91 protein-coding genes, 4 tRNA genes, 1 pseudogene and 1 riboswitch (1 of these 97 running past the window's edge) are annotated in these 113,528 nt (G+C 72.6%); of the genes and pseudogenes, 35 read left to right on the top strand and 61 right to left on the bottom strand.

The window, feature by feature from the left end:
* Positions 1–101, bottom strand: the start of a protein-coding gene (gene groL, locus ACSJJR_RS08345; RefSeq protein ID WP_435943035.1) for a chaperonin GroEL. Its footprint begins 1,519 nt before the window's first position; 101 of the gene's 1,620 nt are visible here — the first part of the coding sequence; the start codon lies at positions 99–101; the stop codon falls past the left edge of the window.
* A 325-nt stretch (positions 102–426) separates the two neighbouring features.
* Positions 427–1,035: a LytR C-terminal domain-containing protein gene (locus ACSJJR_RS08340; protein WP_435943034.1), complete on the bottom strand. Its 609-nt coding sequence runs from the start codon at positions 1,033–1,035 to the stop codon at positions 427–429.
* A gap of 71 nt (positions 1,036–1,106) precedes the next feature.
* Here ACSJJR_RS08340 and ACSJJR_RS08335 point away from each other — a divergent pair, with 71 nt between their 5' ends.
* Positions 1,107–1,784 carry a uracil-DNA glycosylase gene (locus ACSJJR_RS08335; protein WP_435943033.1) on the top strand — a complete coding sequence of 226 codons (678 nt, stop codon included), beginning with the start codon at positions 1,107–1,109 and terminating at the stop codon, positions 1,782–1,784.
* A gap of 150 nt (positions 1,785–1,934) precedes the next feature.
* Here ACSJJR_RS08335 and ACSJJR_RS08330 read toward each other — a convergent pair.
* The 3 genes from ACSJJR_RS08330 to ACSJJR_RS08320 form a co-directional block, all read right to left on the bottom strand.
* Positions 1,935–2,007 (bottom strand) — tRNA-Thr (locus ACSJJR_RS08330).
* A gap of 56 nt (positions 2,008–2,063) precedes the next feature.
* Positions 2,064–2,900, bottom strand: a complete 837-nt coding sequence (locus ACSJJR_RS08325; RefSeq protein WP_435943032.1) for a DsbA family protein — start codon at positions 2,898–2,900, stop codon at positions 2,064–2,066.
* A gap of 119 nt (positions 2,901–3,019) precedes the next feature.
* Entirely contained in the window at positions 3,020–4,699 is a 1,680-nt protein-coding gene (locus tag ACSJJR_RS08320; protein WP_435943031.1) for a serine/threonine-protein kinase, read from the bottom strand.
* A gap of 226 nt (positions 4,700–4,925) precedes the next feature.
* On the opposite strand from ACSJJR_RS08320, the gene ACSJJR_RS08315 reads away from it, so the two are divergent.
* Together ACSJJR_RS08315 and ACSJJR_RS08310 are read left to right on the top strand one after the other, a co-directional pair.
* The gene (locus tag ACSJJR_RS08315; protein ID WP_435943030.1) at positions 4,926–6,053 is read left to right on the top strand and encodes an ABC transporter ATP-binding protein; all 1,128 of its coding nucleotides are present in this window, start codon (positions 4,926–4,928) and stop codon (positions 6,051–6,053) included.
* Positions 6,054–6,168: 115 nt separating this feature from the next.
* Positions 6,169–7,545 carry a DUF4032 domain-containing protein gene (locus ACSJJR_RS08310; protein WP_435943029.1) on the top strand — a complete coding sequence of 459 codons (1,377 nt, stop codon included), beginning with the start codon at positions 6,169–6,171 and terminating at the stop codon, positions 7,543–7,545.
* Positions 7,546–7,614: 69 nt separating this feature from the next.
* Here the strand turns inward: ACSJJR_RS08310 and ACSJJR_RS08305 are convergent, their stop codons facing one another.
* From ACSJJR_RS08305 to cysS, 3 genes are all read right to left on the bottom strand, one after another.
* Positions 7,615–8,856: a hypothetical protein gene (locus ACSJJR_RS08305; RefSeq protein WP_435943028.1), complete on the bottom strand. Its 1,242-nt coding sequence runs from the start codon at positions 8,854–8,856 to the stop codon at positions 7,615–7,617.
* Between the two features lie 107 nt (positions 8,857–8,963).
* Positions 8,964–9,959 carry a 23S rRNA (guanosine(2251)-2'-O)-methyltransferase RlmB gene (gene rlmB, locus ACSJJR_RS08300; protein WP_435943027.1) on the bottom strand — a complete coding sequence of 332 codons (996 nt, stop codon included), beginning with the start codon at positions 9,957–9,959 and terminating at the stop codon, positions 8,964–8,966.
* Positions 9,960–10,045: 86 nt separating this feature from the next.
* Positions 10,046–11,548 carry a cysteine--tRNA ligase gene (gene cysS / locus ACSJJR_RS08295; RefSeq protein ID WP_435943026.1) on the bottom strand — a complete coding sequence of 501 codons (1,503 nt, stop codon included), beginning with the start codon at positions 11,546–11,548 and terminating at the stop codon, positions 10,046–10,048.
* 416 nt (positions 11,549–11,964) lie between these two features.
* Here cysS and ACSJJR_RS08290 point away from each other — a divergent pair, with 416 nt between their 5' ends.
* Entirely contained in the window at positions 11,965–13,143 is a 1,179-nt protein-coding gene (locus ACSJJR_RS08290; protein ID WP_435943040.1) for a methyltransferase domain-containing protein, read from the top strand.
* A 12-nt stretch (positions 13,144–13,155) separates the two neighbouring features.
* Here ACSJJR_RS08290 and ACSJJR_RS08285 read toward each other — a convergent pair whose 3' ends face one another.
* Positions 13,156–14,694: a chemotaxis protein gene (locus tag ACSJJR_RS08285; RefSeq protein WP_435943025.1), complete on the bottom strand. Its 1,539-nt coding sequence runs from the start codon at positions 14,692–14,694 to the stop codon at positions 13,156–13,158.
* Positions 14,695–14,851: 157 nt separating this feature from the next.
* Here ACSJJR_RS08285 and ACSJJR_RS08280 point away from each other — a divergent pair, with 157 nt between their 5' ends.
* Positions 14,852–16,234, top strand: coding sequence for a serpin family protein (locus ACSJJR_RS08280; RefSeq protein ID WP_435943024.1), 1,383 nt, complete (start codon positions 14,852–14,854; stop codon positions 16,232–16,234).
* A gap of 138 nt (positions 16,235–16,372) precedes the next feature.
* Positions 16,373–16,822 carry a GNAT family N-acetyltransferase gene (locus ACSJJR_RS08275; protein ID WP_435943023.1) on the top strand — a complete coding sequence of 150 codons (450 nt, stop codon included), beginning with the start codon at positions 16,373–16,375 and terminating at the stop codon, positions 16,820–16,822.
* Positions 16,823–16,877: 55 nt separating this feature from the next.
* On the opposite strand, the gene ACSJJR_RS08270 is transcribed toward ACSJJR_RS08275, so the two are convergent.
* A complete protein-coding gene (locus ACSJJR_RS08270; RefSeq protein ID WP_435943022.1) occupies positions 16,878–17,825 on the bottom strand; it encodes an HAD-IIB family hydrolase in 948 nt (315 codons plus the stop codon).
* Between the two features lies 1 nt (position 17,826).
* Positions 17,827–20,010 carry an NAD(+) synthase gene (locus ACSJJR_RS08265; RefSeq protein WP_435943021.1) on the bottom strand — a complete coding sequence of 728 codons (2,184 nt, stop codon included), beginning with the start codon at positions 20,008–20,010 and terminating at the stop codon, positions 17,827–17,829.
* 77 nt (positions 20,011–20,087) lie between these two features.
* On the opposite strand from ACSJJR_RS08265, the gene ACSJJR_RS08260 reads away from it, so the two are divergent.
* The gene (locus ACSJJR_RS08260) at positions 20,088–20,936 is read left to right on the top strand and encodes a glycerophosphodiester phosphodiesterase family protein (protein ID WP_435943020.1); all 849 of its coding nucleotides are present in this window, start codon (positions 20,088–20,090) and stop codon (positions 20,934–20,936) included.
* Here the strand turns inward: ACSJJR_RS08260 and ACSJJR_RS08255 are convergent.
* Together ACSJJR_RS08255 and ACSJJR_RS08250 are read right to left on the bottom strand one after the other, a co-directional pair.
* Positions 20,924–21,622 (bottom strand): TetR/AcrR family transcriptional regulator, encoded by a 699-nt coding sequence (locus tag ACSJJR_RS08255; RefSeq protein WP_435943019.1) that lies wholly within the window; start codon positions 21,620–21,622, stop codon positions 20,924–20,926. The two genes, ACSJJR_RS08260 and ACSJJR_RS08255, sit on opposite strands and share 13 nt — an antisense overlap.
* A gap of 194 nt (positions 21,623–21,816) precedes the next feature.
* Complete coding sequence (locus ACSJJR_RS08250; RefSeq protein WP_435943018.1) at positions 21,817–24,510, bottom strand: ATP-dependent Clp protease ATP-binding subunit; 2,694 nt, start codon at positions 24,508–24,510, stop codon at positions 21,817–21,819.
* Positions 24,511–24,752: 242 nt separating this feature from the next.
* On the opposite strand from ACSJJR_RS08250, the gene ACSJJR_RS08245 reads away from it, so the two are divergent.
* A complete protein-coding gene (locus ACSJJR_RS08245; protein ID WP_435943017.1) occupies positions 24,753–24,935 on the top strand; it encodes an Rv0909 family putative TA system antitoxin in 183 nt (60 codons plus the stop codon).
* 101 nt (positions 24,936–25,036) lie between these two features.
* Here the strand turns inward: ACSJJR_RS08245 and ACSJJR_RS08240 are convergent, their stop codons facing one another.
* From ACSJJR_RS08240 to ACSJJR_RS08225, 4 genes are all read right to left on the bottom strand, one after another.
* Positions 25,037–26,314 (bottom strand): ABC transporter permease, encoded by a 1,278-nt coding sequence (locus ACSJJR_RS08240; RefSeq protein ID WP_435943016.1) that lies wholly within the window; start codon positions 26,312–26,314, stop codon positions 25,037–25,039.
* Positions 26,295–27,002, bottom strand: a complete 708-nt coding sequence (locus tag ACSJJR_RS08235; protein WP_435943015.1) for an ABC transporter ATP-binding protein — start codon at positions 27,000–27,002, stop codon at positions 26,295–26,297. The genes ACSJJR_RS08240 and ACSJJR_RS08235 overlap by 20 nt, the downstream gene beginning before the upstream one ends.
* Positions 26,999–28,162, bottom strand: coding sequence for a peptidoglycan-binding protein (locus ACSJJR_RS08230; protein ID WP_435943014.1), 1,164 nt, complete (start codon positions 28,160–28,162; stop codon positions 26,999–27,001). Before ACSJJR_RS08230 ends, ACSJJR_RS08235 begins: the two co-directional genes overlap by 4 nt.
* A gap of 73 nt (positions 28,163–28,235) precedes the next feature.
* Positions 28,236–28,706, bottom strand: coding sequence for a hypothetical protein (locus ACSJJR_RS08225; protein WP_435943013.1), 471 nt, complete (start codon positions 28,704–28,706; stop codon positions 28,236–28,238).
* Between the two features lie 257 nt (positions 28,707–28,963).
* Here ACSJJR_RS08225 and ACSJJR_RS08220 point away from each other — a divergent pair, with 257 nt between their 5' ends.
* Both ACSJJR_RS08220 and ACSJJR_RS08215 read left to right on the top strand, forming a co-directional pair.
* Complete coding sequence (locus ACSJJR_RS08220; protein WP_435943012.1) at positions 28,964–29,623, top strand: response regulator transcription factor; 660 nt, start codon at positions 28,964–28,966, stop codon at positions 29,621–29,623.
* Positions 29,620–30,873 (top strand): sensor histidine kinase, encoded by a 1,254-nt coding sequence (locus ACSJJR_RS08215; protein WP_435943011.1) that lies wholly within the window; start codon positions 29,620–29,622, stop codon positions 30,871–30,873. Before ACSJJR_RS08220 ends, ACSJJR_RS08215 begins: the two co-directional genes overlap by 4 nt.
* On the opposite strand, the gene ACSJJR_RS08210 is transcribed toward ACSJJR_RS08215, so the two are convergent.
* From ACSJJR_RS08210 to dnaK, 4 genes are all read right to left on the bottom strand, one after another.
* Entirely contained in the window at positions 30,837–31,268 is a 432-nt protein-coding gene (locus ACSJJR_RS08210; RefSeq protein WP_435943010.1) for a heat shock protein transcriptional repressor HspR, read from the bottom strand. The genes ACSJJR_RS08215 and ACSJJR_RS08210 overlap by 37 nt on opposite strands.
* Positions 31,265–32,260, bottom strand: coding sequence for a DnaJ C-terminal domain-containing protein (locus tag ACSJJR_RS08205; protein ID WP_435943009.1), 996 nt, complete (start codon positions 32,258–32,260; stop codon positions 31,265–31,267). Before ACSJJR_RS08205 ends, ACSJJR_RS08210 begins: the two co-directional genes overlap by 4 nt.
* A gap of 134 nt (positions 32,261–32,394) precedes the next feature.
* Positions 32,395–32,997: a nucleotide exchange factor GrpE gene (locus tag ACSJJR_RS08200; RefSeq protein ID WP_435943008.1), complete on the bottom strand. Its 603-nt coding sequence runs from the start codon at positions 32,995–32,997 to the stop codon at positions 32,395–32,397.
* Positions 32,994–34,841: a molecular chaperone DnaK gene (gene dnaK, locus ACSJJR_RS08195; RefSeq protein ID WP_435943007.1), complete on the bottom strand. Its 1,848-nt coding sequence runs from the start codon at positions 34,839–34,841 to the stop codon at positions 32,994–32,996. Before dnaK ends, ACSJJR_RS08200 begins: the two co-directional genes overlap by 4 nt.
* A 445-nt stretch (positions 34,842–35,286) precedes the next feature.
* Between dnaK and ACSJJR_RS08190 the strand changes: the two genes are divergently transcribed.
* The 3 genes from ACSJJR_RS08190 (at position 35,287) to ACSJJR_RS08180 (ending at position 36,993) form a co-directional block, all read left to right on the top strand.
* A complete protein-coding gene (locus ACSJJR_RS08190) occupies positions 35,287–35,931 on the top strand; it encodes a DUF3800 domain-containing protein (protein WP_435943006.1) in 645 nt (214 codons plus the stop codon).
* A 193-nt stretch (positions 35,932–36,124) separates the two neighbouring features.
* Entirely contained in the window at positions 36,125–36,613 is a 489-nt protein-coding gene (locus ACSJJR_RS08185) for an ATP-binding cassette domain-containing protein (protein WP_435943005.1), read from the top strand.
* The gene (locus ACSJJR_RS08180) at positions 36,571–36,993 is read left to right on the top strand and encodes a hypothetical protein (RefSeq protein ID WP_435943041.1); all 423 of its coding nucleotides are present in this window, start codon (positions 36,571–36,573) and stop codon (positions 36,991–36,993) included. The genes ACSJJR_RS08185 and ACSJJR_RS08180 overlap by 43 nt, the downstream gene beginning before the upstream one ends.
* Before the next feature lie 36 nt (positions 36,994–37,029).
* Here ACSJJR_RS08180 and ACSJJR_RS08175 read toward each other — a convergent pair whose 3' ends face one another.
* Together ACSJJR_RS08175 and ACSJJR_RS08170 are read right to left on the bottom strand one after the other, a co-directional pair.
* Complete coding sequence (locus ACSJJR_RS08175; protein WP_435943004.1) at positions 37,030–37,752, bottom strand: response regulator; 723 nt, start codon at positions 37,750–37,752, stop codon at positions 37,030–37,032.
* Entirely contained in the window at positions 37,749–39,080 is a 1,332-nt protein-coding gene (locus ACSJJR_RS08170; RefSeq protein ID WP_435943003.1) for a sensor histidine kinase, read from the bottom strand. The genes ACSJJR_RS08175 and ACSJJR_RS08170 overlap by 4 nt, the downstream gene beginning before the upstream one ends.
* 130 nt (positions 39,081–39,210) lie before the next feature.
* On the opposite strand from ACSJJR_RS08170, the gene ACSJJR_RS08165 reads away from it, so the two are divergent.
* Genes ACSJJR_RS08165 through ACSJJR_RS08155 form a run of 3 tightly spaced genes read left to right on the top strand, consistent with a single transcriptional unit; the run spans position 39,211 to position 41,873 of the window.
* Positions 39,211–40,236 (top strand): ABC transporter ATP-binding protein, encoded by a 1,026-nt coding sequence (locus tag ACSJJR_RS08165; protein ID WP_435943002.1) that lies wholly within the window; start codon positions 39,211–39,213, stop codon positions 40,234–40,236.
* Positions 40,236–41,081 (top strand): ABC transporter permease, encoded by an 846-nt coding sequence (locus ACSJJR_RS08160; RefSeq protein WP_435943001.1) that lies wholly within the window; start codon positions 40,236–40,238, stop codon positions 41,079–41,081. The genes ACSJJR_RS08165 and ACSJJR_RS08160 overlap by 1 nt, the downstream gene beginning before the upstream one ends.
* A 3-nt stretch (positions 41,082–41,084) precedes the next feature.
* Positions 41,085–41,873 carry an ABC transporter permease gene (locus ACSJJR_RS08155; RefSeq protein WP_435943000.1) on the top strand — a complete coding sequence of 263 codons (789 nt, stop codon included), beginning with the start codon at positions 41,085–41,087 and terminating at the stop codon, positions 41,871–41,873.
* A gap of 11 nt (positions 41,874–41,884) precedes the next feature.
* On the opposite strand, the gene ACSJJR_RS08150 is transcribed toward ACSJJR_RS08155, so the two are convergent.
* Positions 41,885–43,087 (bottom strand): multidrug effflux MFS transporter, encoded by a 1,203-nt coding sequence (locus tag ACSJJR_RS08150; protein WP_435942999.1) that lies wholly within the window; start codon positions 43,085–43,087, stop codon positions 41,885–41,887.
* Positions 43,088–43,384: 297 nt separating this feature from the next.
* Between ACSJJR_RS08150 and ACSJJR_RS08145 the strand changes: the two genes are divergently transcribed.
* Complete coding sequence (locus tag ACSJJR_RS08145; protein ID WP_435942998.1) at positions 43,385–44,365, top strand: phosphodiester glycosidase family protein; 981 nt, start codon at positions 43,385–43,387, stop codon at positions 44,363–44,365.
* 1 nt (position 44,366) lies between these two features.
* Positions 44,367–45,512 carry a glycosyltransferase gene (locus ACSJJR_RS08140; protein WP_435942997.1) on the top strand — a complete coding sequence of 382 codons (1,146 nt, stop codon included), beginning with the start codon at positions 44,367–44,369 and terminating at the stop codon, positions 45,510–45,512.
* Positions 45,513–45,779: 267 nt separating this feature from the next.
* Here the strand turns inward: ACSJJR_RS08140 and ACSJJR_RS08135 are convergent, their stop codons facing one another.
* From ACSJJR_RS08135 to ACSJJR_RS08125, 3 genes are all read right to left on the bottom strand, one after another.
* The gene (locus ACSJJR_RS08135) at positions 45,780–46,172 is read right to left on the bottom strand and encodes an excalibur calcium-binding domain-containing protein (protein ID WP_435942996.1); all 393 of its coding nucleotides are present in this window, start codon (positions 46,170–46,172) and stop codon (positions 45,780–45,782) included.
* A gap of 256 nt (positions 46,173–46,428) precedes the next feature.
* Positions 46,429–47,064: a response regulator gene (locus ACSJJR_RS08130; protein ID WP_435942995.1), complete on the bottom strand. Its 636-nt coding sequence runs from the start codon at positions 47,062–47,064 to the stop codon at positions 46,429–46,431.
* The gene (locus ACSJJR_RS08125) at positions 47,061–48,050 is read right to left on the bottom strand and encodes a sensor histidine kinase (RefSeq protein ID WP_435942994.1); all 990 of its coding nucleotides are present in this window, start codon (positions 48,048–48,050) and stop codon (positions 47,061–47,063) included. Before ACSJJR_RS08125 ends, ACSJJR_RS08130 begins: the two co-directional genes overlap by 4 nt.
* Before the next feature lie 131 nt (positions 48,051–48,181).
* Between ACSJJR_RS08125 and ACSJJR_RS08120 the strand changes: the two genes are divergently transcribed.
* From ACSJJR_RS08120 to ACSJJR_RS08110, 3 genes are read left to right on the top strand one after another with little or no spacing between them, the layout of a single operon-like run.
* Positions 48,182–49,084 carry an ABC transporter gene (locus ACSJJR_RS08120; RefSeq protein WP_435942993.1) on the top strand — a complete coding sequence of 301 codons (903 nt, stop codon included), beginning with the start codon at positions 48,182–48,184 and terminating at the stop codon, positions 49,082–49,084.
* A 2-nt stretch (positions 49,085–49,086) separates the two neighbouring features.
* Positions 49,087–49,794, top strand: coding sequence for an ABC transporter ATP-binding protein (locus ACSJJR_RS08115; RefSeq protein ID WP_435942992.1), 708 nt, complete (start codon positions 49,087–49,089; stop codon positions 49,792–49,794).
* Positions 49,791–50,471 carry a cupin gene (locus tag ACSJJR_RS08110; RefSeq protein ID WP_435942991.1) on the top strand — a complete coding sequence of 227 codons (681 nt, stop codon included), beginning with the start codon at positions 49,791–49,793 and terminating at the stop codon, positions 50,469–50,471. The genes ACSJJR_RS08115 and ACSJJR_RS08110 overlap by 4 nt, the downstream gene beginning before the upstream one ends.
* 42 nt (positions 50,472–50,513) lie before the next feature.
* Here the strand turns inward: ACSJJR_RS08110 and ACSJJR_RS08105 are convergent, their stop codons facing one another.
* From ACSJJR_RS08105 to ACSJJR_RS08085, 5 genes are all read right to left on the bottom strand, one after another.
* Entirely contained in the window at positions 50,514–53,417 is a 2,904-nt protein-coding gene (locus ACSJJR_RS08105) for an ABC transporter permease (RefSeq protein ID WP_435942990.1), read from the bottom strand.
* Positions 53,414–54,160: an ABC transporter ATP-binding protein gene (locus tag ACSJJR_RS08100; protein WP_435942989.1), complete on the bottom strand. Its 747-nt coding sequence runs from the start codon at positions 54,158–54,160 to the stop codon at positions 53,414–53,416. The genes ACSJJR_RS08105 and ACSJJR_RS08100 overlap by 4 nt, the downstream gene beginning before the upstream one ends.
* Positions 54,157–54,828, bottom strand: a complete 672-nt coding sequence (locus tag ACSJJR_RS08095; protein ID WP_435942988.1) for a PadR family transcriptional regulator — start codon at positions 54,826–54,828, stop codon at positions 54,157–54,159. Before ACSJJR_RS08095 ends, ACSJJR_RS08100 begins: the two co-directional genes overlap by 4 nt.
* 142 nt (positions 54,829–54,970) lie before the next feature.
* A complete protein-coding gene (locus ACSJJR_RS08090) occupies positions 54,971–55,723 on the bottom strand; it encodes an anaerobic ribonucleoside-triphosphate reductase activating protein (protein ID WP_435942987.1) in 753 nt (250 codons plus the stop codon).
* Positions 55,724–55,919: 196 nt separating this feature from the next.
* Positions 55,920–57,860 carry a ribonucleoside triphosphate reductase gene (locus ACSJJR_RS08085; RefSeq protein ID WP_435942986.1) on the bottom strand — a complete coding sequence of 647 codons (1,941 nt, stop codon included), beginning with the start codon at positions 57,858–57,860 and terminating at the stop codon, positions 55,920–55,922.
* Between the two features lie 542 nt (positions 57,861–58,402).
* On the opposite strand from ACSJJR_RS08085, the gene ACSJJR_RS08080 reads away from it, so the two are divergent.
* Positions 58,403–60,952, top strand: coding sequence for a DEAD/DEAH box helicase (locus tag ACSJJR_RS08080; protein WP_435943039.1), 2,550 nt, complete (start codon positions 58,403–58,405; stop codon positions 60,950–60,952).
* Positions 60,953–60,957: 5 nt separating this feature from the next.
* On the opposite strand, the gene ACSJJR_RS08075 is transcribed toward ACSJJR_RS08080, so the two are convergent.
* The 5 genes from ACSJJR_RS08075 to ACSJJR_RS08055 form a co-directional block, all read right to left on the bottom strand.
* Positions 60,958–61,353 (bottom strand): Rv3654c family TadE-like protein, encoded by a 396-nt coding sequence (locus ACSJJR_RS08075; protein WP_435943038.1) that lies wholly within the window; start codon positions 61,351–61,353, stop codon positions 60,958–60,960.
* Between the two features lie 83 nt (positions 61,354–61,436).
* Positions 61,437–61,733 carry a TadE family type IV pilus minor pilin gene (locus ACSJJR_RS08070; protein WP_435942985.1) on the bottom strand — a complete coding sequence of 99 codons (297 nt, stop codon included), beginning with the start codon at positions 61,731–61,733 and terminating at the stop codon, positions 61,437–61,439.
* A gap of 111 nt (positions 61,734–61,844) precedes the next feature.
* Complete coding sequence (locus ACSJJR_RS08065; protein WP_435942984.1) at positions 61,845–62,150, bottom strand: DUF4244 domain-containing protein; 306 nt, start codon at positions 62,148–62,150, stop codon at positions 61,845–61,847.
* Positions 62,151–62,392: 242 nt separating this feature from the next.
* Positions 62,393–62,926, bottom strand: coding sequence for a GNAT family N-acetyltransferase (locus tag ACSJJR_RS08060; protein WP_435942983.1), 534 nt, complete (start codon positions 62,924–62,926; stop codon positions 62,393–62,395).
* 22 nt (positions 62,927–62,948) lie between these two features.
* Positions 62,949–66,401 (bottom strand): SNF2-related protein, encoded by a 3,453-nt coding sequence (locus ACSJJR_RS08055; RefSeq protein ID WP_435942982.1) that lies wholly within the window; start codon positions 66,399–66,401, stop codon positions 62,949–62,951.
* Between the two features lie 158 nt (positions 66,402–66,559).
* On the opposite strand from ACSJJR_RS08055, the gene ACSJJR_RS08050 reads away from it, so the two are divergent.
* Positions 66,560–67,906 carry a DUF4921 family protein gene (locus ACSJJR_RS08050; RefSeq protein WP_435942981.1) on the top strand — a complete coding sequence of 449 codons (1,347 nt, stop codon included), beginning with the start codon at positions 66,560–66,562 and terminating at the stop codon, positions 67,904–67,906.
* A 7-nt stretch (positions 67,907–67,913) separates the two neighbouring features.
* Here ACSJJR_RS08050 and ACSJJR_RS08045 read toward each other — a convergent pair whose 3' ends face one another.
* From ACSJJR_RS08045 to ACSJJR_RS08030, 4 genes are all read right to left on the bottom strand, one after another.
* Positions 67,914–68,777, bottom strand: a complete 864-nt coding sequence (locus ACSJJR_RS08045; RefSeq protein WP_435942980.1) for a glutathione S-transferase C-terminal domain-containing protein — start codon at positions 68,775–68,777, stop codon at positions 67,914–67,916.
* Between the two features lie 195 nt (positions 68,778–68,972).
* Positions 68,973–69,710 carry an ABC transporter ATP-binding protein gene (locus tag ACSJJR_RS08040; protein ID WP_435942979.1) on the bottom strand — a complete coding sequence of 246 codons (738 nt, stop codon included), beginning with the start codon at positions 69,708–69,710 and terminating at the stop codon, positions 68,973–68,975.
* Entirely contained in the window at positions 69,707–71,593 is a 1,887-nt protein-coding gene (locus tag ACSJJR_RS08035) for an ABC transporter permease (protein ID WP_435942978.1), read from the bottom strand. Before ACSJJR_RS08035 ends, ACSJJR_RS08040 begins: the two co-directional genes overlap by 4 nt.
* The gene (locus ACSJJR_RS08030) at positions 71,590–72,681 is read right to left on the bottom strand and encodes a thiamine ABC transporter substrate-binding protein (RefSeq protein ID WP_435942977.1); all 1,092 of its coding nucleotides are present in this window, start codon (positions 72,679–72,681) and stop codon (positions 71,590–71,592) included. The genes ACSJJR_RS08035 and ACSJJR_RS08030 overlap by 4 nt, the downstream gene beginning before the upstream one ends.
* A 49-nt stretch (positions 72,682–72,730) precedes the next feature.
* A riboswitch (TPP riboswitch) is annotated at positions 72,731–72,836 on the bottom strand.
* A 102-nt stretch (positions 72,837–72,938) separates the two neighbouring features.
* Between ACSJJR_RS08030 and ACSJJR_RS08025 the strand changes: the two are divergent.
* From ACSJJR_RS08025 to ACSJJR_RS08015, 3 genes and pseudogenes are all read left to right on the top strand, one after another.
* Positions 72,939–74,337, top strand: a pseudogene (locus ACSJJR_RS08025) (DUF418 domain-containing protein).
* A 69-nt stretch (positions 74,338–74,406) separates the two neighbouring features.
* Positions 74,407–74,715: a DUF4235 domain-containing protein gene (locus ACSJJR_RS08020; RefSeq protein ID WP_435942976.1), complete on the top strand. Its 309-nt coding sequence runs from the start codon at positions 74,407–74,409 to the stop codon at positions 74,713–74,715.
* 135 nt (positions 74,716–74,850) lie between these two features.
* Entirely contained in the window at positions 74,851–77,328 is a 2,478-nt protein-coding gene (locus ACSJJR_RS08015) for a (Fe-S)-binding protein (protein WP_435942975.1), read from the top strand.
* Positions 77,329–78,591: 1,263 nt separating this feature from the next.
* Here the strand turns inward: ACSJJR_RS08015 and ACSJJR_RS08010 are convergent.
* Both ACSJJR_RS08010 and ACSJJR_RS08005 read right to left on the bottom strand, forming a co-directional pair.
* The gene (locus ACSJJR_RS08010) at positions 78,592–78,918 is read right to left on the bottom strand and encodes an antitoxin (protein WP_435942974.1); all 327 of its coding nucleotides are present in this window, start codon (positions 78,916–78,918) and stop codon (positions 78,592–78,594) included.
* Positions 78,919–78,995: 77 nt separating this feature from the next.
* A complete protein-coding gene (locus ACSJJR_RS08005; protein WP_435942973.1) occupies positions 78,996–79,466 on the bottom strand; it encodes a helix-turn-helix domain-containing protein in 471 nt (156 codons plus the stop codon).
* Positions 79,467–79,630: 164 nt separating this feature from the next.
* Here ACSJJR_RS08005 and ACSJJR_RS08000 point away from each other — a divergent pair, with 164 nt between their 5' ends.
* Both ACSJJR_RS08000 and ACSJJR_RS07995 read left to right on the top strand, forming a co-directional pair.
* Complete coding sequence (locus tag ACSJJR_RS08000) at positions 79,631–82,315, top strand: excinuclease ABC subunit UvrA (RefSeq protein WP_435942972.1); 2,685 nt, start codon at positions 79,631–79,633, stop codon at positions 82,313–82,315.
* Between the two features lie 9 nt (positions 82,316–82,324).
* Positions 82,325–83,716, top strand: a complete 1,392-nt coding sequence (locus ACSJJR_RS07995; protein ID WP_435942971.1) for a replication-associated recombination protein A — start codon at positions 82,325–82,327, stop codon at positions 83,714–83,716.
* Between the two features lie 100 nt (positions 83,717–83,816).
* Here the strand turns inward: ACSJJR_RS07995 and pulA are convergent, their stop codons facing one another.
* From pulA to serS, 9 genes are all read right to left on the bottom strand, one after another.
* Positions 83,817–86,582 (bottom strand): pullulanase-type alpha-1,6-glucosidase, encoded by a 2,766-nt coding sequence (pulA, locus tag ACSJJR_RS07990; RefSeq protein WP_435942970.1) that lies wholly within the window; start codon positions 86,580–86,582, stop codon positions 83,817–83,819.
* 129 nt (positions 86,583–86,711) lie between these two features.
* Complete coding sequence (locus ACSJJR_RS07985; RefSeq protein WP_435942969.1) at positions 86,712–88,157, bottom strand: GuaB1 family IMP dehydrogenase-related protein; 1,446 nt, start codon at positions 88,155–88,157, stop codon at positions 86,712–86,714.
* Between the two features lie 157 nt (positions 88,158–88,314).
* Positions 88,315–88,390 (bottom strand) — tRNA-Arg (locus tag ACSJJR_RS07980).
* Between the two features lie 206 nt (positions 88,391–88,596).
* Positions 88,597–88,686: transfer RNA gene (locus tag ACSJJR_RS07975), tRNA-Ser, on the bottom strand.
* Between the two features lie 170 nt (positions 88,687–88,856).
* Positions 88,857–88,942, bottom strand: a tRNA-Ser gene (locus ACSJJR_RS07970).
* A 67-nt stretch (positions 88,943–89,009) separates the two neighbouring features.
* Positions 89,010–90,356: an AGE family epimerase/isomerase gene (locus tag ACSJJR_RS07965; RefSeq protein WP_435942968.1), complete on the bottom strand. Its 1,347-nt coding sequence runs from the start codon at positions 90,354–90,356 to the stop codon at positions 89,010–89,012.
* Positions 90,357–90,477: 121 nt separating this feature from the next.
* On the bottom strand, positions 90,478–92,016 hold the full coding sequence (locus tag ACSJJR_RS07960) for an ABC transporter substrate-binding protein (RefSeq protein WP_435942967.1): 1,539 nt from the start codon (positions 92,014–92,016) through the stop codon (positions 90,478–90,480).
* Positions 92,013–93,065: an HAD family hydrolase gene (locus ACSJJR_RS07955; protein WP_435942966.1), complete on the bottom strand. Its 1,053-nt coding sequence runs from the start codon at positions 93,063–93,065 to the stop codon at positions 92,013–92,015. Before ACSJJR_RS07955 ends, ACSJJR_RS07960 begins: the two co-directional genes overlap by 4 nt.
* A gap of 12 nt (positions 93,066–93,077) precedes the next feature.
* Complete coding sequence (serS, locus tag ACSJJR_RS07950; RefSeq protein ID WP_435942965.1) at positions 93,078–94,349, bottom strand: serine--tRNA ligase; 1,272 nt, start codon at positions 94,347–94,349, stop codon at positions 93,078–93,080.
* A 234-nt stretch (positions 94,350–94,583) separates the two neighbouring features.
* Here serS and ACSJJR_RS07945 point away from each other — a divergent pair, with 234 nt between their 5' ends.
* Positions 94,584–95,516 (top strand): LysR substrate-binding domain-containing protein, encoded by a 933-nt coding sequence (locus ACSJJR_RS07945; protein WP_435942964.1) that lies wholly within the window; start codon positions 94,584–94,586, stop codon positions 95,514–95,516.
* Between the two features lie 80 nt (positions 95,517–95,596).
* Complete coding sequence (locus ACSJJR_RS07940; protein ID WP_435942963.1) at positions 95,597–96,661, top strand: diacylglycerol/lipid kinase family protein; 1,065 nt, start codon at positions 95,597–95,599, stop codon at positions 96,659–96,661.
* Positions 96,662–96,745: 84 nt separating this feature from the next.
* Here ACSJJR_RS07940 and pheA read toward each other — a convergent pair whose 3' ends face one another.
* From pheA to ACSJJR_RS07900, 8 genes are all read right to left on the bottom strand, one after another.
* Positions 96,746–97,702, bottom strand: a complete 957-nt coding sequence (pheA, locus tag ACSJJR_RS07935; protein ID WP_435942962.1) for a prephenate dehydratase — start codon at positions 97,700–97,702, stop codon at positions 96,746–96,748.
* Between the two features lie 2,470 nt (positions 97,703–100,172).
* Positions 100,173–100,967 (bottom strand): glycosyltransferase, encoded by a 795-nt coding sequence (locus ACSJJR_RS07930; protein WP_435942961.1) that lies wholly within the window; start codon positions 100,965–100,967, stop codon positions 100,173–100,175.
* Positions 100,964–102,415 (bottom strand): MATE family efflux transporter, encoded by a 1,452-nt coding sequence (locus ACSJJR_RS07925; protein ID WP_435942960.1) that lies wholly within the window; start codon positions 102,413–102,415, stop codon positions 100,964–100,966. The genes ACSJJR_RS07930 and ACSJJR_RS07925 overlap by 4 nt, the downstream gene beginning before the upstream one ends.
* Before the next feature lie 102 nt (positions 102,416–102,517).
* Positions 102,518–103,186, bottom strand: coding sequence for an ABC transporter ATP-binding protein (locus ACSJJR_RS07920; RefSeq protein ID WP_435943037.1), 669 nt, complete (start codon positions 103,184–103,186; stop codon positions 102,518–102,520).
* A 16-nt stretch (positions 103,187–103,202) separates the two neighbouring features.
* Complete coding sequence (locus tag ACSJJR_RS07915) at positions 103,203–104,426, bottom strand: ABC transporter permease (RefSeq protein ID WP_435943036.1); 1,224 nt, start codon at positions 104,424–104,426, stop codon at positions 103,203–103,205.
* Positions 104,427–104,454: 28 nt separating this feature from the next.
* Complete coding sequence (locus tag ACSJJR_RS07910; RefSeq protein WP_435942959.1) at positions 104,455–105,651, bottom strand: FtsX-like permease family protein; 1,197 nt, start codon at positions 105,649–105,651, stop codon at positions 104,455–104,457.
* Positions 105,648–106,412 carry a DUF6273 domain-containing protein gene (locus tag ACSJJR_RS07905; protein ID WP_435942958.1) on the bottom strand — a complete coding sequence of 255 codons (765 nt, stop codon included), beginning with the start codon at positions 106,410–106,412 and terminating at the stop codon, positions 105,648–105,650. Before ACSJJR_RS07905 ends, ACSJJR_RS07910 begins: the two co-directional genes overlap by 4 nt.
* A gap of 18 nt (positions 106,413–106,430) precedes the next feature.
* A complete protein-coding gene (locus ACSJJR_RS07900) occupies positions 106,431–106,865 on the bottom strand; it encodes a DUF4418 family protein (protein ID WP_435942957.1) in 435 nt (144 codons plus the stop codon).
* Positions 106,866–107,335: 470 nt separating this feature from the next.
* On the opposite strand from ACSJJR_RS07900, the gene ACSJJR_RS07895 reads away from it, so the two are divergent.
* On the top strand, positions 107,336–107,716 hold the full coding sequence (locus ACSJJR_RS07895; RefSeq protein WP_435942956.1) for a PH domain-containing protein: 381 nt from the start codon (positions 107,336–107,338) through the stop codon (positions 107,714–107,716).
* A 428-nt stretch (positions 107,717–108,144) separates the two neighbouring features.
* Positions 108,145–109,125 carry an HNH endonuclease gene (locus tag ACSJJR_RS07890; protein WP_435942955.1) on the top strand — a complete coding sequence of 327 codons (981 nt, stop codon included), beginning with the start codon at positions 108,145–108,147 and terminating at the stop codon, positions 109,123–109,125.
* 48 nt (positions 109,126–109,173) lie between these two features.
* On the opposite strand, the gene ACSJJR_RS07885 is transcribed toward ACSJJR_RS07890, so the two are convergent.
* On the bottom strand, positions 109,174–110,034 hold the full coding sequence (locus tag ACSJJR_RS07885; protein ID WP_435942954.1) for an SMP-30/gluconolactonase/LRE family protein: 861 nt from the start codon (positions 110,032–110,034) through the stop codon (positions 109,174–109,176).
* A gap of 76 nt (positions 110,035–110,110) precedes the next feature.
* Here ACSJJR_RS07885 and ACSJJR_RS07880 point away from each other — a divergent pair, with 76 nt between their 5' ends.
* From ACSJJR_RS07880 to ACSJJR_RS07870, 3 genes are all read left to right on the top strand, one after another.
* The gene (locus ACSJJR_RS07880) at positions 110,111–111,751 is read left to right on the top strand and encodes a DUF262 domain-containing protein (protein ID WP_435942953.1); all 1,641 of its coding nucleotides are present in this window, start codon (positions 110,111–110,113) and stop codon (positions 111,749–111,751) included.
* Positions 111,748–112,992, top strand: coding sequence for a type II toxin-antitoxin system HipA family toxin (locus tag ACSJJR_RS07875; RefSeq protein ID WP_435942952.1), 1,245 nt, complete (start codon positions 111,748–111,750; stop codon positions 112,990–112,992). The genes ACSJJR_RS07880 and ACSJJR_RS07875 overlap by 4 nt, the downstream gene beginning before the upstream one ends.
* A 249-nt stretch (positions 112,993–113,241) precedes the next feature.
* The gene (locus ACSJJR_RS07870; protein WP_435942951.1) at positions 113,242–113,442 is read left to right on the top strand and encodes a CsbD family protein; all 201 of its coding nucleotides are present in this window, start codon (positions 113,242–113,244) and stop codon (positions 113,440–113,442) included.
* The last annotated feature ends 86 nt before the right edge of the window (positions 113,443–113,528 follow it).

Raw genomic sequence — 113,528 nt, 5'->3', positions numbered from 1 at the left:
CCCTTGGGGCCGAGGGTGACCTTGACGGTGTCGGCGAGGACGTTGAGGCCTCGCTCCATTCCGCGGCGGGCCTCCTCGTCGAAGGCGATGATCTTGGCCATGTGGTGATTCCTCCACTGGTGTTGGGTGACCGGCCGGCGCCCGCGACGGACGGGTCAGCACTCCGCGTTCCTGTCCCGCGGGGCGCTGGCCCTCACCTGCTGGTCTGGTTGCCTCACCGGGACGGTGTCGTGGCCGGAGCGGGTCCGGCTGTCACTCAACAGCCCCGAGTGCTAACCGCAACTCTGGCACTCTCGCCCCTTGAGTGCAAGGCGCTCAGGTCTGGGTCGGCTGGCGGCGAACTGAGTACGCCGCCGCCCCGGCCGGGTGCCCGCGTGCGCCACAACGGCACGCCGAGGGGCCTGACAGCGACTCCCGGGCCGAGCCTCACTCCAGGAAGTCGTCGCGCAGGACGATGACCAGCGGGTTGGACACCGCCATCGCCGGGTCCTCCACCACCGACGCGATGCCCAGGGCCTCGGCGGCGGCCTGTGCGGTGGCGGCGTGCTCTGGGGCGGAGTAGTAGATGGTCGTGACCGCAGGCTCCGACTCCTGGTACGCGCCCGGGGAGACCGTGACCGAGGTGTAGCCGGCGTTGGAGAGCCGGTCCGCGGTCCGGGCGGCCAGCCCGTTGGTGGCCGTGCCGTTGTGGACCGTGATGCGAGTCGTGAGGTCGGCCGCGGCGGGCTGCTCGGTGGGCGCGCCCGTCTCAGGCTCGGCCGGGGCCTGGGTCTGGGCAGTGGCCGACGGCTCCGGCGTGGCAGTGTCCTGGGTCGCCTCGGCGGGGGCCGTCCCCGTCACGCTGCTGGGCAGCGCGGACCTGGAGCCCAGCACCGCGACCGCTCCCCAGGCGAGCAGCGGGACGATGATGATGATCAGCAGCAGGGGCAGCCAGCTGCGCCACGCCGGTACTGGGGCACGGTGGACTCCGACGGGCACGGTCCCGTCGTCGCCTTTGGCGTCGAACTCGTCCTCGGGGTACGCGTACTGGCTCACCCGGTGAGAATAGCCGTATCAGGGCGGATCCGGCCGTGCGGCGCGGCAGGCGCCCCGGCTACGCTCAGCGCGTGAGCGACGCCAAGCCCCTGTCCGAGCTGGTCGATGCGTCCTGGGCCGCGGCCCTGGCCCCCGTCGAGCCCACGGTCCACGAGATCGGCGCGCGCCTGCGCCAGGAGATCGCTGCCGGGCGCGGTTACCTGCCCGCGGGCACCGACGTCCTGCGGGCCTTCACCTACCCTCTGGAGGAGGTCAAGGTCCTCATCGTCGGGCAGGACCCGTACCCGACGCCGGGCCACCCGATGGGCCTGAGCTTCTCCGTGCAGCCAGGGGTTCAGCCCCCGCGCAGCCTGGTCAATATCTACACCGAGCTGGTCTCGGACCTGGGTGTCGAGCGTCCGACGACGGGTGACCTCACACCGTGGTCGCGCCAGGGGGTCATGCTCCTCAACCGGGTGCTCACAGTGCGCCCCGGGGCCCCGGCCTCCCACCGTGGGTGGGGCTGGGAGACGGTGACGCAGCGCGCCATCGAGGCACTGGTGGAGCGGGGAGGGCCGCTGGTGGCGATCCTGTGGGGGCGTCCGGCGCAGTCGCTGACCCCGCTGCTGGGGATGACGCCCATCATCGCCTCACCCCACCCCTCGCCGCTGAGCGCGTCACGGGGGTTCTTCGGCTCACGCCCGTTCAGCCGGGCCAACGAGATGCTCGTGGCGCAGGGGGCCGCACCCGTGGACTGGCGCCTGCCCTGATCGAGGGCTGACGACGGCGTCGGGCCGCACGCAGGGGGCAGCTGGCCTGCCCGAGACTCGCGTCCTAGTGGGCTGGCTGCTGCCCCCGTCGCCCAGCGTAGACGCCCGCCGTCGCAACCTGTCGGTGCGAGGGTGGGCGTCCTCTGCCAGAGCCGCGTATCGGACTCGAACCGATGACCTGCTGTTTACAAGACAGCTGCTCTACCAACTGAGCTAACGCGGCGACGCGGCACAGCCTACAGGTAGCCGCACGGGGTGCAGGACCCGGGCGCAGCGGGTTCAGCCCGCGGCCCCGCCCGAGCGAATGAGGTCGGTCAGGCCCGTCGCGGTGGAGATCTGAGCCAGGTCCACCTGCTTGCCGGCGACGAGGACGGTGGGGGTGGCCTTGACACCCAGTGTCGTCAGGGTCTGGTCCCCCAGGGCGGTCCAGGCGGCGTAGCGGTTCTCACGGATGGCGGCCTCGATGTGGGCGGACACCTCGGTGGGGACACCGGCCTCGTCGGCGGCGGCGACGATGTTGGCAACCGTCATCATCGACGTGTCCTGCGCGTCGTAGATCCGGGCGAAGAGGGACATGACAGCGGCGTGGAAGGCGAAGGAGGCCTCGGGCTGCTCGTCGAGCACCACACCCATCGCGTTCATCGCCATGTCCGTCCAGCCGCTCTTGAGCAGCTTGCTGGGCCGCAGCACGAGCGTCGCGTCACCGCTCTTGACGAGGGTCTTGACCTCATCGTGGTGGAGGTTCTCGAAGTAGGCGCAGAAGTGGCAGGAGTAGTCGAAGAAGACCTCGATGACGGTGGCGCCCGCCGCGGTGGACCCCGGCGTGAGGGACCCTCCGTAGGTCCAGGAGCCGTCGGACAGGACAGGGCCGGGGACCCCGGCGGTGTCCGCCTTGCGCGCGGCGATGGTGCCACCGCTCAGGTGGGGGCGGTGGCGGGACTGGACGTACATGGTGGTGCCGACCCCGGCGACACCGACGACCGCGGCACCGATGAGAGCGCGTCGGGTCAGGCGCGCACGCCTCTCCTTGCGCTCCTGCTCCTCGCGCATGGCACGGGCCTTGGCGCGGGCGGCCTCACGGCGCTGGGCCTTGGTGCTTGTGTCGTTCGACGCCATGGGTCTCCTTGCTCTCGGCCGTTGGCACTGACCCTAGACATTGTGCCTGTCAGGCTCCTGGGAGCCGTAGGCGCGGACGGTGAGTCATCGCTCACGGGCCGGGCGCCTGAGCCCAGGGCTCAGGGAGCCAGAGGCGCCAGGGTCGTCGGGGGCATGGCACCCAGGGCGAAGAGCCACAGCACACCCAGTGCCGCCGCCAGGAGCGCCATGACGAGGACGAGCCGCACCGCGCCGGAGCGTGTAAGCGCCTCAATGAGGCGGCGCCCGCCCCTGCGCGTGGGCCCGCCCCAGGGAACGAACCAGGCCACAGCGAGGAACACGGCCACGACCGCGGCGCTGAGGACGCCGGCACGGTGGTCGTCGCCCAGCACCTGCGCCAGCGCGCCCGGCTCGGTCACACGCAGCCCGGCGGCTCCCGTGTAGGCGAGGAGGCCTGCCGCGGTCCCCGCCCCGAGGACGGCGGCCGCGCAGGCCGCGACCGAGCGCAGGAGGTACACCGGCAGCAGGGCGACCATGCGGGCCGTGTCCCCGCGGCTCGCGCGGCCTGCCGCCAGGCGCCTGACGCGCCGGGCGTCGTCGGCCCTGCCGACGGTGCCCGCCACGACGGTGAGCGCCACCGCGACGAGGACGCACCAGGCGGGCACCCACACGGCCAGGACGGCCAGCAGGACGGCGACGGCGCTCACCACGAGTCGGTGCGGACGCGGCTCGCGGGCCCACTCAGGCAGGATGAGGTCCCCCTCGGGCCACCGCTCCTGCCCGCTGCGCACGACGGGCAGGCGGACCGGTAGCGGGCCCGCAGGCCCCACCGGCCCCACAGCGTCCGCAGGCCCCGCACCGGCCACCAGCGGGCCCGGCGTGTGGCCATAGGACGTGACCGCCACCCGGCCTGCGAGGGCCGAGGCCAGGGCCGTCTCACCGCTGCCGCCCTCGGCGACCTCGTCGAGCACCGCGAGCAGGTCCTCCACCCCCAGGCGCTCATGCGCCTCGGGGGCCAGGGCGGCGGTGAAGGCGTGGGCGAGGGCGGGGCTGTCGGCCTCCAGGCTCCCGAGCTCGGGGGTCCCGGCGTAGACGCGGCGGAAGACGGTCTGCCACGGGCCCGAGCCGAAGGGGGCGTGGCCGGTGACGGCGAACAGGAGCACTCCGGCACAGGCGTACCAGTCCACGCCGGGGCCGGGGGCACCGCCGTCGAGCACCTCCGGCGGGATGAAGCCGGGGGTCCCGGTCACCTGGCCGGTCCGGGTCAGACGGACGTCGTCGGCGACCTGGGCGATGCCGAAGTCGATGAGGACGGGGCCCTGGGCTCCCAGCATGACGTTGGAGGGCTTGAGGTCGCGGTGGACGACCCCGGCGGCGTGGACAGCCTTGAGGGCCTCGACGAGCCCGTGGGCGAGGTCGGCCAGCTCGCGGGCGTCGTCGGCGAGGTCGTACGGACCCCCGTCGTCCACCTCGCGCTGGAGGGTGGGGCCACCGACGAGCTCGGTCACGACGAAGACGGCACCCGCGCCACCAGGGCCGTCACCGGTCTCGATGTCGAGGACGCGGGCCACTCGCGGGTCGCGCACACGTGCGAGGACAGAGGCCTCACGGCCCAGGCGGGTGCGGGCCGTGGGGTCCGCAGCGACCTGGGGGTGGAGGATCTTCATGGCGACGTGGTTCCCGTCGCCGTCGGAGGCCTCCCACACGACCCCCATGCCCCCGGCCCCGAGCCGGCGGACGAGCCGGTAACCGCCCACCTCGTCCCCGGCACGCAGGCGGTAGGTGGAGGTGGACGCCCGCACGTCCGGGTCCTGCGTCATGGGCGCCACCCTACCGGGCCGCCATACGACGCCAATCCTTGTGATCGGAGTCACCCATGAGTGCAAGAAATCAGACGACCAGGCAGTGGCCCGGCGGGCACCGCGCATGACAGGATGTGACTGCGGCCAGCACCTGGCTGGACGCATGTGTCAGTGCGGACACGCATTCGGCACCTTTCACAACGGATCGTCCGGCACGTACCTGCCGGTGAAGGGACTGCTTCCTATGGCAACGGTGACTTTTGACCACGCCACCCGTGTGTACCCGGGTAACGACCGCCCGTCGGTGGACCAGTTGAACCTGGAGATCGCCGACGGCGAGTTCCTCGTCCTCGTGGGCCCCTCCGGCTGCGGCAAGTCCACCTCCCTGCGCATGCTCGCCGGCCTGGAGGACGTCAACTCCGGCCGCATCCTCATCGGCGACAAGGACGTCACGGACGTCCAGCCGAAGGACCGCGACATCGCCATGGTCTTCCAGAACTACGCCCTCTACCCCCACATGTCCGTCGCGGACAACATGGGCTTCGCGCTCAAGATCGCCGGCACCCCCAAGGCCGAGATCGAGCAGCGGGTGAAGGAGGCCGCCAAGATCCTGGGCCTCACCGAGTACCTCGACCGCAAGCCGAAGGCCCTCTCCGGCGGCCAGCGCCAGCGTGTCGCCATGGGCCGCGCCATCGTGCGCAAGCCGAAGGTCTTCCTCATGGACGAGCCTCTGTCCAACCTGGACGCCAAGCTCCGTGTCCAGACCCGCACCCAGATCGCCTCCCTCCAGCGCTCGCTGGGCGTCACCACGGTCTACGTCACCCACGACCAGACCGAGGCCCTGACGATGGGTGACCGTATCGCGGTCCTCAAGGACGGCCTCCTGCAGCAGGTCGGCACACCCCGCGAGATGTACGACAAGCCCGCCAACGAGTTCGTCGCCGGCTTCATCGGCTCGCCCGCCATGAACCTCGGTCGTTTCACCATCAATGGCGAGGACGCGGTCCTGGGCTCCGCCCGCGTCCGCCTGTCGCGCGCCACCCTCGACGCCATCAAGCCCGAGGACAACGGCAAGATCGTCATCGGCTTCCGCCCCGAGTCGCTCGACGTCGTCACCGCCCAGGACAAGCACTCCATCCCGGTGCGCCTGTCCTTCGTCGAGGAGCTCGGCTCAGACGCCTACATCTACGGCGAGCTCGTCGGCGCGGAGACCGCTGACGAGAAGCTCGGCTCCGGTGAGGACTCCTCGCAGATCATCGTCCGCGTGCCCCCGCGTACCGCCCCGAACCCGGGCGAGACCGTGCACGTGCGCATCCGTCCCGGCCAGGAGCACCTGTTCTCCGCCTCCACCGGCGAGCGCCTGCCCGCCTGAGGCTGAGGCCGGTCCGCCAGCACCTGGGTGAGCCCCGTCCCTCCTCGAGGGACGGGGCTCACCCCGTCCGGGGGCCGGCTCGCCTGCACAGCCCGTCACCTGAGAGAATGCGGCCATGCCCCAGTCCATGCAGATCACCGCAGCGACCATCGACCCCTCGTTGCTCGACCTGCCCTGGGAGACCCCGCTCGAGCAGTGGCCCACTGAGGTCCTGGCAGCGCTGCCCCGGGGCCTGTCGCGGCACATCGTCCGCTTCGTCAACCTCTCCGAGCGCGTCATCGCCGTCAAGGAGATCGGAGAGTCCGTCGCCCACCGCGAGTACGAGCTCCTGCGCGACCTCGTCAGGCTCGGCGCCCCCTGCGTGGTGCCCACCGCCGTCATCACCGGACGCACTGACCTGAGCGGCGAGGCACTCAACTCCGTCCTCGTCACGGAGCACCTGTCCTACTCCCTGCCCTACCGCGCCCTGTTCAGCCAGTACATGCGCCCGGAGACCGCCTCGCGCCTCATCGACGCCCTCGCGGTGCTCCTCGTGCGCCTGCACCTGCTCGGCTTCTTCTGGGGCGACGTGTCGCTGTCCAACACGCTCTTCCGCCGGGACGCCGGCGCCTTCGCCGCCTACCTCGTCGACGCCGAGACCGGCGAGCTCTACCCGGACGGACTGACCGAGGGCAAACGCCTGTACGACATCGACATCGCCCGCACCAACATCATCGGCGAGCTCATGGACCTCCAGGCGGGGGCGCTACTGGAGCCCACGGTGGACACCATCGAGGTGGGCGACCGGATCGTCAGCCGCTACGCCGAGCTGTGGAGCGTGCTCACCGGCGAGGAGACCTTCCCCATGGACGAGCGCTGGCGCATGCGCCGTCGCATTGAGCACCTCAACGAGCTCGGTTTCGACGTCGGCGAGCTGTCCATGAAGACGACGGCCGACGGCGGGTCCGCCACGATCTCCATCCAGCCCAAGGTCGTTGACGCCGGCCACTACCACCGTCAGGTCATGCGCCTGACCGGCCTCGACGTCGAGGAGCGCCAGGGCCAGCGCATGCTCAACGACCTCGAGGCCTACCGCGTCTACCGGGGGCTGCAGGACCAACCCATCGAGCTGGTCGCCCACACGTGGCTGACCGAGGTCTTCGAGCCCACCATCCACGCCGTTCCCGTCGAGCTGCGACGCAAGCTTGAGCCCGCCGAGATCTTCCACGAGATCCTCGAGCACCGCTGGTACATGTCGGAACAGGCACAGCGGGCGGTGACCACCGAGGAGGCCATCGAGGACTACGTCACCAACGTGCTGCCGCAGCACCGGGACGAGCAGGCCTACCTGTCCCTGGGTGACACTCAGGAGATGTCGGCGATCTTCGACGACGAGGCGGCGACCGAGCCCGAGGACGACGCTGAGTTCGCCGCCCGTGACGAGCAGACGGCCGCTGCCTACAGCCTCAACCCCTTCGGCTTCACCGCCGGGATGAGGTTCAAGGACGAGTAGGGGCAGGGCCCCTGGGGCCTGCCCCTGGTCAGGGCCGTCTCAGGGCGCCCCGGCGCCCTCTCAGCGGGCTCAGGCCCCGAGCTCCTCGGCGACCAGGGCCATCTCCTCGTCCGCCCGGTGCCGCAGCTCCTTGTGCCGCACCCAGGAGGCCAGGGACAGCTGCACCACCGCGTTGGACATGAGCATGACGCCAACCGTCACCAGGCCCGCGCAGACGTGCCCCGTGCGCTGACGCCGCCTGAGGCCCTTGCCGACGAGCGTGCCACCCAGGGCCGCCTCGAGCGCCACGAGGCCGCGCACCACCCACGGCCGCTCCGTGACCGTGTAGACGTAAGACTGCCGGAAGGCCGCACCCGGGGTCTGCGGGTCGCTGAGCATGAGCCCCACCGAGCGGCCCACCGCGTTCGACAGGCCCCGCGGCTCGTGAACCACCGCTCCCGGCACCTCGGCCGGGGCCAGACGGCCTGTGAGCACCGAGTCCACCCACTCAGGCAGCCCCAGGGCGCTGGTCATCGCGGACATGCCCGCCGCGCCCCGCATCGACAGCGAGGCCGTGGCCGCCTCCAGGTCCGCACCCGGGACCGCCTCGGCGATGGCCGTCGCGTCCGTGGAGTCCGTCAGCAGCTCCTCCACCAGGTGGCGCAGCGCCGGACCCGGCTCGTCGACCGAGCCCCACACGTAGCGCGAGGTCATGGCCCACGAGTAGACGGCGTCGTCCTCGATGTCGTCGGTGGTGACCGCCCGGACCGTCAGGTCGCCGTCGCCCGCGGTCAGGACGAGGGCCGGCAGCGACTCCTCGTCCCAGCCGAAGGCGCCCAGGCCGGGCCCCTCGCCCGTGTACATGACGATGCGGCGGTCAATGCCGGGCACGGAGGCCACCACCAGCGGCCGCTCGAGCAGCGTCGCCTGAAGCGGCACCGTGTAGGCGCTCAGCGGGGAGACCACCACCGTGCGGGTGGACTCCGACACCCCTGAGGGGACGTCGGGCAGGGTGACGTCGTCGGGCAGGGCGTTGAAGGAGGCTGGGCCGATGGTGACGGCGGCCCCCATCTGGCGCGCCACCTGCTCCGCCAGCTCGGACACGCCCATGCCCGGCACCACTCCGCCACGCGATGGCGGCGTCACGGCCACGCGTCCCTCGGAGTCGGTCAGCAGCGCCAGACCCACGAGGTGGCTGGTCGAGGGGTACCACTCGGTACGGGCGACGACGCCGTGCTCGCTGAGGCAGGCGGCGACCTCGTCCGGGGTGGTCCCGGGGGCGATGAGCACGCCCTCCGTGCGGTTCCAGCGCTGGGAAGCGTCCTGTGCCATCTCTGGCCTCCTGTCAGTCAGGTGCGGCGTTCTGGGGCCATTCTGTCAGCAACTGGCCCGTGGCGGCAGGACCACGGCCCGGTCACTGCCTGCGAGCGGAGCCCGGGTCAGGCCTGAGCCGTGTGCCGACGGCGCATCCGGTCCACCTCGTACAGGGCGATCCCCGTGGCCACAGCGGCGTTGAGCGACTCCACGGTGCGCGAGATCGGGATCGAGGCGATGACGTCGCAGGTCTCGCGCACCAGGCGCGACAGCCCCGACCCCTCCGCACCGGTGACGACGACGAGAGGGCCGTCGGCGAAGGTGAGGTCCTCGACCAGGCTCTCGCTGCCACCGTCGAGCCCGACGACGAAGCAGCCCTCCTTCTTCAGCCTCTCGAGCGCACGCACGAGGTTGGTCTCGCGTGCCACCGGCACACGGGCGGCCGCCCCGGCGGAGACCTTCCAGACGGTGGCGTTGACGCCGACGGAGCGGCGCTCGGGGATGATGACCCCGTCGGCACCGAAGGCACCGGCGGAGCGCAGGACCGCCCCGAGGTTGTGGGGGTCGGTCACCTGGTCGAGCGCGATGAGCAGGGGCGTGTGGCCGACCTGGCGAGAGCGCTCGAGCAGGTCGAGGGCGGTGACGTACTCGTGGGCGGGCACCTCGATGGCCACGCCCTGGTGCACGGCGCCCTCTGTGAGGGCCTCGAGGTCGAGCTTGGTCGTCTCCAGGACGGGGGCGCCCACCAGGGTCGCCCGGCGGATGACGGCCCCCAGGCGGTCGTCGGACTCGGCGGACACCGCCATGAAGACCCGGCTGATCGGGGCTCCGGAGCGGGCGGCCTCGGCGACGGCGTTGCGCCCGCACACGATCTCGTAGCCAGCGGGCACCTCGAAGCGGCGGCGGATCCTCTCCAGCTGCTTGGCCCGTGTGGGCTGGGCGGCACGGGCCTCTGCGCGGGCCTTCGCCCTGGCCTTGGGGTGGCCGACGCGGTTCTCCGCCTTCGGGGTGGGTCCCTTGCCCTCGAGCCCCTGGCGCCGGTTGCCGCCCGAGCCCTTGGTCGGCCCCTTCTTGCTTCCGGGGCGGCGCCTGGCGCCGGGGTACTGCTCGTTTCCAGCCATTGTCTTCGGTCCTTTCTGGGCCGGTGCTCGTGTCGTGGGCCAAGGGCCCGCGTGGTGCTGTGTGTGCAGGCGTCTGCGGCCGCCGGTCAGGCCAGGTGCCAGCGCGCCCCGGAGGGAGAGTCCTCAACGACGACGCCGGCCTGCGTGAGCCGGTCACGCAGGGCGTCGGCCCGGGCCCAGTCCTTGGCGGCCCTGGCCTGGGCGCGCTCCTCCAGGACCGCGGTGACAAGGTGGTCCAGCGCCTCCATCGCGCAGTCCTGCCCGCCCCGGGCCCCCGTCCCCAGGACGCGCTCACGCCACGGGGCGGACAGCGGGTCCAGTCCCAGGACGTCGAGCTGGGCCCTGAGGTCCAGGGCGGCGGCGGCCACGAGCCCGGGCTGCGCGTCGCGCAGGGCCGCGTTGAGGGACTTGAGGGTGGCGTGGACCACCGCCATGGCGCCGGCAAGGTTGAGGTCCTCGTCCATGGCGGCGCTGAAGTCCTCGGCCAGGGGCCGGGCGCGCAGCTGCTCGGCGGGGACATCGACGGGGTTGGCACTCGCACCGTCGCAGAGCTCGTAGGCCCGCAGCACCGCTCCACTCAGGCGCTCCCACAGGGCTGCGGCCTCGGCCAGGCCCTCCTCGGAGAACTCGACGGTGGAGCGGTGGTGGACGGTTCCCAGGGCCAGGCGCAGGACGGCAGGGTCGTAGTGCGTGAGCAGCTCGGGCACCACGAGGGAGTTGCCCAGCGACTTGCTCATCTTCTCGCCCTTGACCGTCACCCAGGCGTTGTGGACCCAGTGGCGGGCGAAGCCCCACCCGGCGCCGTGGGACTGGGCCTGCTCGTTCTCGTGGTGCGGGAAGCGCAGGTCGATGCCGCCGCCGTGGACGTCGAACTCCTCGCCCAGGAAGCGCCGGCTCATGGCGGAGCACTCCAGGTGCCAGCCGGGCCGGCCCCGCCCCCAGGGGGCGTCCCAGGCGGCGTCGGCAGGCTCGGAGGGCTTGGCGCTCTTCCACAGGGCGAAGTCGCGCGGGTCGCGCTTGTCCGCCTCGACCTGCGCGTCGATCTGGGACTCGTCCTCGGTGGTGGCCAGGTCCTCCAGACGCTGGTTGGTCAGCGACCCGTAGTCGGGCAGGGATCGGACGTCGAAGTAGACGTTGCCACCCTCACCGACATAGGCGTGGCCGACGTCGAGCAGGCGCTGGACGAGCGCGACCTGCTCGGGGATGGTCCCCGTGGCGCGCGGCTCGTAGGTGGGGGCGGCGACGCCGAGGGCACGGTAGGCGGCGTCGAACTCGCGCTCGAAGCGCTGGGCCCAGGCCCACCACTCGACCGGGGGGTCGGCGGCGGCGGACTTGGCGAGGATCTTGTCGTCGATGTCGGTGACGTTGCGGACCATGAGGACGCGCTGGCCCTGGCGCTCGAGCCAGCGGCGCATGACGTCGAAGGCGATGCCGGAGCGCATATGCCCGATGTGGGGGGAGCCCTGGACGGTGGCGCCGCACAGGTAGATCGCGACCTGTCCGGGGGTGACGGTGGGTGCCAGGGGGACGACGGCGCGGGCAGCCGAGTCGTACAGGCGCAGGGTGGGCGCAGGGGCGGTGTCAGTCACCGGCCCAGCCTAGTCGCTGGACGTGCCCTGACTTCCCATGATTTTCCCAGGTTGCCTCGGGGGCAATGCCCAGGTCCGTCCGGTTACCTGTGTCTCACCGCAGGACGGGAGGAGCCGTGAGGGTTGGGGAACCCGATGACCGGTTCTCACCGAGGTCCAGCAGGGTCCTAGGGAGCCCGGCTGAGCCGTTCCTGTGACGGAGGGATGCTCCCCCGGGCTGGGAACCCGGCCGGTGAGCCCCTCGACGACGAAGGCCCTCGGGCCCGGGACACCGGGTCCGAGGGCTTCGTCGTGCCGCAGCGCCTGACGTGGCCCACGGTTGGCTGGGCCCCTGGTCCCACCCGCGGCCCCGGCCGCCTGCCCAGGCCCGCATCGCCCACAATGGGCCCGTGACCGCCGCCTTCTGTCCACAGCACATGAGCGGGGCCTGCCGCTCCTGCCCCCACCAGGACCTGCCGGTGGCCGAGCAGCTGGCCGCCAAGCAGGCGCGCGTCGCCTCACTCGTTGACGCCGTGCCCTCACACGCCTGGCTGCCCCCGCTGCCCAGCGCCCCCACGCGCTTTCGTAACAAGGCGAAGATGGTGGTCTCCGGCACGAGCGCGCACCCGGTCCTCGGCATCCTCGGCGCCGACGGCGTGGGCACCGACCTGCGCGGCTGCCCGCTGCATGTGGAGGAGATCGAGCGGGCCCTGCCGGTCCTTGCCCAGACGGTGACGCGCCTCGGGCTGGAGCCCTACGACGTCGTCGGGCGTCGCGGCGAGCTCAAGCACCTGCTCGTCACCGCCTCCCCCGACGGCGACCTCATGGTGCGCTGGGTGCTGCGCTCGCACCGTCACCTGCCCCGGCTGCGCGCGGACCTGCCCCGGCTGCGGCGCGAGCTGGAGACGCTGGCCGTCATGAGCGCCAACATCCAGCCGGTGCACCAGGCCGTCATCGAGGGCGAGGAGGAGGTCCTGCTCACCCAGGAGCCGGGCGCGGACCGCGTGCTCATGCGCCTGCGCCTGCCGCGTGAGGGCGGCCCCGGCCGGGAGCTGACGCTGCTGCTGCCCACCCGCTCCTTCTTCCAGACGAACACGACGGTGGCCGAGCACCTGTACGCCACCGCCTCGGCCTGGGCCGAGGACGTCGTCCCCGCCCGGACCGGGCAGCCGGTGCGCGTGTGGGACCTGTTCTGCGGGGTCGGTGGCTTCGCCCTCGCCCTGGCCGGCCCCGGCCGACGGGTCCACGGCGTCGAGGTCTCCGCCCCGGCCATCGAGGGGGCCAGGGCCGCGGCCGCGCTCATGGGGCTGAGCGCGCATGAGGTGTCCTTCGAGGCGGGCGACGCGCGGGTCCTCGACCCGGCCGGGGCCCAGGCCCTGGGTGGCGTGCCGGACCTGCTCGTGGTCAACCCTCCCCGGCGGGGCATCGGCGCGGACCTGGCGGGACGAGTCGCGGCCTCCGGGGTGCGGCGGGTGCTCTACTCCTCCTGCCACCCCGCGAGCCTGGCCAGGGACCTGGGGCTCATGAGGCCGCTACGGGTGCGCCGGGCGCAGGTCTTCGACATGTTCCCTCACACCGACCACGCCGAGGTGCTGGTCGACCTCGTGCGCGACTGAGGCCGGCCCTGCTCAGCGGCGCAGGGAGGCGAGGGCCCCGCGCACCCCGACGAGGGTCTTGGCGATGGCCTCGGACTCGTCGGGGACCTCGAGGTCGCGCACGGCGGCGGCCGCCTCCGCCAGGGCGCGGGCCTCGGGGAAACCGCCCTCGGCGAGCGCACGGGCACGTGCCGACGGCGTCATCCCGGCCACGGCGGTCAGCGCCGCGGCGGGCGCCACGGGACCGCCCGCGAAGCCGACCGCACCGGCCTCCGCGGCAGCCACGAGCCTGAGGTCCTCAGGGGCGTCCTCGCCCTGGGCGGTGTCCCCCTGGTGGGCACCGTCGCCGAGGGCAGTGGTCCCGGCGGCGGCCGCCAGGGCGAGCGGGGCCTCGTCGGGGCCCAGGGCCTCCACCAGCGCGGACAGCGGCGCCTCGGTGGCTGTCAGGGCCTCGGCGACGAGCTCGAGGTCGCCGGCGACGAGCTGCGCGCGCGCCCGGAACAGGGCCAGGCGCTGCGACAGGGACACCGCCCCACCGCTGAGGGCTGAGACGAGCTCGCGCAGGGAACCGACGGCGTCGTTGTCCTCCAGGGCGTCGTCGCCCCCGAGGACCTGGTTCGCGAAGAAGCCCGCCGAGAGGTTGTGCAGGCGCAGCAGGGCGATGGCGAAGCGCACGGAGTCCGTGTCCGCCCGCAGCTCCTCGACCTGGCCCGCCAGCGGGTGCAGCTCCTCAGCCGCCTCGAGGATGAGGCTGTCCACCTCCTCGTAGCGAGTCCTCAGGGCGTTGCCGGTGGCCTCGCGCAGGGCCTCGCGCAGACCGCTCAGGCGCGCGGACAGGGTGGCGATGTCAGCCGCGCGGCGCCCCAGCAGGTCCACCAGGCGGGCGCACTCGTCCAGCAGGGCGACGAGCCCTGCGCTCGAGACCTCGATGCTGTTCATACCGGCCAGGATCGCGGCGACCGGCCCCTCGGCCTCGGGGTGCTCGGGGATGTCAACGCCGGAGGCGACGAGGGCGGAGACCTCCGCGGCCAGGGTCTGGCGGGTGAAGTCCACGGTGTCGCGGTAGCCCATGGCCCGCAGCTCGGCCGTCAGCGCGGCGTGCCCGGCGGCGGCGACCTCGCGAGCTGTTGACCCGGCCTCGGCGGAGGCGGCCTCGACGGCGCGCACGCGCGCGTAGACCTCCTCGACCTGGTCGCGCAGCCCTGTGAGCATCGGCAGGGTGCGCACGGACAGGTAGCCGTCGCCGGAGGGGACGATGGTGCCGAAGACCCGGTAGCAGCTGCCGTCAGAGGCCTTGTTCGTGATGTAGGCGGAGGCGGCCACACCCTGCTCGAGGCTGTCCCAGATCGAGCGGAAGACGCCCGCAGGCATGACCTCGTGGCGCACGACGTTGTGCGGCCGGCCGACGAGGGCGCCGCGGGGGTAGCCGGACAGCCGCATGAAGGTGGAGTTGGCGCGGCGGATGCGGCCCTTGGCGTCCGTGGTGGAGAAGAAGATCTCGTCGGCGAGGTAGGTGCGCTCGCTCAGGGGAGCGGGGGTCTCGGGGGTGCGGCCTGTGGCGGCGTCGGCCATGAGGACCTTCCTTGGCGGAGTGGGACGTTGGACCTGGCCTGAGATTACCCGCCCCCGCCTCCCGCCGCAGGGCGCTGCCGGGGGCCGAAGGCCGCCAGCCCGGCGCCCGCCGGCACCACCCCTTGACCGGCCGCTGACAGCGGCCCAGGCTCGTGCCATGAGTGCCCGTCCCACCTGCCGCCTCGTGCGCCGACGTGTCCTGCTGGCCGTGCCGCCGGTGCTGGCCGCGCTGGCCGCCTGCGGCCCAGCGCCCTGCGAGCAGGACGCTGGACCCGCCGGAGACGACCCGGCCACCGTCCTGCCCTCCGAGGCCCGCCCCCGTGTCCTGTCCCTGGCGGAGGCCCCCTACGTGGGGGCCTCCGTCACCGCCTGCGACCGGCTCGGAGCCACCATGCTGTCCCATGTCCTGGCTGAGGACCCGGGCTCCAACGCCGTCGTCTGCCCCGCCGGAGCCGGGCTCACACTCGCCATGCTGTACGCCGGGGCCACCGACCTGCCCGAGGCCGTCAACCGTCTGCTTGGCTTCGAGACTCACGCCGTCTACCCCAGCGGGCTGCCCGCGGAGCGCGACACCGCGTGGTCCGCCCTCCAGCAGAGCATGCAGCGTCTCGACGATGCCCGTGCGCTGGAGGACTTCGACCCCGAGGACCCGCCGGCCCAGCCCCTGGTCCACGTCGCCAACCGCGCCCTGCTCGTCAGGCCTGAGGACCCCGAGGCGCCCGGCAGGGTGCGCCAGGAGTACCTTGACGCCGCACGCTCCTGGTACGGAGCCGAGGTCATGCAGACCGACCTCGCCCATGCCCAGGCCTCGCTCGACGCCTGGGCCTGCTGGCACACCGCGGGCCTCGTGCCCACCAGCGCCATGAGCGTCAACGAGGACACGCGCCTCGTCCTGCAGAACGCTGTGCTCCTGGCCGCCCGCTGGCAGCGTCCCTTCGATGCGGGCTCCACCGAGGACAGGGGCGTGTTCCACCGCGCCGACGCCCGCACGTCCCAGGTCCCCCTCATGCGGCAGACGGGGCGGTACACGCTCGTGTCCGGCGAGGGCTGGCGCGCCCTGCGCATGGCCTGCCTGAGCACCGATGACGGCCTGGTCGTGGACCTCGTCCTGCCCGACGAGGTCGTGGACCTGGCGCAGCTGCCCGAGGAGACCTGGGCCGAGGCCAGCGCCCGGCTCGAGTCCAGCGCGGGCAGCGCGAGCGAGGTGTGGCTGACGCTGCCGCGCCTGGACCTGTCCTCGGGTGCCCTCGACGTGCTGGAGGCGCTCAGGCGCAGCGGCGTCGTGATCGGCAGCGTGCCGCACGTCGGAGACATGCTCGAGGTGAGCCAGGTCGCCCAGCAGGTGCGGCTGAAGGTGGATGAGGCCGGAACCGTCGGGGCGGCGCTGACAGAAGTCCTGGTGGAGGTCGGCTCGGCGCCGGGGATGCAGGAGGAGCCGGTCAGCTTCGCCTGCGACCGCCCCTTCGTCCTGCGGGTGGTGGACCGGGCCAGCGGCGTGTGCGTCATCGAGGCGGCTGTCACGGACCCCGCGGCCGGCTGAGGCGGCCGGCTGGCCGGCCCGAACCCGGGTCGGTCCCGCGCCGGCCGGCTGTGGTCAACGGCACCGTCTGCACGCGATGGCGGGGCTGCGCGCGTAGTCTCGGTGGTGCCGCACAGTCCCGTCGCTCCAGGAGACGCCATGACCGTTGAGATCGTCCGTCAGTCCAGCCCCGAGATCGTCGAGGCGATGGGCCGGCTCATCCCCCAGCTCTCCCGCAGGGCCCCTGTCCTCACGGCCGAGCAGTGCGAGGCCCTCGTGTCCCAGCCGGGCGTCTTCCTCTTCGTCTACCGCTCCTCCCGCCGGGCCGAGGACGGGACCTACCCGGTGCTCGGCATGCTCACCCTGGCGACCTTCACCATCCCCACCGGGCTGCGCGCCTGGGTGGAGGACGTCGTTGTCGACTCCTCCGCCCGCGGTCAGGGGGCCGGGCGCGCCCTGGTTGAGGCGGCGGTCGCCTACGCCGGGCAGATGGGGGCCAGGACCGTGGACCTCACCTCGCGCCCCTCGCGCGAGGCCGCCAACCGCCTGTACCAGCGGGCGGGATTCGAGCTGCGCGAGACGAACGTCTACCGCTTCACCGGCAGGTGAGCCCGCGTGCCCTGGCCGCCCGGGCCGGGGCACGCGGAGCCGGGGCGGCTCCCGCTCAGACCGCGCCCAGCGGCCAGGTGTTGCGCCCGTCGGCCGTGCGGTAGGGTAGCTCGCCGGTGGCCTCGTACGCCAGGTGCCAGTCCACGAGCGCGGCGACAGACGGCGTGGTGACGTCACAGCCGGCGACGACGTCGTCGGGGGCGCCAGCCATGGCGACGGCGACGTCCGCGACAGCGTGCATGGACATGTCGTTCCAGGAGTCCCCGACGGCGATCGTGCGCAGGCTCTCACCCTCGTGCGCCCCTCCCGGGCCCGTGAGCATGCCAACGAGCTCGGTCAGGCCGGTGCCCTTGGACACGCCCGCCGGGACGAGGTCCACGAAGTCCTGGTTGCGGACGCCCTCGAGGTCGGCGCCCCAGCGCTCGGCGACCGTCGCCTGGATGCGCTCAGCGGCCGCGGGGTCCGCCAGGTGCAGTGGGATGCCGATGACAGCGCGGCCCGCGAGCTCGGCGGTCGTGGCGTCGGTGAAGGCGGGCAGCAGCGCGGTGGCGTGCTCCTGCGTGTGGCGCAGGCGCAGGTCTCCCGCGGTGGTGGTGCAGAAGATCGTGATCGGGTCCTCCTCGCTGAGCACCTCCAGGACCTCGTCCACGAGCCCGTCGGGCAGGCTGCGGGCGGCCAGGACCCGGCCGGAGGCGTCGAGCAGGACGGCGCCGGTGTACAGCACGGCGTAGTCGTAGACGATGCCCGTGCCATCCACGCCGCAGGCGAGCGCCGTGTTGGACCGGCCCGTGTTCATGACGACGAGGTGGCCGGCCTGACGCCAGCGGGCCAGGGCGCGCACGTCAACGTCGCACACGCGGCCGTCGAACAGGAGGGTGCCGTCCATGTCCGTGGACAGCACGAGCCTCGGGTGGGACGGGGTGCCGATGGGGTGCTCCGACGGCGCACGGCCGCCGGGCACGTGGCTGGGGCCGTTGCGGGCTGGGTTCATGCTCTGGGGCATGTCAGCACTCCGGGACGTTGCGCTCGAGCTCGGCCAGCCAGGCGGAGGCGCAGGCGTCCGAGGGCATGCGCCAGTCCCCGCGCGGGGACAGCGAGCCGCCGGCGACCACCTTGGGGCCGTTGGGCAGGGTCGAGCGCTTGAACTGCTGGGAGAAGAAGCGCGTGAGGAACAGCCGCTCCCACCTCTTGATAGTGGCGAGGTCGTAGGAGACCCTCTCCTCCTCGGGCACCCCCACGGGCCACGTGCCCGCCGAGGCGTCCGCCCAGGCCTTCTCCGCCAGGAAGGCAATGCGCGAGGGACGCGCGCCCTGGCGCAGGACGTGCCACAGAGTGAAGTCCTGCAGGGCGTAGGGGCCGATCGCGGCCTGCGTGGACTGCAGGGGCTCGCCCTCGCCCGCCGGCACGAGCTCCGGGCTGATCTCGGTGGCGAGGACGGCCAGCAGGGTCTGGCTCACCTCCTCGGGGAACAGCCCCTCAGAGGCGACCCAGCGGATGAGGTGCTGGATAAGCGTCTTGGGGACGCCTGCGTTGACGCCGTAGTGGGCCATGTGGTCCCCGACGCCGAAGGTGCACCAGCCCAGGGCGAGCTCGGACAGGTCCCCGGTGCCCAGCACGATGCCGCCGCGCTGGTTGGCGATGCGGAAGAGGAAGTCCGTGCGCAGGCCCGCCTGGACGTTCTCGAAGGTGACGTCGTAGACCTCACGGCCGCGCTGGCCGAGCCCGTAGGGGTGGCGCATCTCGGCGAGCATCTGGGTGGCGGTGGGCCGGATGTCCAGGGTCTCGACGTGGCAGCCGAGCGCCGTCGCCAGGCGCAGGGCGTTGGCCTTGGTCTCCTCGCTCGTGGCGAAGCCCGGCATCGTCAGGGCGTGGATGTGCTTGCGCGGCAGCCCGAGCCGGTCCACGGCGCGGGCGGCCACGATGAGGGCCTGGGTGGAGTCGAGCCCGCCGGAGACGCCGATGACGATCCTGGGGCAGCCGGTGGCGCGCAGGCGCTGGACGAGGCCGGCGACCTGGATGCTGTAGGCCTCGTAGCAGTCCTGGGCGAGGCGGTCCGGCTCGTCGGGGACGAAGGGGAAGCGGTCCACGGCGCGCAGCAGCCCGATGTCGGTGCGCGGCACGCTCAGGCGCTCGTGGGAGACGGGCACGGTGCGGAACGAGCCGGTGCTGGCGAAGGTCGCTGCGGGGCGCAGGCCGGGCTCGGGGCGGGCGAGGGTCTGGCGGTTGTCATCGAAGGTGCTCCGGCGCAGCCGTTCAGCGGCCAGGCCCTCGACGTCGATGTCCACGACGGTGGCGCGTGGCCCCTGGGGGAAGCGCTCGGTGGAGCCCAGGAGCCTGCCGTTCTCGTAGACGAAGGTCTGGCCGTCCCAGGCGAGGTCGGTGGAGGACTCGCCCTCACCGGCGGCGGCGTAGAGGTAGGCGGCGATGTTGCGGGCGCTGGAGGCGCGCGCCAGCAGCTCGCGGTCCTGGGCGCGCCCCACCGTCACCGGGGAGCCGGAGATGTTGACCAGGACGGTGGCGCCCGCGAGCGCGGCGAAGGTGGAGGGCGGGGCGGGCACCCACATGTCCTCGCAGACCTCGACGTGGAAGGTCAGGCCCGGCACGCTGCGGACCTCGAAGAGGAGGTCGGTGCCGAAGGGCACGAGTGCCTCGGCGTCGTCACGGCCTGGCTCGGGGTCGAGGTCCGCCGACGGGGCCTTCACCCCGTGCAGGGTGATCGACGTGCTCGTCCCCACGCTGTCCCCGGCGGCGAAGTAGCGCCGCTCGTAGAACTCGCCGTAGGTGGGCGGGTAAGCCTTGGGGACGACGCCGAGGACCTGGCCCCCGGCGATGGCGACGGCGCAGTTGAACAGCCGGTGGCCCACGCGCAGGGGGGCGCCGACGATGACGGCGGGCAGGAACCCGACGCTGGCGGCCCGGATGGTCTCGATGGCGGCCAGGGTCTGCTCCAGCAGGACGTCGCTGAGAAGGAGGTCGTCCACGGAGTACCCGGTGAGACCGAGCTCGGGGAAGGCCGCCAGCGCCACGCCCTGCTCACCCAGGGCACGGGCCTGGGCGATGACGGCGCAGGCGTTGGCCGCCGGGTCCGCCAGGCGCACCGGCAGGGTGACGGCGGCGACGCGCGCGAATCCCTGGTCATAGGCGGAGCGGAAGACGATCGACGGCCGGTCGGCGGCGGCGGGGCTCATGGGGTGAGTCTGGCACGGGGCCGCGACACGGTCACGGGCCGTGAGCGGGGCCACCGCCGAGGGGGAAGGATGGGCGTATGAGTGCTCCCACCCCCGCCGCCTACCCGCCCGCACCCTGCCCGCAGCCGCTCGCGCCCGGCACCCGTACCGTCCTGGCCCACCGGGGTGCCAGCGCCCTGGCGCCGGAGAACACGCTGGCGGCCTTCCGGCGGGCCTCCGCGGAGGGGGCCGCCTGGGTGGAGCTCGACGTGGACGTCATCGGTGACGGCACCGTCATCGTCATCCACGACTCGGCCCTGGACCGCACGACGGACCACCGCGGCTCCTACTACGACCTCACGGCCGCGGACCTGACCGCCATCGACGCCGGCTCCTGGTTCACCGCGGCGGACGGCACCCGCCCCTACGCGGGCGAGAGCCTGCCGACCCTTCAGGCCGCGCTCGAGGTGGTCGGGGCCGCGGGCATGGGGGTCAATGTCGAGCTCAAGTCCTGCGAGGCGGGCGCCGCGGCCTGCCGCCGCCTGGTGGACGGCGTGGCCGCGCTGCTGGAGGCGCACGCCGAGCGCTGGCCCTCCTCGCAGGTGCTGCTGTCCTCCTTCAACCCGCTGCTGCTCGAGCGCGCGGCCCGGCGCCGTCCCGGCACGCCGCGCGCCCTGCTCACGGACAACGGCCTGCTGCTGGACGACTGGCGCTCCTTGGTCGAGGAGCTCGGCGCCGTGGCCGTCAACCCCGGGGACCGGACCCTGGAGCGCGGTCGCGTGGAGGAGATCCGCTCGCTGGGCTACGGGGTCAACGTGTGGACGGTCAACACCCTCGAGCGGGCGCAGGAGCTGTTCTCCTGGGGGGCGACGGGGGTCTTCACGGACCGGGTCCACGAGCTCCGCCACCTGGGCACCGGTGCGCCACCCGCCGGTCAGGGGCGGTAGACCTGCTTGAGTCCCTCGACGTAGACGCGCATCTCCTCGACCATCCCGGTGCGCAGGGCCTCGGGGGACTCAGAGCCCGGCGTCGTCGAGCACAGCCACTGCAGCTGGAGCCCGTCACTGAGGGCGGTGAGTGTGCGGGCCACGGCCGCCGAGGGGGCGTCCTCGCGCACGAGGCCGTTGGCCTTACCACGCTCCAGGGCGTGCGTGAAGCGCTCGATGGTCTGGGTCAGGTGGCTTGTGACCCAGCTGTGGGCGGGGTGCCCGGCGTCGAGCACGGCGATGGCGGTGGCCGTGTAGATGGCGACGAGGTCGCGGTGTTGGGTGTTGTGCTCGACAACACGCACGAAGGCGTCGAGCAGCTTCCAGGGGTCCTCGTCGAGGCTCGGATCCTGCAGCAGGGTGGCGACCATGTCGCGGTCACGACGCTCGAGCACCTTGGCGAAGAGCTGCTCCTTGGAGGAGAAGTGGTGCAGCAGGCCCGCCTTGGAGATCTCAGCGGCCTGGGCGATGTCCGCGAGGGAGGTGGCGGCGAAGCCGTGGGCGCCGAAGAGGGCGACGGCCTCGTTGAGGATGCGCTCGTGCTTGTCCTCACTGCCGGCGCGCGGGCGGCCGGGGCCGCGTCGCCGTGAGGTCCCGGCGGAGGCGGCGCCGGCTGTGGTGGAGTCATCGACGGTCATGGTGGACATTTTGACATCCGGTCGGATGCCTGAGGCGCGCATCGTGGTGGCGACGGGGTGACGACGAGCACGTGCCCGGTGGGGGGGGGGGGGTGGGGGGGGGGAGTAGCACGGTCGGGGTCGGTGGGAGGAAGGGGGGGGGGCGACGGGCGTTTTGTTCTGTGGTTGGCCCTTTGTGTCCCAACCCCCCGCCACCGGGTGCCTCAGGCCGCGCTGGGGGCGCTGGGCGCCGAGCGGACGGGGCCAGGACGGGACGTGAGGCTCAGGCCCTCAAGGTGGTCCCCGGCCACGTCCGCGACCACCTCCTGGCCGTCGGCGACCTCACCGGAGAGGATGAGACGAGCCAGGCGGTCACCGATCTCACGCTGGACAAGCCGGCGCAGCGGGCGGGCGCCGTAGACCGGGTCGTAACCCTCGTCCGTGAGCCACTCGCGGGCCGCCGGCGTCACCGTGAGGGTGAGGCGGCGGTCCACCAGGCGGCGGGCCATCGCGGCCAGCTGCAGGTCCACGATCTGGCCGAGCTCGCTCTTGCTCAGCGGGTCGAAGACCAGTGTCTCGTCGAGCCGGTTGAGGAACTCGGGGCGGAAGGCGGTGCGCACCGCCCCCATGACAGCCTCGTGCCTCTCCTGTGGCGACAGCAGCGGGTCCCCGAGGAACTGGCTGCCAAGGTTGGAGGTGAGCACCAGGATGACCTGACGGAAGTCAACGGTGCGGCCCTGGCCGTCGGTGAGGCGGCCGTCGTCGAGCACCTGCAGGAGGATGTCGAAGACCTCCGGGTGGGCCTTCTCCACCTCGTCGAGCAGGATGACGCTGTAGGGGCGCCGTCTCACGGCCTCGGTGAGCTGGCCGCCCTCCTCGTAGCCGACGTAGCCCGGAGGGGCTCCGACCAGGCGGGCCACGGAGTGCTTCTCCGAGTACTCGCTCATGTCCAGGCGCACGATGGCGCGCTCGTCGTCGAAGAGGAAGTCCGCCAGGGCCTTGGCCAGCTCGGTCTTGCCGACGCCGGTGGGGCCGAGGAAGAGGAAGGAGCCGGTGGGGCGGTCCGGGTCGGACACGCCGGCGCGCGAGCGGCGCACGGCGTCGGCCACGGCGGCGACCGCCACCTTCTGGCCGACCAGGCGCTCGCCGATGACCTGCTCCATGCGCAGCAGCTTCTCGGTCTCGCCCTGGAGCAGGCGGCCCACCGGGATGCCGGTCCAGGCGGCGACGACCTCCGCGACCTCCCCGGGGCCGACCTTCTCCGCGATCATGGGCTCGACGGCGGCGGCACCCGTGGCGGCGTCGGCCGCCTCGGCCTCGGCGATCTGCCGCTCGAGGGCGGGCATCTCGCCGTAGCGCAGGCGCCCGGCCTCCTCAAAGCGGGACTCGCGCTCGGCGAGGTCCGCCTTCGTGCGCAGCTCGTCCAGGGCGGCGCGCAGCTCGCCGACCTTGTTGTGGCCGGCTTTCTCCGCCTCCCAGCGGGCGTTGAGGACGGTGAGGGCCTCGGTGGCGTCGGCGAGCTCGGCGCGCAGGCGCTCCAGGCGCTCGCCGGCGGCCGCCTTCTCGACGGCGTCGCCGGAGCCGGAGACCTCGGCGTCCGCCCCCTCGGACTCCAGGAGGTAGGCCTCCTCCATGCGCATGCGGTCCACGCGGCGGCGCAGCTCGTCGATCTCGACGGGGCTGGAGTCGAGCTCCATGCGCAGGCGCGAGGCCGCCTCGTCGATGAGGTCGATGGCCTTGTCGGGCAGGTTGCGGTCGGTGATGTACCGGTCGGACAGCCGGGCGGCGGCCACGAGGGCGCCGTCGGAGATCGTCACGTGGTGGTGCGCCTCGTACTTGGGGGCGATGCCGCGCAGGATGGCGACGGTGTCGGCGACGCTCGGCTCGCCAACGAGAACCTGCTGGAAGCGGCGCTCGAGGGCAGGGTCCTTCTCGACGTTCTCGCGGTACTCGTCGAGGGTCGTGGCACCGACCAGCCTCAGCTCGCCGCGCGCGAGCATGGGCTTGAGCATGTTGCCTGCGTCCATGGCGCCCTCGGAGCCGCCACCGGCCCCCACGACGGTGTGCAGCTCGTCGATGAAGGTGATGACCTCGCCGTCGGAGTCCTTGATCTCCTTGAGGACCGCCTTGAGGCGCTCCTCGAACTCGCCGCGGTACTTGGCGCCCGCCACCATGCCGGACAGGTCGAGGGCGATGAGGCGCTTGCCGCGCAGGGAGTCGGGCACGTCGCCGGCGACGATGCGCTGGGCCAGGCCCTCGACGACGGCGGTCTTGCCGACGCCGGGCTCCCCGATGAGGACGGGGTTGTTCTTGGTGCGGCGCGACAGCACCTGGATGACACGGCGGATCTCGGCGTCGCGGCCGATGACGGGGTCGAGCCGGCCCTCGCGGGCGGCCTCGGTCAGGTCGGTGCCGTACTTCTCGAGGGTCTTGTAGGTGCCCTCGGGGTTGGCGGAGGTGACGTGGCCGGAGCCGCGGACCTGGGGCAGGGCCGCGCGCAGGGCCTGTGCGGTGGCGCCGGCCTGCGTGAGGGCCTTGGCCGCGGGGTCGCTGGCCTCGCCCTCGGCCAGGGCGAGGAGCAGGTGCTCGGTGGAGACGTACTCGTCGTCAAGGTCCTTGGCCTCGCTGCCGGCCTTGTCGAGGGCGGCGAGCAGGGCGCGCGACGGCTGGGGCCGGCCGGTGGTGGGCCCGGCGGAGCTGGGCAGGGCGCTGAGCGTGCGCCGGGCGGCGGCGCCGACGGCGGTCAGGCCCTCGTCGCCGACGGTGGCGGCCAGCAGCGCCGGGGCGACGCCGTCGGCCTGGGAGAGGAGCTCGGCCAGCAGGTGGGAGGTCTCGATCTGGGGGTTGCCGGCCGCGGCGGCGGCCTGCATGGCCCCACTGATCGCCTCCTGCGACCGGGTGGTGTAGCTGGTGTCCATACGGACCTCCTTCGGGCGAGGTGGCTTCTGTACGACCGACTCAACCATCACAGAGTTGAGTCTATTCCGCTCAACCTTTGTGGCCGTCGGTGCCGGGTCTCTCTCTCGCGGGCACCGACGGCGACGGGCCCACCTCGCGGCGGCCGCCTCGCCTCGTGGATGACGCAGACGTCCGGAACTGGCTCGATTCTGCCGAGGCTGCCGTCGTCCGACGCCGTGCCACCCGACGGAAGGAGACTGACATGGGACTTGACGACCTGGCGAAGAAGGCCACCGACGCCCTCGGTTCCGACAAGGCCGAGGAGCTCAGTGACAAGGTGCTCGACGCCGCGGCCGACGCCGCCAAGAAGGCGACCGGCGGCAAGTGCGACGACAAGATCGACGCCGCCCGCGACACCGTCGACGGCAAGGTCGGCACCAACTGAGCCGCCTGCTCAAGGCACCGTGACCTTCTGGTCGCAGGAGCGAGGGCCCCGCACCGTGTGGTGCGGGGCCCTCGTGCGGTCCCGGGCTGCGCCGGCCGCGGCTACTGCGCGTTGAGCGCTGCGGTCGGGGGCGTGCGCGAGGCCCGCACGGCCGGGTACATGCCTGCCAGGGCGCCGATGACGATGGTGGCCCCCAGGCCGCCGGCGACGGCGATCAGCGGCAGGGTGAAGGGCCAGCCGTTCGCGGCCGCCATACCGGCGGTCACCCCGACGCCGATGACGCAGCCCAGGGTTCCTCCCAGGGTGGACAGCAGCAGCGCCTCGGCCATGAACTGCACGAGGATGTGGCCGCGCATCGCCCCCAGGGACCGTCTCAGCCCGATCTCCCGACGGCGCTCCAGCACCGAGATGATCATGGTGTTGGCGACCCCGATGCCGCCGACGAGCAGGGCGATGGAGCCCACGCCCAGCAGCAGGCTGGTGAAGGCCTGGTCGGCCGCGTTCTTGGCCTCCAGCGCGTCCGAGGGGCGCGAGACCTTGACCTCGTTGGGGGCCTGGGGTGAGATCGACGGCGCCAGCAGGTCGCGCACCTGGGTGACGGCGGAGTCCTGGCTACGGGTGTAGACCGTCGTCGGCTTGGCGTCGTGCCCCATCAGGTTGGTGGCGACGTCCTGGCCGACGAGCGCCGCGGAGTCGAGCTCGGGGGCCAGGACCACCGGTTTGAGGATGCCCACCACCGTGAACCAGTGGCCGCCGAGCCACACCTTGGTGCCCGGGGTGACGACGCCCAGGCGCCGGGCGGCCGTGTGCCCCAGGACCGTGGCCGGGTACTGGCTGGTGGCCTCGTTGAGCCAGGTGCCGCGGTCGATCTGCCCGGCGACGACGTCGAGCAGCGAGAGGTCCGCCGCCATGGTAGTGATGCCGCCGGAGGCGTTGCGGTCGATGAGCGGGCTGCGGTATACCAGCGCGTTCTTGACCACGCCGGTGCTGGAGGCGCTCTCCACCTGGTCGATGAGCCGGACCCTGCCGACGGTGTCCTGCGGCAGGGAGGAGGAGTTGCCGAAGAGGTCCTGACCGGCGGAGGCCGTCAGCAGGTTGGTTCCCAGCGAGTCGAGCTGGGCGGTCAGCTGTGCCCGGCTGGAGGCGGAGATGCCGACCACCGCGATCATGGCGGCGATGCCGATGGCGATGCCCAGTGCGGACAGGAAGGCTCGGGTGGGGCGGGCCTTGATCCCGGTCCCCCCCAGGCGCAGCACGTCCGACAGGCGCAGCCGCGAGCGCCGCAGCGTCCGGGACGAGGCGTGGTGCCCGGCCTTGGTGGGCTTGTCGGCCGTGCCGAGCGCGACCTCAGCGGAGTGGTCAGGACCGGGCGATGCCATGGGCGACCTCCTTCTGGCTTGAGTCCCCCACGATGCGGCCGTCGCGGATGGCGATCTGCCGGGGCAGCTGGGCGGCCAGCTCGTTGTCGTGGGTGATGACGATGATGGTGGTTCCCTGCTCGTGGAGCTCGTGGAGGAGCTCGACGATCGAGGCCCCGGAGGCGGAGTCGAGGTTGCCCGTGGGCTCGTCGGCGAGCAGCAGCGGGGGCTCGCCGACCACGGCCCGGGCGATGGCCACGCGCTGGCGCTCACCGCCGCTCATCTGGTGGGGCCGGTGGTCGAGCCGGTGGGACAGGCCGACGCGCTCCAGGGCGATGCGGGCGCGCCGGCGCCGCTCGGAGCGGGGGATGCCGCTGTACAGGAGCCCGTCAGCCACGTTGTCGACCGCGTTGACGCCGTCGGCCAGGTGGAACTGCTGGAAGACGAAGCCGATGCGGCTGGCACGCAGGGCCGAGAGCTTGGCGTCGGACAGGGAGCCGACGTCGACGCCGTCGATCTCGACGGTGCCCGAGCTGGGCCTGTCCAGGGTGCCGATGAGGTTGAGGAGCGTGGACTTGCCTGAGCCCGAGGGGCCGACGACGGCGACGAACTCGCCGTAGTCGACCTCCAGGCTCACGCCCGCGCAGGCGGCGACGGGAGGCTCCCCGTAGGTGCGTCGCACGTCGCGCAGGGACAGGATGGGGCTCATGTCTGCGGCACCACCACTCGGGTCCCCTCGGCGATGTCGTCGCCGGAGACCTCGACACGTCCGCCGGCGAACAGGCCGATGGTGACGGGCACCTTGCGGGTCGTGCCGTCGGACTCGACGATCTCGACACCGAACTGGTTCGGGGTCAGGGCCAACAGGGCGCCCACCGGCACCGACAGGACGTCCTCACGCGTCTCGCTGGGCAGGGCGACGGTGACCGAGACCTCCTGGAAGTTGGCGGTCGCGGAGGCGTCGTCGAGCGTGACGGTGATGGGGATGACCCGCTCCTTCGTCTCGGAGCCGCCCGAGCCCGAGCCCGAGCTCTTCTCGGTGGGAGTGCCCACCGCACTGATCGTGCCGGTCGTGGTCGTGGCGTCGGGCAGCGTGATGGTCACGGCGGTGCCGACGACGGCGAGCCGCTGGTCGGAGAGCTTGACGTTGGACTCGACCACCTGGGTGGTGGAGGTGACGTCACAGATCTCGCTGTCGATGCCGACGCGGTCCCCGACCCGGGCACTGACCGTTCCCACGCGCAGGTCGCCCGGGACGAAGACCATCCGCCCCAGGGGGATGGTCCCGGTCTGGGGTAGCCCGACCGCCTTCTGCCACTTCATGATGGCGTTGGTGGTGTACCAGGTGAAGCGGTTGTCGGGCTCGTTCTCGAAGTAGCCCATGCCCTGGAGGATGGTCTCCAGCTGCCGGATGTCCTCGCCGTTGTCCATCCCCGCCTCGAAGCTGCGCCAGGCGGGAATGGCACCGTGCATGAGGTAGGCGTACTCGCTGCCCGTGCTGTAGATGACATCCCCGTGCGTGAGCACCGTGCCGGAGCTCGGCACCTGGACGAGGACGCCGTCGAAGCCGGACTTGAGCTTGTGCGGATCGGCGTAGCGCAGGGTGCCGGTGACAGAGGTCTCACCCTTGAGGTCGCCCCGGGTGACCGTGTCCGTGGCGCCCGTGAAGGCGGAGGCCGTCGGCTTCGGCTCGGGGGCGAAGGGCCCGGTCTTGGAGGCGAAGGCGCCTGCGCCCGCGCCCGCGGCCAGGACCGCGACGGTCCCCAGGGCCAGGAAGGTCCGTCGCCGGGTGCGGCGCACCGCGCTCAGGTCTGCCTCAGTGCCGGTCGGGTCGTCGTCGCCCTGCGTGGAGATGGTGGTCGAGTTCATGTACGTGCCTGTCTGAGTGTGTCTGCGCGGCTGTCCGGCCGCGTACGTCGTCGTGTGGCTGAGGGGCTCCGCGTCACTTGCTTCCGAGGTCGGAGAAGCACCTGTTCATGACGTCCTGGGGGATGTCACCGTTGAGCTGAAGGCCCTTGTCGGCCTCGGGGTCGGGGACGTCGTAGCCCGCGTCACGAAGGCACTGGGCGGCCTGGACGAGGTCCTGCTGAACCGTGGGGTTGGAGAGGTCCTCCGTGCCCGGAGCGGGGCCGACGACCTGCTGGCACTCCTCGGCGGCCGCGTAGGCGGCGTCGGTCTCGGGGAACTGCATGTTGCCGTTGGCGTCGGGGTCGGAGACGTCGATGCCCTTGTCGCGCATGCACTGGGCCATCCTGAGCAGGTAGTCGTCGGCGCTGGTCGCGGAGGCGGAGGCCTGGGCGGACGAGTCCGTCTCGGAGCCGGAGCATCCGGTCACGAGCCCGACGGCGCAGGCGGTGCAGGTCAGCAGCGCGGCGGCGCGGGTGATGATCCGGGTGTTGAGGCTCTTCTTCATGGGAGGGGGTCCTTTCGGCTAAGTCGGGGGCGGCGCGGGGACGCCCCTTCGGTCACAAGACAGCCAACCGGTGACGGTGTTGCCGCGGCGTTCAAGGATTCGCTTATGTCGCCGTAACACGTGGTGCCGACGTCGGCGCCGGGCGACAAGGCGGGCCGCGAGCGGGTAGACAAGGGGGCATCACCTCGGCCGGGGCGCACCGGTCCCGGCCGAGCGGGTGTGAGACCAACCGAGACCACAGCGAAGGAGTCAGGACAATGCGTGTGCTCGTCGTGGAGGATGAGGAGTACCTCGCCGAGGCCGTCGCCACCGGGCTGCGCCGCGAGGCGATGGCGGTGGACGTCGTCGGTGACGGGGCCAGCGCCCTGGAGCAGGTGGCGACCAACGACTACGACATCGTCGTCCTGGACCGGGACCTGCCCGTCGTCCACGGTGACGAGGTCTGCCGACGGGTGGTCGACGAGCACCCCGAGGTCCGCATCCTCATGCTCACCGCGTCCCGGGCGCTGGACGCGCGCGTGGGCGGCTTCGAGCTGGGGGCGGACGACTACCTCACCAAGCCCTTCGAGTTCCCCGAGCTGGTGGCCCGGCTGCGGGCCCTGGGGCGGCGCAGCCAGCCCGCGCGCACTCCGGTCATCGAGGCCCACGGGGTGCGTCTGGACCCCTTCCGCCGGGAGGTCTACCGCGACGGGCACTTCATTCGTCTGAGCCCCAAGGAGTTCGCGGTCCTCCAGGTCCTCATGGAGGCCGAGGGCGGGGTCCTCAGCGCCGAGACGCTCCTGGAGAAGGCCTGGGACGCCAACGCGGACCCCTTCACCAACTCCACCCGGGTGACGATCTCCCACCTGCGCCGCAAGCTCGGTGAGCCGTGGGTGATCCAGACGGTCCCCGGCGCGGGCTACAGGTTCAGCGCATGAGCGGGCGGGAGCCCCGGCCCGACGACGGGGGGCACGGGTCGCAGCGGACCGGCACCCGCTCGGGGCGCCAGGAGCGGTCGCGTCGCCCCAAGCGCCTGAGCATCCGCACCCGGCTGACCCTGACCTACGCTGGTCTGGTGACGGCCGCCGGCGCGGTCCTCATCGCCCTGGTCTACGTCTACACCCGCTACGTCACGCTCCGCATCGAGATCAGCGGACCGGTGGGGGACACCGCCGTCGCACCGACCGTGCAGACCAGCGAGGCCACCCAGGTGGACACGAACCTGTTCGACCTGCTCGGCAGCATCATGCGTTCAGCCGTCGGCGTGCTGGCGCTGCTCGTGGTGCTCTCCGGCACCGTCGGCTGGGTCCTGGCGGGGCGGATGCTGCGGCCGCTGTCGTCGATGAACACGGCCGCCAAGCGCGCTGCCTCGGGCGACCTCAGCCAGCGTCTGGCCCTCGCCGGGCCGCGCGACGAGATCCACGACCTGGCGGACACCTTCGACCACATGCTGGCCTCCTTGGAGCGCTCTTTCTCCGCGCACCGGCGCTTCGCGGCCAACGCCTCCCACGAGCTGCGCACTCCCCTGGCCACGACTCAGACGATGATCGAGGTCACCCTGTCCGACCCGAAGGCCTCGGCCGAGGACCTGCGCCGGGTGCTGGGCCGGGTGCTGGAGACCAACCGGGCCAACCGGGAGACGATTGACGCCCTGCTGGACCTGGCCGACGCCCAGTCCGGCAGACTCGCCCGCGAGGACGTCGACATGGGGGCGACGGTCCGTGACGCCCTGGCGCTCATCGCCCCGCAGGTCGCCGAGCGTGGGCTGAGGCTGTCCGCCCACCTGCTGCCCGCCCGGGTCCCGGGCGACCCGGTGCTGCTGCGTCAGAGCGTGGTCAACCTCCTGCGCAACGCAGTCCGCTACAACACCGACGGCGGCCGGATCACCGTCGGGATGGCGCACCTGGCAGACGGCGTACGGCTGACGATCCGCAACGACGGCGCCCCGGTCGCACCGGACAGCGTCGAGTCCCTGCGTGAGCCCTTCGTCCGCGGCGAGGGCCGGGGACGGACCCGGGGGTCCGGTCACGGCCTGGGCCTGGCCATCGTGACCGCCGTGGCCACCGCCCACGGCGGTCACCTGAGCCTGAGCGCGAACCCCACCGGCGGGCTGACCGCCGTCCTGGAGCTGCCCGGGGACGAGGAGGAGTCCTATGCGTCCGTGGCGGGTCGGCCCGAGGGCCTGTGACCCCGTCGACCGGTCGCCACGACCTGGACCTCGCCGTCGGCGGCGGCGGCGAAGACCCGGTGGACCGCCGCCTGGCGCAGCCACAGGAGCCGGTTCTCCCGCTCGAGCTGCTCGACCCGGCGCTCCAGGTCGAGCACGCGCCGGATCCCCTCGAGGTTGACGCCCTCCTGGCTCAGGGCCTGGACGCGGCGCAGGCGCTCGACGTCGCGGTGCGAGTAGCGCCTGCCCTGGCCCGGGGTGCGGGCCGGGGAGACGAGGCCCAGGCGGTCGTACTGGCGCAGGGTCTGCGGGTGCATGCCGGCGAGGCCCGCGGCCACGGAGATGACGTAGACCGCGCGCTCCTCGGCGTCCTCCGCGAGGAAGGCGAGCCCCTGGCCGGTACGACGCCGGCTCACGTCGCAGCCTCCTCACGAAGGACGGCACGCGGGTCCGTGTCCCCCATGGCGGTGTCGAAGGCCTCCAGGGCCTCCTTCGCCCGGGGCGAGAGCGTGCGCGGCACGGCCACCTGGACCGTGACCAGCAGGTCCGAGGTGCCCTTGCGCAGGGCGATGCCCTTGCCGCGCAGGCGCATGACGGTGCCGGAGGGGGTGCCGGCCTTGATCTTGACGCGCGTGCTCGTGCCGTCCAGCAGGGGGACCTCAACGGTGGCGCCCAGGGCCGCCTCCTTGAGGGTGACGGGCAGGTCCATGCGCAGGTTCGCGCCGTCGATGCTGTAGACGGGGTGCTTGTCCACGTGGACCGTGACGACCATGTCCCCGTTCTCGCCGCCGGCCTGGCCGGGCCGGCCCTTGCCGCGCAGGCGGATCTTCTGGAGGTCGTGGACGCCGGCCGGGATACGGGTGGTGATGGTGCGCCCGTCCGCGGTCAGCTCGACCGTGTCCCCCTCGACGGCCTGGCGGAAGCCCAGACGCACGTCGGTGAGGACATCGGGGCCCTTGCGCGGCTCGGGCTGGGAGCCGAATCCCCCGAAGCCGAAGCTGAAGCCTCCGGCCTGGCCGCCGCGGCGGGTCGGGCTGGGCTGGCCGCCGAACTGGCGCAGCAGGTCGTCGAGGTCGATGTTCTGGGCGCCAGCGCCGCCAGAGCCGAACATGGAGAAGATGTCCTCGAAGCCGCCGCCCCCCGCGCCACCGGCGGTGAAGCGGGCGCCGCCGCCCGCCATGGAGCGGATGGCGTCGTACTGCTTGCGGTCCTTGGCGTCGGACAGGACCGCGTAGGCCTCGCCGACCTCCTTGAACCTCTCCGCGGCGACGGCGTCGTCAGGGTTGCGGTCCGGGTGGTACTTCTTGGCGAGGGCGCGGTAGGCCTTCTTGATGGTGGCGGAGTCGGCGTCCTTGGCGACACCGAGGACGGCGTAGAAGTCCTTGTGCATCCAGTCCTGGCTGGCCATGTCACCACCTCCTGCGTGATGTGGTCGTGGGCGTGTCTTTCTGTGGGGTCCGTGAGGGCTGTGAGGTGGTGGCGGACGCCAGTGGGAGCCGCCACCGCCGTCGGGACCCCGGAAGGTCCCGACGGCGGCCGGCCTCAGGCCGGGTTGGCGACCTGGACGCGGGCGGCGCGCACCACCTTGTCCCCCAGGCGGTAGCCGGGCTGGAGGACCAGGGCGATGGTCGGCTCGCTGACCTCCTCGGACTCGGTGGCCATAAGCGCCTCGTGAAGCGTCGGGTCGAAGACGTCGCCGACCTCGCCGAAGCGCGTGAGGCCGAACTTCTCGCCGAGGATCGACTCGAGCTTGGTGGCGGTGGTGGCGAAGGTGCCGGTGAGGTCGCCGTGCTGGTCGGCCAGCGCGATCTCGTCGAGGACGGGGATGAGCGCCTCGACGACGCTGGCGCGCCCGGTCTCACGGTGTCCGGCGGCCGCCTCGCGCGAGCGGCGCACGAAGCCCTGGTACTCCTGCTGGAGGTTGTACAGGTCCGCGCGGGCGCGGGCGAGGTCGTCCGTCAGCTGTGCCGCCGCGGCCTGGGCGTCGGCCAGGGGGTCGGGCTCGGCGGTCTGCGCCTCCTGCCCCGGGGCCGCCCCGGCGGCGTCGAGATCACTGGGCTCGACGCCGTCGAAGGCGGCCTCGACGGCCTCGGCGAGGGCCGGGTCGACCGGCTCGTCCTGGCCGGGGGCCTCGTGGGTGCTCACTTGGCGTCCTCGTCATCGACGATCTCGGCGTCGACGATGTCGTCGTCGGCGGCGGGGGCGCCGGTGGCCTCGGAGGCGGCGGCAGCAGCCTGGTCCTGGGCGTACAGGGCCTCCCCGATCTTCTGGGCGACCGAGCCCAGCTTCTCCTGGGCGGTGCGCACGGCGTCGATGGAGTCGCCCTCGAGGGCCTTCTTGAGCTCGTCAACGGCGCCCTGGACCTCGCTGGAGACGTCCTCGGGGAGCTTGTCCTTGTTGTCCTTGAGGAGCTTGTCAATGGAGTAGGCCTGCTGCTCGGCGGCGTTGCGGGTCTCAGCCTCCTCGCGGCGCCGCTTGTCCTCCTCAGCGTGGGCCTCGGCCTCCTTGACCATGCGGTCGATGTCCTCCTTGGGCAGCGCCGAGCCGCCGGAGATCGTCATCGACTGCTCCTTGCCCGTGCCGCGGTCCTTGGCGGAGACGTGCACGATGCCGTTGGCGTCGATGTCGAAGGTGACCTCGATCTGCGGGACGCCGCGGGGGGCCGGGGCGATGCCGGTGAGCTCGAAGGTGCCCAGCGGCTTGTTGTCGCGGGCGAACTCGCGCTCGCCCTGGTAGACCTGGATGAGCACGGAGGGCTGGTTGTCCTCGGCGGTGGAGAAGACCTCGGAGCGCTTGGTCGGGATGGCCGTGTTGCGGTCGATGAGCTTGGTCATGACGCCGCCCTTGGTCTCGATGCCGAGGCTCAGCGGGGTGACGTCGATGAGCAGGACGTCCTTGCGGTCGCCCTGGATGACGCCGGCCTGCAGGGAGGCGCCCAGGGCGACGACCTCGTCGGGGTTGACGCCCTTGTTGGGCTCCTTGCCGCCGGTGAGCTCGCGCACGACGTCGGAGACGGCCGGCATGCGGGTGGAGCCGCCGACGAGGACGACGTGGTCGATCTCCGACAGGGAGACGCCGGCGTCCTTGATGACGTTGTGGAAGGGGATCTTCGTGCGCTCGAGCAGGTCCGCGGTCATCTCCTGGAACTGGGCGCGGGTGAGGCGCTCGTCGAGGTGGATGGGGCCGGCCTCGCTCATGGACAGGTACTGCAGGTTGATGTCGGTGCTGGTCGCGGTGGACAACTCCTTCTTGGCCTGCTCCGAGGCGTCCTTGAGGCGCTGCATGGCGATCTTGTCCTTGGACAGGTCCACACCGCTCTTGTCCTTGACCTGCTTGACGAGCCAGTCGACGATGCGGGCGTCCCAGTCGTCACCACCGAGGCGGTTGTCACCAGAGGTGGAGCGGACCTGGATGGTGGAGAAGCCGTCCTCGTCCTTGCCGACCTCGAGCAGGGAGACGTCGAAGGTGCCGCCACCGAGGTCGAAGACGAGGATGAGCTCGTCCTCCTTGCCCTTGTCCAGGCCGTAGGCGAGGGCCGCGGCGGTGGGCTCGTTGACGATGCGGTCCACGGTCAGGCCCGCGATCGTGCCGGCCTCCTTGGTGGCCTGGCGCTCGGCGTCGTTGAAGTAGGCGGGTACGGTGATGACCGCGTTGGTGACGGGCTCACCGAGGTAGGCCTCGGCGTCGGCCTTGAGCTTGGCGAGGATGCGGGCGCTGATCTCCTGGGCCGTGTAGGTCTTGTCGTCGATCTTGACGCTCCAGTCGGTGCCCATGTGGCGCTTGACGGAGGAGACGGTGCGCTCGACGTTGGTGACGGCCTGACGCTTGGCGATCTCGCCGACAAGGACCTCGCCGGACTTGGAGAAGGCGACGACAGAGGGGGTGGTGCGTCCGCCCTCGGCGTTGGGGATGATCGTGGGCTCCCCACCCTCGAGGACGGCGATGGCGGAGTTGGTGGTTCCGAGGTCGATACCGACGGCGCGTGCCATGTGGTGCTCCTAGCTGTTGGGATAGTTGAGTCGTATGCGCTCAGGATTGTGGTTGAGTCGAGGCTTGTCAACTTCACCGACCACAACCTTGAGTCTGACTGGCTCAACTTTGGGGGCGGCGAGGTTATTCCCGCCCCGGCCGGGCAGGCGCCGCGACGCGTCGGCCGGGCAGGCGCGCGACGCAGCGCGGAGGGACGCCGGGCCGCCCGGGAGGGGCACGGGGCCCACCCGAAGAGCCGCAGGTGCGGCCGCGGCGCCCAACGCACCACTGCGCGCACCCCCACATCCTGAGCACTGTGGACACATCCATCGTGTCGGCACCCCATGTGACAATGCCGCCATGCACCTGGCGTACGTCGACGACTCCGGTGACTCGAAGCACGGTACGACTCTCACTGCGGTTCTGGTCTAGGACCGAGCCTGGAACGCCACCCTCCAAGCGTGGTTGGACGGACGCCGGTCCATCACCGACGACTTCGGAGTGCCCAAGGGCACAGAGCTCCACGCCGCCGACCTGTACAAGGGGCGAGGCCTTCGAAACACCAGCTCGGGCAACACACTGTCCCCCAGGCAACGCGCCGCTATCGGCCGCATCATGCTCTCGCACCTCGCCAAGCCCGAAGGGGTCCAGGTGGTCACCTTGGCCATGTCCGAGCGGTCCAAGCCACAGGGCTACGCACAACTCATCTCATGGCTCAACGAGTGGGCCAGCGACAACGACACCACCGTCATGGTCCTGTACGACGGCCAGCAGGGCTACCCCGCCTCCCCGTCCGCCACTGAGCAACAGGCTCGCGACACATGGGAGAGGGCTCTGCGCGACGCGTCCCCGCTACGCGATGTCCACCGCGGTCTACCCATCACGACTCGAAGAATCGTTGAGGACGTGGTGATGCAGGACAGCCGCTACAACCAGCTCATCCAAGCGGCAGATCTCGCAGCCTACGGCGCATTCCACAAGCACGTCCAGGAACGCCAGGACATCTGGGGCACAGACATCGCTCCTGTGCCCGACGCCATCAAGGCTTACATGTGCTTGCGCGAGCGCTGGATCCCTGACACCGACCACGGCATCATCTGGTTGGGCTGACCCACGCAAAGACCCTCGGCCATATGGCCGAGGGTCTGCGAAGGGCGAGACCCCGTGGGCGACCTTGTTGGCCGTATAGGGCCTCGCGTTGCTCACGGTACCAGAGACTCAACCTACGAGGCAACGGCCTCGCAGGGCCCGTGTCATCCTCGCGGCCGATCCGTCGGCTGAGGCTCCGGGCAACACTGTGCTCATGCCCTCCACGACCAGCGCCGAGTCCGTCATCGCCGCTCGTGACCTCGTCGTCGGCTACGGCGGCAACCCGGTGTGCTCCCCCGCCACCTTCCCCCTCCACGCCGGCCAGGCGCTCTTCCTCGTCGGCGTCAACGGAGCCGGCAAGTCCACGCTCCTGCGAACCGTCTGCGGCATGCTCCCCCCGATCAACGGGAGCATCACCGTCCTGGGCGAGAAGCCGGAGCCGCGCTCGGCGGCCTTCCGGGCCGCCGTCACCGCACGTCACGGCCGTGGCGCTGCCCGCCCTCGGAGCCGCCCTCATCGCCGTCACGACAGGCATCCTCGTTCTGCTCGTCAACCCGAGGTTGGAGAGCATCCCCGACCCCGAGCTGGCGGAGACCAGCCGACGCCCTGCTGCTCTCACGCCAGCCCTGGCGCCTGGCGCAGGCCGCCGCGGGCGCTGGATTGTCGGCCCTGCTGCTCATTCCCGGGCTGCACTGGGCGGTGAGCACCGGCATCCTCGTGTGCTCGGCCGCCGTGGCCGCCATCGCGGTCGCCGACCCCGCCCGGCGGGCGGCCGACGGCGGCGGGGCCGGCTGGCTGCTCGGGGCCGGGCTGCTCTCGGGCATCGGCTGGGGCGCCGTCGCCCTGCGCTCGGGCACGCGCGCCGCCCCGGACTGGTCGGAGTTCATCGCCTCCCCGATCGGCCCGATCCCCGAGGTCTACATCCGCTCCCTGTCGCAGGGTCCGGACACCGCGGCGCTCGTCGTGTGGCCCCTCGTCATGGTCCTGCTTGGCGGCGGGGCCGGCCCCAAGCTCCTTGTGGCGCAGGCCGTCGTCAGCGGCTTCGCCGTCGTCGCCGCCTTGTGGATGGGCGGCGAGGACTGAGCCGGGGCGGCCCGCGACGCCCTCGGCGCCTCGGAGTCAGCCCTCCTCGGACAGGACCTGCTCGATGTCGACGACCCCGGCCCGTATCGCCGTCAGGACGAGCTGGACCCGGTCACGGCTACCGGTCTTGGCCAGAAGGTGGGACACGTGCGTCTTGATGGTCGTCATCGACAGCCACAGGCGGTCGCACAGCTCCTGGTTCGTCAGCCCCAGCGCGATGAGCCGCAGCACCTCGCGCTCGCGCTCCGTGAGCTCGGCCAGCAGGGGCTGCTGACCTCCCCCGTCCGCGGCCTCACCGGCGTGCGCTCCCCCGCGGGTCCCCTGGCGCACCGCCGTCAGCAGGCGTCGCGTCGGGCCAGGTGAGATGACGCTGTCTCCGGCGTGGACGGTGCGGATCGCCGCCAGCAGGTCCGCCGGCGGGGTGTTCTTGAGCAGGAACCCGGCCGCCCCCGCCTCGATCGCCCCGAGCACGTAGCCGTCGGTGTCGAAGGTCGTGAGGATGACCACCCTGCCCTGCGCGCCGTCGGCGACGAGCCGCCGCGTCGTCTCGATGCCGTCCATCCCCGGCATCTGCACATCCAGCAGGAGCACGTCCACCGGGTCGCTGGCGGCCCGGCGCAGCGCCGTGGCGCCGTCGGTGGCCTGCCAGACCACCTCCATGTCCTGCTGGGCGGACAGGATCATCGCCAGCCCGGCGGTCAGCAGGGGCTCGTCGTCGGTCAGGGCCACCCGGATGGGGGCCGTGCTCGCGGCGCTCATGCCTCACCCCCGGCGAGAGGGAGGACGGCGTGCACCCGCCAGCCGCCCTCGGGCAGGGCGCCGGCCGTGAGGGTGCCGCCGAGGGCGTGGACGCGCTCACTCATCGACACCAGCCCCAGCCCGGTGCGGCGGGCCCCGTCGGCGGAGGCCGTGTCGGCGACGCCCGTGGCGGCGGCCAGGCCGGAGACGGCGGTGTCGGAGGCGGCGTTGGACACCATGAGGTCGAGCCGCCCCCCGGTGACCTCGATGCCGACCTCGACCGCGGCGCCGGGAGCGTGGCTCACCGCGTTGGTCAGCGCCTCCTGCACCACCCGGTAGACGCAGGCACCCACCGGTGAGGGGACGGCGGCGGAGACCGTCAACCGCAGCGTCAGGGCGGTGCCCACCTCGCGCACACCCGCCACGAGACCCACCAGCTGCTCCATGCCCGGCTCGTCGGCGACCGGCCGATCCGAGGGCGCTGCGGCACCCGCCGCGGCAGACGGCACGCTCACCGCGTCGTCGCTACGCAGGACGTCGACGAGGGCGCGCACGTCGTCCACGGCGCGACGGCTCGTCTCCCCGATGACCGCCAGGGCGCGCTCAGCCTCGGCGGGGCTCGTGGCCAGGACGGCGCGGGCACCCTCGGCCTGCATGGCGACGACGGACAGGCAGTGACCGACGAGGTCGTGGACGTCGCGGGCGATGCGGTTGCGCTCCTGGACCACCGCCAGGCGCCGCTCCGTCTCCCGCTGGGCCCAGAGCAGCTCCAGGCGCTCACGCACCTGTTCGCGGCGCTCACGGGTGCGGCGTCGCAGCAGCCCGGCCAGGGCGGCCGCCGTCATGAAGACCAGGGCGACGGAGACGATGACGCCCGCCCGAGCCGGCTCCATCGCCAGACCCGAGGCCCGGTAGGACACGAGGAGGGTCCCCGCGGCCGCACCCGCCGCCTGACCGGCCAGAAGGACCCAGGCCCAGGGGCGCGGCAGACGGCTCGTCGTCGTCTCCACGGCCATGAGCCCCGCCACAACGACGAGGAAGGACAGGCTGGAGTAGCACACCAGGTGCACGAGGCAGACCAGGCAGGTCGCCACCACGCTCGCCGTCGGCAGGACGCGGCGCAGGAGCGTGGAGACGGCGCACACCGCCACCAGGGCGACGAAGACGCCCTCGCCCACCCGCGTGCTGCCACCGATGACGATGTCGGGCGTGACCACGGGGTTGGCCAGGCTGATCATCCCGACGTACACGACGAGGACGGCGGCAAGCACGTCCGGCCACGCGGGACGCGGCAGCCGTCTCAGGGTGCTCAGCGCAGCCTCCCCGGCGCTCTGCTGGGACCGAGTCATGCCCGCCACCGTACCGGTGCGGGCGCGCCGGCTCGTCCTACCCGGGTATGACGGTCGGGGCCCGGCGGGGCGGCAAGGATCAGACCGCGGCCTGACGACTGCGGGCCGCGCGCCCGCAAGCCTTGGGGCCATGACGCACCACCCTCTCACCCACCCTCACCCGCCGACCCGGCAGCGTCCCACCGCGGCCGCCGTCCGCCCCGCTCACCGCGACCTCGCGGTCGTCACCCACGCCCTGACGAAGACCTTCGGCACCGGCGCCAAGGCGCGCACCGTCGTCACCGACCTCGACCTGGCGGTCCCGCGGGGCGCCGTCTACGGCTTCCTGGGCCCCAACGGCTCGGGCAAGTCAACGACGATGAAGATGCTCCTGGGGCTGCTGGCCCCCACCCGCGGCGACGTCGCCCTCATGGGCGAGCCCCTCAACCGCTCCACACGCGCCGGCCTCATTGCCCGCACGGGCTCGATGATCGAGCAGCCGCCCGGCTACGGGCACCTCACGGGCGCGGAGAACATGCGCATCATCGCCCGGATGCTCCACCTGACCCAGGCGCAGGTGGACCGCGCCCTGGCCCTCGTGCGCCTGAGCGAGCACAAGGACCGTCTCGTGCGCACCTACTCGCTGGGCATGAAGCAGCGCCTGGGCATCGCCATGGCCCTGGCCCGCGAGCCCGAGCTGCTCATCCTCGACGAGCCCACCAACGGCCTCGACCCGGCCGGTATCGAGGAGGTGCGTCACCTGCTCGTTGCCCTTGCCGGTGAGGGGGTGACCGTCATGGTCTCCAGCCACCTGCTTGACGAGATCGACCGCACCGCCACCGTCCTGGGGGTGCTTGCCGCCGGGCGCCTGGTGTTCCAGGGCACGCGCGCCGCGCTCATGGAGCGCTCCGTGCCGGACCTGCGCGTCGTCACCCCTGACACCGCCTCCCTCACTCGTGAGACGGTCGGACGGCTGCTGGCCGGGCTGGTCGCGGCCCCCGGCAGTGTCACGCGCACGAGCGACGGCCTCATCGTGCCCGGGCTGCCGGACGACGGCGTCGCCGAGCTCGTGCGCCGGCTGGTGGCCGAGGGGCTGAGCGTCCACGAGCTGCGGCGCGAGCCCCAGAGCCTGGAGGACGTGTTCATGTCCCTCACCGGTGGGGTGGGGGTGCTGTGATGACGACGCCGGCCCTGAGCGCGTCCCCGGCCGCTGCGGACCGCGCCTCCAGGCGCACGACCCACCCGAGCAGCCCGTCCTGGGCGACGGCCGTGCGCCTGGAGGTCGCCAAGATGCGTCGGCTGCGGCTGTGGCCCATCGCCCTGGTGCTGCTGGCCGCCGCCGTCGCCCTGTCCCTGCCCATGTCCGCCTCCTCCCGAGACTCCCTCGTCCACGCGACCACGGACCCCTGGCCCGCCCAGCTGCTGAGCGTGTCGATGTCGGCCGCGCTCTTGTCCCCCCTGCTCGTGTCGGTGCTGGCCAGCCGGCTCGTCGACGTCGAGCACACCGGCGGGGGCTGGAACATGTCCGCCACGATGGGGCTCACGCCCGGCCGGCTGTGCCGCACCAAGCTCACCGCCCTGGCCGGGGCACTCGCCCTCATCGTCCCCCTGCAGGTCATGGTTCCGGTGCTTGCCGGGCGCCTGCTCGGCGCCACCTGGGCACTGGAGGCCGTCCCATGGGCGGCATACACCCTGGGCCTGCTGCTCCTCGACGTCGTCGCCTGCGGGCTCTACCTCCTGGTGGCCGCGCTGGTGGACAACCAGATCATCTGCGTCGGTCTGGGGTTCCTCGGCTCCTTCATCGCCCTGTTCAGCCTGCTCATGCCGCCGTGGGCGGCGCGCCTCGTGCCCTGGGGCTACTGGGCGCTCATCACCCCGACGTCGGCCAGCGGCGACATCCGCGCACACACCTACCGGGTGGTCTACGCCTCCCCCAGCTGGCCGTGGATCCTCGGTTTCCTCCTCCTGGGGGCCGCCGTCTTCGCCGTCGTCACCGCCCGACTCGACCGGATCGAGAAGTAGGACATGAGCACCACCGCACACTCCCCCCGTACCCGAGTCGGCCTGCTGTCACTCATGGCGGTCGAGGCGCTCAAGCTGCGCCGCTCCCTCGTGTGGCTCTTCGCCCTCCTGCTGCCCCTGCTCGCCGTCATCACCGGCAGCGTCAACTACTCCGGCAACCAGGAGATCCTGACCCAGGGCTGGGCCTCCTACACGAGCCAGGTGACGGTGTTCTACGGCCTCTTCTTCTTCTCCGTCGGCGTCGCACTCATGTGCGCGGCCGCGTGGCGCACCGAGCACCGCGGGACCTCGTGGAACGCGATGCGCACGACCCCCGCCAGCGTCGTGCAGGTCGCCGTCGCCAAGACGCTCACCACCATGGTGCCGGTTGCGGCGATGCAGGCGGTGCTCGTCGCCCTCACCTGGCTCTCGGGCGCCCTCGTGCTCGACCTGCCGGGCACCCCGCCCGCAACGGTGGTGGTGACCGGGGCGCTGGCGACCGTCGCGGCCCTGCCGCTCGTGGCCCTGCAGTCCCTGATGGCCATGCGTCTGCAGTCCTTCGGCGCCCCCGTGGCGCTGGGCCTGGCGGGTACAGTCATCGGCATCGGGATCAGTGCCAGGGCCACGGCACTAGCACACCTGTGGCCCTACTCGCTGGTGACCGCCGCCCAGTCCCTGGGATCGACGGCGCTGAGCAGCGCCGGACAGCTCAGCTGGGAGGACGTCAGCCCGGTCCTGGCAGGCACCGCCGTGTCCGCGGCGGTGTGCTGGGGCCTGCTCATGGTGCTTGCCGACCGCAGCGCCAGGCGGTGAGGGCGGCGGCCTCACCGCCCCAGGCGGTGGGCCTCCCGCTCCGCCCTGGCGGCGGCCTCACGCTCCTTGTCCCCCTCGGCGCGCAGCCCAAAGGCGGCCAGCACGTTGACGAGCACACCGATGACGACGACCGTGACGCCAAAGGCCACCCCCGAGGCCGACCCCGTCAACCCCACCAGGGGCGAGGCCACACCACCGGCGACGAACTGGATGAAGCCCAGCAGCGCCGAGGCCGTGCCCGCCCAGCGGCCGGCCCGCCCCAGGGCGAGGGCCGGCAGGTTGCCGATGCAGGAGCCGATCGCCGCCACGTGCAGGATGAAGAGCACGACGGTGAGCACCGTCAGGCCGGCACGGGAGGCCTGCGAGACCGGGCCCGCCAGGAGCAGCAGGCACACCGCCGCGAAGACGAGGTCGATGCCGAGCAGCGCGATGAGCCCCACGCGCACCTGCCTGTGCGGGGAGACCCTGGAGGCCAGGGAGCCGCACACCGAGACGGACACCGTCACCACGAGCCCGCAGACCGCGAAGACGCCCGTGTAGACGCTCGTGCCCATGCCGAGAACCCCCTGGAGGATGAAGGGGGCGCTGGACAGGTAGGCGGTCAGCAGCGCGAAGACGAGCGCGTTGATGAGGACCAGGCGCACGAAGACCAGGTCACGGCCCAGCTCGCGCGTGCCGTTGACGAGCAGGGCCAGACTGCCGTCGTGACGGTCCCGCGCGTCCAGGGTCTCAGGGACCCACAGGGCGACCATGAGCACGAGCAGCCCCTGGAAGGCCGCGACGACGGCGAGGATGCCGCGCCAGCCCACCGGGCCGACGAGCGCCCCACCGAGGATCGGCGCGAGGACGGGGGCGACACCCTGGATCGCCATGACGAGGGACAGCACCCTCGCCGCGGTGATACCGCGTGAGCGGTCCGAGATGACGGCGCGCCCCAGCACCATGCCCGCCGCGCCACCGAGTCCCTGGAGGAAGCGGGCTGCCAGCAGCAGCCCCGCACTCGGGGCGAGGACGGTGCCGACGCCGGCGACGAAGGCCAGGACGCTGCCCCACAGGAGCAGGGGGCGGCGACCGAGGCGGTCAGACAGGACGCCGATGACGAGCTGTCCCAGGGCGACACCCACAAGGAAGGTCGTCAAGGTCAGCTGGACGGCGGAGGCGGAGACCTCCAGGTCCTCAGCCATCTGGGTGAAGGCCGGAAGGTAGGCGTCCATCGCCAGGGGGCGACGGCCGCGAGCCCGGCCAGGGACAGCAGCAGCGTCGGCCGGAAGGCGGCGCGTAGGCCGTCGCCGGGAAGCGCCACCTCACCCTCGGCAGGGACAGGTCCGGTGGAGGAGGTCTCGTTCATGCCGCCAGGTTATGGAGCCCTGTCGCCGCAGCGCCTGTGCGTGCGGGCGTGACATCCTGCGTCACTTCCTGCGGCTGGCAGGCGGGCGTGGAGGCCGCGTTCTCACAGGGGCCTCATACCTGTGCCTCACGAGTAGCACACACCTGCGGCCGAGCCTCCTGCCATGAGCACACTCCACGGCCACCCGCGCACCACGACGCGTGCGGGCACCAAGCGCCGCTCCTTCCTCCTGGGCGGCGCCGCCCTCCTGGGCCTGTCCGCCACCGGGGCCTCGGCCTGGGCCCTGGACCGCTTCGTCATCGACCACACCGAGATCGAGGACGTCGCCGCCTACGAGGCCGCCAGCTCCTCCAGCAGCTCCGCAGCCACGGCCACAGCCACCGAGGTGAGCGTCGGGGCCAGCACGTACACGTCCTCGGCCACGAGCATCAGCATCGAGACGGTGAGCACCGGCTCCGGCTCGGACGCGGTCACGTACCACGTCGCCGACGTCGTCCTGTCCGACGCCACCGCCCTGCGCTCGGCCTTCGCCGACAACCGCTACGGCACGAACATCACCGCCCGCCCCAGTGAGATCGCCCAGTCGATGGGCGCCGTCCTCGCCGTCAACGGCGACTACTACGGCTTCCGCGAGGACGGCATCCTCATCCGCAACGGCGTCATCTACCGCGACGAGGGCGTGCGTGACGGCATCGCCTTCTACACCGACGGCCGCGCCGAGGTCTACGACGAGACCACCACCGACGCGCACAGCCTGCTCGACGCGGGCGTGTGGTCCACCTGCTCCTTCGGCCCGTCACTGGTGGACGGCGGCGCCGTCATCGCGGGCATCGACCAGGTCGAGGTGGACACGATCTTTGGCAACCACTCCATCCAGGGCTACCAGCCGCGCACCGCCATCGGCTGGGTGGACGACGCCCACTACGTCATGGTCGTCGTCGATGGGCGTGACGAGGGCTACTCGCGGGGCGTGACGCTGCCGGAGCTGGCCGGGATCATGGTCTCCCTGGGCTGCCAGTGCGCCTACAACCTCGACGGCGGCGGCTCCTCCGCCATGTACTTCAACGGCGAGATCGTCAACCGGCCCTCCAACGGCGGCGAGCGGGCCACCTCCGACATCCTCTACATCGCGATGGGGGCCTGAGATGAGCACCCACCCGAGCCTGCGCGAGCCGCACACCCGCGGCACCTTCCCCACCCGCCGGAGCCTGACGGGTCCCGACGGGGTCCTGCCCCAGCCACGGGCGCAGGCCCGGCCGGCGGCCGCGGTGCGCACGCACCTTGTCGTCCTCATCCCCGCCTACCAGCCCGACTCCCGCCTGCCGCAGCTCGTCACCACGCTGCGCCGCGACCTGCCTGGCGTTCAGGTGCTCGTCGTCGACGACGGCTCGGGGCCCACCTGGACAGGGGTCTTCGACGAGGCCCGCGAGCGCGGCGCCCAGGTCATCTCCTACCCGGTCAACGCCGGCAAGGGGCACGCCCTGCGCACCGGCCTGGCCCGGGCAGCCGCCGCCTGGCCGAGCGCGGACGTCGTGTGCGCCGACGCCGACGGCCAGCACACGCCCGCGGACATCGCAGCCGTGGCCCGGCGGGTGCGCGAGTCCGGCCGGATGACGCTGGGGGTGCGCGAGTTCACCGGCAAGGTGCCGGCCCGCTCCCGGATCGGCAACGATGTCACGGCCCTGCTGTTCCGTGGCGCCACCGGCTGGCGGCTGCGCGACACCCAGACGGGGCTGCGCGGCTACCCGGCGGGCGGCTACGGCTGGATGCTCGACGTGCCGGGCGGCCGCTACGAGTACGAGCTCAGTGCCCTGCTGCGCGCCCACGACCTGGGTCTGAAGGTGGAGCAGGTCGGCATCGAGACGGTCTACGAGCCGGGCAACGCCTCCAGCCACTTCCGGCCCCTGCAGGACTCGGTACGGATCTACGCGCCGTTGCTGCGTTTCACGGGGGCGAGCCTGGGGTCCTTCGTCATCGACTGGGTCATGGTGCTGGCCCTGCACGCTCTGACCGGCAACCTGTTGGCGGCCGTCGCGGGGGCGCGGATGGTGTCCGGGGCGGCAGACTTCGCCATGAACCGGCGCGTGTTCCGGGCCACGGGGTCGCTGTGGCGCACGGGGGTGCGCTACGTGCTGCTGGCGCTGGGGCTCGTGGCGGCCTCCTACCTGGGGCTGGCGGCCCTGACCGGGGTGGGCGTGCCGCTGGCGCTGGCCAAGCCGGTGGTCGACGGCGTGCTCTACCTCGCCTCGTACACGATCCAGCGGCGGGTGGTGTTCCGCGAGCGCCGGTGAGGCGGAGCCCAGCGCACGCTCATCGCGGCCACGCGCGCTCAACGACCCGGAGCCATCGTTGAAATCCCGGGATTGGCAGCCCAACCCCGAGGACACTCGTGTGGTTCCCATGTGCGCGGGCGGGGCTCGCGCACATGGGAACCACACGATGCCGGAGGCGTGAACGAGACAACCGCGGCATCACGCGAATCACACCCACAGCCCATTCACATGAGCGTGCGTCCCGGGCGGCACGCGCGCCGACGGCTCACCCGGGCAAGCTGCCACCTACTCGCAGGCGACCCCGTCATTGTCACGGTCCAGAGCCGACCTGTAGCCCGGATCGCCGGCGTACAGGGGCGCGGCACCCGCCTGCCTGGCCTCGGTGCAGTTGGCGTAGTAGACGCTCACTGGCGCCGGGGCGGGGTCAGCGGCGGGGGCTGCTCCGTCACCGTCACCGTCGCCCGGTTCTTGCGGAGCAGTGGTGTAGATGAAGGTGGGAACCAGCGTCGGGACGGGCGTCGGTTCGTAGACGACCGTCGGTACCGGCGTCGGCTCGTACACCACTGTCACCACAGGAGACGGCACCGTCTGCGGGGTCGAGGACCCGCCCTCAGAGGTCGTGGCACCGCCGATCCCAACACCCAGGACGAAGGCCGGGATGGCGGCCAACGCAGCCACTTTCCCGACGCTTGCCGAGCGCTGGGGCGGTGGCTGACGGAAAGGCGCCGTGGGACGAGGCAAGCTGGGAGCACCGGGGCGAGTGGGAGGGAACGTCATCAGAACCTCGCGGGGACAAGGTGGGAACTGGGGGCAGAGCAGTCGAGCACCTCCCGAGCCGCCATGGACGCGGCGCTACCGAGGGGGACGGCAGCCCGCGGGAACGGGCGTCGGGAGGGCTGCCGTCACTGTAGCGCCGCCCCGGCTGCACGGGGTCTCAGACCAGGCCCGCCTCGTAGGCGGCGATGACGAGCTGGGCGCGGTCGCGCGCGCCCAGGCGCGCCAGCAGCGCGGTGATGTGGGTGCGGCAGGTGGCCCGGGTGATGCCCAGCTCGGTCTCGATCTCGGAGTTGGAGCAGCCGCGGGCGATGAGCCGCAGCACGTCGGTCTGTCGCGGGGTCAGTCCCTCGATCCCGCCACCGCGCCCCCTCGGCGCGGGATCGAGGAGCGGGGCGAGGGCCTGGGGACTGAGCAGGGTCTGACCGGCGTTGACGGTGCGCACGGCGTCGACGACGACCTGGGGCTCGGCGTCCTTGAGCAGGAACCCCGAGGCGCCGGCGCGCAGGGTCCCCAGGACGTACTCGTCGACCTCGAACATGGTCAGCACCAGCACCCGGGTCTCCGGCAGCGCGGCCCGGATCAGCCGGGTCGCCTCGATCCCGTCGTGCCCGGGCATGCGGATGTCGGTGAGGACGACGTCGGGGCGCAACCGCGTCGCCAGCACCACGGCCTCGGCGCCGTCGGCGGCCTGGCCGACGACCTCCAGGTCGTCCTCGGCGTCCAGCAGAGCCACCAGGGACAGGCGCAGCAGCGCCTGGTCCTCGGCGACGACGACCCGGATCGGGGCGCTCACCGGCGCACCTGCGCGTCCACGGGGATGCGGGCGCTGAGCCGGAAGCCGACGCCCAGGGCCGGACGCGTCCCGTCCCCACCCTCCGGGCGCCCGTGCGCCACCGGGGCGCCGGCCTCAGTCCCGGACGGCTCAGTCCCGGGAGACTCAGTCCCGACCCCAGTCTCGCGCGGCCCGGCGCTCAACTGCGCCCCCATGGCCGCAGCCCGTTCGGCCAAGGCCGTAAGCCCGGTGCCCGTGCCGGGCTGCGCCACCCACCCGGGGGCGGGCCCGGCGTCGGCGACCTCCACGCGCAGCGCCTCGCCGTCGGCCCCGGCAACGACATCCACGCACACATCAACCGCCACCGGCCCCGCGTGCCGAGCCGTGTTCGCCAGCCCCTCGCGCACCACCGCCAGGGCCAGGCCACTGCCGCAGGGCTCGTCGGCGGCCACGCCGTCGGCCTCGACACGAGTGCGGACCTCAAGCCCGAGACCGCGGGCCGCGTCGGCGGCCTGCTCGACGGCATCGGAGAGCGGCACAGTCGGTGCGGGTCGCGTCGATCCGGGTTGCGGGGCGGACCCCTGGCCGCGCAGGACGCCGAGCATGGACCTCAGGTCCGCCGTGGCGGCCCGTGAGGTCTGCTCAACCTCCGACAGCGCGGTCCGCAGCCCCTCGACGTCGGTCTCCAGGCGCTGGGCGACGGCGGCGCGCACGGTGATGGCACCCAGGCTCCCCGAGACGAGGTCATGCAGGTCCCGGGCGATGGCGAGACGGTCCTCGGCCACCGCCACCCGGACGGCCTGCGCGGTCAGGGCCGCCTCGTAGGCGGCGCGGTCACGACGTCGCAGCCACAGCAGGGCCGCCAGGAGGGAGACCAGGACGATCCAGGCGATGGCCTGGACCCAGGGCTCCTGCACACCCTCCGGGGCCACTCCGACCACCAGCAGGATGGCGATACCGAAGAGCACGGCCGTCGCGCGGGCACGGGAGCGAAAGACGTCGGACACGCCTCGCAGTGTAAGGACCGGCGTCGGCGGCCTCATCGGACCAGGGTCTGACACGCCTGGGTCCGAGACGCCCGCCTGCGATCGTCCACGACGCCGAGGCGCCCGCCGTCGTCAACCATCAGTGTGGCCCCATGACCAACATGACCCCACGCGCTCGCGGCGCCACCGCCCCCGACGGCCGTCGTACCGCGGCCGCCCCCGCGGCCCGGCCCGGTACTCGGCCCACAGCCCGCCCCGCGGCCGCCCCCGCGGCCCGGCCCGCCCTGCTGCGGGCCCTGCACGCCGAGGCGCTCAAGCTCGCCGCACTGCCCGGAGCCCGGCTGGGAGCGGCCCTGACGATCGCCATCCCGGTACTCCTCGAGCTCAACAACACCCGGGGCATGGCCGCCGAGCTCGCCGCCGACCCCGGCTCCCACCTGCACCAGATACTGCCCGACATGGGCATCATGCCCGCGTCCTTCGGGTCCGTGGGCGTCGTCGTCCTCGCCACCGCCTGCATGGCCGGGGAGTTCACGGCCAACACCCAGGACCTGGGCTCGGCACGGCAGCTGACCACCACCCTGCTGGTTGAGCCGCGCCGCACCGTCACACTGGCGGCCAAGGCCCTCATCGTGCTGGCGACGACGGCGGTGCTGGCCGCCGTCGCCTGCGCCCTCACCTTCACCATCACCACCCGCGCGCTGGGCGAGTGGGCACCGACACTGTGGCCGCTGCCGTGGGAGCAGGTCCTCGGCCTGTACGCCTGGTGGCTCCTCAACGCCATGGGGGCCATGGCCCTGGCCTGCCTCTCCCGCGGTGCGCTTGTCCCCCTGACGTGGTGCATCACCACCATCTCCCTGGTCTCCCCCAGCCTCCTGCTGTCCAAGGTCACGGACCTCGCGGCGTGGATGCCCGACGCGGCCGCCTACAACATCATCAGCAAGGACTACATCGGCCCCACGCTGCCAGCCGGCGAGGCGTGGACGGCCCTGGCCGCCTGGACGCTGGCGGCACTGACACTGACCACCGTCCTGTGGACGAGGAAGGACGCCTGAGCATGATCACCATCGAGCGCCTCATCAAGCGGCACGGGCAGCGCACCGTGCTCCACGAGCTGAGTCTTGAGGCCCGGCCCGGCAGGGTCACCGGCTTCGTGGGGCCCAACGGGGCGGGCAAGTCCTCCACCCTGCGCTGCCTGCTCGGCCTGGACCGCATCGACGCGGGCACCGCCCTCCTGGGCGGGCGCCCCTACCGCGAGCTGCACCACCCCCTGCGCACCGTCGGCGCGGTGCTCGACGGCGCCGGCGCCCACCCGTCGAGCACGGGCCGCGCCCACCTGCGGTGGGTGGCCGCCGGGTCGGGCATCCCCCGGCGCCGGGTCGACGAGGTCCTCGAGCTCGTCGGGCTCAGCGAGGCGGCCGGACGGCGGGTACGCACCTACTCGCTGGGCATGGGCCAGCGCCTGGGACTGGCCGCCGCCCTGCTGGGCGACCCGGAGATCCTCATCCTCGACGAGCCCGTCAACGGTCTGGACCCGGCTGGCATCCGCTGGATGCGCGACCTCATGCGGGAGCGTGCCGCGGCGGGCGGCACCGTCCTGGTCTCCAGCCACGTGCTTGGCGAGCTCGCCGAGGTCGCCGACGACGTCGTCGTCATCGCCGAGGGACGGGTGCGCGCCGCCGGAACGCTCACCGAGGTGGCCGGTGGGCACCGGGACCTGGAGGAGGCCTTCTTCTCCCTGACCGCCCCCGGGGCCGGAGCATGAGCGCGCTGCGGGCGGAGGCGCTCAAGCTCGGGTCCCTACCGGCACTGCGCTGGACGGCGGTGCTCACGGTCCTCGGTGCCGCCCTCATGCTCCTCACCCTGCGTCAGGGCGTCCCCCGGGCGGACTCCGCGCCCGCGCAGGCCGTCGCCGCGGCCATGTGGACCTGGGGCGGGCTCGTCCAGGTCGGCTTCCTCGCCGCCGGGGTCCTTGCCTCCACCAAGGAGCACACGAGCGCGCTGGGGCGCACGACGCTCCTCGTCGAGCCCCGGCGCCCGGCCGTGTGGGCGGGACGGCTCGCGGTGCTCACCGCCGTGATCCTGCCGGTGGCCGCGACGCTGGCCGGCGCGGCCCTGCTCACCTTCGACGCGAACCCGGTGCACGGCTCGGTGGAGGCCGCCGCCCGCACCGGGGCCTGGCTCGTGGTGCTGGCGGTGGCGGCCACCGGGGCGGGTGCGGCCCTCAGGCAGGTGCTTGCGGCGACCTCGGTGCTCCTGCTGCTCGTCGTCGTCGCCCCCGCCACCGCCCAGATCCTCGGAGAGTGGTCGCACTGGCTGCCCGGGGTAGCGGCCCAGGACTGGGTGCGTGAGGGCGCCTGGCAGGACGGCGCCGTCGTGCTGGCCTGGTCGCTGGCGGCCGTGGTGGCGGGGGCGGTGCGCCTGACGCGTTCGGACGCCTGAGCGTACGGGGCGCCGGCCCGGCGTCGGCTCACTCCTACCGGCTTATTCCAGACGGCTGCGAAGCAGGCTGCGCGGGGGCCGCGCCGCCACCCGGGCCACGACCAGTCCCAGGGCCACCACGACCGCGATCGCCACGGCCAGCATCACCCACGTCGCCGGCAGGGTGTGCCAGGGCGCGAAGCCGTCAGGGTAGACGCGTCGCCGCCAGGACACCACGTAGGTGCCGGCCGCCCAACCCACCACCACACCCAGGGGGACCCCCAGGCCCAGGACGACCGCCGCGTGCGCCATCATGGTGCCCCGCAGGAAGCGCGGCCGGGCGCCCAGGGCGTGCATCGTCACCAGGTCGGGCAGCGTCTGGCTGCGCACGAGGGACAGGCTGACCCCCAGCGCGGACAGCGCGAAGAGCACCGCGACACCGAAGGCAGTCAGCCCGGTTCTTCCGCCCCACGGACTGGCCTGCGCATCGCGGCCCGCAGCGGCCATGACGAGGTCGGTGCCTTCGGTGAGGATGCTCTCGGCACGCTCGACCTCCGCGGGACTCAGGTCGCGGGAGGTCTCCAGGACCGCACCGACGTAGATGGGTGCGATGTCACCGAGTCCGAGCCCGGCCAGGGTCTGGGGTGTCATCACCACCGAGGCCGCCAGGCGCGGCAGGAGGCGGCCGGGCACCTCCACGGTTCCCATGGTGTGCCCACGGGTGTCGAGCGCGGCGATGACGACCGTCCCGTCGTCGGCGATCCGGGTGGCGTCGTTGACGACGACGCCACCCTCCTCCAGCATCCGGGCCGCCTGCTCGGCACCGGGCAGCCTGGTGGCGCGCATCGTCTGGGCGTCCATGACGAGCATGACGCCGCCCAGCCACCAGGGAAGCGCGTACCCGGCGGTGTAGCCGCGCATGGCGCTGACGCAGACCGCCTCCGAGCGTCCCAGCACCGACCCGATGGAGGCCGCCAGGCCGTTGCGCTCATCGCACTCGCGCCCGGGGGCGGGCAGGGCCATCAGGTGCGGGCCCTCGCCGCGCACGTCCGGTGAGTAGACGGGACGGGCCCCGGTCACCGGCAGCCCCGCCTCGGACAGCGCGGCAGCCTGGGAGCGCAGAAGAGCGGCGTCGAACTCGCCATCGACCGGGGCGTCGGGGCCGATCGCGAGGGTGCCGGGGCCCACCAGGCTCGTCTGCGTGTCCTCCACCTTCTGGGCCTCGGCGGGGATGAGGACGCAGCCGGCGCCCAGGACCGCCACGGCGAGCGCCACCGCCCCGACGACCGGTGCGGTGCGCGACAACCGGCCGCCCGCCTCCCGCAGGGCCAGGCGCAGCGCCAGCGGGGCACGATGGGCCTGGGACGACACCGTCAGGACGAGGGCCGGAACGGCCAGCAGCAGGGCGACCGCCACGGCCAGGACGGCGAGCACCACCAGTGCCATCGCCGCGCCACCCGGTCCCGCCGGTCCACGGGCCTGTTCGGGTTCCAGCGCCGGGATCGGCACCCTCAACGAGCCGAGCGCACAGCCCACGGCGACCATCAGGACGATGGAGGCGCCCAGCCACCGGGCCCGCCCCTGCGGGTGGCCGACGACGACCGGCCGCTGCTTGAGGGCCCCCGCGAGGTCGCCGCGGGACACACGGCGGGCGGCCGTCGCGGTGGCGAGCCAGCCGGCGCCCGCGCTCAGCAGGACGACGAGGCCGGCCTGCCACGCAGGGGGCAGGATCACGGGCCGTTCGGGCATGAGGACGCGTGCCGCGCCGACCGCCGCGGACATACCCACGGCCCATCCCAGCAGGCCGCCGCACACTCCCGTCCCCACACCCTGGAGGGTGAGGATGCGGCGCATGTCCCGGGGCCGGGCACCGACGGCGGCCGTCAGCGCCAGGGTGCGCCTGTGCTGGTCCGCGGCCACGACGAAGGCCGGGGTGACCAGCCCCAGCAGCAGGCCGACGGCGCCGACCGCGGCCAGCACCACCATGACGACCTGGAGGGCGACGGCGGCCGGGTCGATGGTCACCGGGTAGAGCTCGGAGTCGGCGGGGTAGGCGGTCAGCACCTCGCGGGAGACGACGACGGCCATGCGCACGTTGAGGGCCTTGACCTGCTCCCAGGTCACCGCCTCGGGGCCGGTGATGAGGAAGTGGGCGTCGATGCCGGCCGGGTCGCCCCGGGCGGTGGAGGCGACCCAGTCGTCCAGCGCCCAGGCGGTGTCCGCCTTGGAACCGACGATGCCCGAGACCCGGTATCCGCGCTGGGTGCCGGCCAGGAACTCGTCGATCCGGCCGTCGGTGGAGTACCAGCCTGTGAAGGGCGGTGCGATGAGGGTGATCTCGTCGCCGAGGTCGGCGCCGGTGCGCTCGGCCACAGCGCTGGTGATGACGATGCCGGCGGCATCGGTGGGCGCGCTGCCGCGCACGAGCCCGCCGCTGGCCGGGAGCAGGAGGTCGAGGGTGCCGGAGTCGGCCTCGGTGAGCGTCATGGTGGCGACGCGCGTGGTCGCGACCCCGGCGAGGTCCGTGGAGCCGGTGCCCGCGGCCCGCAGCTGACCGGGCTGCGAGTCGATGCCGGTGGTGGCCAGGAGCGTCCCGGTGCTCCAGTACTGGTGGACCTGGTTGGCGGCGGGGATGAGGCCTGCGAGCTCCTGGGCGTTCAGCGGCACGACGTCGGGGTCGTCCACCCAGGATCCCAGCCCCTCGGGGCGCTGCCGGATGGGTGAGGACAGCGGGTCGACGGCGGTGCCGGTGACGACGGCCTGGACGCCGTCGGGGATGGTGGCCAGGGCGGCTCGGCGACTGGGCACGTCTGAGCCGTGGGTGGCCAGCAGACCGAGCGCGCCACCCACGGCCGCCACCGGCAGGGCGATGAGGAGGATGGCGCTGATGGTGCGCAGGCGGTGGCGGGCGGCGTCGCGGCGGGCCAGGCGCACGACGGGGCGCAGAGCGCGCAGCCGGGCCCTCACGGCTGCTCCGTGGCGGTGTCGCCGGAGGCGGTCAGTAGGACCGCGGGGTCCTCGGCCTGCGAGCTGCCCGCCGTGCGTCCGTCGCGCAGGAAGATGGTGCGGTCCGCCCAGGCGGCGAAGCGGGGCTCGTGGGTCACGAGCAGGACGGCGGCGCCGTCGTCGGCGCGCTGCCGCAGGACGGACACGACGTCACCACCGGTGGCCGAGTCGAGCGCGCCGGTGGGCTCGTCGGCCAGGAGGAGGCGGCGCGGCCCGATGAGGGCGCGGGCGATGGCGATCCGCTGGGCCTGGCCGCCGGAGACGTCCTCGGGGAAACGGTTGGCGAGCTCGGCGACGCCGACGCCGTCGAGGGCCTCCATGGCCTGGGCGCGTGCACGGGCCGCGGGCACGCCGTCGAGCTCCAGGGGGAAGGCGACGTTCTCGATGGCGGTCAGGGAGGGCAGGAGGTTGAGGTCCTGGAAGACGAAGCCGATGGAGCGGCGCCGCAGGTCCGCCTTCCGGGTGGGGCTCAGGCCCGTCAGGTCCTGCCCCTCGACGAGGACCCGCCCGGAGGTGGGCGCGTCCAGGGCGCCGGCGAGGTTGAGCAGCGTGGACTTCCCTGAGCCCGAGGGGCCCATGACGGCGACGAACTCACCGGCGTTCAGAGCCAGGTCGACGTCCTTCAGGGCGGTGACCGCGCGGGGGCCCTCACCGTGGACGCGGGTGACGCACTCCAGGCGCAGGACGGCCTCGGCGGCACTCATCTGGGGCTCCCGGCGGCGGGGCGGCTGGCGGTCGGCCGGGCGGCGGCCCGCGCGGCGGCGGACCGGTTGGCAACAGGCTGGTCGGCAGCGGTGCGACCGCTTGCCCCCGAGGCAAGTTGGCGTGCACGCGCAAGGCGGCCCTCGACGTCATCGAGCCAGCGCAGCTCGGCCTCCAGGGCGTAGACATGATGGTCCAGGACAAGGGATGCTGCGAGGTCCTCGTCGGCGGCGCGGCGCGCACGGGTGATCTCGTGCAGGGTGGCCTGGCTGGCCTGGCGCTGCTGCTGGAGGAGGGCGGCGACGTTGACACCGGGCACCGTGGTGGCCAGGGCGAGCTTGATGATGAGCTCGTCGCGCTCCGGATGGCGTCGCGGCACCGGGACGCTCCACCAGCGGTCGAGCTCGGCGCGGCCGGCCTCGGTCAGGGACCAGGCCGCGACCTCGGAGGAGCCGGAGGCCGGAGCGCTCCGGGTGGGGGCTGTCCGGGCGGGGGAGGCGTCGTGCCGCACCACAAGGCCGTCGCGCTCCAGACGGCCGAGGGTGGTGGAGACCTGACCGATGTTGAGCAGCCACGTCGAGCCGGTCGAGGACTCGAAGTCCTTGCGGAGCTGGTAGGTACCGGCGTCCCCCAAGGACAGCAGGGCGAGCAGGGCGTGCTTGACGGACATGGAACCTCCCGGAGGGACCCCAACATGGTTGCCGAGTAATGGATACTCAGTATCTACCCCAGTATCGGCCCCACCGCGGTGACGGTCAAGCCTCCAGAAGCCCCTCGACGCCGCACTCGCAGCCGGCCGTCGCGCAGGCCCCTCAGGCGGGCCGGTAGGTGAAGCGCTCCCAGCCCATCGCCTCGATGTCGGCGGCCATGCGCTCGCACCGGGCGTCCCATCCGGGAGCCACCACCGGGAAGGCGCCGCTCGTGCCGCGGCCACGGACCTGTTGCAACGCGTAGACCCGCGCCCCGGCCTCGTGCACCCGGCGGGCGACCTCCACAGCGTCCTCGGCGGTGACGTCACCGGGGACGACGGTGGTGCGCACCTCCAGGTCCGTGCCGGAGGCGAGCAGGACCTCGAGCGAGTCCCACACCTTCGCCGCTGCGTTCGCGCGTCCCACCACCTGCGTGTAGTGCTCGGGCAGGGCCTTGACGTCGAGGCCCACCCAGTCGACGAGTCCTGCCTCCACCAGGTCACGCAGCCGCCTGGGGTACATCCCGGCCGTGTGCAGGCCCACCTGGAAGCCCATGTCCTTGACCTCGCGGGCGGCGTCGGCCAGGCCGTCCTGGCGCAGGGCCTCACCGCCGGTGAGGACGACGCCGTCGAGCAGCCCCCGCCGCCGCGACAGCAGGTCGCGCACCTCCTGCCAGGCGACCGCGCCGGGGGTTCGCACGGGGATGAGGTCGCGGTTGTGGCAGTAGAAGCACCTCCACGGGCAGCCCTGCGTGAAGACCGTCGCCGTGAGGTGGTCCGGCCAGTCCACGGTGGACATGGGTACGAGCCCCGCGATCTGCAGGGAGTCCGCGGGCCGGGACGCCCCGGCCCCGCCCGCCCCGGTCTCAGACGTCAAAGCCAAGGGAGGCTGCGATCTCGTCGAGGCGGCGCGTGCGGAGCCCACCGCGCCGCACAGCCTCCGCCTCCGCCCTCAGCGCGCAGGCGTACTGCACACACCGGCGCAGTCGCGCCTCTGCGCCCGGGGCGCACTCAACGCTCCACTGGGCCGCCTGCTTCCCCTTGTCCTCACGAGCACTCACGCCGGCGCCCCCTCATGCGCTCACCGCGCTCAGCCGGGAGGTGGCCGGACCGTGCCCGGCTGCGGCCCCCTCAGTGAACATCGTGCGCTCGGCGTACTCGCCCTTCTTACCGATGTTGAAGGACTTGACCGGGCGGAAGTAGCCCATGACGCGGGTCCACACCTCACACTCGACAGGCTCCGCGCCGGGGTGCAGGTCGGCGCACTTGGGGCAGGTGACGTGCTCGCCGGCGAGGTAGCCGTGGGTCGGGCAGATCGAGAAGGTCGGCGTGATGGTGATGTACGGGGAGCGGAAGGCCGTCAGTGAGCGGCGCACGAGCTCCTTGCAGGCCTGGGCGGAGGAGACGCGCTCGTTCATGTACAGGTGCAGGACGGTGCCACCCGTGTACTTGGTCTGCAGCTCCTCCTGCATCTCCTGGGCGAGGAAGGGGTCGTCCGTGTAGCCGACGGGCAGCTGGGAGGAGTTCGTGTAGTACGGGTTGGCGTCCGTTCCGGCCTGGAGGATGCCGGGCAGGCGCTTGCGGTCCTCCTTGGCGAAGCGGTACGTGGTGCCCTCGGCGGGGGTGGCCTCGAGGTTGTACAGGTGGCCGGTGGCCTCCTGGACCTGGACCATCCGCTCACGCACGTGGTCCAGGACGCGCACGCACATGTCGTGCCCGCGCGGGTCGGTGAGGTCGTAGGCATCGTGAGTGAAGTTGCGGACCATCTCGTTCATGCCGTTGACGCCGATGGTCGAGAAGTGGTTGTCGAGGGTGCCGAGCCAGCGCTTGGTGAAGGGGAACAGGCCGGCGTCGATGTGGTGCTGGATGACGACGCGCTTGAGCTCGAGGGTGTCGGAGGCGATGTCAATGAGGCGGTCGAGGGCGGACACCAGTCCCGCCTCGTCACCGTGGTGCAGGTAGCCCAGGCGTGCCATGTTGATCGTGACGACGCCGACGCTCCCGGTCTGCTCGGCGGAGCCGAACAGGCCGTTGCCCCGCTTGAGCAGCTCGCGCAGGTCGAGCTGGAGGCGGCAGCACATCGAGCGGATCATGCCCGGGTCAAGCTCGGAGTTGATGAAGTTCTGGAAGTAGGGCAGGCCGTACTTCGCCGTCATCTCGAACAGCAGGTCGGCGTTGTCCGAGTCCCAGTCGAAGTCCTTGGTGATGTTGTAGGTGGGGATGGGGAAGGTGAAGACGCGCCCGTCAGCGTCGCCGTCGGTCATGACCTCCATGAAGGCTCGGTTGATGAGGGCCATCTCCTCGGCGAGGTCGCCGTAGGTGAAGTCGCACAGCTCGTCCCCGATCAAGGGGTGCTCGTCGGCGAGGTCGGCGGGGCAGGTCCAGTCGAAGGTGAGGTTGGTGAAGGGCGTCTGGGTGCCCCAGCGGGAGGGGACGTTGAGGTTGAAGATGAGCTCCTGCATGCACTGCAGGACCTCGTCGTAGGTCATGGCGTCCAGGCGGACGAAGGGCGCCATGTAGGTGTCGAAGGAGCTGAAGGCCTGGGCTCCGGCCCACTCGTTCTGCAGGGTGCCGAGGAAGTTGACGATCTGGCCCACGGCGCTGGAGAAGTGTCGCGGCGGCTTGCAGGCGATCTTGCCGGGGACGCCGTTGAAGCCCTGCTGGAGGAGGGACTTGAGGGACCAGCCGGCGCAGTACCCGGCGAACATGTCGAGGTCGTGGATGTGGATGTCGCCGCTGCGGTGGGCGTCACCGGCGGCCTGGGAGTAGATCTGGCTGAGCCAGTAGTTGGCGATGACCTTGCCGCTCGTGTTGAGGATCATGCCGCCGAGCGAGTAGCCCTGGTTGGCGTTGGCGTTGACGCGCCAGTCGGAGCGGTCCAGGTACTCGGTGACGGTGGCGACGGCGTCCACGACAGGGCGCGAGCCGTGGGCGACGGCGGAGTCGGCGGAGCCGTGGGCCACAAGCTCGGGGTGGGCTGCTGCGAGGTGCGCGTCGGACACGGGTCTCTCCATCGGTGCGTGCGGTTGGCGGGTGGGGCGGCGGTCGCCAGAGCGTGCCTTGCGCGGCGGCTCGGTAGGCCGTGGCGTCGTCGCCGGTCACGACACTACAACCGAAGTACACCGATGTGACACATCATCCGGTGGTCGCGAAGAACTGCAACCACAACATGTTGTGGTGTAGCACCACACTCTCGTCGGCATAGGACGTCATTTTCGCCAGCATTCCGCGACAGTGGGGACGCGAGCCCTAGGGGGCAAGACAGTGACGGGCACCACATAATCGGGTGCGCCCCGGCGCATCCGGCGTGTCGCGAGCGGCCCGCCCTCACCCCACCTCCTCGCCTCCCCTGCCCACCTCCTCGGTTTGCGCGCGAACGTACGGCACACGCCCAGGGAGTTCGAGCGCAAACCGAGGAGGTGGGCGGGCCGGGCGGACCTGGCCGGGGCGGAGGGGGGCGCCGTCGGTCGTCGCCGCCCTGCGGCACACTGGCCCCGTGCCCGACCGACCCTCGCCCGCCGCCCCCGGCCTCTCCGCAGACCCGGGCACGCCCAACATCCCGCGCCCACCCACCCGGGACCTGACGGCGCTGCTGGAGTCCATCGGCGCGCGCGACGGCCGCCTCATCCACCTCGAGCGCACCCCCGCCCGCCCTGGGAGGCACGGCAGCTGGCCCGACTGGGCCGACCCGGACCTCGTCGCCACCTACGCCCGCCTCGGGGTTGCCCGCCCGTGGACGCACCAGGAGCTGGCCGCCGAGTCCCTCCACCGCGGCCAGCACACGGTCCTGGCCACCGGCACCGGCTCCGGCAAGTCCCTGGCGGCCTGGCTGCCCGCCCTCTCCGACGTCCTCGCCGCCCAGGGTCCCGACGGCGACGCCACGCGCATCTCCTCCCACGGGCGCCGTCCCACCACCTTGTACCTGTCGCCCACCAAGGCCCTGGCCGCGGACCAGGCCGCCGCCCTGGAGCGGCTCGTCCACGAGCTCGAGGCCCTCCAGCGCGAGGCCGGGGCTCCGCCCGGGTCATGGCGCACCGTCCGCTCGGGCACCTGCGACGGCGACAGCCCTGTGCCCGAGCGTGACTGGGCACGGGCGCACGCCGACGTCGTGCTCACCAACCCCGACTTCCTGCACTTGTCCCTGCTGCCCGGCCACGAGCGGTGGAACCGCTTCCTGCGGTCGCTGCGCTACGTCGTCATCGACGAGTGCCACGCCTACCGAGGTGTCATCGGCGCGCACGTCGCCCTCGTCATCCGTCGCCTGCTGCGGCTCGTGCGGCGGCTGCGACCCGACGGCCCCGGACCCGCAGTGCTGTGCGCCTCCGCGACCGCTGCGGAGCCCGCGCTGACGGCCGCCCGTCTCATCGGGATCGAGGACTGCGACGTCGTGGCCGTCACCGACGACGGCGCCCCCTCCGGCGCGCGGGCCCTGGCCCTGTGGCAGCCGGCCCTGCGCGACCCGTGGGCCGCATGGCAGGACACAGCCCCAGCACGTGCCGCCGAGGCCGGCACCCCCGGGGCAGAACCGTTCCTCAACCGTCCTGGACCGGACTGCGACGACCCGGCTGAGGACCCCTCAGCACGGCGCTCGGCCGTCGTCGAGGCCGCCGAGCTGCTCGTTGACCTCATGAGCGTGGGAGCCCGGGCCCTCGTGTTCGTGCGCTCGCGCCGCAGCGCCGAGGTGGTCGCCGAGCGCGCCCGCCACAGCCTGGGCATGACCCTGCCTGAGCTGGTCCCAGCGGTGCGCGCCTACCGCGGCGGCTACCTGCCAGAGGAGCGGCGTGAGCTCGAGCGCGACCTGCGCAGTGGCGCCCTGCGCGCCCTGGCCACCACCAACGCCCTCGAGCTCGGCATCGACGTCACGGGCCTGGACGCCGTCCTCATCGCCGGCTGGCCCGGCACGCGCGTCTCGCTGGGCCAGCAGGCGGGGCGCGCCGGACGGGCAGGCTCACCCGGGGTGGCCGTGCTCATCGCCTCCGACAACCCTCTCGACAACTATCTCGTCCACCACCCCGAGGACGTCTTCGCCGCCCCCGAGGCCACCGTCTTCGACCCGGCCAACCCCTACGTCCTGGCTCCGCACCTGTGCGCCGCCGCCAGCGAGTCGCCCCTGCGAGCCGAGGACCTGCCCCTGTTCGGGCTCCCGGACGAGTCCTTCCTCGAGGACCTGGCGCAGCGCGGGGCGCTGCGGCGCAGGCCGTCCGGCTGGTTCTGGAACACGAGCCTGCCCGGCCGCGCCCAGGACCTCACGAGCCTGCGGGGTGACGGCCCGCCGGACGTGCCGGTGGTCGAGGCCTCCACCGGCACCGTCATCGGCACAGTGACCGGCACCGCGGCCGACGCCACGGTCCACGAGGGCGCGGTCTACGTCCACCAAGGGCGCAGCTACGTCGTCGAGGCGCTCACCGAGGAGGCGGCGGTGGTCACCGGGCGCCGGGCCGTCGGCTACCGCACGCGGGCCCGCGAGCGCACGAGCGTGCGCATCATCGCCGAGCGCGCCAGGCAGCAGTGGGACCACGGGCTCACCTGGTCCCTGGGCTCCGTGGAGGTCACGAGCCAGGTCGTCGGCTACATGAGGCAGGCCCTGCCCGGGATGGAGGTCATCTCCCAGCACCCGTTGGACATGCCTGAGCACGTCCTGCCGACGGCCGCCGTGTGGTGGACGGTCCCGCCTGAGGTGGCCGAGGCCGCCGGGCTCACCCCCGCCGAGCTGCCGGGGGCGCTGCACGCCGCCGAGCACGCCTCCATCGGGATGCTGCCGCTGCTGGCTACCTGCGACCGCTGGGACATCGGCGGCCTGTCCACAGCCGTGCACCCGCAGACGATGGCGCCCACCGTGTTCGTGCACGACGCCCAGCCAGGTGGCGCGGGCTTCGCCGAGCGCGGGTTCAGGGCAGGGCGCCAGTGGCTGACGGCGACGCTCGCCGTCATCGAGGGCTGTGACTGCGCGGCCGGCTGCCCCTCGTGCGTGCAGTCCCCCAAGTGCGGCAACAACAACGAGCCGCTCGACAAGGCCGGGGCAGTGACCCTGCTGCACCTGCTGCTCGACGCGGCGCCAACCACGACGCCCGACGCGGCACCCAACGCGGCGTCACCCACCGACTGAGGAGATCAGCGGCTGCCCTCACCCCCGGGTGCTGCCGCCTCCACCGGTCCGGCCCGGGCTGCTGCCGTCGCCGTCCGTCCGACGCCCAGCACCCTCAGTCCGACGGCGACGCCCACGGTGACGTCCTCAGCCTCCACCGTGCAGCCGGTGAGCACGGCTCCGTTGGCCTCGGCGACCCTCCCGGCGACTGCGCACGGGTCCCTTGGAGCGGTCACAGACCCCAGGGCTGTCGCCCCGCCCAGTGCCGCCATGTCTGCCGCCAGACGCGCCCTCCCCGCCGCTGCCTGAGCCTGGATGAGGCCGCTGGCGCCGACGGCGAGGACGAGCAGGACGGCGATGAGCGCCAGCGCCATCACCGTGCCCGATCCCTCCTCGGCACCAGGGCGGGCGGCCCACGGCAGACGGGACCGCGTGACCCACGGCAGGCGGGACCGGGCGGCCCGAGGCGGTCTGCCGTCGTCGGGCGCCCGGCCTGCTCCCGCGCTCACGGCACACCCGGCTCGGTCCAGGCGCAGGCACGGCTGCGCGCCCTCAGCCCCGCGGCGCCCAGGGGCCCGGGCACGGCACGGCTGGCGCTCACGCACGTGAGCCCGCCCTCGCGGGAGACACTCAGCTCGACCCCGCTCGCCGCACGGGACGCGGGACCGGCCAGCTCGCTCTCGCCGATGGCGGCGGCCCGTGCAGCCACGCGGGCCGCGTCGGCCACACGCAGCTGGGTGACGCCGGCACCCACGCCGGAGAGCACGAGAAGCAGCACGAGGGCGACAGCCGGCATGGTCACGGCAGTCTCCGCCGTGACCATGCCGCGCTCGCCGCCGCGCGGCGGTTGCCGTGGCTCCCGCCCGTCCTGCTCGCGCCGCGCCCGTGGGATGTCCCAGGCCCGGCGCACGGCTCAACCGATCGACAGGGCCGACTCGATGAGGCTCTGGATGAGCCCACCGATGGAGCCGGAACGGATGACGGCAAGCAGCAGGCCTGCGAATGCCGCTGCCGCGAGCGTGCCGATGGCGTACTCGGCGGTGGCCATGCCGGCCTCTCCGCCGGGGTCGCCGGTGCCGTCCGGCGCGAGCCGGGCGGGGCGGCGCCCGGGCCGGCCCTCGGTGGTCAGGCGGTCGGGGATGCCTCCCGCCCCGGGGTGGGCCAAGAGCCATGAGGCGTGCACGGCCTCCAGGAAGCGGCGCGCGTGGGTGGTGGGCATGTCTCCTCCTTGGGGTGAGTGACCGCGGCCCCGTCCGTCACGGCGGGCCGGGTCCTGCGTCCGCGAGCGTCCTGCCCGCATGGCAAGACTGACTCGGCCCCGGCCCGGCGCGCACCGGTCCCCTCCCTGCCTGTGGACAGGGATGCCGTGGCAGGCACCTGTGTGGCCCGGCCCGGCGGCTCAGGAGGGAAACGGCCGCCGGGGTGGGTGTGTGGCCCGGCCGCGGCGGCGCGCAAGGGTGCTCAGGGGTGGCCGACGGCGGGGCGCCGGTAGATGAGGTCGCGGTCCTCGTGGGTGCCGACGAGGAAAACGTGGTCGCCGACCTCCTCGAAGCCGAAGCGCTGGTAGAAGCGCTGGGCGCCGACATTGTTCTCCCACACTCCCAGCCACAGGGTGCGAGGGCCTTCGGCGAGAAGCCACTGCATCGCCGCGCTCATGAGGGCGGCGCCGCGGCCACCTCCCTGGTGGGTACGACGCAGGTAGAGGCGCTTGATCTCGCCGTCGCCGGGTCGTACCTGCTCGTGCTCGAGGTCACAGGGGCCGGCAAGCACATAACCGACAGCCGTGCTGACGCCCTCCTCAGTGTCCTCGCACAGCAGGAACAGGTTGGCGGGGTCGTCGAGGAGAGCGCAGAGGGCGGCGTCGGAGTAGGTCCCGGCGAGGAAGGACTTCAGGTCCTCGGGGTCGTAGAGGTGGGCGAAGGTCTGGCAGAAGGTCTCGATGGACAGGTCCCGGAGCACCGGCAGGTCATCACGGGTGGCTGGGCGAATCCTCACGGAGGCATTGTGCTTCACCCGCTCAGTCCTCGAGCAGGGCTCGAATCTCCTCAGCCGTGAGCGCGGCGCGTGCCGGCGCCTCACCCCCCTCGATGACGCGGGAGAAGAGGTCCGCCTTCTTCTCCTTGAGCGCCATGACCTTCTCCTCGATGGTGCCCGCGCAGACGAGCCGGTAGACGAGCACCGGCCGGTCCTGGCCGATGCGGTGCGCGCGATCGACCGCCTGCGCCTCCACCTGCGGGTTCCACCACGGGTCGAGCAGAAAGACGTAGTCGGCCTCGGTCAGCGTCAGGCCGAAGCCCCCGGCCTTGAGCGAGACGAGGAAGACGTCGCCCTCACCCTCCCGGAACCGGGAGATGACGCCGTCACGGTCCGGGGTGGAGCCGTCCAGGTAGAGCACGCGCAGGCCGGCTCTGTCCAGGACCTCCTGGACGCCACGCAGGTAGCGTGTGAACTGGCTGAAGACGAGGGCCTTGTGGCCCTCGGCGATGACCGGTTTCAGGGTCTGGAGCAGCAGCTCGGCCTTCGCCGCGGGCCGGCGTCCGCGCCCGCAGGCGCCGGCGTCCTCGCCGTCCGCGTCCTGCCCGTGCGGCTCCACGAGCCCGGGGTCGAGCGCCATCTGGCGCAGGATGGTCAGCGAGCGCAGAGCGCAGAAGCGCGCCTGGGCGGAGTCGTCCTCGAGCAGCCCCATGACCTTCTGGCGCTCACGGATGAGCCTGAGCTCGTAGGCGCGCCGGTGCGCGGGGCTGAGCTCGACGCTCATCACCTGCTCGGTCTTGACCGGCAGGTCCACGGCCACCTGCTCCTTGGTGCGGCGCAGCATGAAGGGGCCGACACGACGGCGCAGCTCCGCCAGCCGCCGGGCACCCGCCTCTCCCCCGCGCTCGATGCGGCGCCGGTAGAGCTCGTTGAAGCGCTCGGGCCCTGGCAGCAGCCCGGGGGCGCTGACGCTCAGCAGGCTCCACAGGTCCATGAGGGAGTTCTCCAGCGGCGTGCCGGTGACCGCCAGGGCGCAGGGGCTGCGCAGACGCCGCACCGCCCGGTAGGTGGCGGAGGCGTGGTTCTTGATGAACTGGGCCTCGTCGAGCACCACCCAGGACCAGGCGGCTGCGGCCCACGCCTCCTCGTCCAGGCGCACGATCGTGTAGCTGGTGACGACGAGGTCCGCGCCGTCGGCCTCCTGCTCGAGGGTGGTGCCACGCGCGGCACGGGTGCGGGTGACGGCACGGACGTCCAGGTCCGGGCAGAAGCGCCGGGCCTGTTCCACCCAGGCGCCGACGACGCTCGTGGGCGCGACGACGAGCACCGGTGGGCGGCAGCCCTCCGCCTCCTCGACCATGTGCTGGACCTCGGCAAGGATCTGCACGGTCTTGCCCAGCCCCATGTCGTCCGCGAGCACGCCGCCCAGGCCCGTGCGCCTGAGCAGGTGCAGCCAGCGGTAGCCCTCGAGCTGGTAGGGGCGCAGGCTCGCGCGCAGGCCCGCGGGCACAGGGGCGTCCAGGGCCTGGACGCTGTGCGACGTCGAGGAGGCACCGCCGGGTCGCCCGGTGGCGCCGGCCTGCTCCTGCGCCACCGCCAGCAGGCCCTCGACGCTCTGGCGCCAGCGCCGTGCGGTCTCACCCACAACCCCCATCTCCACCAGCTGGGCGTAGTACCCCGCCTGGTAGGGGGTGATGCGCATGGTCCCCGGCTCCGCGGCGCGCGGCTCGGCCAGCTCACGCCCCTGTTCCATGAGGGCCGCGAGCCGCTGGACCTCGGGGCGGTCCACCTCGACCCAGGCGCCGGAGTCGAGCAGGACCTCCTTGTCCCCGTTCGCCACGGCGGCGATGAGGCGCTCGATGGGCACCTGGTCCTCGCCGACGTGCACGCGCACGCGCAGGGAGAACCAGTCCGGCCGGTCCTCCTCCTCGCTCACCTGCGTCGAGATGACGAGCTCGCCCTCGGCGGCGCGGTAGTTGGGGACCTCGCCGAGGACCTCGGTCTCCAGGTCGTCAAGCCCCTGGAGCACCGGCAGGCTGCGGACCATGAAGCGGGCGGTGTCGATACCGCTCATGCGCCTGCTGTGCCACAGCACGCCGTGCTCGGCCGCCAGGGGGATGAGCACGGACAGTGCCTGGCGGGCTGCTCGCCGCTCCGCGGGCAGGTCCCGCGGGACCGGGCGGCTGACCTCACGGGCAGGAGCCCGGGCGGGCTCCTCGGCCTTCCCGTTGACCGTGCCCTGGCGGGCCGGGCGCTCGCGCCCGCCGGCCACGGCGTGGTCCCCCTCGGCGCTGAGGTCGCCCAGCAGGACCTCGCGGCGCAGCTCGCCGCCGGGGGTGAGGTAGCGCATGAGCCAGTCGGTGCGGGACCGGTGGGTGGCGCCGTCAACCGTCACCCGCAGGACCGCTGTCACGACGGTGGGCTCGGGCACCGCCACGCCCTCGCCCACCCGGATCACGGGCACGGCGCGCATGAGCCGCTCCAGGTGCTCGGCCTCGAAGCGGGGCACGTCCGCCTCGGGCACGACGACGCGGCGCCCGCGGTCCGCGAGCACGCGGGCCAGCACCTCGTCCGGGGCGGGCTCGACCGGCATGAGGATGAGCCTGTCCGGGGTGGTCGCGGCGAAGGCGTGGACCGGCTGCCCGACCGGCTCGGGGGCGCAGCCGTCGGCCACGAGGGCCTGCCCCAGCCCCTCGACCCGGCTGGTGTCGATCTCGGGCAGGATGACGAGGCAGCCGTCCTCCTGGCGCTCGATGCCCAGCCCCACCCGCAGCCCGGGCTGGATGACGACCGGCAGGCCGCCCCGCTGCGCGGTGGTGAGGGCCAGGCCCGCGGCGACGGCACGGCGCAGGGCGTCCCAGACGCGAGGCGGGACGTCGTCGAGGCTCACCCGGTCGTCGTCGTAGTAGAACCCGGAGGGGCACATGCGGCCGATCTCCTGGACCGGCTCCAGCACCTCGGGCGCGACCTCGTGCCTCAGCCCTCCCCCGAGCACCGCGCTCCAGGCGGCGCCGCGCTTGTTCCAGCCCTGCCTGCCCTCGATCAGTGGCAGGAGGGTCAGCCCGTGGCTCCACCCGCGCGGGTCCTCACACACCTCCAGCGCCAGGGACCGGCACGGGCGCTCACTGACGTGCAGGAGCTCATCGAGCTGTGCCTGCCAGCTCCCGGCCGTCACCTGGGCCAGGGCCTGGGCGCGTGCGGCGAGCAGGAGGGCCACCGTGTGCTTGCAGCTGGTGCGCACAGGGCAGGAGCAGGACCCGCCCCACGTGGGGCGCCCGCCGCGGCCCGTGGCGTGCAGCATCGTCTGGTAGGTGCGTGCGCTACCGCGGACCTGGGCCATGAGGATGTCCCCTCCGGCGGAGACGGACACGCTCATCACCCGCCCCTCGTCGGCGTAACGGCGCCCACGCAGGAAGACCTGAGCACCGGCCCAGGTGATGACCTGCTCGTCGCTCACGCGGGCCGGCCAGTCCTCCTCGGTGATCTCGCGCGCCACGGGACCAGGGTACGAGGGGCCACCGACAGGTGTCCGACGGCGAGGACGTCCCCGTTCACGCCCCGTCGGTGGGCGCGGCTCCCGGCGGGAGCCGCTGCGGGCTGAGCGGTGCGCCCCAAGCCGCCCCGCCGTCGTCGGCCGCGGGCCACAATGGCCCCATGGTGACCCTCATGCCCTACCTGCCCTCCGCCGAGCCACTGACCCGCTTGGCGGACGGCACGGTCAAGCAGATCAGCCCCTTCACGGGGACCGAGGTGTGGACCGTGCCGGGGCGAGGCAACCGGCCGCTCGCCCAGCCCGCCACCGAGGTCCACGCCCTCGAGCCCCACGAGCACACGAGCAGCTGCGCCTTCTGCTGCGAGCGCTACCTGGAGACGCCACCGGAGAAGGCGCGCGTCGTGGCCCGTGCGGACGGCTCCTTCGAGCGGCTCGACGCCCTGCCCGCCTCGGCACTGTTCGAGACGGTGGCGGCCTTCCGCCGGGTGCCGAACCTCTTCGAGATCCTGTCCTTCGACTACTGGCGGGCCAACCACGGCTACGAGCTGCCTGACACGGCCCGCGAGCGCATGGAGGCCTACCTGGCGGAGCCGGCCGGGCAGGCGCACGTGAGCCGGGTGGCGCGCACCAAGCTGCGCGCCTCGGGGCAGGACCCCGCCCGCTGGGAGGCGATGAGCGCGGCCGAGCAGCGTGCCTACGCCGCCTCCTTCTTCGCCTCGGGCCACGACGTCATCATCGCCCGGCGCCACTACACGGACGACGCCGTCGACTCCTCGTGCCTGGCGAGCTCGGGCACGCTCAGCGTGGCGGAGCACCGGGCGTACACGCGCCTGGCCGTGCAGTCGGCGCAGAGCCTGTACGAGGCCAACCGGTGGGTGCGCTACGTGGCGGTCTTCCAGAACTGGCTGCGGCCGGCGGGAGCGTCCTTCGACCACCTGCACAAGCAGCTCGTGGGGATCGACGAGCGCGGTGTCTCCACCCAGCTCGAGCTGCAGCGGGTGCGGGCGAACCCCAACATCTACAACGAGATGGGGGTGGACTACGCGGCTTACAACGGGCTGCTGGTCGCCTCGAACGAGCACGCGGTGGCCTTCGCCGGCTTCGGCCACCGATACCCGACGCTGGAGGTGTACTCGACGTCGCCGGTGTGCGAGCCGTGGCTCATGAGCCGCGAGGAGGTCGACGCCGTCTCCGACCTGCTGCACGCCCTGCACGCGGCGACGGGCGCCGAGGTGCCCTGCAACGAGGAGTGGCACCACCGGCCCATCGACGTCGACCAGTCGATGCCGTGGCACGTGACGCTCAAGTGGCGGGTGTCCACGCTGGCTGGCTTCGAGGGCGGCACGAAGATCTACCTCAACACCATTGACCCGTGGAGCCTGCGCGAGCGCGTGGTCGAGCGGCTGGAGGACCTGCGCGCGGACCGGCTCATCGCCCCGATGGCGGTGGGTGAGGAGTGCCCGACGACGCCTAACCGGCTGCTGTACAACCCGGTCCTCACGCGCTGAGGCCGGCTCACAGGCCCAGGGCGCTGCGCTCCTCGGGGCCGACCCAGCCGGGGCGGTCCTCCAGCGCCCGGAACCAGCGGGCGAGGGCGGGCCAGAAGGACAGCGAGGGCGCGTCCCCGCCCGGCATCTGCTGGCGGCCGCCGTAGGCGTAGGACTGGAGCGTGACGAACAGGCGGATGTCGCTGCCCGTGGGCTCGTTGCCGCACAGGTACTGGCCGACGGCGACGACGGCGGACAGCGGCGGCGCGTCCTGGATCGTCAGCCCGGCCTCCCGCGAGGCCTCCATGCGGGTGGCCCGGGCCAGGACGGTGTCGATGACGTCGAGAGCGACGAGCAGCTCCTCGGCAGCGGCCTCGGCCTCCTCCTCGTCCTGGGAGTGGGTCGCGGTGTTGTAGGCCTCGTTGACGTGCTCGCCGACCCAGGCGTCCCAGGCGTCTGTGGAGTTGCGGCGGTCCAGGGGGTACAGGTCCGGCGCGCCGACCGCGTGCAGGTCCCACCAGGCGGTGGCGAGGTCGAAGAGCAGGTCGCCGGAGTCGTCGCAGACCACCTCCCCGGTGGTGGTGTCAACCAGCGCGGGGATGGTCAGCGGGTCCTTGTGCCCGGGGGTGGCCGCGTAGACCTCGGCAAGCGAGCGCACCCCGAGGGCGGTGTCGGTGCCGGGCTCCCCGCTGGTGTCCGTCAGCTCCCAGTAGCCGTCCTCGCCGCGCCCGTAGCACCAGGAGACGGGCAGGGCCTCGGTCAGGCCCAGCAGGCGGCGGGCGATGAGCACCCGGCGGCACCAGGGGCAGGAGCCGGAGGCGACGAGCCGGTAACGACCGGGTTCGGGGCTGAGGTCCCCGGTGGTGAAGCGGTGCGAGGTGGCGATGGCCATCGTGTCCTCCAGGACTCGGCGGTGTCGCGGGGCCCCGGCGGGGCACGTGTCCATAGTGGGGCCTGGACCGCAACTTCGCCACGCGTTTTACGTCGGGCGGAAAGCTGGCAGCCAGTGCGGGCTGCCGCGCACGTGGACGCGCGGCCCGGATCGCAGCATGGCAGGAGGTCAGCTGAGACGGGGCCCTCCTCGCTCTCACAGTCCGAGGAAGCGGGTGACCTCCTCGTGCCCCGGGCGCTCGCGCAGCCCCTCCATCGTGCCCAGGGCGAGCAGGCGTCCTGCCACCATGACGCCCACACGGTCCGCGACGGCCTCGGCCTCGGCGTGGTCGTGCGTGACGTACAGGGCGGTCATGCCCTGGGCCCGCAGGATGCTCGCCAGGTCCTGGGACAGGGACTCACGCAGCGCCCGGTCCAGGGCGGACAGCGGCTCGTCCAGCAGCAGCAGGCGCGGTCTGGGGGCGAGGGAGCGGGCGAGCGCCACACGCTGGGCCTGACCGCCTGACAGGGTGGTCACGGCGCGGTGCCCGTAACCGGGCAGGCCAACGAGCTCGAGGACCTCGGACACCCGCGCCTCACGCTCGGTGCGCGGCAGGTCTGCCAGCCCGTAGGCGATGTTGCCGGCCACGTCCCTGAAGGGGAAGAGCTGGCCGTCCTGGAAGACCATCCCAAACCCACGCTTGTGGACGGGGGTGCCAATGACGTCGCGCCCCGCCCAGCGGACGGTGCCGCCGGCCACCGGCTCGAGCCCGGCGACAGCACGCAGCAGGGAGGACTTGCCGCACCCCGAGGGGCCGAGCAGGGCGAGCACCTCGCCGTCGCCGATGGTCAGGCTCACGCGGTCAACGGCAGTGACACGCGCGCTGCGACGCGTGCCGCTGCTCGTGGCCGGGTAGACGACGCTGAGGTCTGCGACCTCGAGGGCGGCGCTCATGGGGTCTCCTGTGCTGCTGGGGCCTGCGGTCTCGCTGGGGCCTGCGGTCCTGCGTCCTTCGCGCTCGTCTCGCGCGAGGTCGGCGCTTGGGGAGCGAGACCGGTCCCCAGAGCGGCGACCTCAGCGCCTAAGCCCCGAACTCGCGCGAGCGGGCGGGGCGGGCGCAGCAGGCGGGGCGGACGGAGCAGGTGGGTCGGGCGCAGGCGCGCCGTCTGGGCCCACTCGCAGGCGAGCATGAGCGCTGCCGTGCCCGCCGCCAGGATGACGCCCGCCGCCAGGCCCATCCCCTGGTTCTGGGCGCCTGGTGCGCCAATGAGCCGGTAGAGGACCACCGGCAGGGTCTGGGTCGCGGGCCGCACGAGGAAGGACGTGGCTCCGAACTCGCCCATGCTCGTGGCCAGGGCAAAGCCTGCGGCCAGGCCCCCGGCGCGCAGCAGGTGGGGGCCGTCCACACTGGCGAGCACGCGCCCCGGCCCAGCCCCCAGCATGGCCGCCGCCTCACGCTGGTGCGGGTCGATCGCCCGCAACGCCGGAAGGAGGGTGCGCACCACGAGCGGCACGGCGACGACGGCCTGGGCCAGCGGCAGCACCCACCAGGAGCGGGTGAGCGCCAGGGGCGGGCGCGTGAGGGTGATGAGGAAGCCAAAGCCCACGGTCACGGCGCTGACGCCCAGCGGCAGCATGAAGGCCGAGTCGAGCAGGATGACGCCGCGACGCAGCCAGGCCGAGCGGGGGCGGCGCGAGACGACGAGCGCCACGGACGTCCCCACGGTCAGGGCGATGACGGCGGCGACGAGGGCCACCCGCACGGAGGTGGCGGCCGCCTCCCAGACGGTGACGGTCAGGGCGTTGCGCCCACCGGTGGTACCCAGGTCCGTGTAGTTCGCCAGCGTCCAGCGTCCGGCGCGCCTGAGGGAGCGGGCGAGCAGCACCACCATGGGACCGACGAGCAGCCCGAGGACGACCGCGAGGGTGAGCAGCAGGGACGGGACGTCACCGCGGCGCAGGGGCGTGGCCGGCACGTCCAGGTGCAGGCGCAGCGCGGCCTCGTGGGCGGCACGGGCACGCTCACTCACCCACAGGCAGGCGGCGATGACGAGCAGCTGCAGGACGCTGAGCACCGCGGCGGCCCGCAGGTCGAGGTACTGGGCGGTGAGCACGTAGACCTCGGTCTCGATGGTGCCGATGCCCGGACCACCGAGGACGAGAACCACACCGTAGGCCGTCGCGCAGAACAGGAAGGTCAGTGAGGCGGCGGAGGCGACGGCTGGCGCCAGGCTCGGCAGCGTCACCGTGAGGAAGGCCCGCCACGGGGAGGCACCGAGGGTGCGTGCCGCCTCGACGGCACGCGGGTCGAGGCGCGACCACATGGTGCCGACGGTGCGCACCACGAGCCCGTAGTTGAAGAAGGCGAGGGCGGCGACGACCGTGACGACAGACCCGTCCAGGGCGCCCCCGAACCAGCCTCCCAAGGGGCCACCGGTGGTGACCAGGGCGTGGAAGGCGACGCCGACGACGACGCTGGGCAGCACGAAGGGCACCGTGACGAGCGTGCGCAGCAGATCCCGCCCGGGGAAGCGGCGCCGGTAGAGCACGAGCGCTCCGGGCACCCCCAGCACGACGCACAGCACGGTGGCGGCACTGGCCTGCAGGAGGGTCTGGCGGATGACCCGCCACGTGCGCTCGCGGGCAAGGACCTCGCCGAAGCCGCTGAGGTCGAGCACGCCGTCGGGCGCCAGGCCGCGGGAGACGAGGGTGGCGACGGGCCAGGCGAAGAGGACGCCGAGGAAGGCGAGCGGCAGGCCGACGGCGAGCGCCCAGCCCGCGCGCTCGCCCGCCGTCGTCCCCGGTCCCCTCACCCGCCCGGCCCGTCGGGTGCTCACGCGCCGACGGCCTCGGTCCAGGCGGCGAGCCAGGCCTCACGGTGCGCACTGATCTGCGCCGGGGCCACGACGACGGGGTCCGGGCTCACCGCGCCGAAGGCCGTCATCTGCTCGCTGAGGGCGGCCTGGCTGTTGACGGGGTACATGTACATGTTGTCGGGGATGGACTCCTGGACCTCGACGGACAGCATCCACTCGATGAAGGCCACGCCGCCCTCGGGGTTGGCAGCCCCGGCGAGCACGCCCGCGTACTCGACCTGGCGGGTGGCGGTGGCCAGGACGGAGGCGGTGGATGAGGTCTTGCCGTCCTCGCTGACGGTGGCCGCCGGGGAGGAGGAGTAGGACACGACGATGGGGTAGGCGCCGCCCTCGCCGCTGCCGGAGAAGTCCGTGTAGTAGGCGTCGCTCCAGCCCTCGTCGATCTTGGCGCCGTTGGCCACCAGGTCCTTCCAGTACTGCTGCCAGGCGTCCTCGCCGAAGTGGCCGATGGTTGCGATGAGGAAGGCGAGGCCCGTGGAGGAGGTGGTGGGGTTGATGAGCACGCTGAGGTTCTTGTACTCGGGCCTGGTGAGGTCCTCGAAGGTGGTGGGCTCAGCCAGACCGTGCGCCTGGAACCAGGCGGTGTCCGTGTTGAGGCAGACCTCACCGAAGTCGATGGGCACAAGGGCGCGGGAGCCCTCGACGAGGTACTGCTCGACGTCAGCCCCGGCGGGCAGGGTGACCTTGGCGCCGGTGTCGATGACGCCCTCGTCCAGGGCGCGGGAGGCGAAGGTGTTGTCGATGCCGAAGACCGCGTCGCCCAGGGGGGCGTCCTTGGTGAGGACGAGCTTGTTGACCAGCTCGCCGGCGTCACCGGCGGGCACGAGCTCGAGGGTGAGTCCCGTGCGGGACTCGAAGGCGGCGATGAACTCCTCGGGCACGTGGAAGGAGTCGTGGGTGAGGACGGTGACGGTGCGCCCCGCGGACGAGGCGCCGGAACCTGCCCCACCGGTGGAGCCGCACGCGGCGAGGGTGAGGCCGACTGCCCCCAGGGCTGCCCCGGTCAGCAGGGCACGGCGGGTGACGCGGTGGTTCGGGAGGATGGTCATGGTGGTCTCCTGGATGGGTGTCAGGAGGGCCTGCACCACCCTGGGCGGTGCAGGGAGATGCTCGACTTCCTTCGCCGGTGCTAGCCGGAGCAGGTTCGAGGGTCTGCGGCCGGGCCGCACTCTCAGCGCCCGTCGGCGCTCCCCTGTCGTGTACCGGAAGGCTACCCGGTTCCCAGGCCCCGTTCATCCTCGTGGAGGAGCCCGGGATCATCCTCACGGGGGATGGTGACGGCGCCGGTGACCGCGACACTTGGCCCATGCGCGCCACCGACCCGCTCTCTCACTCCTTCACCTCGTTCACGGGGCCGCGCTCGCCCCGATACCCGGCGCCGGACGTGGCACGTGGGTTCATGCTGCTGCTCATCGCCTTGGCGAACGTGCCGTTCTGGCACCTGTGGTGGGAGGAGCCCGCGCAACCGTCGGCGCTCGGCGAGGCCTGGGTGTGGGTGCGCGGGGCACTGGTTGACCAACGCTCCTACCCCTTGTTCGCCATGCTCTTCGGCTTTGGTCTCGTGGTCATGGCCCAGCGCAGGATCGAGCACGACGTCAACAGCGTGCTGGAGGCCAACCGGGCCTCCTACGACCTGCTGCCCGCCGGGCAGCAGGCGGACTTCCTGGCGCTCGTGCGTGAGGCGGCGACGGTGGACGCCCGCCGGATGGTGCGCCGCCGCGGGTGGTGGATGCTTGTCTTCGGCGCGGCGCACTCCCTGTTCTTCGGAGGCGACATCATCGGCGCCTACGGCCTCATCGCCGTCCTGCTCGCCGGCACCTTCGTGCGCCGGCGCACGGTGGTGATGTGGGTGGTGGGCGCCCTCGTCGTCGTGCTCAGTACGGCGATGATGGTGGTGGCGGCGTGGATGATGGTCACGACCCCGTCGGGGGGGCGTCGCACCGGCCTCAGCCGGCACCCCCGCGATGATTGAGGACGCCCGCTCGTCCTGGTACCCGCTGGTCAGCCTGGGCCTGTGGCTCATGTCCACGCCGATGACGGTGCTGACGTCGATGTCGGTGCCTGCCGCCTTCATCGGAGCGTGGGTGGCCGGCACGGACCTGCTCACCCACCCCGAGCGCCACCGCCGGGCGCTCGTCGTCGGTGGTGTCACCGGCCTGGCGGTCGGTGCGGTCGCGTCCGTCCCCTTCCACGCGCTCATGGGGGGTGCGCAGCTGCCGCTGGGGCTGGCGCTGGTCTCCTCCCCGCTGTCAACGGTCATCGGCGGGCTCGCGGGGGCCTGCGGGTGGCTGGCGCTGCTGGCGGTCCTCGCCGGCGGGGCGCGTGCCGACGGCGAGCCGCTCACCGGGATGCGCCGCGTGCTGGCGGCCGTGGGCAAGCGGTCGATGACGGCGTACCTGTTGCAGACGGTCTGCTTCGTCCTGTTGTACGGCACTCGTGCGGTGCTGGGCACCGCGGCACCGGGGACGGTGGAGATGGCGCTGACGGCGGTGGCCGTGTGGCTGGCCATCGCAGCCGTGTGCGTGTGGCTGGAGCGCTCGGGGCGGCGCGGTCCCTTCGAGCGGATGCTGCGTGCCGCGGTGGCACGCACGGCGAGGCGCTCGAAGGTCTCTCAGCTGACCCTGGGGTGGGCCGGGGCGCCGAGCGTAGTGGCAGGTGCGCTGCCCGACGCCCCCGCCCAGGGCTCCCAGGCGCAGCAGATGTGAGGCATGATCGGGTCCGACGCGTGGGCGGGCACGGTCGCCGGGCGCGCAGGAGACGAAGGAGCACCACCGATGGCGAAGTCCGGTAGCAAGGCCCAGACCGACCTCATGTGGCAGGCGACGAGCGTCGTGACCACGCTCGTCGCGGGCATGGTCGCGGACAGCGTCGTGGCTGCGGGGTGGAGGCTGGTGACGGGCCGTCCGGCGCCGCAGGAGGAGGACCAGCTCCTCGACCACAAGCTGGCGGAGGTCGTGGCCTTCGCGGTGCTCTCGGGGGCGGTGCTGGCGCTCACGCGCCAGCTCACGCTGCGTCAGGCCGCCAAGTGGTACAGCGGCCGTAGCCGCGGGCCCGTGACCGGCGCCCGCGCCCTCGAGGCCTGACAGGCGCGCTGCGGAGCAAGCGAAGCCCGGGGCGGGCGCGGCGCGGCTGACCCTGCGGCGACCTGCCGGGCACGGCGCCCCTGACCGGCGCGAGCGGCGGAGGCCGCCCTGCGGGGCGCCCACTAGGCTGCGGGCATGACGTTCCTGGCGGCCCTGCGACTGGCGTGCACCGTCGTCGTCCTCGGCTTCACGGCCGTCGGCGTCACGCTGTTCGGCAGAGCCTGCGCAGTGCTCGTCGCCCGGATGAGGCTCGGGCGGCCCGCGCCCGGGCGGCTGCGCCCCTGGGGAACCCGCACCCGCCGCATGCTGGGCGAGGTCCTGGGGCACTCCGCCTTCAAGGGCCGTCCCTGGATCCGGGTGGCGCACTGGCTCGTCATGGTCAGTTTTCTGCTGCTGTTCCTCACGCTCCTGACCGGCTACGGCCAGGTGCTCGCCGGCCCGGGCTTCACCCTGCCGTGGCTGGACCATCAGGCGTGGTGGTCGTGGTGCATCGAGGTCATTGCCTGGCTGAGCCTGGCCGGGATGCTCCTGCTCGTCGCCGTGCGCCGTCGTCTCACCGCCCACGGCGCCGCCGCCCCGCCCTTCGACTCCACCAGTGAGGGCGGCACCCGCACCCGCAGCTCCCGCTTCGCCGGCTCGACCGCCCGCCAGGCCGTCTTCGTCGAGGCCGTCATCCTCGGCGTCGTCACCTGTGTGCTGCTGCTGCGGATGCTCGAGCACGCGCAGAGCGTGCTCCTGTCCCCGGGTGGCCCCGCAGGCTCCTGGGCCCGTTTCCCCCTCACGGCCTGGACCGCCCCCCTGCTGACGCCGCTGGGGGCCCAGGCCGTCGAGGCCCTCATCGTCGTCGTCGCCACCATCAAGGTGGTCGTCTCGATGAGCTGGATGCTCGTCGTCGGGCTTCAGCCCTCCATGGGGGTGGCCTGGCACCGCTTCCTCGCCGTCGTCAACGTCTATGCCCGCCGGGACATGGGGGGCACGGCCGCGGACCCGGCCGTCGTCGCCGAGCGCACCGGGGAGCGGCCGGACGCCGTCGCCGCACGGATCGCGCAGGCGGTGCCCGCCGCCCGGACGGGCGCCAAGGCCCTGGGGCCGCTGGCGCCGCTGACCTTCACGGGCACGCACGGCGGGCCCACCGCCCTGAGCGCCGCGACCATGGAGGATCTCGACGCCGCCATGGACGCCGCCGAGCAGGAGGGGCGCGAGCTGCGCCTCGGTGCGGGCCGCGTGCAGGACCTGACGTGGAAGGCGCTGCTCGACTTCTCCACCTGCACGGAGTGCGGCCGCTGCCAGGACCTGTGCCCGGCGTGGAACACGGGCAAGCCCCTGTCACCCAAGCTCTTCACGTTGGCGGTGCGCGACCACCACGCGGCGGCCGCCCCCTACCTGGCGGCCGCCGCCGAGCTGGGCGTCGAGCCGCAGGAGGTGACCGAGGAGCAGGCGGTCGCCCACGGGGGGCTGCTTCGCGGTGGGCGGGCGGGCCTGGCGGAGGGCAGCGCCCACACGCAGGACATCCTCGGGGCGCTGCTGGCCGCGAAGGCGGCCCCCGGCGAGCGGGGCGTGGCCATGCGGCCCGCGCCGCTGGCCGGGCAGGTGGTGCCGGCGGAGGTCCTGTGGTCGTGCACCACGTGCGGGGCCTGCGTGGACCAGTGCCCGGTGGACATTGAGCACGTGGACCACATCATCGACATCCGCCGTCAGCAGGTGCTCATGGAGTCCGCCTTCCCCAAGGAGCTGGGGCAGATGTTCCGCCGCCTGGAGTCCAAGGGGAACCCGTGGGGGCTGGCGCCACGCAAGCGCCTGGAGTGGGCGGCTGACCTGGGCTTCGAGGTGCCGGTGGTCGGTGTGGATGTCGAGGACGCCGGCGAGGTCGACTACCTGTTCTGGGTGGGCTGTGCGGGCGCCTACGAGGACCGGGCGCGCCGCACGACGCGGGCCGTCGCCGAGCTGTTGCACACGGCGGGCGTGTCCTTCGCGGTGCTGGGGGACGCCGAGGCCTGCACGGGCGACCCGGCGCGCCGCGCCGGCAACGAGATCCTCTTCCAGATGCTCGCCGCCCAGAACGTGGAGACCCTCAATGAGGCGGGGGCGCAGCGGATTGTGGTGACCTGCGCGCACTGCTTCAACACGCTGGCGCGCGAGTACCCGCAGGTCGGCGGGCACTACGAGGTGCTGCACCACACCCAGCTGCTCAACCGCCTCGTGCGCGAGGGGCGTCTGCGGCCGGCACCGCCTGCGGCAGAGGCCGGTTCGCGGCCCACGGTGACCTATCACGACGCCTGTTACCTGGGGCGGCACAACGAGGTCTACTCACCGCCGCGCGAGCTGCTGGAGGCGACGGGCGCCACCGCGGTGGAGATGCCGCGCAGCCGCGAGCGCGCCCTGTGCTGTGGGGGCGGCGGGGCGAGGGCCTTCATGGAGGAGTCGATCGGCACACGCATTGCCGTTGAGCGCTCCCGGGAGGCTGTGGGCACCGGGGCGCAGGTGGTGGCGACGGCCTGCCCCTTCTGCACGACGATGCTCTCCGACGGCGTGGCCAGCGAGGGTGCTGAGGTGCGTGTGACGGACGTGGCGACCCTCATGCTCGAGGCCGTGCGCCGGGGGCAGGGCCAGTAGCCCGGCCGTCGAGGGCGCGATGACTCGGTTCAGGGGCGTTGAGACGCTGGCAGTGAGGTCACGCGCTCGCTCAGGCACCGGGGCACGGCCGGAACGCCCGGTCGCCGGCTCGGCCGGAGCCCGTCCCGAGCCCCGCCCGGCTCGGCCGGCGCCCGGCCCGACCCCATCCCGACCCCGGCCTGACACCGTCTCAACCCCCGTCGGGGCGCCGCAGCGGATGGAGTCGCACGCTCATGTGACTGGGCGCCACTCACTTTCCGCATGATTCCGCGGTTTCGCGTCGTGGCGGCCGGTGCCATCACCGCTCCCATGTGCGTCCACGATCAGCACGCACATGGGAGCGTCGCCCCCAAAATGCGCGAAACCACCCGAAGCCCGGAATAGCAACGAAAACTCGACATCGCCACGGAAGCCGGGAGAGCATGAGCGTGCAACCGCCCCCATCCACGCCCCCTCAGCGCCGGTAGGGGTCGATATACAGGCGCGGGCCTTCGCCAGGGAGCGGTTGCGCACCCGGGTGAGCACGTGGGGCGCCATCAATCGGGCCCGCCCGCCGCCACCCAGGCGTATGAGTGAGCCCGCGCCGGCGAGCTCCGCCAGCGCGTCGGCGGCCACCGCCACCCCGAGACCGAATGCCCGGGCGACGTCGGCGGCGGTGATGAGGACGTGGGTGCGGGCGTGACGCAGTACGAGGTCGGCCAGGGGTGTACGGGTGGCGGGGTCGGCCGCCACACCTGTTGGGCCGGCCACGTCTGTCTGTCCCGCCGGGTCCACGGTGCCCGACGGGGTGGGCGGGCCGGCCAGGGCCTCGTCACCCGCCGAGCGGGACACAACGACGCCCGGCGACACTCCCGTATCGGCCTCCGCGGCCCCAACGCTGTGGTATTTCCGAGCCCAGTCGGGCACCCGGGCCCCGAGGGCCAGGCGCACAGCGGGTGCGTCCTCCGCGCCCGCGCCCAGCACTCACGCTCGCCCAGCCTCACGGGGAAGGCACGCCGGCAGCGTTCGAGCTCCGCGAGTCGCGCGCGCACGGCCGACGACGCCGCGCCCTCAGTCCCAGCACCAGCGGGTCCACCGCCGTCTGCGTCACCGTCACCCCGGCTGCGCGCCGCTGCACGGGGTCGGCCCGGCCGGGAAGGCGGCGTCGAACCATGCGCGGGTGGCGGGCGTGAAGGTGGCGGGCAGCATCGGGGTCAGGATAGGGATCCGACCTCCGGTTCCGACCCCCACCACCCGACTGTGGAGTGGTACGGGGACCGCGAGTCAGTTGCTTCCAGAGGCTCCGGGCACCGCGATCACGCGCTCAAGGATCTCCGGGACTCTCTGCGTCACCGCGGCCCAGAACAGGTCGTCGTTCATCGACCGGTATCCCGTGTGGGCCACGATGCTCCGCGTCGTGCGGATCGCCAGCCGTTCCTCATGGGTGACGGCCGTCAGGTACGGCGCGAACTCGGGCCGTTCGAGCAGCGCCGCCAACCGGATGATCAGCATGGATGCCACGTCATAGGCGTCCGTGCCGTCGTGGAACAGGTCCCGTGGGCTCCCGGCCACAGTCTCGGCGCGTCTGCGGATCGCGGCCAGCTCCTCCATGAGGTTGTCACGGTCATGACGCCGAGTAGCGGTCCTGCGGGGGCGAGGGGAGAAACGCGGGGGCTGATCAGGGTCGTTCACAACCGAACCGCCTCTCGGACGGCGTCCGACAGGGCCTCGGGAACTCCGGCGTCGGACACTGCGTCGACCGGAAACCCCGTGAGCGCCTCGACCTCGGTGATGAACAGGGCCACGTCGAAGAGATCGGCGTCGAGATCGGGTGTGACCAGCACGTCGATGTCGGAGTCGAAGGTGTCCTCACCGCGCAGCACCGAGCCGAACACACGAGGGTTCGACAACCTGTGAGCCCGGGCGCTCTCCACGATCTCGGCGGCATGCGCCGCAAGCGGTATGGACGGACGGTAGTCAGCCGCACGCAGGATACGTTCGAGCATCTGCGCGGAGACGGGGCGGTTGCCGGACTCCATCTGGGCCAGGCTCGGCTGCTGCACACCGGCGCGTTGAGCCAGCCGGGCCTGCGTCAGCCCGGCGTCACGTCGTGCGGCACGGATGAGTTGTGGCGCCGCATCGGTGTCGAAGCGCCTCATGCCCATATTCTATAGCAAAGGTGCTATCGCGCGTCCCGAGCGGCCCCCGCCACCCGCCCCAACCGGGCTCCGACGACCCCGTGAGCATCCACCGCCCCGCCCCGCCGAGAGGCCGACTCACCGGGCCTGCGTCACACGTCCTGGGTGACACGTACCCTGCCCCCATGCCAGGCACCTCCCCCTCCGTCATCCAGGTGCGCGGCGCGCGCGTGCACAACCTCAAGAGCCTCGACGTCGACGTCCCCCTCGGGCGGCTCGTCGCCGTCGCCGGGGTCTCCGGCTCCGGCAAGTCCTCCCTCGCGCTGGGCACCCTCTACGCCGAGGGCGCCCGCCGCTACCTGGAGTCCCTGTCCACCTACACGCGCCGCCGCCTCACCCAGGCCGCCCGGCCCGACGTCGACGAGATCCTCCACGTGCCCGCCGCGCTGGCTCTGCACCAGCGTCCGCCCGTCCCCGGCGTTCGCTCCACCTTCGGCACCTCGACGGAGGTCCTGAGCAGCCTGCGCCTGGCCTTCTCGCGCCTGGGCCACCACGCCTGCCCCAACGGGCACCTCAACGAGCCGACCACCGCCGTCGCCCTGGAGGTGCCGATCACCTGCGCCACCTGCGGTACGTCCTTCCGCGGCCCCGGGGCGGAGGACCTCGCCTTCAACTCGGGTGGCGCCTGCCCCACCTGCGAGGGCACGGGCACGGTGCGCACGGTCGACGAGTCCACCCTCGTGCCCGACGAGTCGCTGTCCATCGAGGAGGGGGCGGTCGCCCCCTGGCAGACCCTCATGTGGTCGCTCATGAAGGACATCGCCCGCGAGATGGGCGTGCGCACCGACGTGCCCTTCCGCGACCTGACGGCCCGGGAGCGCGAGATCGTGTTCCACGGCCCCGCCGAGAAGAAGCACATCCTCTACGTCAACGACAAGACCGGCGTCGCCGCCGAGATGGACTTCACCTACTACAGCGCGGTGCGCACCGTTAAGAACGCGCTGTCCAAGGTCAAGGACGAGCGGGGCATGCGGCGCGTGGAGAAGTTCCTCCACGAAGCCGTCTGTCCCGAGTGCCACGGCTCGCGCCTGTCCGCCGCCGTGCGCGCCACACGCCTGCGCGGCATCGGCCTGGACGAGGCCTGCGCCATGGCGCTGGCGGACCTGCTGGAGTGGGTTGACGCCGTGCCCGCCAGTGTGCCAGCCGACCTGAGGGCGATGGCCGAGCAGATCATCGACGAGCTGCGGGTGACGGCCCGACGGCTCACGGACCTGGGCCTGGGCTACCTATCGCTCGACCGCGCCTCATCGACCCTGTCCACCGGTGAGCGCCAGCGCGTCCAGCTGGCGCGGGCCGTGCGCAACCGGACGACGGGCGTCCTGTACGTGCTGGATGAGCCGAGCATCGGCCTGCACCCGCACAACCTGCGTGGCCTCACTGGCGTCATCGAGGACCTGCTGGCGGACGGCAACTCTGTGCTGCTCGTGGACCACGACGCCGAGCTGCTGCGCAGGGCCGACTGGCTGCTGGAGATCGGGCCGGGCTCAGGGGTCGAGGGCGGCACCGTCGTCCTGTCCGCACCCGTCGCCCAGGTGGTGGACGGTCGGGCCCCGTCCTGGTCCGTGGGGCTGGCGACGGCGGGCGAGTCGGCCGACTCGCTCATCCGCCCCTTCCTCACCGGGCGGGCGACGGTGCGCGTGCGCGAGGAGGTGCCGGCCGCGCAGGTCTTCGACGAGGGGTGGCTGCGCCTGGAGACGGCGCCGATCCACACGGTGCACGCCCTGGAGGTCGAGATCCCTCAGCAGCGCCTGACGGCGGTGACGGGGGTGTCCGGCTCGGGCAAGACGACGCTTGTGCTTGAGGCCCTCGTCCCGGCCCTGCGGTCCTTGGAGGCCGACACCCCGCTGCCCCACCCGGCGACCTCCCTGGACCCCGGGGCGACCCGGCGGGTCGTCGTCGTCGACGCCACCCCGATCGGGGCGAACGTCCGTTCGACGGTGGCGACCTACTCGGGGGTCATGGACGGCCTGCGCCGCGCCTACGCGGCCCTTCCCGAGGCGCGGGCGTCCGGGTTGGGGCCCGGGGACTTCTCCTACAACACGGGGTCCTTGCGCTGCGAGCACTGCGACGGCACCGGGCAGGTGGTCCTCGACGTGCAGTTCCTGCCCGACGTCGAGATCGAGTGCCCTGTCTGCGAGGGCACGCGCTTCGGGGAGCGGGCGGACGGCATCCGGCGCGTCCCCGTCTCGGGGGGCGCCCCGGACGGGCCGACGGCGGGCCTGTCCTTGCCGGAGGTGCTCGCTCTCACCGTGGTGGAGGCTGCCGAGGCCTGCGCTGACCTGCCGCGGGTGTGTCGCCAGCTGCGGACCCTGGTCGACCTCGGCCTGGGTTACCTCACGCTCGGGGAGGCGACACCGGCGCTGTCCGGTGGTGAGGCGCAGCGTCTCAAGCTCGCCTCCCACCTGGGCTCGTCCCAGGCGGGGACGCTGTTCGTCCTGGACGAGCCGAGCATCGGCCTGCACCCGCTGGACGTGCGCGTCCTACTGGGGGTGCTCGACCGGCTCATCGAGGCAGGGGCGACGGTGCTCGTCATCGAGCACGACCTGGACATGATCGCCAACGCCGACTGGGTCATCGACATGGGGCCCGGCGGTGGACAAGCCGGCGGCCGGGTCGTGGCCGCGGGCACGCCGTCGGAGCTTGTCGCGGGGACGGCGACAGGCGCCGACGAGTCCCTCACCGCCCGCTACCTCACCGCGCACCTGACCCCCAACTCCTCGGTTTGCGCTCGAAAGAACGGCAAAACGCCGTACGTTCGCGCGCAAACCGAGGAGGTCGAGGCGGCGGAGGGTGTCACAGGCCGGCCGTAGCCTGGAGGCATGGCACCTGGAGGCAAGGCACGCGCACACCGTTCCGGTACCACCGACGACGCACCGAGCCTCTTCGAGGCGGCCGCCGGCGAGGGCCGCGCCGTCGCCGACCCCACCCGGCCGCTGGCAGACCGCCTGCGCCCAGCCACCCTCGAGGACGTCGTCGGCCAGGACCACCTCCTGGCCCCCGACGCACCCCTCGGGCGTATGGTCGCCGCCGGACGCCTGGGTTCCGTCATCCTGTGGGGCCCGCCGGGCTGCGGCAAGACGACCATCGCCCGCCTGCTGGCCGAGCGCACCGGCCTGACCTTCGAGCAGGTCTCCGCGACCTTCTCCGGCGTGGCGGACCTGCGCAAGGTCTTCGCCACCGCCGCCCGGCGCCGCGAGACCGGCCAGGGCACGCTCCTGTTCGTCGATGAGATCCACCGCTTCAACCGCGCCCAGCAGGACTCCTTCCTGCCCTACGTCGAGGACGGCACCGTGGTGCTCGTCGGCGCGACGACCGAGAACCCCTCCTTCGAGCTCAACGGGGCGCTCCTGTCGCGCTGCCAGGTCATGGTGCTGCGCCGTCTGGACGAGGCGGCCCTGGGCGAGCTGCTGGAACGCGCCGAGCGCCTCACCGGTCGGCGCCTGCCGCTGGAGGGCTCCGCCCGCTCGGCCCTGCTGGCCATGGCCGACGGCGACGGGCGCTACCTGCTGGGGATGGCCGAGCAGCTCCTCGCCCTGCCCGACGGCGACGCTCCGATCGACGCCGAGGCCCTGAGCGCCGTCGTCGCCTCCCGCGCCCCCTTGTACGACAAGACGAGCGAGGAGCACTACAACCTCATCTCGGCCCTGCACAAGTCCATGCGCGGCAGTGACCCGGACGCCGCCTTGTACTGGCTCGCCCGGATGCTCGGCGGCGGCGAGGACCCCCTGTACGTGGCGCGACGCCTCGTGCGCTTCGCCAGCGAGGACGTGGGCCTGGCGGACCCTGCCGCGCTCCAGGTGACCTTGTCCGCCTGGGACGCCTACGAGCGCCTGGGCTCACCGGAGGGCGAGCTGGCGATCGCGCAGGCGGTCGTGTACCTGGCGACGGCGCCGAAGTCGGTCGCCGTGTACCGGGCGCTCAGCCGCGCGCAGACGGCGGCCAGGCGCACGGGCTCGCTCATGCCGCCCGCCCACATCCTCAACGCTCCCACTCGCCTGATGAAGGAGCTCGGCTACGGGCAGGGGTACCAGTACGACCCAGACACGGCCGAGGGCTTCTCCGGCGCCGACTACATGCCCGAGGGCTACCCGCCCCGCCAGGAGCGCGAGCGCTTCTACGAGCCGACCGACCACGGTCACGAGCGCCGGGTGCGTGAGCGCCTGGCCTACTGGGAGGGGCTGCGCGAGCAGATTCGGTCCCGGCAGCCCTGAGCCGCGTAGGAGGCCTCCCGGGCAGCGCCCAGCCGGCCAGCCCCGTGCGCCCGGCCGGGAGCCGGCCGGCTCCACCCCGGCCGGGGCTGCCCTGGGCGGCTCAGTGCTCGACGAGGACGGCGGCCGTGCGCCCGGGCACGGTGAGCTCGCCAGTAGCAGGGTCGAAGCGGGTACCGCGCACGACGTCGTCAACCCCGGTGCGCTGGATGTCGCTGAGCATGAGGTAGCGGCCGGTGAGCTCCTCCACCCGCACGCTCACCGCCTCCGGACGGGCGTTGAGGGCCACGACGACGCCGTCCAGCGCCGGGTCGATGTCCAGGTCGCCTCCGCCGTCGTCCACCACCATGACGATGACACCGGGAACGCTCCAGTCCCCGGACAGGGGGAAGGACACGCGCTCGCGCACGAGCTCGGCCGATCCCAGGGTCAGCAGCGGGGTGGAGCGACGCAGACGCAACAGGTCGAGGGCCATCTCGCGGGCCTTGGCCACGTCCTCGGGCCCGGGCCGCAGGTCCTCACGCATGAGCAGGTCGGCCTGGATGAGCCACCGGTCGAAGTTGCGCTCCGCCGGAGGCAGGCCGTGCCCCCAGCCCGTGTCCTGCCCGGTCCAGTCGATGGCGTTGAAGTGGTCACCGGAGTTGTAGGAGTCCCGGTCCAGGGACTTTGAGCGCAGCAGCTCGGTCCCCGCCGCCCAGAAGCAGGGGGTCTGCCCCAGGGTCACCGCCGCGAGAGCGAGGATCTGGGCGCGCACACGCTGGTCCATGGTGGTGGAGGAGGGCAGCTTGTAGACGAGCCAGTCGTACAAGGCCTCGTCGTCGTGCGCCTCGACGTAGGCGATGGAGTCAACCGGCTCGTCACCGTAGGCAGCCTCGGTATGCCCGTACCCGGGGCCACCCACCGTGCGCAGGTTGCCGGCGAGGGAGAGCTGGACGAGCTTGGTGCGCCAGGCGAGGTCGCGGGCAGCGGCGTCGGCGGAACGCTCCTCCTGCTCGTTGGGGTCCACGACGGCGCCGGTGGCCAGACCCTGTCCCACACGCCGGTCGGACAGGAAGCGCTCACCGAGCAGGCCGTCACGCACCCGGTCGTTGAAGGTGCCGATGTGCAGGAAGCCGCCGTCGGGCCCGGAGCCGACCTGCCCCTGGACCGCCCGGCGCACGTGACGGCTGCCGGAGGCCTCGTTGACCTCCCAGCCCTCCCCGTACAGGAACACGGGGTGCCCGACGGCGTCGTCCTCCACCTCGTCCAGGGCGTGGCGCAGGGCCCGCATGGTGGCGGTGGAGTAGTAGCCCATGAGGTCGAAGCGGAAGCCGTCCACACGGTAGTCACGCACCCACCCGACGCAGGCGTCGATCATGAGCCGCTCGGCCATCGCCCTCTCAGTGGCGACGTCGTGGCAGCAGGTGAAGCCCTCGACGCGTCCGGCGGCGTCGAGGCGGTGGTAGTAGCCGGGGACCACGCGGTCGAGGACGGAGTGCGCGCCCTGGCCGCCGTCGGAGGTGTGGTTGAAGACCTGGTCAAGGATGACCTGCAGACCCATGCCGTGCAGGGCACCGATCATCGTGCGCACCTCACGTGTGCGCGCACCCCCGTCCTGGCGGCCCTCACGGGCGTAGGAGCCCTCCGGGGCCATCCAGTGATAGGGGTCGTAGCCCCAGTTGTAGGCGTCGCGGTCCGCGACGGCGGCGATGGCCGCCTGTGGGCGCCGGGAGGCCGCCGTGGCGCCGGCGGGGATCTCGGGCACGCTCTGCTCCGCGCGGTCCTCGGGGACGCTGGAGAAGTCGAAGACGGGCATGAGGTGGAGCGTGTCGATGCCGGCGGCCGCGAGCGCCCGCAGGTGCCGGGTGCCCGCCGAGTCAACGCTGAAGGCGGCGTAGGTGCCGCGCAGGGCCGCGGGGACGGTGTGGTCCGCGGCGGAGAAGTCACGCACATGGAGCTCATAGATCGCGCGGGCGCTGTCATGGGCGACGACGGGCGGCAGGTTCTCCACCCAGACGGTGGGCTTGAGGGCGCGCTGCTCGAGATCGACGGCGACGCTGCGACGCGAGTCACGGGTGAGGGCGCGCGAGCAGGGGTCGGTGACGAGGTTGGTCTCGACCCGGCCGGTGTCGGGCACGTAGACCGTGACCTCCCACAGGTACTGGCAGCCGGGCCTGACACCGGCGACCGACGCCGCCTCGGCACTGACTTCCCAACGCCCGTCCCAGGTGCCCGCTGCCCGGCTGGCGGGGGTGCGCACGGGGCTGGCCTCGACGTCGGGCACGGAGCCGGTGGGGTCGCCCGTGTCCCAGGTGAGCAGGGTGACGGAGCGGGCGGTTGGGGCCCACAGCGCGAAGGCGGGGGCGCCGTCGGGGTCCTCGAACCAGGTGCCCAGCGGGGCGGAGCCGTCGCGGGCGGCGGCGGTCTCACCCCAGATCCGGTCGATGACGGGCCAGGTCTGCACCCCGGTGAAGGCGGTGACCCACCCAGCGGCGGCGCGCTGGACGACGGCGACCTGCCCGGTCAGCAGCTTCTCAACGTCCTCGCGCTCCAGGCGGGGGGCGCCTGTCTCGTCCAGGAGGCTGAGAGCGAGGTAGCCCTCGAGCTGGGGGTGGGCGGCGACGACGTCCTCGTCCAGTGCTCCGACCAGGCGCAGGGGGACCTCGTAGCCGTCGTCGCCCAGCCGCAGCACACCCTCCTCCAGCCCGACGGAGCCGGTGGGAGAGGTCAGCAGCCCCAGGCTCAGGGAGGACTCGTGGGTGCCGGCGGGCACGAGCTCCGGGGGCCAGGCAAGGGTGCTGGCATCGACCCAGTAGGCGCGTGAGCCGTCAGTGCCGGGCACGGTGTGGGCGATGGGGGCCTCGTGGTGGACGTACGCGGTGCTGGTCATCGTCGGCAGTCCTCCTGGCATGCGGTGGGGAGCCTGTCCTGGCTCAGGTCCACTTTCGCACGCCGTCCCCGCAGCCGCCAGCCCGTGCCCGGAGGGCGGTCGCTCACCGCCTGCGGGCACGCGCCGTCGTCACCAGGACTCGGGCACGGGCGCGCCCTCCCGGTAGCCGGAGGCGGACTGGACGCCGACGACGGCCCGCCGGCGGAACTCCGGGATGGAGGCGGCGCCGGCGTAGGTGAAGGAGGAGCGCACACCGGAGATGATGGAGTCGATGAGGTCCTCGACGCCGGGGCGGGCGGGGTCGAGATACATGCGCCCGGCGCTGATGCCCTCCTCGAACAGCGCCTTGCGGGCCCGCTCAAAGGCGTCCTCGCCCTCGGTGCGGGAGGTGACGGCACGCTTGGAGGCCATGCCGAAGGACTCCTTGTAGGCGCGCCCGGCGGCGTCGTACTGGAGGTCGCCCGGGGACTCGTGCGTGCCGGCGAACCAGGAGCCGATCATGACGTTGGAGGCGCCCGCGGCGAGCGCCAGGGCGACGTCGCGCGGGTGGCGCACGCCGCCGTCGGCCCACACCGAGGCACCCAGGCGGGCGGCCTCGGCGGCGCACTCGAGCACTGCGGAGAACTGCGGCCGGCCGACGCCGGTCTGCATGCGGGTGGTGCACATGGCACCGGGACCCACGCCCACCTTGACGATGGAGGCGCCCGCCTCGACGAGGTCGCGCACGCCCGCCGCGGTGACGACGTTGCCGGCCACCACCGGCAAGCCCTCGGGCAGGACCGCGCGCACCGCACGCACGGCCTCGATCATGCGGTCCTGGTGACCGTGGGCGGTATCGACGACGATGACGTCCACACCCGCGCCGACGAGCTGGGCGGCACGGCCGGCGGGGTCCCCGTTCATGCCGATGGCGGCGCCCACGCGCAGGCGCCCCTCGGCGTCCACGGCGGGCGCGTAGATGGTCGAGCGCACGGTACCGGGACGGGTGATGAGGCCGACGAGCCGACCGTCGTCACCGACGACGGGGGCGACCTGGCGGCGCGCGGAGCGCAGGAGGGCGAAGGCCTCGCGGGGGTCCGTCCCGGCGGGGACGGTGACAAGCTCTGCGCTCATGACCCCGCGGACCTGGGTGAAGCGGTCAACGCCGGTGAGGTCCTTGAGGTCCACCATGCCGACCGGGCGCCCGGTGCCCGGGTCGATGACGACGGCGGCGCCGTGGGAGCGCTTGGGGATGAGGCCCATGGCGTAGCCGCAGGTGTGGTGCGGCTTGACGGTGACCGGGGTGTCGTAGAGGACGTGCGCGGCCTTGACCTCGTTGACGGTGTCGATGACGACATCGACGGGAATGTCCTGGGGGATGATCGTCAGGCCACCGCGGCGGGCCACGGTCTCCGCCATGCGCTTGCCCGCGACAGCCGTCATGTTGGCGACGACGAGCGGGATGGTGGTGCCCGTGCCGTCATCGGTGGTGAGGTCCACGCCGTGACGGGAGCCGACGCTGGAGCGCGACGGGACCATGAAGACGTCGTCGTAGGTGAGGTCGAGGCTCGGCTCGAGGCCGTTGAGGAACTGCACGTGCGGGAGTCTAGACAGGGGGTGTGCGCCCGGGGCGGGCCGGAGCCCCGCCCCGGCGCTGACCCGGCCGACGACGGGCAGGAGCCCGGGAGTCTTGCGGGGCGCCCGGGCATGGGAAACGCCCCGCGACCGGCTGGTGCAGCCGATGACGGGGCGTTGGTGCGCCCGAAGGGACTCGAACCCCCAACCTTCTGATCCGTAGTCAGATGCTCTATCCATTGAGCTACAGGCGCATGTCGTTTCCGACAAGCAGGAACACTACCCGCGCCTGCCGACGGCCACAAATCCGCGGCCCGTGAGCCTGCGCACAGGGCCCGCCGACGGTGAGGAGGATGGAGCAGGGGGCACGCCCCTCAAGACGGGCACCGCGTCACGCACCTGCCTCCCAGCGTGGCACGCGGTCCACCTGGGCGGCGGCTCCCGTTGGGCTCCCAACGTGTGGCGGAGATGGGGGGATTCGAACCCCCGAGGGGTTTTATCCCCAACTTTCTTAGCAGGAAAGCGCACTAGGCCACTATGCGACATCTCCGTGCTCGGGTGAGCAGCTCGCATGAGCGAGCACGGGAAGCCTACCGGCCAGGAGCCCCGGCGGGCAAACCTGGGACGGCTGCGATCCCGGCCACTTCCGCCCACCGGCCTCGCCCGGGGCCCACCCCCACAGACGGTGAGGGGGCGTCCGGCCGGACGCCCCCTCAGCGGCGGAGCGGGAGGGATTCGAACCCCCGGTGCGCCAGGCGCACAGCGGTTTTCAAGACCGCCACATTCGGCCACTCTGTCACCGCTCCAGCGCCCTGACAGGCAGGGCGAGACTACCACCCACAGCCCCGGTGCCAGGTGCCCGTCAGCCGCAGCTCACCCCCAGCTGATGACGCGGCGCCGACGCGGCTGCGCACGCACCGGGACCATGGAGGCAGGCTGGTCCAGACGCCCCTCGGCGAGGGCCTGGCCGAGGCAGGGCCACACGGGCACGCGCGCCATGAGCACCGCCTGCAGGGCGTGGTAGACGTCCGGGTGCCCGTTCCAGGTGCGCGCGGAGGGCTCGTTGGTCGGGTCGAGCTCGTGGGCCCACACGCCTGGAGCCTCGATGAGGTACTGCTCGGCGTAGTCGACCCAGGTGCGGTAGCAGTGCTCGTAGTGCTCGACCTCGATCTCGCCGCGCCCGTCGTCGAGCAGGGCCCTGCGGATCGCGGCGGCGGCGCTGATGCCCTCGCACACCACCCAGTGCATGCGCTCGTGGACGATCGCAGCGCCGTCGAAGCCGGTGGTGTAGACGAAGCCCGGGCGGCCATCGACGCGCCAGCCGTCGGTGCGGGCGCGCTCGAAGAGGTGCTCGGCCGCGTCGAGCATCCAGTCCGGTGTGGGCAGGGAGCGGTGCACCAGTGCCGCGCGGGCCTGGATGGTCAGACGCGCCCACTCAAGGCCGTGGCCAGGGGTGACGCCGTAGGGCCGGAAGGGGTGGGCGGGCTGGTCCTTGTTGTACTCGGCGACGGGGTGCCAGGAGGTGTCGTAGTGCTCGGGCAGGCGCCACTCGTGGGCACGGGCCTGGACGTTGACGGCGAAGTCGATGACCTGCACGGCGCGGGTGAGCCAGGTGATGTCACCGGTGACGTCGGAGGCGGCGAGATAGGCCTCGACGGTGTGCATGGCGGCGTTGATGCCGCGGTAGTCCTCCGGGTCGGTGAAGTCAGCGGCGTAGGACTCGACCGGCATGCCGTAGGTGTCGTCCCACCAACGACGCTCCTGGAGGGCCAGGGCGTCGCGCAGCAGCTCCTGGGCGCCCGGCCGGTCCGCGGCGGTGGCGGCGGCGGCGGCGAGGACGACGAAGGCGTGCTGGTAGCACTCCTTGCGTCCGGCAGGATCGACGGGCACGCCGTGGCCGTCTGCGTCCAGGGCGTGCTCGACGGCGGAGTGCCAGCCTCCGTTGACGTGGTCGCGCAGGACCCTGCTCAGGGCACGCACGCCGTGGTCGGCGTAGCGGCGGCAGCCGGGGATGCCCATGAGCGCGCCGAGGGAGAAGGCGTAGGTCATGCGCCCGGTGATCCACAGCTCGACGGGGCGCGTGGTGTCCACCGTGCCGTCCGCACCGATCCAGCCGAAGCCTGCGGGCACCATCGCGGCGCGCGCGTAACGCAGCAGGGCGTGCGTCTCCTCAGCGAGCCAGCGGTTGTGCTCAGGGGCGCCGAACCATCCCAGACCCATGACGATCTCCTTCGATCCACGGCCCGACGGCGGTGTCCGGGCCCAGGGCAGAACGCTATCGCAGCGCCGAGCCACCCCGTGCCGGTTCCTGCGCCCGGCTCCGGCAAGGGGGCGAGGCTGCTCAGCGACCCTCTGGCCAGGCCTCCTCGGCCTGGTGCAGGGCGTCGGCGGCGGTCTGCTTGCCCTGGGCCCAGCCCACGAGCGCGTCCCACAGGGCGCGGGTGCCCACCTGCGAGGGCATCATGTCGGAGGCGTCGAAGCGGATGACGGACTGGCGGGACTGGAGGATGTCAGAGGCAGCCTCCGCCACCGGGGAGGAGGCCTCGACGTTGCGCGCCCCCCGGTGGGCTGAGGCGACCCCGCCCAGCGAGACCCGCTGTGCGGCCCACTCGGCGCTCGTGAGGTAGGCCATGACGGTGCCCCGGGCGTCACCGGCGTCACCCGGGGCACCGGTGACGGCCTCGGAGCCATGCCCGTGCGTGAGGGCCACGAGGAAGTCCCCGCCGACGAGGACGGTCCTGTCACCGTCGTCAACCGAGGGCAGCAGGAAGGTGGACACGCCGTCGGCCCGGGTGTCCTTGCCGTCGGTCACGGCAGTGCCCGGGGGCAGCAGGCTCTCGAAGGAGCTGGAGGCGTGGAGCATGAGGCAGGAGCCGGAGACGAGCTGGGCTCCGGCCTGCTCGGCCGTGGTGGTGACGGCCCCCTCTCCCCCGCCGGCGACGTGCCCCTGTGTCAGGAGCAGCTGTCCCAGCGCGTTGAGGGCACGCACCGCCCGACGGTCGTCGAGCGGGACCTCGTGCCCGGCCCACGCGTCGTAGGCGGTGGTGCCCTCGGTGGCGAGCAGGGAGTCCTCAAGCCAGTCGGACAGGGGCCAGCCGGTGGTGGCGCCGTCGGCAGCACCCACGCACCAGGGGACGACGTCGCCGCTGGGGTGGTCCGCAGCCACCCGCCTGGTGAGGGCGACGAGCTCCTCCCAGGTCGTGGGGACCTCGTATCCGGCCCGGGCGAAGGCGGCGGGCGAGTACCAGACGAAGGACTTGACGCTGGCCATGAGGGGAGCGGCGTAGAGGGTGCCATCCACGGTCCCCGCCCGGGCCCACATGTCCTCCCAGCCGAGCTCGGTGTTGGCGGCGACGACCTCAGGCACCTCGCTGACGAGCCCGGCCTTGGCGAGCTCGGCGATGAGGCCGGGCTGGGGGACGACGGCGAGGTCCGCGTCCACAGGGCCGGCAGGCTGGGAGCCGGGCGTCACAGGCTCCGCGGGCACGTCGCCCTCGCTCACGGCGGCCGGGGAGCCGCTCGCCGTGGCCAGCGCGAGCCCCGCCGCCGTGGGCGGCGCCATCGGGGTGGGCAGCTGGGCGCGCAGGGCCTCCTCGAGGGTGTCAGAGCCCTCCTGCACGACGCGGATCCCGGTGCACTCGGACAAGGCGGTCACTGAGGCGTCGAAGGCGGCCGCCTCCTCACCCGTGTAGGGGGTGGCGATGGTGACGACGGTGCCCTCCGGGAAGGTCCCGTAGGCCTCGGCGAGCGCTGCGCAGGCGGGGGCTCCACCGGTGGCGCCCGGGCTGCCGGCGGCCCCGGCGCCGCAGCCGGCCAGGGCGGCGCCCGCCAGGACCAGGCAGCAGACGGCGGCCGCGGCGCGGCGCAGGTCGGGGGTCATACCAGTGCCTCCTGCCGTGGGGAGCGGACGGCCCCGGAGCGCAGCAGGACGGCGTCGAGCAGGGCCGCACAGCCGTCGCGCCACACGGGATCGGTCACGAGGTCGCCCGCCTCCTGGACCTCGTGAGAGGCGGAGCCCATGACGGCCCCGACCCGGGCCCACTGGAGCATCTCCAGGTCGTTGGCGCCGTCTCCGACGGCGATGGCGTAGCTGGCGTCCGTCCCCAGACGAGCGGCCAGGGAGTCAAGGGCCGAGGCCTTGGTGATTCCGTTGGGGGCGACGTCAAGCCACGCGGTCCAGCCGATGGCGTACTCCACCGAGTGCAGGCCGGCGCCGGCGACGAGCTCGCTGAAACGGCTCACGGGCATGCCGGGGGCCCGCAGGATGACGCGGGAGACGGGCCGGGAGCGCAGGTCCTCGAGGCTGACGACCGTCTGGTGCTCAATGAGCTCGCCCTCGGGGAACAGCCGGGTGGTGCGCAGGCCCGAGTCGAGGTCCTCGACGGCGATGATGCCCTCGGGGACGGCGGCGCGCAGCGTGTCGATGGCGGCGGCCGGGTCGAAGGTGACCCGCTCGACGACGCCGTAGCCCGCCGCCTCACCGGGGTCCATGCGCAGGGTGAGCGCCCCGTTGGCGCACACCATCCAGCCCTCGGTCAGGCCCACGTGGTGGGCGACGGGCACCGCCGCCTGGATCCCGCGGCCGGTGGCGATGACCACGTGGGCGCCGCGCCGCCGCAGGGCGTTGATGCTCGCGCGCACCCGAGCCGAGACCCGCCCGTCCATGTCCAGGATCGTGCCATCGACGTCAAGGGCGACCACGAGCGAGGGACCGGCCACGAGGTGGCGCCCGCCCGGGTCGAGGCGGTCGAGGTCGGCGGCGCGCTCGCGCACGAGGGCGGCGTACTCGCCGTCGGTCAGGGGCGTGGGGGCGCCGCCGACGCTGTTCCGGAGCTCGGTGGAGCCCCCGAGCCCCCGGAGGGCACCGGGGTCGGGGACCTGTGGCGGGCCCGAACGGGGCAGGACGCTCGTGGTGTGCGTGTCGCTCACGGCGGCTGCGCCTCAGGCGCGCGGCTCGATGACCTCGAGGCCGCCCATGTAGGGGCGAAGGCCCTCGGGGACGACGACGCTGCCGTCGGCCTGCTGGTTGTTCTCGAGGATGGCGACGATCCAGCGGGTGGTGGCGAGCGTGCCGTTGAGGGTGGCGACCGGGCAGGTCCGGCCGCCGCGCTTCTCACGGACCGCCAGACGGCGCGCCTGGTAGGTGGTGCAGTTGGAGGTTGAGGTGACCTCCATCCAGCGGTTCTGCGTGGGCAGCCAGGCCTCGCAGTCGAACTTGCGGGCGGCGGAGGAGCCCAGGTCCCCGGCCGCGGTGTCGATGACCCGGTAGGGCAGGCCGACCAGGCTGAGCATCTCCTCCTCGAGGGCCAGGAGGCGCTCGTGCTCGGCGACGGCGTCCTCGGGGCGCACGTAGGCGAACATCTCCGCCTTGTTGAACTGGTGGACGCGGATGATGCCGCGCGTGTCCTTTCCTGCGGCGCCGGCCTCGCGGCGGTAGCAGGTGGACCAGCCGAGGTAGCGCAGCGGGCCGCCGCTGAGGTCAAGGATCTCGTCGGCGTGGTAGCCGGCGAGGGCGACCTCGCTGGTGCCGGTGAGGAAGAGGTCGTCGGTCGGCAGGTAGTAGATCTCGTCGGAGTGCTGGCCGAGGAAGCCGGTGCCGCTCATGACCTGCGGGCTGACCAGCGTGGGGGTGACCATGGGGACGAAGCCGTAGGCCGCGGACCGGTCGAGGGCGGCGGTCATGAGGGCGAGCTCGAGGCGCATGCCGGCGCCCTTGAGGTAGTAGAAGCGCGATCCGCTCACCTTCGCACCACGCTTGGTGTCGATGATGTCGAGCCCCTCGCCCAGGGCTAGGTGGTCCGCGGGCTCAAGGCCCTCGGCGGCGAAGTCACGGGGGGCGGGGCCCTCGTGACGCAGGACGACGTAGTCCTCCTCACCCCCGACGGGTGCCCCCTCGATGAGGTTCTGGAACTGGTGGGCGAGCTCGTCGAGGCGGCCGGCCGCCTCGTCCGCGGCGGCCTCGGCCTGCTTGACCTGCTCGGCGAGCTCCTTGGCCTGGGCGAGGACGGCCGCCCGCTGCTCGGGGGCAGCCGTGCCGACGGAGCGGGAGACCTTCTTCTGCTCGGCGCGAAGGGCCTCGAAGGCGCCCAGCCGGCAGCGGCGCGCCTCATCGGCCTCAATGACGCGGTCAACGAGGTTGACGTCGGCGCCGCGGGCCCGCTGGCTCTCGCGGTAGCGCTCAGGGTTCTCGCGGAGGTCACGCAGATCGATCATGGGGCCGAGTGTAGCCAGGGCGGGTCGGAGGGCACCGGCGCGGTCCCCGGGCGGCGCCAGCAGCCGTCCGGCATGTGGCACAGCGAACGTGGCGGACTAGCCACCACGCCATATTGTTTACGCGAAGTTAACATCCTACTGTTTGTCATGTCTCGATAACAGTGATCGGTACCCTCATCGCCCGTCTCACTGTCCCCCGAACAACGGCCGCACCGCACCGACAGGAGCGCAGACATGCCCGCCTCCTCCCTGCCCTCCTTCTCCCAGCTGCGCGCCTTCGTCGCCCTGTGTGACCACCAGCACTTCGGTGAGGCCGCCGGCGCCCTCGGTGTGAGCCAGCCCAGCCTCTCCCAAGCCATCACCGCCCTGGAGAAGCGGGTTGGCGGCGAGCTCGTCGAGCGCACCACCCGGCGCGTGCTCGTCACCCCCCTGGGCAAGACCCTCCTGCCCTACGCGCGCGAGGCCGTCCTGTCCGCCGAGTCCTTCAACGAGGCCGTCGTCAACCGGGGCCAGGCCCTGACGGGCACGCTGCGCCTGGGCCTCATCCCCACGCTCGCCCCCTACCTCATCCCCGTCATCGTCGACGGCCTGGGCCACGACCTGCCCCAGCTCACCCCGGAGCTGCGCGAGCTCGTCACCAACGACATCCTCGACCAGCTCAACCAGGGCCACCTCGACGCCGCCATCATCTCCACCGACGCGGACCTGCACCGTGTGACCGCCATCGACATGTACGACGAGCCTCTGGTGGCCCTCGTGCCCGCCGCCCACCCCTGGGCCGGGCGCGAGGACGTCAACCCCTCCGAGCTCGACGACCAGCAGCTCCTTCTGCTCGACGAGGGCAACTGCCTGCGCGACCAGACCCTGTCGCTGTGCCAGCGCTACGGCAGCAACCCGCCCGTCGCCGTCGCCACCACCCTGTCCACAGTCGTCTCGATGGTCTCGCACGGAGTCGGCATCACCGTCCTGCCCGAGGGAGCCCTGCGCATCTTCACCGACCGTGAGGGCTACGCCGTCGCACGGTTCGGGGCCAAGCCCCCCGTGCGCCGGATGGGGCTGGTGCACCGCTCCTCCTCCTCGCGCACCGCGGACTTCCAGCGCCTGGCGCAGGTCATCACCCGTCTCGTCATCGAGGCGGGCCTGCCAGTCATCCCCCTGGCGGACTGAGACCTGCCCGCCGGTGCGCCATCACGGCCGGCGCACCACAGCGGGCACCCGGCGCCCGCGCGACCGCTAGGCTCCCGGGCATGAGCCAGGGCACGCGTGATGAGGCACCACTCGCCTGCGTCGTACTCAACCCCTCCAAGCCCGCGGTCACACCCGCGCTGTGCTCCCACCTGGCGGCAGCCGTCCAGGAGGCCGGCTACCGCGGTCCCCTGTGGCTCGAGACGAGCCGCGCGGAGACCGGGGCGACCCAGGCCCGTCTGTGCGTCGCCTCGGGCGCCCGGCTGGTCATCGCCGTCGGCGGTGACGGGACCCTGCGCTCAGTGGCAGCGGGCCTGGCAGGCACGGACACGGACCTGGGCATCCTCGCGCTGGGCACGGCGAACCTCGCCGCGCGCAACCTCGGCCTGCGCGTGGGTGACACTGAGTCCCTCATCGCCACCGCGCTCCACGGCCGGCGCCGCCGTGTTGACCTGTCATGGGTGGGCACGGACCCCGCCGACGCCGACCTCACCGACCTCCTCGAGGCGCCCGCCGACGGCTGGGCGCGCCCCACCTTGGGGACCGAGCACGCCTGCCTCGTCATCGCCGGCATCGGCTTCGACGCCGAGCTCGTGGCCTCCACCCGCCCGGACCTCAAGGCCCGTCTCAAGTGGGGCGCCTACGCGCTGGCCGCCGTCGAGAACCTCACCTCACCGCGCATGGACCTCGTGATGTCGATCGGCCAGGTGGCCTCACCGCCGGGCCGGGCCGAGGCCGTCAGCCCCCGCCGCCACCTGGAGCGCCTGAGCGCCCGCACACTGCTGGTGGCCAACGGCGGGCGCCTGCCCGCGGGCATCGTCCTGCTGCGCGAGGCCGCTATGGACGACGGCGTGCTCGACGTCGCTGTCATCGACACCGTCGGGGGTCTCGCAGGCTGGACGTCCCTCGCACGCCAGGTGCTGCCGCCCTACGCGGCCACCTACACCCCGCCCGGGCGGGCGCTGGGCCGCGTCGTGCTGCGCCGGGGGCGCGACGTCGTCGTGCGCACAGCAGCCCCGGCGCTCGTCCAGGTCGATGGGGACCTCCTGGCACCCACACGCGGCCTGCGGGTGCGCCTCCAGCCCGCAGCGGTGCCGGTGAGGCTGCCCGACGGCGGGAGGGGCTGAGCCCGCCAGAACCGGGGCTGCCGGCCCCGGGCCCACCCCGGGCGGCGCCCCCGGCCAGGCCCACCGCCCCAGGGCGGCGACCGCCTACAGGCTCCGCCCCTCCAGGACGTCCTGGACCCAGGCGCGCGCCACGACGAAGTCCTTGTCGCTCGTGCCCGCGGGCACGATGACGGGGCGCGCGTCCAGGCGCGGGTAGGAGCCCAGGAAGCGCACCTGGGGGCAGGTGCGGTGCAGACCGATGAGGGCCGCCTGCACACGCTCCTCACGCACATGCCCCTCGACGTCGATGGAGAAGCGGTAGCGGCCCAGGGAGTCGCCCACGGGACGCGACTCGATGCGCGAGAGGTTGACGCCCCTGGCGCTGAACTGCTCGAGCATGCCCAGCAGAGCGCCGGAACGGTCGTGGGCGAGCTGGACCTGGAGGGTCGTCTTGTCCGCCCCGGTGGGCTCTCCGACGCGACCGGGCCGGGAGACCTTGACGAAGCGGGTGACGGCTCCGGCGTTGTCCGCCACGCCTCCGGCGATCACCGTGAGCCCGTACTGCTCGGCGGCCAGGGGGTTGCACAGCACCGCCTCGAAGCCGAGCGAGCCGGGCTCCTCGCTGCCAGCCAGGGCCTTGGCCGGGGCTGAGGTGGAGGTCGCGGCGACGTAGACGGCGTCGGGCAGGTTGCGGTGGACCCAGCCCCGGCACTGCGCCCAGGCGTGCGGATGGGTGGAGATGGCGCTCACGTCCTCCAGGCGGGTGCCCTCACGCCCGGCGAGGACGAAGGTGATGGGCACAGCCACCTCCGCCGCGATGGTGAGGGGGGCGCCGGAGACGAGGTTGTCGAGGGTGGCGTTGACACCGCCCTCGATGGAGTTCTCGATGGGGACGACGGCGGCGTCCGACAGGCGCTCGCGCACCCGGTCAAGGGCCGTGGGGACGTCCTGGCAGGGGTCGAGCTCGACGCCGAGCGGAGCGACCTGGCGCAGGGCCATCTCCGTGAAGGTGCCCGAGGGGCCGAGGAAGGACCAGCGCTGGGGGGTGGTGGAGGCCGTCATGGGCCGAGGCTATCGGCCGGGCGGGGCCCGTGCCGGGCGTGCCTGCCTGGCGAGAGGCGCCCACATCCTCAGCCTGGACTCCGCCTGCAGGGGGACCCGCCCTGACGAGGACCGTAAGGTGGCCGCATGAGCCCGCAGGCCTCCCGCCACCGGAGCCTGGTGCGCGCGTTAGCGCTCGCCCTGCTCCTGGCGCTCGGCGCGCTCGTGGCGCTAGCCGGCCCGGCCGCCGTGGGCTCCACCCGCCCGAGCGCCACCGCCCCGCGGACGCAGCCCGCCCCCGTCGTCCTCATCGCCACGACCGGCGTCACCTGGGGCGGCCTGCTCGCCGAGCACACCACCGGCGGCCCCCCCGAGGCACCACCTTCCGCCGCTGAGACGCTGCTGGGCATGACAGCGGCGGGCCGGGCCGCCAACCTCGTCCAGCGCACCGCCTCCGACGTCACCTGTCCGGCTGACGCCTGGCTCTCCCTGTCCGCCGGCGCCCGCGCACGGGCGCAGTCACCGTCCTCCGGGCGAGGAGGGGACTGCACCTGGCCCGCCGACTGGCAGGCCGCCGTCGGCGCCTCGCGCAAGGACGGCTACGGCGCCCGGCCCGGCGCCCTGGCGGACGCCCTCGCGCGGGCGGGCAGGAGCACGCTCGCCGTCGGCGAGGGGGCCGTGCTCATGCTCACCACCTCCGACGGCGTCCCGCCCGCCTCAGCCCCCCACCTCGTACAGGCCCTCACCGGCGCCCTGGCGGACCTCACCGTCGTGGACGCCACGGACCACGACGTACTGCGCGAGTCCCTGCTGCTGGCCGCCTCGCTGGAGGGCGCGCGCGTCGTCGTCGCCTCCATCGCGGACCCCACGGACCCGGGGCCGCAGGTGCTGGTCCTGCCCGAGGGCACCACCGGGTGGCGCTCCCCGGCAACCGCCCACGCGCAGGCACCGGCCTCCACAGAGCTGTCCGTCTCCCTCGTCGCCTCCCCCTCGACCCGTCAACGGGGCCTCGTCCAGCTGACGGACCTGAGCCCCACGCTCCTGGCGGCCCTGGGTGCCCCAGCGCCTGCGGGCATGTCCGGCAGGGCCCTGACCCTGCCCACCACCTCGCCCGCCGTGAGGCTCGAGCCACTCGCGTCTGACGACGTGCCCGCGGCCGCCCTCGCCCTGGCGGACGAGGCCCTGCACGCGAGGGCCTCGCAGATGACGACCCTGCCCGTCGGCGGGGCGCTCGTGCTCGCCAGCCTGCTGTGCCTCGTCGTGGCAGCGCTCGTCCTGCGCGGCCCGGCGGGACGGGGACGGCTGCGCGGCACGTGGGCCGCCGCCACCTTCGTGGCCGCCTTGCCGGCCGGCACCTGGCTGGGCGCCGTCATCCCGTGGTGGCGTGCGGGTGCGGGCGCCGCCCACGAGCCGGGCTGGCAGGCGGTGCCAGCGGCACTGGCCGCGACCGCCGCCACAGCCCTGGCCCTCGTGGCCCTCCTGCACACCCTGTCCGTCGCCGTGAGCGCGCTGCGCCAGCACACGGCACCGCACGTGCCAGGCACCGCGCCCTGCGGCGGGGTGCGCCCGGGCCTGAGCCGGGAGAGGTCCTGCCAGCCCGCCGCGGCCCCGGCGCTGACCACCGTCCTGCTGGCGGCCACCACCGCCGCCGTCCTGCTCGCCGACGGCGCCACCGGTGCGGCGCTGGGCTTCAACGGCGTGCTGGGCATGAACGCCGTGGTGGCGGGACGCTTCTACGGGGTGTCGAACACGGCCTTCGCGCTGGCGGCCGCAGTACTCGTCGTGGCGGTGGGGGCGGTGGTGGGGCCGATCGTCGAGGCGCAGCCCTCCCCGGCGCGGCGTCGCGCGGCCGCCCTCGTGGGGTCGGGCGTGCCCGGGGTGGCGGCGCTGACCGTCGTGGGGCTGCCGGTACTGGGCGCCGACGTCGGTGGCGCGCTCACGCTGGTGGCCACCTTCGCGGTCCTGACGGCCGGGCTGTCAGGCGGGCGCGTCACCTGGCGGCGCTGGCTCGGAGTCGGCGTCCTGGCGGTCGCGGTGGTGGGGGGCTTCGGTCTCGTGGACCACATGACGGGCTCGGGCACGCATATGGGCCGCTTCGTGGGCCAGGTCCTGGACGGGACGGCGCCGACGACGATCCGCCGCAAGGCGTGGGCCCTCGTGGCTCCCTTCACGTCCTCGCGGCTGGCGCTGGCGGCGCTCCTCCTCGCCCTGGTGGGGATGGCAGCGGCCTGGTGGTGGCTCGCGCGTGAGCGCCGGGCCTGGCGGGCGGGCGTGTCGGGCTACCAGGCGCTCGCGCCCGCCCGGGGGCGCGCGGCCGGATGGTTCGGGCCGGTGCTGCGCGCGCTGCTGGTGCTCATCGTCGTCGAGGTGCTTGTCAACGACTCCGGGGCGTCGATGGCGGTGCTGTCGGCGGCCTGCGCGGCCCCGCTCCTGCTGGCACTGGCGTGCGCTCCAGGAGCGCGCAGGCCGGGCCTAAGGCGGTGGCGCCGGCTCAGTCCTCGCCCACGGCCCGGTAGGCGCGGAAGGGCGACTGTGCCCGGACGACGTTCTCGTCCAGGCCCCGCACGCGGTGTCCGCGCAGGCGGCGCACGGAGATGGCTCGCAGGACGTCGCGGTACTGCGTGGCACGGTGGATGCGGCCTGCCCGGTCGTTGCCGGAGACGCGGTGCGTGATGTCGCAGGGGACCTCGATGACGGCGAGGCCGGCGGTGAGCACGTCGATGCTCAGCGCGACCTCGACCCCCCATCCGGTGGCGAGAGGCGCCGCCGTCTCATAGGCCTGGCGGGTGAGGCAGCGCTGGCCGGACAGCGGGGCGACGGGAGCCCACCCGGTGGCTGCGGCGATGGCACCGCGGGCGGCGCGCACCACCCGGCCCCGGCCGCCGGCCCCGGCCTGCTTGGGGGGCACGGCGATGGCCATGTCGGCGACGCCGTCGAGCACCGGAGGGACAAGCTCGGCGCAGGCGGCGGCGGAGTCCCCGAGGTCGGCGTCGATGAAGAGCAGCAGCCGCGTGGGGCCGTCGGAGTAGTCGCGCATGGCGACGACGCTGGCGCCGGTCTCCATGGCGGAGGCCTTGCCCCGGGTGACCGAGTGGCGCACGGTGACGGCGCCGGCCGCGCGGGCGTGGCACTGGGTGTCGTCGGTGGAGCCGTCATCGACGACGACGACGAGGTCCACGCGGGGGATGGCCCGGCAGGCCCGGACGGTGGCGGCGATGCGCGCCGCCTCGTTCTTGGCCGGGATGACGACGGCCACTCGCTGGTCCGGACGCTCTGACGGGCTCACGGCACCAGCGTATCCACTTCCGACCGGGAGGTCAGACCATGGGACGCACACCACGCTGGCGGCCGCCCACCTCCGGGCCCGGCGCAGGCGTCACGGCCCGAGCGGGCGCTGTGCGCCTCGTCGTCGAGCAGCCGACGGCGGGTGCGCAGGTAGGCGGGCACGAGCAGCGCGACCGCGCCCACCCACGCCAGGGGCTCGCTGGCGCACACGCCGAGGTAGCCGAAGACGCCCCCGAGCCAGATCGCCACGACGACGCGCATGACGAGCTCGGCCACGCCCGAGTAGAAGGGGGCTCGCATCTTGCCCAGGCCCTGGAGGGCGCCACGCAGCACGTAGAGGACCGCCAGGAGCCAGTAGGTCAGGGAGAACATGATGACCGCCTGCGCCGACAGGCTCACGACCTGCTCGGAACCGTCGCCCACGAAGACGCGCGAGAGCGGGGCGGCGGTCGGCACGAGGACGAGCGCGAGGGCCAGCGAGGTGACGACGCCCAGGAGGCCGCCTTGCGTGACGCCCGCGCGCACGCGGTCCACACGCCGCGCCCCGAAGTTCTGGGCGGCGTAGGTTGACACAGCCAGGCCGATGGAGGACAGGGTCGAGTTGGCGAGCCCGTCGATGCGGATGGCGGTGGTGAAGGCCGCGATGGCCTCGGAGCCGAGCTCGTTGAGGCGCAGCTGCACGGCGACGACCCCGATGGCGATGATCGACATGTTGAAGCCCAGGGGCAGGCCCATCTTGAGGTGGTGGCGCAGCTCGGCGCGGGTGACCCGCCAGTCCTCACGACGCAGGTGGAAGACGGGGAACCTCCGGTGGATCCACCACAGGCACAGCAGGGCGCTGATGGCCTCGGCGACGGCGGTGGCGTAGGCAGCGCCCTCGACGCCCATGCCGAACCAGGCGATGAGGGCGACGTCGAGCACGATGTTGAGGGCCGAGGCGATGGCGAGGAAGACGAGCGGGGTGCGCGAGTCCCCCACGGCGCGGATGATCGCGGACAGGTAGTTGAAGGCGACGATGGCGAAGGAGGTGGCGAAGCAGACCATGCCGTAGCCCATGGCGTCGTCCATGAGCTCGGCGGGGGTGTGCAGGGCCAGGAGCAGGGGCCTGAGCAGCACTGTGCCGACGACTGTGAGCACGACGGTCAGGGCGACGGACACGAGGGTGCCGGCGGCCACGGAGCGGCGCACGGCCTGCTCGTCCTGGGCGCCGTAGGCCTGGGACAGGGGGATCGTCAGGCCGCTGGTCATGCCGAAGGAGAAGCCGATGACGAGGAAGAGCAGGACACCGGTGGCGCCGACGGAGGCCAGCGGCAGGACGCCGAGGAAGCGGCCGACGACGATGGTGTCCGCGAGCTGGTAGGCCTGCTGGATGATGTTGCCCAGGACGAGGGGGACGGTGAAGGCGCCAATGACGCGCCAGGGGGTGCCTTCGGTCAGCTGGGTGGGCATCAGTTCCTCAAGTCGGACGGGGTGCGGATGTGAGAGCCCAGCCTATTGGTCTTCCCGGTTGTTTTCCCCTCCCGCCGGCACGAGCCTCGTCACTCTGCCCGCTCAGGACAGGCGCCCGCCGTCCATCGTCAGGACCCGGTCGGCGACCCTGTCCGCCTCCGCCTCGTGGGTGACGACGAGGACGCAGGCACCCGAGTCGGCCGCGCGCCGCAGCAGGGCGAGGACCACCTCAACGTTCTCACTGTCCAGCCCGGCGGTGGGCTCGTCAGCGAGCAGGGCACCGGGCTCCATGAGCAGGGCGCGGGCGATCGCCAGGCGCCTGAGCTCACCGCCGGAGAGCTCCTGGGGCCGCTCGGCCGCGAGCCCGGCCAGACCGACGTCCTCGAGCAGCCCGGCGGCACGCGCCGCCGGTGGCTCGGCCTCGCCCCGGATGACGGCGGGCAGCAGGACGTTCTCCAGGACGCTCAGTGAGCGCAGGGCCGTGTGCCCCTGGGGCACGAGACCGATGCGCTCGTTGCGCAGCCGCGAGCGCTCCTGCTCCGTGAGTGCGTAGAGGTCCTGGCCTGCCACCTCCACCGTGCCGGCGGTGGGGGTCAGCAGGCCGGCGAGCATCATGAGCAGCGTGGACTTGCCGGAGCCGGAGCGGCCCGTCACCACGGTCAGGCTCCCGGGGGCGAGGTCGAGGTCCGTGGGGGCCACGGCGGTGAGCACCGCGCCGCCGCGGCTGGAGCGGGGGTAGTCCTTCGTCAGGGCCCGCGCCCGGATCGTCAGGTCATGGGTCGTCATGTCACTCGCCCTCCTTGAGCACGAGGCTGGGGTCAACGCGGTGGGTCAGGCGCAGGCTGGTCGCCGCGCTGAGCGCCGCGGCCAGGACGGCCCCGGCCAGGGTGGCGGCGGCGGTCAGGACGAGGACGCCCACCCCCGGCAGGACGAGGCCGACGCCCAGCGCCTGGCCGATGGCCGTGGTGAAGGAGGTGACGACCACCCCCGAGACGAGGATGCCGACCAGGGCGCCCAGCAGGTTGATGATGACGGCCTCGGCGACGACGCTGCGCCCCACCGCGCCGCGGTCCGCGCCCAGGGCGGTGAGGGTGGCGAGCTCACGCCGGCGCTCGTGGACGAGCAGGGCGTGCACGAGGACGGTGACGGCCAGCCCGAGGCCCCAGATGAGGGCGACAAGCACGGTGACGGTGCGGGCGGCGCTCTCGAGGGAGAGCGCGATACCGGCCACCATGCCGGAGGCGGTGGTGACGGTGACGCCCTCCACCTGCGCGGCGATGGCGGCGGCCACGGCGTCGGGGTCGGCGCCGTCGGCCAGGCGCACGGTGACGGCGGAGACGACGTCGTCGGCGTCAACGTAGCCGTAGCGGTTGAGGTTCTTCTCGAAGGAGGCCTTGAGGACGGTCTCGAAGGTCTCACGGTTCATGTAGACGGCGTTGTCGAGGCTCGTTCCCGAGGGGGCGAGCTGGCCGGCGATCCGCAGCTCGTGGCCGAACAGGGTGAGCGTGCCGGAGCTGTAGACGGTGACGTTGGCCCCGACGACGACCTCCATGGCCCCCACCGCGCCGTCGTCCCCACCGGAGCCGCCCGCGCCGGAGCGGGTCTCGGCGATCCACGGCTGGATGGTGAAGTCGGTGGCCGGGTCGAAGGCGATGAGCTGTAGCCGTGCCGAGCAGCAGGAGGACTTGGCGGAGGCGAGGTAGAGCTGGGCGGAGACCTGCTCGACGCCCTCGACGGCGGCGACCTGCTCCACGACGCCGGCGTCCATGTAGAAGTAGTCGGGCTCGGTCTGGGTCAGGGCTTGCTGGGGGTTGAAGCCTGTGCCGGTGTCCTCGGGGGTGACGAGGATGTCGGCACCCAGTCGCGACTGGGCCAGGCCCAGCCCCTGGCGCACGCCCTGGATGACGAGCCCCCCTCCGAAGGCGGCGACCGCCATGAGGGTCGTGAGCGTGAGCAGGGCCGCGGTGCGCGCGGGGTAGCCCCGCAGGTTGCGCCACGGCAGGGTCCTCATGGTGAGCACGTGTGTTCCTCCAGTGGTGTCAGACGGTCAGGAGCGCCTGGCCGCCGTCATGGCGCAGGGCGCGGCCCAGTGCGAGGTGGGTGCTGGCGGCGGCGGTGAGCAGGGTGAGGCCGACGGCGGCCACGGCGGCCACGGCGAGGGCGTCGGCCTGCGGCGCCCCACCGGGCAGGGCCCTGCCCGCCAGGACGAGGGCCGTGGTGGCGCAGGCGGTCCCCACGAGGGCGCCGGCTACGTGCACGAGCAGCGTCTCGTGGGTCAGGAGACGGCGCACGGTGCGGGCGCTGGCGCCGACGGTGCGCCAGACGCGGACCTCCTGGCGGCGCTCGTGCATGAGCAGGGACTGGGTGACGGCGTGGGCGGCCACGAGCAGCGCCCACGCCAGGACGGTGGCGCCGACGACGAGGCCCAGCTGGGTGGTGACCGCCGTGGCGGTGGAGACCAGGGCGGCGTCGGAGTAGTCGGCGGTCACCTTGCGGACGTAGACATTGACCCACCCGGCGACGGCGGCGGCGTCCTCGCGCTCGTGGAGGGTGAGGAGGGCGGCGGAGTAGCTGGTGGCGGGGTCGAGCCCCTGGTAGCGGGTGTCGCCCGCGGCGGTGGCGGCGTCGAGGAGGGCACGCAGGGTGTTGGTGCTGGCCAGGGCGGCGTCGTCGAGGCGGGTGCCGGTGGCGGCGAGGTGGGCGGTAACGGGCCACTGCCGGCCCCAGAGGGTGACGGTGGCGGGGTCGCCGCCCAGCCTGGCGGCGACGTTCGTGCCGACGGCGAGGGTGCCGGTGGTGGGGTCGGCGTCGGGGCCCTCCTCGAGCCAGGCGGACAGGACCGTGTCCGTGGCGGGCTCGTAGCCGACGACCCAGGCGTCCTGGCCGTCGCCCAGGGTGGTGCTGAGGTAGAGCTGGTGGGTGACGACGGCGATGTCGTCGTTCTGGGACAGGCGGGCCAGGGCGGTGCGATCGCGCTGGTAGTCAACAGGGGTCCCCAGGACGGTGAGGGCGTTGTCGGGAACCTGCTGGCGGCCGGCGGTGGGGTAGACGATGACGTCGGCGCCCAGGCGCTGCTCGGCGAGGAGCAGCTCGGTGCGCGTGCCGGCCAGGAGGGTGAGCCCGGCCATGAGGCAGGCCGCCTGGGCCAGGGCCAGGGCCAGGAGGATCGCGGTGCGGGCGCGGTGGGCGAGGGCGTTGCGGGCAGGCAGGGCACGCAGGGTCAGGGGCCGGGTCACGGGCGCGGCTCCGTGCTGCTGGTGGCGGACGGCGCGGTGGCGGACGGCGCGGCGCTCCGGGCAGGGGGGAGGCTGAGCCACAGGGCGGGGCGCACGCCGAGCTCGGCGTCGACGGCGATCCCGGCAGTGACAGGTGCTCCGGCGGCGGAGACGTACTGGGCAGCGTAGTCGTCCCCTCCGGGCGAGCGCAGCCACCAGTCGGCGTGTCCCTCGTCGTCGGTGTAGAGGGCGGGGCTGGCGGCAGCGGGGACAACGGTGGCCTGACCGGTCCACTCGCGGTCCCAGTCCGCGGAGAGGTAGATGACGGCGTCGGTCTCGCTCAGGGCCAGGACCCGGTCGGTGGTGGGGGCTCCGCCCTCGGTGCCGGTGACGGACTGGTCGGGGTTGTCCAGGACGGTGGGCTCGACGAGGTCCTGCTCGTCGGGGGTGAGCGCGCGGGTGAGGAAGTCCGTGTTGAGCCAGGCGCGCAGGTCGGAGTCGGCCCAGGTGATGGCCTCAAAGGGGACGTGGTGGTACGGGCGGGACGCGATGACGTTGGCGGTCAGCAGCAGGAGATGGTCGTCGATGCGGTCCAGGACGATCCACTCCAGGGGCTCGGCGCCGTTGGTGGGGTCCGCGTCCTGCTCCCAGGTGCCGAGGGTGACGACGTCGCCCTTGTGCGCGGTTGCGTAGTCGGTGGTGGGGGCGGGGGCGCAGGCACCGAGGGCGGGCGCGAGCAGGAGGGCGAGCGCGGCCAGGGCGGCGCGCACGCGGGTGCTCATGGCGGCCGGGGCGGGCCGTCAGGCGGCGACCGGGGCGGGAGTGCCTGCGGGGCGGCGCTCGCCGCGCAGGGTGGTGGCGAGGGAGGCGGTGGCGGTGCCGGCGACGAGGACGCTCATGATGCGGGTGAAGGGCTGGAAGACGGTGTGGCAGCGCATCGTCTCCATCATGCACAGGGGGCAGATGATGCCGGGCAGGAGGAGGACGACGACGGCGCCGACGACGCCGAGGGCCTGGAGGACTGCGCGCAGGGCGCGGTTGCGCACGAAGGCGCTGGCGCCCAGGACGAGGGCGAGGAGGGCGCCTCCGGCGGTGACCTGGTTCTGGCAGTGGTGGCAGTGCATCCAGGTGCCGTCGGGCTTGGGGTCGCAGGCGGAGAAGACGGTGGTGACGCCGACGGCGAGGAGGGCGGCCAGGGCCGCGGCGGCGAGAGGGAGGGTGCGGGCGATCTTCACGGGGGTCCTTGGGGTAGCGACGTCCGACGGGTTTGACAAAGGCAAGTTAGTTTGACCTAAGTCTCTGAGTCAAAGTCGCATGACACGGTGTCAGTATCAGGGTGGGGGGGTGGCGACGGCGGGGGGGGCGACGGCGGGGGCTCGGCCCGGGTTCCTAGGGTCTTCACAGGGTGGGCGGGGGTGGCCTTTCAGGGTCGGAGGGTTACATATGAACCACCGCCGGACGGAACGGGTCGCGAGGGTTGGGGAGCCCAGCGACCGGCCCAAACCGAGGATGGCACGGGTCTTAGGGAGCCCGCACCACCCGCTCCGACGAAGGAGGAGACGCTCCCCCTGCTGGGAACCAGGGCGCGGAGCCCCTCACGAACGAAGGCCCTCGGGCCCGGGAGAGACAACCCGGCCCCGAGGGCCTCGTCACAGGCCCGGTATCATCCGGACGTCATCGGCCCGACAACCCCAGGAGCCCTCCCGTGCCGTCCGAGCTCAACGCCATCGTCGCGTGGACCTTCATGTCCGAGTGCCCGATCCCGGCCGACATCGGCCCGATCCTCCTGCAGGGCGAGCGGCCGATCGCCGCGTACAAGACGATGCGGGACTCAGCAGTGTTCACCGACCGGCGCCTTATCGTGCGCGACGCCCAGGGGCTGACGGGCAAGAAGGTGGAGCTGTACTCGCTGCCGTACTCGTCGATCAACATGTGGTCGAGTGAGAACGCGGGTCACCTCGACCTCAACTCCGAGCTGGAGATGTGGACGCGCGCCGGGCACATCAAGATCAAGCTCGGCCGCGGTGTGGACGTGCGCAGGCTCGACCACCTCATCTCCCACATGGTCCTCAGCTCCGGCCACTGAGCACGGCGCCGACGGCGGTCGGCCGGGGCTCGGCCCGGGTTCCTAGGGTCTTCACAGGGTGGGCGGGGGTGGCCTTTCAGGGTCGGAGGGTTACATATGAACCACCGCCGGACGGAACGGGTCGCGAGGGTTGGGGAGCCCAGCGACCGGCCCAAACCGAGGATGGCACGGGTCTTAGGGAGCCCGCACCACCCGCTCCGACGAAGGAGGAGACGCTCCCCCTGCTGGGAACCAGGGCGCGGAGCCCCTCACGAACGAAGGCCCTCGGGCCCGGGAGAGACAACCCGGCCCCGAGGGCCTCGTCACAGGCAACGCACGGGCACCCGGAGCGCTCACCAGCACACCAGCTGGCTCCTCGACCATGCCCACACATGTGCAGATGCGGCAGACTTGGCACCGTCGACTCCCGACGAGCGAAAGGACACGTCATGGCGGACGGGCCAGCGTTCTCACCAGAGGAGGAACTCGACGCACACCTCGCCATGATGGCCTGGTTCGACTCTCGTCGAAACGAAGGCCAGGAACTCACGACTTTCGGAGAACTCGAACGCGGATTCTTCTGGCATGGCCACCAGATTCCTCTCATCTCTCGCAACCAGGGAATCTGGAAGCCTCGTTTTCTGGCCGCGGCGCTGACATTCAAGACGACGGCGCGCAAGATCGGGCAAGAAGCCCCCTACGAGGACCGTATCGACGAGGACGGCACACTCCGATACAAGATGGCCGCTACCCGAGATAAGGAATGGACCAACCGCGCCATGCTCTTGGCCGCAGAACGCGGGTACCCACTCGCATGGCTTGTTGGCACAAAACCGGCCAACACCCTATATTACTATGCGCGATTTCCTGCGTTCATCACGGGAGTAGACGACGAAAACCGCGAGTTCCTCGTCACCATCGGAGGCGATCCCGATCAGCCGATTGACCTCTCCGACATCAGAGAGCGAGCCGCCGAGGGAATAGAGCGGAAGTATGTGTCCCGTTGGACGAAGCAGCGGCTGCATCAGCAGAAGTTTCGCGAGGATGTCCTCTCGGCATACAGCATATCTTGCGCCATATGCGACCTACCACACGCTCAACTGATCGAAGCCGCCCATATCGTGGATGACGCGAACGACGCAGGTGTTCCAATGGTCGCCAATGGAATGGCCCTATGTCGAATACACCACACGGCGTACGACAAGCACCTTCTGGGCATCGACGAGTCGCGGCGCATTCATGTCGCTGAGCGAGCAAGACGTCTGGAGGAAGTCTCCGGCAAGCGCGCGCTCGTTACCTTTGTAGGAAGAACACTAACTCACGTTCCTGAGAGGCGAGCGCTCCAGCCGGATGGTCAGCGCCTCCGCTGGCACTTCGAGCGGTTCATTGACCTGAACGAGAGGAACGTTCCCAGCACCACACATCCGTAAGTGGTTGACGGCCGTCAACCCCTGAGACCTCACCCGGCCGCGAGACCCCTACCCTCGGAAGGGCAGCGGCGCCAGGCCCCTGACACCGACCTCGGCGACGTACACAGACCCGGAGGCGGGCTCAACGTCGTCGGGCAGGTTCTCGCGCGAGGTGGTGATGAACAGCCGGTCCAGGCCGGGACCTCCGAAGGCGCAGGCCGTCACCTTGGAGACCTCCACCTCCACGACCTCACTCAGCCGCCCCTCGGCGTCGTAGCGCCTGACCGCACCGCCACGGTGCAGGGCGACCCAGACGCCGCCCTCGGCGTCGACCGTCAGGCCGTCAGGCTTGCCCGTCCCCTCCTCGATGACCACCCACGGGCGCGGGTTCACCAGGCCGGCCTCGGCGTCGTAGTCGAGCAGCGTGATCGTGCGGGTCGGCGTGTCCACCCAGTAGGCGCGGGCCCCGTCCGGGCTGAAGCCCAGGCCGTTCGCCGTCGTCGCCCCGCCCCAGGCCTCGACGGGCTGGGCGCCCGGCCCGTCCCAGCGGTAGACCTTCGCGGCCCCCGCGACCCGCTCCCAGGACATGGTGCCGATCCACAGCCGGCCGTCGGGGTCGCAACCGCCCTCGTTCGTGCGGATCGTCGGGTCCGAGTACAGCTCGACGACCTCCTCCAGGTCCGACAGGTCCTCCGCGCGTCCCAGCGCCACGCCCCGCTCGGTGGCGACGAGCGCGCCCCCGCCGGTGCGCGGGCGGATGACGGAGGCGACGCGCGAGGGCACGGCCAGACGACGGTGGGAGCCGTCGTCGTCGACCTCGATGACCGTGCCGTGCAGCATGTCCACGAAGCGCAGGCGGCCGGTGGCCTCCCACCACACCGGCCCCTCGCCGTGGTAGGAGATCGTGTCGGTCATTCGCTGTGACTTCATGGTGCCAGGCTATCGGGCCGCACCGTCGGGCACCGCGGCCGGATTCGTGTCACCCACCCACGGCATAATCGTCGTCATGGAGCACTCACCGGCGATCTCGAAGAGCCAGGCCTACACCATCGCCGAGCTGCGCGAGCTCGTGCGCTCCGGCCGAGTGCGCGTCCCACAGTTCCAACGCTCCTTCCGGTGGGAGGCGAAGGACGTCCAGAACCTGCTCGACTCCCTCCTGAGGGGATACCCCATCGGCAGCCTGCTCCTGTGGCAGCGTGAGGCTCCGCCGGAGAGGCTGACCATCGGCGCACTACGGGTCGATGCCCCGGCTCACCCCGACGCCCTGTGGGTGGTGGACGGGCAGCAGCGCGTTACCAGCCTTGTCAACGTCGTCGACCCCGACGGCGCGCAGGACCCCCGCTTCGCACTCGGCTACTCTCTCAGGGACCACGAGATCGTCAACGGGCGCCGGCTCGAGGAGCCTTGGGTCATCCCCTTCCCGGACCTGTTCGACTTCAGCCGGGCACTGCGCTGGCTCGGCAACAACCCGGACGCCTTCGACCATGCCGAGCACGTCCAGGACGTCGCCGGCAGGCTCAACCGCCTCACCATCCCCGCGACAGTCATGATGCAGGCCGACGAGGCCACTCTTCGCGAGGTCTTCGACCGGATCAACTCCCGGGGAAAACGTCTCAACGCCGCCGAGATCTTCAACGCCATCCACGGCGGCCCCGATCCCTCCCGCACGACGACGGGCATCGCGACGAGCACCGACGCCCAGACACGGTTCGGGCAGCTGGGCGAGCAGATCATCGTCCAGGCGATCCTCGTGCGACGGCACACGGATATCACCCGGGACGTCCACGGCGAGTTCTCCGACAGCCGACGTCGCATCAGCGACTTCCCTGACGAGAACGAGGCTGGAGCCTACGAGGCCACCGAGCGCGCCCTCGTGGCCGCGGTGCGCTTCCTGCAGGACCACTGCGGGGTCCCCCACCTCGCCTTCCTGCCCTTCCGTTTCCAGCTGCTGGTCCTCACCCGGTTCTTCGCCCTCTTCCCCAGCCCGCACCAGCGCAATCTCGAGCTCCTCACCCGCTGGTTCTGGCGCTCCAGCGCGAATGCCGACGCGCTGGGAATCAACGGCTCACAGACTGACCTGCGCGACATGGCCGGCTGTGTGGTGCGTGGTGAGGAGTCGGCGTCGGTCCACAGGCTCTTGGCCTCAGTCACACGGCCTGAGGCGCCACGCGTCCCCGACCTCACTGTCTTCCGCGCGACACGCTCGAGCTCCAAGATGATCCTCACCGCCCTCTGGGCCCTCGGCCCCGTCGACCCCGGGACCGGGGAGGCGCTCACACCCGAGATGCTCGCGGACCAGCTCGAGGGAGAGACCACCCCTCGCACGGTCGTCACGGACCTCGTCAGTCCCTCCAACCTGCCGGAGGGCGCCGCAATGGCAGCGAGCAAGGTGATCTCCGTCCAGGACCGCCGCGACCTGCTGTCCCTCCTCAGCCCCAGCAGTGACCTCGCCTCCCTGCTGCTGGACACCGAGATGCTCGGCCACCTCCAACGCAATGAGGTCGTCGAGTTCCTGAGCCTGAGAGCGGCCGCGCTGCACCGCTACCTCACGGGCTTCCTCGACGCGCGCACCGCCTGGCGGCAGGAGGACACGCCACCGCTTGAGGAGCTCATCAGTCCGACGGTGCACGAGGAGGCAGGCCCATGACCGACACCTCCTACGCCGTCCTGCTTCACGGCGAGCACGTGGGCACGATCCTGCGTCGCGACGCCGACACCACCTTCACCATCTTCAGCTTCGACCGCGACTACTGGCACCGACCGGATCGGCGGCCCCTCGGCCTGTGGTTCGACAACCACCCGCGTCAGCAGCCGCGCGGCAACAACACTGTTCCTGCCTGGTTCTCAAACCTGCTGCCCGAGGGGCGTCTGCGCGAGCTCATCGCCCGCGAGCAGGGGGTGAGCGTCCACCGGGAGATGGACCTTCTTGAGCGGATCGGCAGCGACCTGCCCGGGGCCGTCGAGGTGCGGCGTGAGGCCGAGGCGGCCGACGTCCACCTGTCAGAGGTCGGGGGGGAGACCGTCCAGCCAGCCCTCGGGTCGGACGCGATCCGCTTCTCTCTCGCAGGCATGGCACTCAAATTCTCCATGCGGGCCGCCGGAGACCGCCTCGCACTTCCCGCCCACGGCGAGGACGGCGACTGGATCCTCAAGACGCCCGACAGCCACCACCCGCAGCTCCCGGCCAACGAGTACGCCATGATGGACCTCGCCCACCGCACCGGTATCGCGGTGCCGGAGACGGCGCTGCGGTCACGCAGCAGCGTTGACGGGCTCGGCCCGGGAGCCTGGCCCTCCGACGAGACCCAGGCCTACGCGGTCCGCCGCTTCGACCGCTCCCCCACAGGACGCATCCACATCGAGGACTTCGCTCAGGTGCTCGGGGTCTACGGCATCGGCGAAGGCAAGTACCGCTCCAACGTGGAGACTGTCCTCGGGCTGTCGTGGCGCGGATCAGACAACAGCTCACTCCAGGAGGCGGTGCGCCGCAGCGTCTTCAACCTGCTCATCGGCAACGGTGACGCGCACCTGAAGAACTGGTCACTCATCTACCCCGACGGCACCCACACCCGCCTCTCCCCCGCCTACGACCTCGTGTGCACCGCCGTCTACCCAGAGCCTGAGGGCGACCCCGAGCTCGGGCTGCCCTTCTTCGGGGCCCGGCGCCTGAGCGAGGTCCACCGCGAGCACTTCACCCGGCTCCAGAACCAGCTGGGTGTCGGCGGCACAGACGTCCTCGACGTCGTCGACGAGACCCTGGACCGCTTCAGCGAGACGTGGTCCACGGGCGCCGTCGCGCACACCCCCGCACCCGTGGCCGAGTGGATCGACGCGCACCTCGCAGACACCCGCCAGAGACTGCTCGGGCGTCGTAGTCCAGCAGCGTGATCGTGCGGGCCGGCGTGTCCACCCAGGAGGCGCGGGCGCCGTCCGGGCTGAAGCCCAGGCCGTTCGCCGTCGTCGCCCCACCCCAGGCCACGACAGCCCGCGCAGCCAGGCACCGCGCCCACGCCCCCACCCCACACCACTCATGCCAAGAACACGCACCCCATCCAGGAATTCTTCAGGTTCATCTATGACGATGGTCCCACCCAAGAGCGACGGAGCAGCCCGCTCCCCGCGGAACGGAGCCCAGACATGAGTAACGGCACCTACGACCAGGTCGCAGGCAAGATCAAGGAGACCACCGGCAAGGTCATCGGCGACAAGGAGGTCGAGACCGAGGGCGTTCTCCAGAACCTCCAGGGCAAGGCCACCGAGGCCGTCGAGGACGTCAAGGACACGGTCAAGGGCGTCGTCAGCCACTTCACCAAGGACGACGACTCCTCCGCCGGCTGATCCCTCTTCTCACGCAGGTGCCCCCGCCGTCGCACACGTCGACGGCGGGGGCACCCCTGCGTCAGGGGATCAGAGGTTGACCTGGC

This window comes from Actinomyces sp. W5033, assembly GCF_051303165.1.
The sequence above is the reverse complement of the archived record's forward strand: the minus strand, read 5'-3'. Positions and strand labels throughout refer to the sequence as shown.

Excerpts from the sequence above, each read along its gene's own strand:
- ACSJJR_RS07890 (WP_435942955.1), top strand. The coding sequence starts at position 108,145 with ATGGCGGACGGGCCAGCGTTCTCACCAGAGGAGGAACTCGACGCACAC.
- ACSJJR_RS08150 (WP_435942999.1), bottom strand. The coding sequence starts at position 43,087 with ATGGACGCCTACCTTCCGGCCTTCACCCAGATGGCTGAGGACCTGGAG.
- ACSJJR_RS08290 (WP_435943040.1), top strand. The coding sequence starts at position 11,965 with ATGAGCGGGGCCTGCCGCTCCTGCCCCCACCAGGACCTGCCGGTGGCC.
- ACSJJR_RS07940 (WP_435942963.1), top strand. The coding sequence starts at position 95,597 with ATGAGCCAGGGCACGCGTGATGAGGCACCACTCGCCTGCGTCGTACTC.
- ACSJJR_RS08165 (WP_435943002.1), top strand. The coding sequence starts at position 39,211 with ATGACGCACCACCCTCTCACCCACCCTCACCCGCCGACCCGGCAGCGT.
- ACSJJR_RS08175 (WP_435943004.1), bottom strand. The coding sequence starts at position 37,752 with ATGAGCGCCGCGAGCACGGCCCCCATCCGGGTGGCCCTGACCGACGAC.
- ACSJJR_RS08030 (WP_435942977.1), bottom strand. The coding sequence starts at position 72,681 with ATGACCATCCTCCCGAACCACCGCGTCACCCGCCGTGCCCTGCTGACC.
- ACSJJR_RS08145 (WP_435942998.1), top strand. The coding sequence starts at position 43,385 with ATGAGCACACTCCACGGCCACCCGCGCACCACGACGCGTGCGGGCACC.
- ACSJJR_RS07915 (WP_435943036.1), bottom strand. The coding sequence starts at position 104,426 with ATGAGGACCCTGCCGTGGCGCAACCTGCGGGGCTACCCCGCGCGCACC.
- ACSJJR_RS08310 (WP_435943029.1), top strand. The coding sequence starts at position 6,169 with ATGCCCCAGTCCATGCAGATCACCGCAGCGACCATCGACCCCTCGTTG.
- ACSJJR_RS08220 (WP_435943012.1), top strand. The coding sequence starts at position 28,964 with ATGCGTGTGCTCGTCGTGGAGGATGAGGAGTACCTCGCCGAGGCCGTC.
- ACSJJR_RS08120 (WP_435942993.1), top strand. The coding sequence starts at position 48,182 with ATGACCAACATGACCCCACGCGCTCGCGGCGCCACCGCCCCCGACGGC.
- ACSJJR_RS08235 (WP_435943015.1), bottom strand. The coding sequence starts at position 27,002 with ATGAGCCCCATCCTGTCCCTGCGCGACGTGCGACGCACCTACGGGGAG.
- ACSJJR_RS08250 (WP_435943018.1), bottom strand. The coding sequence starts at position 24,510 with ATGGACACCAGCTACACCACCCGGTCGCAGGAGGCGATCAGTGGGGCC.
- ACSJJR_RS08320 (WP_435943031.1), bottom strand. The coding sequence starts at position 4,699 with ATGACGCAGGACCCGGACGTGCGGGCGTCCACCTCCACCTACCGCCTG.
- rlmB (WP_435943027.1), bottom strand. The coding sequence starts at position 9,959 with ATGGCTGGAAACGAGCAGTACCCCGGCGCCAGGCGCCGCCCCGGAAGC.
- ACSJJR_RS08170 (WP_435943003.1), bottom strand. The coding sequence starts at position 39,080 with ATGACTCGGTCCCAGCAGAGCGCCGGGGAGGCTGCGCTGAGCACCCTG.
- ACSJJR_RS08110 (WP_435942991.1), top strand. The coding sequence starts at position 49,791 with ATGAGCGCGCTGCGGGCGGAGGCGCTCAAGCTCGGGTCCCTACCGGCA.
- pulA (WP_435942970.1), bottom strand. The coding sequence starts at position 86,582 with ATGACCAGCACCGCGTACGTCCACCACGAGGCCCCCATCGCCCACACC.
- ACSJJR_RS08285 (WP_435943025.1), bottom strand. The coding sequence starts at position 14,694 with ATGGCCGACGCCGCCACAGGCCGCACCCCCGAGACCCCCGCTCCCCTG.
- ACSJJR_RS08315 (WP_435943030.1), top strand. The coding sequence starts at position 4,926 with ATGGCAACGGTGACTTTTGACCACGCCACCCGTGTGTACCCGGGTAAC.
- ACSJJR_RS08015 (WP_435942975.1), top strand. The coding sequence starts at position 74,851 with ATGACGTTCCTGGCGGCCCTGCGACTGGCGTGCACCGTCGTCGTCCTC.
- serS (WP_435942965.1), bottom strand. The coding sequence starts at position 94,349 with ATGATCGATCTGCGTGACCTCCGCGAGAACCCTGAGCGCTACCGCGAG.
- ACSJJR_RS07945 (WP_435942964.1), top strand. The coding sequence starts at position 94,584 with ATGCCCGCCTCCTCCCTGCCCTCCTTCTCCCAGCTGCGCGCCTTCGTC.
- ACSJJR_RS08230 (WP_435943014.1), bottom strand. The coding sequence starts at position 28,162 with ATGAACTCGACCACCATCTCCACGCAGGGCGACGACGACCCGACCGGC.
- ACSJJR_RS07875 (WP_435942952.1), top strand. The coding sequence starts at position 111,748 with ATGACCGACACCTCCTACGCCGTCCTGCTTCACGGCGAGCACGTGGGC.
- ACSJJR_RS08005 (WP_435942973.1), bottom strand. The coding sequence starts at position 79,466 with ATGAGGCGCTTCGACACCGATGCGGCGCCACAACTCATCCGTGCCGCA.
- ACSJJR_RS08045 (WP_435942980.1), bottom strand. The coding sequence starts at position 68,777 with ATGGCCATCGCCACCTCGCACCGCTTCACCACCGGGGACCTCAGCCCC.
- ACSJJR_RS07995 (WP_435942971.1), top strand. The coding sequence starts at position 82,325 with ATGGCACCTGGAGGCAAGGCACGCGCACACCGTTCCGGTACCACCGAC.
- ACSJJR_RS08020 (WP_435942976.1), top strand. The coding sequence starts at position 74,407 with ATGGCGAAGTCCGGTAGCAAGGCCCAGACCGACCTCATGTGGCAGGCG.
- ACSJJR_RS08065 (WP_435942984.1), bottom strand. The coding sequence starts at position 62,150 with ATGCCCACCACCCACGCGCGCCGCTTCCTGGAGGCCGTGCACGCCTCA.
- ACSJJR_RS08095 (WP_435942988.1), bottom strand. The coding sequence starts at position 54,828 with ATGTCCGTCAAGCACGCCCTGCTCGCCCTGCTGTCCTTGGGGGACGCC.
- dnaK (WP_435943007.1), bottom strand. The coding sequence starts at position 34,841 with ATGGCACGCGCCGTCGGTATCGACCTCGGAACCACCAACTCCGCCATC.
- ACSJJR_RS08265 (WP_435943021.1), bottom strand. The coding sequence starts at position 20,010 with ATGAGCCCCGCCGCCGCCGACCGGCCGTCGATCGTCTTCCGCTCCGCC.
- ACSJJR_RS07905 (WP_435942958.1), bottom strand. The coding sequence starts at position 106,412 with ATGAGCACCCGCGTGCGCGCCGCCCTGGCCGCGCTCGCCCTCCTGCTC.
- ACSJJR_RS08325 (WP_435943032.1), bottom strand. The coding sequence starts at position 2,900 with ATGGCGTCGAACGACACAAGCACCAAGGCCCAGCGCCGTGAGGCCGCC.
- ACSJJR_RS08280 (WP_435943024.1), top strand. The coding sequence starts at position 14,852 with ATGAGTGCCCGTCCCACCTGCCGCCTCGTGCGCCGACGTGTCCTGCTG.
- ACSJJR_RS07965 (WP_435942968.1), bottom strand. The coding sequence starts at position 90,356 with ATGGGTCTGGGATGGTTCGGCGCCCCTGAGCACAACCGCTGGCTCGCT.
- ACSJJR_RS08240 (WP_435943016.1), bottom strand. The coding sequence starts at position 26,314 with ATGGCATCGCCCGGTCCTGACCACTCCGCTGAGGTCGCGCTCGGCACG.
- ACSJJR_RS08115 (WP_435942992.1), top strand. The coding sequence starts at position 49,087 with ATGATCACCATCGAGCGCCTCATCAAGCGGCACGGGCAGCGCACCGTG.
- ACSJJR_RS08160 (WP_435943001.1), top strand. The coding sequence starts at position 40,236 with ATGACGACGCCGGCCCTGAGCGCGTCCCCGGCCGCTGCGGACCGCGCC.
- ACSJJR_RS08270 (WP_435943022.1), bottom strand. The coding sequence starts at position 17,825 with ATGCCCCAGAGCATGAACCCAGCCCGCAACGGCCCCAGCCACGTGCCC.
- ACSJJR_RS07870 (WP_435942951.1), top strand. The coding sequence starts at position 113,242 with ATGAGTAACGGCACCTACGACCAGGTCGCAGGCAAGATCAAGGAGACC.
- ACSJJR_RS08275 (WP_435943023.1), top strand. The coding sequence starts at position 16,373 with ATGACCGTTGAGATCGTCCGTCAGTCCAGCCCCGAGATCGTCGAGGCG.
- ACSJJR_RS08205 (WP_435943009.1), bottom strand. The coding sequence starts at position 32,260 with ATGGCCAGCCAGGACTGGATGCACAAGGACTTCTACGCCGTCCTCGGT.
- ACSJJR_RS08215 (WP_435943011.1), top strand. The coding sequence starts at position 29,620 with ATGAGCGGGCGGGAGCCCCGGCCCGACGACGGGGGGCACGGGTCGCAG.
- ACSJJR_RS08100 (WP_435942989.1), bottom strand. The coding sequence starts at position 54,160 with ATGAGTGCCGCCGAGGCCGTCCTGCGCCTGGAGTGCGTCACCCGCGTC.
- ACSJJR_RS08225 (WP_435943013.1), bottom strand. The coding sequence starts at position 28,706 with ATGAAGAAGAGCCTCAACACCCGGATCATCACCCGCGCCGCCGCGCTG.
- ACSJJR_RS08050 (WP_435942981.1), top strand. The coding sequence starts at position 66,560 with ATGGTGACCCTCATGCCCTACCTGCCCTCCGCCGAGCCACTGACCCGC.
- ACSJJR_RS07880 (WP_435942953.1), top strand. The coding sequence starts at position 110,111 with ATGGAGCACTCACCGGCGATCTCGAAGAGCCAGGCCTACACCATCGCC.
- ACSJJR_RS08155 (WP_435943000.1), top strand. The coding sequence starts at position 41,085 with ATGAGCACCACCGCACACTCCCCCCGTACCCGAGTCGGCCTGCTGTCA.
- ACSJJR_RS08255 (WP_435943019.1), bottom strand. The coding sequence starts at position 21,622 with ATGTCCACCATGACCGTCGATGACTCCACCACAGCCGGCGCCGCCTCC.
- ACSJJR_RS08040 (WP_435942979.1), bottom strand. The coding sequence starts at position 69,710 with ATGAGCGCCGCCCTCGAGGTCGCAGACCTCAGCGTCGTCTACCCGGCC.
- ACSJJR_RS08260 (WP_435943020.1), top strand. The coding sequence starts at position 20,088 with ATGAGTGCTCCCACCCCCGCCGCCTACCCGCCCGCACCCTGCCCGCAG.
- ACSJJR_RS07885 (WP_435942954.1), bottom strand. The coding sequence starts at position 110,034 with ATGAAGTCACAGCGAATGACCGACACGATCTCCTACCACGGCGAGGGG.
- ACSJJR_RS08000 (WP_435942972.1), top strand. The coding sequence starts at position 79,631 with ATGCCAGGCACCTCCCCCTCCGTCATCCAGGTGCGCGGCGCGCGCGTG.
- ACSJJR_RS08245 (WP_435943017.1), top strand. The coding sequence starts at position 24,753 with ATGGGACTTGACGACCTGGCGAAGAAGGCCACCGACGCCCTCGGTTCC.
- ACSJJR_RS08010 (WP_435942974.1), bottom strand. The coding sequence starts at position 78,918 with ATGGAGGAGCTGGCCGCGATCCGCAGACGCGCCGAGACTGTGGCCGGG.
- ACSJJR_RS07925 (WP_435942960.1), bottom strand. The coding sequence starts at position 102,415 with ATGCCCACCCAGCTGACCGAAGGCACCCCCTGGCGCGTCATTGGCGCC.
- pheA (WP_435942962.1), bottom strand. The coding sequence starts at position 97,702 with ATGACGGCCTCCACCACCCCCCAGCGCTGGTCCTTCCTCGGCCCCTCG.
- ACSJJR_RS08085 (WP_435942986.1), bottom strand. The coding sequence starts at position 57,860 with ATGGAGAGACCCGTGTCCGACGCGCACCTCGCAGCAGCCCACCCCGAG.
- ACSJJR_RS08305 (WP_435943028.1), bottom strand. The coding sequence starts at position 8,856 with ATGGCACAGGACGCTTCCCAGCGCTGGAACCGCACGGAGGGCGTGCTC.
- ACSJJR_RS07960 (WP_435942967.1), bottom strand. The coding sequence starts at position 92,016 with ATGACCCCCGACCTGCGCCGCGCCGCGGCCGCCGTCTGCTGCCTGGTC.
- ACSJJR_RS08140 (WP_435942997.1), top strand. The coding sequence starts at position 44,367 with ATGAGCACCCACCCGAGCCTGCGCGAGCCGCACACCCGCGGCACCTTC.
- ACSJJR_RS08185 (WP_435943005.1), top strand. The coding sequence starts at position 36,125 with ATGCCCTCCACGACCAGCGCCGAGTCCGTCATCGCCGCTCGTGACCTC.